A 115,343-nucleotide genomic window follows, 5' to 3' on the forward strand; every position below is an offset into this window, starting at 1 on the left:
CGTCCGCCAGGGGTCCGGCTACAAGACCTACACGCTGGGCTGCGCCGAGGAGTCCTACACCGTGAAGGGCCTCTCGAACGGCACTTCCTACAAGTTCCTGGTCCAGGCCTGGAACGGATCGTCCTGGTCGTCCTTCTCCGACGCCGACCTCGTGGCGTGCCGCCCGTCGGACCCCAGGGCCCCCGAGGCTCAGGCCGAGGCGACCGGCGACGGCGAGGTCACCGTCTCCTGGAAGGCGGTCGCCGGCGCCGAGCGCTACGCCGTCGCCGAGAAGATGGCCGACGGCTCCTACAGGACCTACACGCTCGACGAGAAGGGCACCTCCTTCAAGGTCTCCGACCTCGCCAACGGCGTGACCCACCGCTTCCTGGTCCAGGCCCGGGTCGACGGGTCCTGGTCCTCGGCCGCCGACGGCTACCTGTGCTCCGCCGCGCCGTCGGGCACCGTCAGGCCCAAGGTCTCCGCGAAGGCCGGCGACAGGTCGGTCGAGCTCTCCTGGGGCCACGTGCCCGGCGCGACCCGCTACGCGGTCGCCGTCCGCCAGGGGTCCGGCTACAAGACCTACACGCTGGGCTGCGCCGAGGAGTCCTACACCGTGAAGGGCCTCTCGAACGGCACTTCCTACAAGTTCCTGGTCCAGGCCTGGAACGGATCGTCCTGGTCGTCCTTCTCCGACGCCGACCTCGTGGCGTGCACAACTTTGGGCACTCCGATTATGGGAAAGTCTGCCGCTTCGGTTTCGAGCATGGTTTCCTTGTACAACTCAACTGGACATATCTATCCGACTATTTATGCCTCCAAGGGCGCAACAACTATTAATGACTTTTGCCAGATAGTATTTGAGGAAGCGAATGCTGAAGGTGTTAAGGCGGAAATCCTGTTTGCCCAAGCAATGTACGAAACTGGCTGGCTTCAATTTGGTGGTAGCGTAAAAGCGGAACAATGCAACTTCGGTGGAATCGGCGCCGTGAATGCCACAGCGGGTGGTGCGTCTTTTGGGGATGTGCGATCTGGTCTTCGTGCACAGGTCCAACATTTAAAGGCTTATGCTTCGAAAGAACCTTTAAATAATCCTTGTGTCGACCCCCGTTTTGAAAAAGTCAAGCGTGGCGTTGCGCCATGCGTCGAGGATTTGAATGGTCGCTGGGCAGTTCCTGGCGATGGCTATGGGCAGCGTATTTCGTCTTTAGCCACTAAGGCTTGTTGTTAATTGCTTTAATGTGGCGGCATTTAAGTGTGTAAGTAGGTTTAGGTTGAATTCTACGAAGTTTTACAAAAATGCAAACGTCTATTGCTTGGTGCTCGTTCTTGCAGTGTTTTGTTTGATTAGCATCTGGTGGGCATTTCGTCTGCCTATGTCTTCAGCGCCTGATGAGTATATGAGGCTACAAGTACCCTTATTTATTGCAGAGAATGGCTGTTTACCGCGTGGAGATGATCCTGCGATCATAAATGAGGTTTGGGGTACATCATATGCATTTAGCGTGTACGGGTCCTCGTTGATTGCAGTGCCGTTTATCTGTGTTGCTAAGCTGGTGGTTCCCAATTCTTCTGCAGCGCTAATAATTGCTGCGAGATTATCGAATTGCCTTCTTGCTGCGTTAAATATAGTTTGTATCTATCTTATGGGTAAAAAACTTAAATTTGGCAATTTAACATCAATTCTTGCCGCAACTATATTTGCATTTTTACCACAAAACGTATTCCTTGCTGCTTACTTTAATTCTGAACAGCTTGAATTTCTCTCGACAAACCTTGTGATAATTCTTTGTTTGAATGCACGAGAGAATCGCTGGAGCTATAGGAGCTGTTTCTTCTTGGGCTGCGGCTTGGGGGTGCTCGCGCTCTCTTATTACTACGCTTATGGTGTAATAATTGCAGCAATCATATTCTATTTCAGTTCTATTAAGAAAGATTTTTGTTTAAGGACGAGATCCGATTATATTTCCGCTATTCTTTATCGTCCTTTGGTGGTTTTTTCCGGTTCATTTATAGTCTGCGGCTGGTTCTTTATAAGAAATGCGCTGTTGTATAACGGAGACTTTATCGGAATGGCTACTAGCTCTAAAACATCTGAGATATATGGTGCTAGCGGCTTTAAACCATCGCAACGTGGCACCTTACGTCAGCAAGGGTATTTGCCTGACTGTTTGTTTAATCAAATGAACTATTCGGTGTATTGGCCTTTGTCTGTAGCTCAGTCATTTATAGGTACATTTGGATATATGAGTATCTTTGTAGGCAATACGTCATTCGTTTTATATTTATTAGTATTTATTCCTTCACTCGTAATCGGTCTTATTCGTCGCCTGTTTACTGCTAAACAAACTGGCGATTATTTAACATTTATTCCTGGCCTTATTACTGTTGCGACTCCATTTCTTTTATCAATTTACTATTCATGGGCATCTGATTATCAGCCTCAGGGCAGGTATGTGATGGCTGGATTCGGGATCTTGTCTCTGCTTTGTGCTTTTGGGATTGTTTCGTTATGCCAGGGTCTCTGGACCTTGCTATGCGCGGAAATTGAAGTTAAATCCTGCAAAGATGAATCTGGTAATTCATTAGAGAAGCGCTTGGCTATATCAATTAATGACTATGGTGTATTTATTAAGCTGGTTAAGTTTTCCGTTGTGGCAACAGTGCTATTTTATCTGCTGCTGTTCGTTCGCATTTTTATTCATTTGATTATTCCGTTACTTTCAAGTGGTGTTTTGTAATTCAGATTATGCAGCCTGTAGTGCATTTTGGAGGATTCGATGAAAGCTAGATTGACCTGTCTTTGCCGCGGCCTCGGTAAGGCTTACTTTGGCTTTGCGATCAATAGTCAGGTTGACATTAGTGGAATTTCCGCTGAGGTGCGCACGGATTTGGGAAATCAACTTCCGGTTGGGATATATAGATTAAATTCTAAAGACATGTTGATTTTGGCTGTTCCGTTGTTGGGTTCTGGCGGAGTCCATATCTCTATTATGTTGAGATTAGATAGTGGCATGGTCAAGAGTTTGTATAGCGGAAAATTGAACTGGATTGCAATAAAGTGGCTATCACGTTATTGTTATAAAATTAAACGCAAGCTAGCTTTCGCTTTGCGTGATATTGATCAGCAGGTTTATTCGCATCAAATTCACGTTAAGCCAGAGCTTGCTCTTGAATCACCTGCCGGTGATCTCATCATTAAAGGCGTGGTTTGCGGGCCGTATAGTTGCAGAAACTCCGATATTTTTCTCTTGGATGAGAGCGGCAGCAGAAGTGATTCAGGCAATTTAAGTGTTGGCCGTTGCAGCGATGTCGTAACTTTTAGCCAAAGACGTTCTGAAATTTCTTTTACACTGCGAATTCCAATGGACGGCAACACTTATACGCTAGTTGCTGACGGAAATTGCAGTAATGAACAGCCTGGTTTTCTGTGCTTTGATGCTGCTTCCGTTCAATATTATCTTTCGACGCTATCGCCACTTTTCTACAAGGCCTCATCTGCCGGCGCCTACGCTTCTTCTCATTCCAAACGTATTGACTATCTTTCGATGCTGGATTTTAGTGAATGTAAATTAATTAGCGGCCCTCTGTTTAGTATTGTTGTTCCGTTATATAAGACACCTGTTAGTTTTCTTAACGATATGGTGCATTCTGTAATCAATCAGGCATATTCTAATTGGGAACTCATTTTGATTAACTCAACTCCAGAATGTGTTGAGCTGGCTGCCGCTTTGGATAAATTGACTGATAAACGCGTCAAAGTTGTCACCCTTGAGTCAAACAAGGGTATTTCGGGGAACACTAACTTTGGCATTGCTAAAGCAAAGGGCGATTATGTCGTGTTTTTCGATCACGACGATACACTCGATCCGTTTGCTCTTTATAGATACGCAGAGCGAATTCAGGACTGTCCTGATACTGATGCACTGTATTGCGATGAGGACTTCTTAAATGAGACCGGTGAGTATGTGGCCCCTCATTTCAAGTCTGATTTCAATCTAGATCTCCTTCGCGTTCATAACTACATAACTCATCTGCTTTGCGTTCGTGCCTCGTTTGCTAAAGAACTGATGCTACGGAAAGAGTTCGATGGAGCTCAAGACTATGATTTTCTGTTGCGTTTAGTAGAGAGAACTCAGAATATCTATCATGTCCCCGAGGTTCTCTATCATTGGAGAATTAGCGATACGTCAACTGCGAAGAGCGCGGGAAATAAGAATTATGCCGACGATGCTGGCAGAAGGGCACTGCAAGAGCATTTGGATCGCTGCGGTCTGAACGGTACTGCGGAGTTAACTGATTCTGCCTGTTTCTATCACATTGCCTACGCTCTTAATGAAGAACCCTTGGTCAGTATCGTTATCCCCAATAAAGATAGCGTTGAGGTCTTACGCCGCTGCATTGACTCTATTGAGGAAAAAACTGATTACCGCAACTTCGAGATTCTGGTTATTGAGAATAACAGTACAGAAGATGCGACATTTGAGTATTACCGCACCGTTCCCGAGCAATATGAGAACGTCCGTATTGCAACATGGGATGGTCCGTTTAATTACTCCGCTATCAATAATTATGGCGTTGGGCTGACATCCGGCAAATACCTGCTGTTCTTGAATAATGACACTGAGGTTATTGAGAGCTGCTGGCTTTCTTCAATGCTGTCTTTCTGTCAGCGTGAGGACGTTGGGGCCGTCGGTGCAAAATTGCTATATCCGGATGATACGGTACAACATGCGGGCGTAATGATGATTTGCTGTAAAAATGAAGGTGAAATGGGTGGGCCCATTCACGTATTCAACAACCTTGACCGGGATGATCCAGGTTACATGCGCCGCGCTGTAATTTCACAAGACTTAAGCGCCGTTACTGCTGCCTGCATGATGACAAAGCGCTCTGTATTTGAAGAGCTTAATGGGTTTAATGAAGACTTCGAAGTCGCGTTTAATGACGTTGATTTCTGTCTGAGGGTTCGTTCACTCGATAAGTTAGTTGTTTTCGATGCAGATGCGCTTCTGTATCATTATGAATCCTTTAGTCGCGGCTATGAGACCGGTGAGAAGAAAATTCGATTTATGCGCGAGCAGGGTAAATTGCGCACTGCTTGGGCGGAGTACTATGTCAATGGTGACCCGTACCACGGTCCGATGAGCACTATGTAGATTGAAGTAAAGCTCTGGCGACACAATAAGTCGCCAGAGCTTTACTTATGAAATAGTTTTCCGAATATACTGGTCTGCTTTTTATTGATTTGATTACAGATGCTTATAACATCCAAAAGGTCCAGTTTATTTGCTATGAAGTGGATACTTTTTGCCCCTGATAGGTGATACTGCGGATCGAATGTCAAAAACGTCTCTTGCGCTGTATTTGAGGAAAAACAGTTATTCGAAATGGGCTTGCAATTGCTAATAGTGCACTTGCACGGCTTATTATCGGGATCGAATCTAATGATAATAAGCCCGCTTCGCATTTGCTCTGGGAGGTCTATTTCGACTTCAGTTGAGTACCTATATTTAAACCGATAGCTATTGCACTGCTGGGCTTGTGGGTTGGATTCAGATTCTTTGTCATAAAAGAGCTCGCCTTGGCCAATGCAAGCGTTTTCGTAGCTTGTTGAATAATTCATCGCCTTAAGCCTGTAGAGTTCTTTTGCTTCATCAGAAATTTCATTCTGTACGTGTGGCTTTTTGTCTTTATTAACATTTATAAAGTTCATGACTTGTTCGAATTGATTTTCTAGCTGGAATCTGTTTATGCATAAATCCTTTATCTGGCTTTGCATCCTTTGGGCTTCTGCATAGCTATTGACTAAATCATTGTAGAGTTGTTGCGCTGAGCTCTTTCGTTTCTCTGGTCGTCCAGAAAAATTGAAAAGGGCATTATGTTCGATGTTATTAGGGGTGATATAGCCAGGTCCCCCGAAGTGGTCATAGCAATAGAAGGGTATTCCCATGGACATACATTCCTGTGCGGTTCTTCCGATGGAAACTACAGCATCATATTGAGAAAGTAATTCCGGCGTCACTTTGACACTTTGAGATTGATAGCCAAAGACATCGGCCCTTATTCCGTCTTTTTTTAATAAATCAAATGCTTCGAGGCATTCTGGAGCGGGATGATTAGATATGCAGCAGATGCTTTTCAGTTCATTATTTCCCTGGTAATTATAATCGTAAAAAGATTTCGTGCAGTAGTTTGGAAAGACGTGGACGGGGGGGAGCTGAATATTATGCGCCTGAGCGCTGTTTTCTATATGACCTTTAACTTCATGGCTGACAGCGATGATTCCGTCTGACAGATTTGTGAAAAAGGGCAAGCCTTCATGTTCATCTGAGAGCCCGAGTACTGAAATAAAAATGGATGAGAACGTAATTCTTTGAAGTGAATATATGTATTCACTTGCTACTCGGTGTTGTGCAATAAATAAATCATACTGATTCTCGAGTTTGGTCTCGTCTCCTAGGGTCAATACTTCGATGCCTTCTTCTTCAAATTCTTTAAGTAAAGGGTAAGCGGCGCATAAGCAAAAACAGGTGACAACGTAGCCTCTATTTTGCAGTTGTTTGGCGAACTCTAGAGTGTGAAGCTCTGAGCCAGTACGGGAGTTGATGTTCAGGTTGGTAATCAGAGCCGTTGGCATGTGTTGTTCCTCTTCCGAAAGGATTAATAGCAGTCAAATTAATATAGAATTACTTTAGCGTTTTCCACTTTTGTTTTTCCTTAGAAGGAGATTTTGATATGAAAGGCATCATCCTCGCCGGCGGGTCCGGCACGCGCCTGTACCCGCTCACGCTCGTGACCTCCAAGCAGCTGCTTCCGGTCTACGACAAGCCCATGATCTACTATCCGCTGTCCACCCTCATGCTGGCGGGCATCCGGGACATCCTGGTCATCTCCACGCCGACCGACCTGCCCAACTTCGAGCGCCTGCTCGGGGACGGCTCGCGCTACGGCGTGAACCTCTCCTACGCCGAGCAGCCGAGCCCCGACGGCCTGGCCCAGGCCTTCACCATCGGCGAGGAGTTCATCGCCGGCGAGCCGTGCGCGCTCGTGCTCGGGGACAACATCTTCTACGGCAACGGCCTGTCGCGCCACCTGACGCGCGCCGTCCAGAACGCCGAGTCGGGGAGGGCCACGGTCTTCGGCTACCACGTGGACGACCCCGAGCGCTTCGGCGTCGTGGAGTTCGACGGCGAGGGGAGGGCCGTCTCCATCGAGGAGAAGCCCGCCCAGCCCAAGTCCAGCTATGCCGTCACCGGCCTCTACTTCTACCCGGGCGACGTCGCCGTCAAGGCGCATAGGGTGGAGCCCTCGGCCCGCGGTGAGCTGGAGATCACCACGCTCAACCAGATGTACCTGGAGGAGGGGACGCTGTCCGTCGTCACCCTGGGCCGCGGCTACGCGTGGCTGGACACCGGCACCATGGAGAGCCTGCATGAGGCCGCGGAGTTCGTCCGCGCCGTGGAGCACTCCCAGGACCTTCCCGTGTCCGTGCCCGAGGAGATCGCATGGGAGAACGGCTGGATCACCACCGCCGAGCTGGAGGAGGCAGCCAAGGCCTACGGCAAGTCGGTCTACGGGCAGCACCTGAAGAAGGTCGCCGCCGGCGAGATCGTCAACAGCCCGCGCGAGTACTAGCGCAAGCTTGTTTTCTTTCAGGGGTCACCGTTTATCTGGTGGCCCCTTTCGTTATGATTACGTTGACCATAAAGACAATATGATTGGGAGTGGATGTGTTAAGCGTCTACTTTGGCGATATGCCAGAAGCGATTTACAACACAGCGACATATTTCAAAAACTCTTACCGGTCTTCTTGGATTGCGGATCCCTATGCAGTCTCGATAATTAAAGATGTCGATCGATCGGTTGTTGTCTCCGAAAACGTCATCGAAAGCCCTGTGCTTGGATCCATCTCCCCACTCCAGCTTTCTGGTGGCGTGAAAACGCTGCTGCTTATGAGATTTGATCGTAAGCATATTTTTAACGCTTCTACCTGTGGTGACAACTGTGCCAAGTGGATTCTCGACATGGCGAAAGACCGCAAGCTCGTTGTGAATCTCTATCATGTGATGGACTTTGGCCGCGAGGATTTTAAAATCAAAGTCGTGAACAGCGGCCGAATCGTTCATAACATGGCCGAATTGATTCACGAGTCGATTCCGTATCTGTAGGTGCTGCTTATGAACGGTTCGCATCTTGTTAAGATTTCCCGCCGTAGGGGAACCAAGTACACATTTACCATCAAGCGGAACATCACTATTGTGCGTGGCGATAGCGGCACGGGTAAGACGACGCTGTTTGACATGGTCGCAGACTACATGCGAACGGGCGAGCAGTCGGGCGTTTCCTTGCAATGCGATTGTCCCTGTGTCGCCCTGACCGATTATGATTGGCGAAACCAGCTTTTGTCCGTTCATGACTCGATTGTATTTGTCGATGAGGGCTTAAAAGAGATCCATTCTGATGAGTTTGCCCATCATGTGCTGTATTCCTCGAATTTTTTCGTGCTGATCTCAAGGGCTGATTTCCCCAATCTTCCGTATAGCGTGGATGAGATTTACAAGATTAAGACGAGCGGAAAATACCATTCTTTCGTCCCTGTTTATCAAGATCGCGGGAATCATCGTTATGCTATTTCCCGGTCGGCGCCAAAACAGGACTTTTCTATCCTTCTATGCGAGGACAGTAAGTCTGGTTTCCAGTTCTTTGAACGGCATTTCGCTGACAGTGAGCTTACCTGCGCTTCGGCCATGACGAACAGCGCGATTTTGGGCTGGTTGGATCAGCATTTCGACGATCGCGTGTTTGTTGTCGCGGACGGAGCGGCATTTGGGTGCTATGCGGACCGCGTCCTTAAGCTGCAAGACATTCACCGCGATACTGTTACGGTTTGTCTTCCCGAATCATTCGAGTGGCTTCTACTGAGCTCCGGCGTAATTTCAGGGCTAGATGTTAAGACGGTTTTGGAAACCCCAGAAGCCTTTGTAAACAGTGAGAAGTTTAAAAGCTGGGAGGATTTCTTCTATAAGTACTTACGTGAAATAACTGGGGATTCGGTTTTTCACTACGACAAAGACTGCATTTCGGAGGCGTTTTGTACAGGAGGTAATTCTGCGAAGGTTATGGCTCTTATCGCATGCCGAAATGTCCGATAGTTTTGTTGAATAGCGTCGCGGCGTCACTTCCTGCGGCATACTAAAGAAGCTGTACATGCTTCAGATTGGATTTTCATGTCTGAGATTTTCGAACCCAAGAATATCATCGTCACTGGCGGCTGCGGCTTCATCGGCAGCAACTTCGTGCACTACGTGGTCGATAACCACCCCGACGTGCACGTCACCGTCCTGGACAAGCTGACCTACGCCGGCAACCCCGAGAACATCGCGGGCCTGCCCTCCGACCGCGTGGAGCTCGTCGTGGGCGACATCTGCGACGCGGAGCTCCTGGACCGCATCGTCCCGGGCCACGACGCCATCGTGCACTACGCCGCCGAGTCCCACAACGACAACTCCATCGCCGACCCCGAGCCCTTCCTGCGCACCAACGTCGAGGGCACCTTCCGCCTCCTGGAGGCCGTCCGCAAGTACGGCGCCCGCTACCACCACGTCTCCACCGACGAGGTCTACGGCGACCTGGCGCTCGACGACCCGGCGAAGTTCACCGAGGAGACGCCCTATAAGCCCTCCTCTCCGTACAGCTCGACGAAGGCGTCCTCCGACATGCTCGTGCGCGCCTGGACCCGCACCTACGGCCTGCGCACCACGATCTCCAACTGCTCCAACAACTACGGCCCCTACCAGCACGTGGAGAAGTTCATCCCCAGGCAGATCACCAACATCGTCGACGGCGTCCGCCCCAAGCTCTACGGCCGCGGCGAGAACGTCCGCGACTGGATCCACACCGAGGACCACTCCAGCGCCGTCTGGGACATCCTCACCAAGGGCCGCATGGGGGAGACCTACCTCATCGGCGCAAATGGCGAGAAGAACAACATCACGGTCCTGCGCATGATCCTCGAGGCGATGGGAAAGGACCCCGAGGACTTCGACTGGGTCGCCGACCGCCCCGGCCACGACCGCCGCTACGCCATCGACTCCACCAAGCTCCAGCGCGAGCTCGGCTGGAGGCCGGCGCACACCGACTTCGCCGAGGGCCTGAAGCAGACCATCGACTGGTACGTTGAGAACGAGTCCTGGTGGCGCCCGGCCAAGGAGGCCACCGAGGCCCGCTACCGCGCACAGGGCCAGTAAGACTGCATTCCGGCGAACCGCACCGCGGGGCGCCCGCGCGGGGCCGCAGGGCATGGGGATGACCCTGCGTCCCCGCGCGGGCGCCCGCAACCTGAACCTCTTCGATAGGAGCTTTTCCCATATGGCAGACATCGCATTCGAGAAGGACCTCTCCGTCGCCGAGACCGGCATCGAGGGCCTCAAGGTCGTCGACCTCGCCGTCCACGGCGACTCGCGCGGCTGGTTCAAGGAGAACTGGCAGCGCGCCAAGATGACCGCCCTGGGCATCCCGGACCTCAGGGTCGTCCAGAACAACATCTCCTACAACGACAGCCGCGGCGTCACCCGCGGCATCCACGCCGAGCCCTGGGACAAGTTCATCTCCGTGGCGCGCGGCAGCGTCTTCGGCGCATGGGTGGACCTGCGCGAGGGCAGCGAGACCTACGGGAAGGTGTTCACCTGCACGCTCGACCCGTCCAAGGCCATCTACGTCCCGCGCGGCGTGGGCAACTCCTTCCAGGCCCTGGAGGACGGCACCGCCTACACCTACCTGGTGGACGCCCACTGGTCCCTCGAGCTCAAGAAGACCTACACCTTCGTGAACCTCGCCGACCGCGAGCTCGCCATCGAGTGGCCGATCCCGGTCGATGAGGCCACTGTATCCGAGGCGGACCTGAACCACCCGATGCTCAGGGACGTCGTCCCAATGGCGCCCAAGAGGACGCTCGTCACCGGCTGCAACGGCCAGCTGGGCCATGCTGTGCGCAGGCTGGCGGAGGAGCGCGGCGTCGCCAAGGACTTCGACTTCTGCGACATCGACACCTTCGACATGTCCGACCCGGACGCCTACACACAGTACGACTGGTCGCTCTACGGCACCGTGATCAACTGCGGCGCCTACACCGCCGTGGATAGGGCGGAGACCGCCGAGGGCCGCGCGACCGCCTGGAAGGCCAACGCGACCGGCCCCGCCCTCCTCGCCCGCACATGCTCTGATCACGGGATCACCCTCATCCACGTGTCCTCCGACTACGTCTTCGACGGCACCGCTGAGGTGCACGACGAGGAGGAGCCCCTCAGCCCGCTGTCCGTCTACGGCCAGACCAAGGCCGCCGGCGACATCGCCGTGGCCGGGTGCCCACGCCACTACATCATGCGCTCCAGCTGGGTCATCGGCGAGGGGCACAACTTCGTCAAGACCATGAAGGCGCTGTCCGACCGCGTCGCCGACCCCGAGGACGGGCTCGAGCAGGTCACGGTCGTTGACGACCAGCTGGGCCGCCTGACCTTCACGCGCGACATGGCCGAGGCCATCTTCCACGTGCTGGGGACGCACGCCCCCTACGGCACCTACGACTGCACCGGCTCCGGCACCGTCAAGAGCTGGGCCGATATCGCCCGCGCCGTCTTCGAGGCCGCCAACGGCAACGGGGACAGGGTCGTGCCGGTTTCGACCGCCGACTACTACGCCGGCGCCGCCGGCCCCGTCGCCCCGCGCCCGGTCCACTCCGCGCTCGACCTGTCCAGGCTCGAGTCGGTCGGGTTCCACATGCCCGACTGGGAGGAAGAGCTGGGGGAGTACCTCAAGACGCTCTAGCCGCTATTAACTTTTCGAGAGCAAAAGCCGCCGCTTGTTAACGGCGGCTTTTCTTGTTGGTGGCTATCTACGCAGTGGTGCCAATAGTATTTTGCGGAAGATCTACCTCTCGCTTGGCGTGGTGGCGGACCTGCCAGGCTGGTCGTCGTAGGCGTATTTGCTATACACGTTGACTTCCCACTGCTTTTTTTCGACCTTTGCCACGGAGTCGAGGATAAAACCGGTCGCGAGGCTTAAGCCGCACAGGAACATAAACGATGCGGCGAGTATGGCGGTGGGGAAGCGCGGAACAAGACCGGTCTGGAAATACTCGACAATGATGGGGATGCCCAGGGCAAGCCCGACTATCGCAAACAGAAGCGCGACGAGGCTGAAGAACTTCAAAGGACGGTAGTCCTTGAACAGCGTGCCGATCATGGTGACGACCTTAATGCCGTCCCTCACGGTATTAAGCTTGGACTCGGAGCCTTCCGGGCGATCGCGGTACTCGATGGGTACATCTTTGATGCGCCAACGGTGGTCGACGGCGTGGATCGAGAGTTCGGTTTCGATCTGGAATCCCTCGGAAAGCACGGGGAAGGTCTTGACGAACGGGCGGCTCATGGCACGATATCCCGTCATGACGTCATCGAAACTGTAGCCATAGATCCATTTAATCATGGCGCGGACCAGATTGTTGCCAAAGCCGTGGAACGCACGCTTGTTTTCCTCGGCATAGGTGCCGTTGGACAGGCGGTCGCCCACGGTCATGTCGGCCATGCCGTTGAGGATGGGCTCGCAGAGGGCTTTGGCCGCCTCGGCGGGGTAGGTATCGTCGCCATCGACCATCAGATAGCAGGCGGCGTCGATATCGCGAAACATCTGACGGCAGACGTTGCCCTTTCCCTGTCGGGGCTCAAAGCGCACCGTGGCGCCATGTTCCGTTGCGATGCGCGAGGTATCATCTGACGAGTTGTTGTCATAGACGTAGACCGTCGCCTGCGGAAGCTCGCGGTGGAAGTCGTCAACAACTTTGCCAATAGTGAGGGCTTCGTTGTAGCAGGGGATAATGACGGCAATAGAATCAGAATTCACTCAATGCTCCTTAATTATTCAATCGTTAGAAAGTATAGCCGTTTGCGACGGGCATCCTAAGATGTGAGTTAGTTCTCCAGTTTTGTTGCGCGAATCGTTTGCCCGCCCGTCGGGTCTATACTGTTCGTTTGTCAACGATTACGAGTAAAGGAGTTGCATCCGTGTCGGATCAGACAAAGCAACAAGAAACTCGCAGTCTGCCTGCGACGTTTGCTAAGAACGAATTTGAGAAGGACGTGTTCATCCTTCGTCAGCTGGTCACCAAGGATTTTAAGATCAAGTATCGTCGCAGTGTTTTGGGCGTTGCATGGTCGGTGCTTAACCCGTTGCTCATGATGATCGTCATGGCCATCGTGTTCTCGACGATTTTTGCCCAGGGCCGCAATGGTTCGATTACGCCCGAGATGTACCCGCTGTACTTGATCGTGGGTAACGTCACCTTTGCCGTCATGTCCGAGTCTACGAACCAGGCCCTGACGTCGATCGTGGGTGCTGCCCCGCTGCTCAAGAAGGTTAAGGTGCACCGCTGGGTCTTCCCAGTACAGAAGGTGCTCTTCTCGCTGGTTAACTTTGCCTTCTCGCTGGTCGCCGTTGCCATCGTTATGCTGTGGTTCCACGTTATGCCTTCTTGGCACCTGATTCTGCTGCCGGTCTGCCTACTGCTGCTTATGTGCTTCTGCATGGGCCTGGGCATGATGCTCTCCGCCCTCACGGTCTTCTTCCGCGATGTCATGCATCTGTGGAGCGTCGTCATTACGGCGTGGACTTACATTACGCCTATTTTCTGGACGACCGACTTCGTTGCGCAAATGCCGCATCTCGTGCGCATTCTGGTCTATGCGAACCCCATGTATAACTACCTGCAGTTTATGCGCGATATCTTCCTGTTCCAGACTACGCCCTCGCTTATGACGTTTGGTATGTGCGTTGCTTGGGCGGTTCTTGCGCTTGTTATTGGCTATACCGTGTTCCATAAGTCCGAGCGCAAGTTCATCCTCTACATCTAAGGAGTGCTGTGATGACTGAATCTGTTGTTGATTACAGCGAGCAGCCTCTGGCTGTCGAGGTCGACGACGTCACCATGATCTTTAACATGGCGTCCGAGTCGCTGACCAACCTCAAGGAGTACTTCATCAAGCTTGCCAAGCACGAGTTGTTCTTTGAGGAGTTTAGGGCGCTCAAGCATATCTCGTTTGATATTCATCGTGGCGAGGTCGTGGGTCTGGTTGGCACCAATGGTTCCGGTAAGTCTACGATGCTCAAGATTATCGCCGGTGTGCTTGAGCCTAGCGAGGGCAGCGTTAAGGTGCACGGTAACATTGCGCCGCTGATTGAGCTTGGTGCCGGCTTTGACCCCGAGCTGACCGCCCGCGAGAACATCTATCTGAACGGCGCCCTGCTCGGCTATACCAAGGAGTTCATCGACGCCAACTTTGACGGCATTATTGAGTTCGCTGAGCTTCAGAACTTTGTCGATATGCCGCTTAAGAACTTCTCCTCGGGCATGGTGGCGCGTATCGCCTTTGCAATCGCGACGATTACCGAGCCCGATATTCTGATCGTTGACGAGACGCTGTCCGTCGGTGATGTGTTCTTCCAGCAGAAGTGCGAGGCCCGCATCCAGCACTTTATCCAGAGCGGCGACGTGACGGTTCTGTTCGTTTCGCACTCCATGGAGCAGGTTGAGCGCATCTGCCAGCGTGCCGTTTGGATTGAGAAGGGTGACCTTCGCATGGACGGCCCGGTCAGTGAGGTCTGCAAGGCGTATCGCGAGCAGTTCAACTAGGTTATAATTACTTGCGCTTGGCCGAATTGTTTGGCTGGGCGTGCGGTTATTTGCTCCATTAGCTCAGTTGGATAGAGCAGGGGACTTCTAATCCCAAGGTCGACGGTTCGAATCCGCCATGGAGCACCATCGTTTATTAAGCCCGGACCGCTTGGTGGTCTGGGCTTTTTTCATCTTGTGTGTTGCTGGAGCCGAGCGCGAGCAAGCCGCTGCTGTTTGTTGGGGTTGGCATTTTACTTTTCGAGATGCTCTTTCAGCAGCTCCAACGCGTGGGCGTAGCCTTGGAGGCCCTCTCCGGTGATGGTGGCGAAGCAGGCCAGACGGGCGTAGCTCACCTGGCGGAAGTCTTCGCGGGTCTCGACTGCGCTAATGTGGACCTCCACAGCCGGGATGGCGACGGCTTTGAGCGCGTCCAGGATGGCCACGCTTGTGTGCGTGTAGGCGGCCGGGTTGATGACGATGCCGTCGACCTTTCCGTAAGCCTCCTGGATCTTGTCGACGATGCTGCCCTCGTGGTTAGACTGGAAGACCTCGACCTCGTCGAAGCCCTGTGCGGCACCCGCTTCCTGGCAGATCTGCACTAAGCGATCGTAGTTGTCGCTGCCGTAGATGCCTGGCTCGCGAATGCCGAGCATGTTGAGGTTGGGGCCGTTAATGACGAGTGCTTTCATGGTTGCTTCCTTTGCAGTTGAAAAACCACCACAAAGGTGCCTGCCCCCTTTGTGGTGGTTTTGGTTAGAGAGCGGGTGGGAGGGTGTCGAGGAGGGCATGGGCGGTGTTGGCGGCGCAGTCGCGTGAGTCGATGATGTAGTCGGCCCAGGCGCGGTAGCGCGGCATACGCTGCTCGGCCAGCTTGTCGATGCCGTCGCGCGCGGTGATGGGGCGGCCCTTGTGGGCGAGCTCGTCGAGCTTGCGGTTGAGCATCACGATCTGGCTGTTTTGGTGCAGCAGAGGGTAGTTCTCGTCGCGCGTAACCACGCCGCCGCCGGTGGAGAGCACCAAGCCGCTGCGCTTGGAGATGTCGGCCAGCGCTGCCGTCTCCTGCTCGCGGAAGGCCGCCTCGCCGCACTTGATGATAAAGTCGGCGCAGGGCATGCCCAGGCGCTCCTCGAGGGCGCGATCGAGATCGATGTGCTCGCGGCCCGTGAGCTGGGCGATCTGCTCGCCCACGCGGGTCTTGCCCGAGCCCGGCATGCCGATCAGCGCGATGTTCTGTTCGCGGCGTGACAGGCGCTCCGTTACGTCCAGGATCCTCTCGCGCGGGGTGGCTTTGCCGGTATAGCGCTCGACAGCTTGTGCCGCCTGGGCAACAAGCATAAGCAGGCCGCCGATGCAGGGGATGCCGCGGCGCTCGGCCTCGAGCATCAGGCCCGTGCGGGCGGGGTTGTAGACAATGTCGATGACGCCCTCGAGCGCATCGAGGCCTTCGAGCGTGCAAGGCGCGTCGGGGCAATGGGGGAACATGCCGGCGGGCGTGCAGTTGACGAGTAGGGAGGCGTCGGACTGCTGCGCGATATTGTCGTAGTTGACCTCGCTCGTGCGACCCACGGGTACGACGATGGCGCCCATGTCTCCCAGCACCATACTTGCCGTGGTGCCGGCGCCGCCGGTGGCACCGAGCACGAGGGCCTTCTTGCCGGCAACCTCAACGCCCAACTCCTCGACCAGGCACTGGAAACCGAAGTAGTCAGTATTATCGCCGTGCAGGCGGCCGTCGGGCAGGCGCGTGATGGTGTTGACGTTGCCCATGCGCTCGGCGAGCGGGCTCAGCTCGTCCAGGTATTCCATGACGGCGCGCTTGTAGGGGATGGTCACGTTGGTGCCCTCCCATTCGTCGCCCGTCATAAAAGCCTCAAGATCCTCGGGCTCGCGTTCAAAACGCACGTATTCAAGCCCAGCGAGCTCTTTGTAGATGGTCGGGGTATAGCTGTGGCCCAGCACGCGGCCCAGCACGCCGTAGGGGCGGGTTGCGGCGGTATCGGTCATCTAGAGCACCTCCGTGTAGCTGCCAAAGTAGGTGAAGCTCTCGCACACGTCGTCGATGGAATCGAGCAGGTCGTCGAGGGCCTTGCTGCCAAAGGGGCAGTCCAGATCAAAGTAGAACATAAACTCAAAGTCGCGGCCGGGGATGGGGCGGCTCTCGAGCTTGATGAGGTTGATGTTGAGTGCGTAGAAGCGCTCGAGCACGCGATAGAGGGCGCCCGGCTCGTTGGCCGTGGTGATCATGAGCGAGGTGCGATTAGCGCCGGGGTAGACGCGCGGCTCGCGGCCGATGACGACAAAGCGCGTGTAGTTGTTGTCCGAGTCTTGGATATTGGGCTCCAGCACCTCGAGGCCATACAGCGTGGCACAGCTGAGCGAGGCGATGGCGGCGACGTCGGTGCGCTCGGAGTTGGCGACCATCTCGGCCGACATGGCCGTGTTTGGGTACTTGGTGGCGTGCAGGTCGTGGGACTCGATAAAGCCGGCACACTGGGCAATGGCTTGGCCGTGGCTGTAGACCTCGCGCACGTCGGCGAGCTTGGTGCCGGGCTTGACGAGCAAGTTGTGGTCGATCTTGAGGCGAAGCGAGCGCACGATGTGGAAGTCGAACTGGGCGAGCAGGTCGTAGACGGCGTTGACCGAGCCGGCGGTGGAGTTCTCGATGGGCAGCACGCCAAACTCGCAGAAGCCGTCGCGCACAGCGCGCATAACGCCTTCGAAGGTCTCGAAAAACGCGATGTCGGGCACGTCGAAGAGTTTGCACGCGGCGATCTGGCTATAGGCACCCTCCACGCCCTGGCAGGCAACGGTGGCCGTTTGAGGGAAGGCCGTGTCGGAGACTGCAGCCGTGGCGTGGGCCTTTTGCGAGACGGTGATGCCCTTGAACTCGTTGATGTAGCGCTGCTGCTCGGCCTTGCTCATGCTCATGAGGAGACGGAACAGGGTGATGGTCTGCGCCTCGTAGCGCTCGGGCGCGCGGCTGGCGAGGTTGTTGAGCTTGGAGCGCTCACGGGCGGGGTCGAAGACGGCCTTGCCCATCTCGATTTTTGACTTGGCTACCTCGGTGGCAATGTCCATGCGCTCGACAAAGCTGTTGAGGAGCGTGGTGTCGATGCCATCGATGGCCTGGCGGATGTCAGCAAGGTCCATGGAGGCCCCTTTCACGTAACGGCTGAGTTGGCAGGCAACCCAGGTGAGTCGGGTTAGAGCTGGGCGGCGTCCTCGAGGAGAGCGTCCCAGATGGCGAGGGCGGCGGCTGCTTCGGCTACGGGGACGGCTCGGGGGACGATGCAGGGATCGTGGCGGCCGTGGATCGAGAGCTCGGCATTTTCCATGGCGTCCATGTCTACGGTCTGCTGCTCGCGGCCAATGGAGGGCGTCGGCTTCACGGCCATACGCCACATGACGGGTGCGCCGGTGGAGATGCCGCCCAGAATGCCGCCGGCGTTATTGGACTCGACTGCAATGTCGCCGGTCTCTGCATCAACGCGGTATGGGTCGTTGTTCTCGCTGCCGCGCATGGCGGCCACGGCAAAGCCCATGCCAAACTCCACGCCCTTCACGGCGGGAATGCCAAACGCAATCTGCGCGATGCGGTTCTCGATGCCATCGAACATGGGGTCACCGATGCCCGCGGGAAGCCCGTAGATGCCGCACTCCACAATGCCGCCGATGCTGTCGAGTTCATCGCGCGCGGCCAGAATTTCCTCGCGCATGCGACCGGCAGCGGCGGCGTCGATGCAGGGCAGGTCGTTCGTAAGGATCGCCTTGCGGTCGGCCTCGCGATAGACCATGTCGTCCATGGGCAGGTCGGAGATGCCGCCGATCTGCGCGACGTGCGCCATGACCTGAATGCCGCGGGCTTCGAGTGCCTGCAGCGCGATGCCGCCCGCGATGCACAAGGGTGCCGTTAGGCGGCCGGAGAAATGCCCGCCACCAGCGACATCGTGCATGTTGTGATACTTTACGCGCGCAGGGAAGTCCGCATGTCCCGGACGGGGCTTGCGGCGCAGCTCGGAGTAATCCTTGGAGCGCGTGTTGGTGTTCTCAATAATCGCTGCGATGGGTGCGCCGGTGGTGTGTCCATCGACCACACCGGCGATGATATGCGCGGCGTCGGCCTCGCGACGTTTGGTCGCGGTCTCGTCGCGACCGGGGGCGCGACGGTCAAGGAAGGCCTGCAGCTGCTCCTGGTCCACGGCGATACCTGCCGGAATGCCATCGAGCGAGCAGCCGATAGCGGGGGAGTGCGACTGGCCGAAGATGCTTAAGTGCAAGACGTTGCCAAAGGTCGAGGACATGCTATTCCTCCTCGAGCGTGACCTTGCCGCCCAGTAGGCGGTAGTGGTCGAAGAAATCGGGATAGGACTTGTTGACGGCCTCGGCGCCGTGGATCACGACCTCGCCGGTGGCGCGGCTCGCGGCGATGGCGGCCATCATGGCGATGCGGTGGTCGTTGTGCGAATCGACCTCGCCGCCAGTAAAGGCGTCGACACCCTTGATGATGAGGTCGTCACCGGCAATGCGTACCTGTGCGCCCAGTGCGGTGAGCTCGCGGGTGGTAGTGGCCAGACGGTCGGATTCCTTGATGCGCAGGCGGGCGCAATCGCGGATGAACGTGCGGCCTTGCGCCAGCGATGCCACGGCCGAGATAACGGGCACCAGGTCGGGGATGTCGTGGGCACTCATCTCAAAGCCGGCGAGCTTGTCGGACTGCACGGTGGCGGCGTTGGTGGAGCGCACGATGCGGGCGCCAAAGCGCGAAAGCGCGGCAAGCACGTTGCGGTCGCCCTGGGCCGAGCTCAGGGACACACCCTCGACGGTGATGGGATCGGAGCCGATGGCGCCGGCGCACAGCCAAAAGGCAGCGTTGGACCAGTCACCCTCGACGGCCACGTTACCGGGCGTGCGGTACGAGCCGCTGCTTACGCGGAAGTTCGTGACCTCGGGCTGGCCGTCTTTGGACGGAATACGTTCGACGTTGACCTCGACGCCAAAGGCCTTCATGGCCTGGATCGTCAGGTTGATGTAGGGGCGGCTCTCGATGAGGCCCGTTACCTGCACGCAGGAGGGCTGGGCGAGCAACGGGGCTGCCAGCAGCAGGCCGGAGATATACTGCGAGCTTACGTTGCCCGGCAGCACAAAGGTGCCCGGGCGCATGCGTCCGCTCGTCTTGAGCGGAAAACCGCCCAGACCCTGTAGGTCGCAGCCGGCGGCGATGATCTCGTCCGAGAGCGGCGAGAGCGGGCGGGCGCCCAGGCGGCCCTGGCCCACGAAGGTGGCATCCGCACCCAGCGCGCAGGCGACGGGCAGCATAAAGCGCAGCGTGGAGCCGCTTTCGCCGCAGTCAAGCGTGCCGCCGGCAAGGGCCTTGAGCAGGCCAAACTCAACACTCTTCATGGTAGGGTGGACCTGGAAGCCGTCCTCGACGGTCTCGATGCGGGCGCCGAGTGCCGTAAGGCAACGCACCGTGGCCTCGATGTCGGCGCAGGTGGTGTTGCAGGTGACGTGTGTCTCGCCGTTGGCAAGCGCAGCGCAGATGATCAGGCGATGTGCCATCGACTTGGACGCGATGGCGGGAACGGTGCCCTTGAGCGGGGACGGGGTGATGCGGGCTAGCATGCGGATGCGTCTCCCTTCTGGCCGAGGCCCTCGGCAATGAGTTCGTGGAAAGTGGAAAGCGGCGTGCGGTCGATGCTGCAGCGGCCAATGCCGTGCGGAATCACCAGGTCGATGGTGTCGCCCGCGCGCTTCTTGTCGTGGAGCGCCTCGGCAAAGACGGCATCGGCGGAAAGCTCGCAGCGAGTCTTGAGGCCGTGGCGGGCGCAGAGTTCCTCAATACGACCGGGCAGTGCAGCATCGCAGACGCCGTGCAGGGCCGCGGCGCGCGTGATGATGCCCATGCCGATCGACACGCAGTTGCCGTGTCCGAGCTCAAAGTGCTCGCAGGCCTCGACGGCGTGTCCGGCGCTGTGTCCAAAGTTAAGGAGCTTTCGCTGGTTGGTCTCGCGCTCGTCGGCGACGACCACGGCGCGCTTGATGTCGATATTGCGGGCGATGATGAGCGCTACGCGGGCCACATCGCGGTTGAGCAGCTCCAGCGTGAGCGGGGTCTTCTCCAGCTCGGCGAAAAGCTCCGGGTCGGCGATCACGGCGTGTTTCACAACCTCGCCGCAGCCGTCGGCGAACTGCTCGGGCGTGAGGGTGGCCAGGCACCCCACGTCAGCGATAACCACGCTCGGCTGCCAAAAAGCGCCGGCCAAGTTCTTGCCGGCAGCCAGGTCGATGGCGGTCTTGCCGCCCACCGACGAATCCACCATGGCGAGCAGGCTCGTCGGGATTTGCACAAACTTGCAGCCGCGCATGTAGGTGGCGGCCACAAAGCCCGCCACGTCGCCCACGACACCGCCGCCGAGTGCCACAATCACGTCGGAGCGCGAAAGCTCGTGCTCGGCCACAAACTCCAAAATGGCAACATAGGTTTCGGCGCGCTTATGGGCTTCGCCGGCCTCGAAGGTGCAGATGCTCACCTCGTAGCCTGATGCCTCTAGGCTCTGCTTAACGGGCATCTGGTAGAGCGGGCCCACGTTGGTGTCCGTCACGATGACGGCCTTGGTGCCGCCGGCAGTGGCGCGCACGAGCGGTCCCGTCTGCTCCAGCAAAAACGTGCCAACATGCACCTGGTAGGGGCGTGCAGTGTCGATATCGATGGTAATCGCCATAAGCTATGGTCCTTTCGACCTGGCGTGATAGGTGGTCTAGTGGGAGGCCTCGTCGTCGAGTGCGCGCTTAATGCGGTCGCCCTCGGCAAGGAGATTCTCCAGATAGCGCTGGTCGCGGTCCTTAAGGGCGCGGCTGTAGGCGCCGAGCGATTCGATCAGATGGTCGATCTCGAAGGCAAGCGCATCGGCGTCGTCGATCATGAGCTCGGACCACATCTGAGGATTGAGGTGCGCCACACGGGTGAGATCGCGGTAGCTACCGGCCGAAAAGCCGTGGTGGACCTGGGCAGTGGGGCTCTTGACGTAGGCGTTGGATACCACGTGCGCAAGCTGGCTCGTGAAGGCGATGACGCGGTCGTGCTCGGCGGCGCTGGTCACGCTGAACTTGCCAAAGCCCAAGGGGCGCACCATCTCGCGCACCTGGCCCAAAAGCTCCAGCTTAAGTGCGTCGTCCACCGCGGGCGGCACGAGCACGAGCGGGGCGCCCTGGAACAGGTCGGCGCGGGAGTGTGCGTAGCCCGAGTACTGCGTGCCCGCCATGGGGTGCGCGCCCACAAAGTAAAAGCCGTGCTCGCGGGCAAGCTCAAAGGCACGTTCGCACACGATGCCCTTGACGCCCACGGTGTCGATCACCACGGGACCCATGATGGCCTCGGTGTCGGTGGCGTCGGCGAGCGCTTGGGCGTGCGCCTCGAGCCACTCGATGCAGGCCTCGGGGTAGCAAGCCAGGACGATGATGTCGCATTCGCCGAGTGTCTTGTCGTTGAGCTCTCCGGCGACAGTGCCCATGCTGGCGGCTGTCATGACATCGTCATCGGGGTCCCAGGCCAGCACGCGGACGCCCGCCTGCGCATAGCCGCGGGCAAAACTGCCGCCGATGAGGCCAAGGCCCACGATGCCGGCGCACTTGGGGCCGCCCTGGTTAACGCGCGCGTTTCTCACCGTACCCATGGGCTACTCCATGGTCTCTTGGCAGACAACCTCGCGGATGGCGCGGATGCGGCGCATGGTGTCGTCGAACTGATCGGGGGTGAGGGCCTGGGCGCCGTCGGACCAGGCGCGGCTCGGCTCGTCGTGGACCTCGATTTCCAGGCCGTTGGCACCGCAGGCGGTCGCGGCGAGCGCCATGGGCTCAACATAGCGGGTGTAGCCGGTGGCGTGGCTGGGGTCGGCGACGACGGGCAGGTGCGAAAGGTGGTGCAGCACCGGCACGGCGTTGAGGTCGAAGGTATTGCGGGTGCGGGTCTCGAAGGTGCGGATGCCGCGCTCGCACAGGATGACGTTGTCGTTGCCCTCGCTCATGATGTACTCGGCGGCCATGAGCAACTCATCGATCGTGCCGGACATGCCGCGCTTAAGCAAGATCGGAGTCTGGGTCTTGCCGACCTCCTTGAGCAGGGGGAAGTTCTGGGCGTTGCGGGCGCCGATCTGCATGACGTCGATCTTCTTGTCCAGGAAGACCTGCACGTCGCGTGGGTCCATGATCTCGGTGACGATCGGCATGTCGAGCTCGGCAGACGCCTCGCACAGCAGGTCGAGGCCGGCGGGGCCCATGCCCTGGTAGGCGTAGGGGGAGGTGCGGGGCTTGTAGGCACCGCCGCGCAGCATCGTGGCACCGGCGGCCTTCACGCGGCGTGCGATGCGGATGAGGTTCTCGCCCTCGACGGAGCAGGGACCGGCGATGACCTGGAACTGGCCGCCGCCGATCTTGACGCCGTGGCCGCAGTCGATGACGGAGTCCTCGGGGTGGAACTTGCGATTTGCGCGCTTGAACGGCTCGGAGACGCGCTGCACGCGCTCGACGACATCCATGGACTCGAGCAGGAACGGGTCGATCTTGGTCGTATCGCCCACCAGGCCGATAATCGTCTCGTTCTCGCCGCGCGAGACGTCGGTCTTCAGGCCTTTTTTCTCAATCCAGCTGACGATATGGCTGACGGCCTCGTCGCTGGCGCTCTGCTTTAGAATTGCAATCATGGTGTGCCTCTCACCTCGATGGATAACTTTTGCAAAAACGGCCCGCATTGCGAGCCGTGTATATATGGTGCATGAAAGTTTATACTATCTGACTCGCTTTTGCCTTCTAAAGTGGGCCGTTGCACCGCGTCTCCCACGTAATTGCAAAGCTTTTTCTTTTATTTTGATAGCCCGTGGTGCACTTGGGTATAATGCCAAACGTTGGCCCTATTAGCTCAGGGGATTAGAGCGTCTGCCTCCGGAGCAGAAGGCCGTTGGTTCGAATCCAACATGGGGCACCATCGAACGTAAGACCGTCCGAGCCTCGCATGGTCCGGGCGGTTTTTCTTATACCGACGCGACGTGATGGGACGTGGTATGGCAGCAACGGATATCGAGCGCGGACTCTCGACCGCCGAGGTCGAGGAGCGCATCGCCGCCGGTAAGATCAACCGCAGCATGGAGCTCAAGATCAAGTCGGTCAAAGAGCTCATCATCGAGAACCTCTGCACGCTGTTCAATTTGATCAACGTGATCTTGGCGTTCCTGGTTATTTTGACCGGTTCGTTTAAGAATCTGACGTTCCTGTTCGTGGTGTTCCTCAATACCGCCATTGGCGTCATTCAGTCCATGCGTTCCAAGAAGATGGTCGATAAGCTCACGCTGCTGACCTCCAAGAAGGCTATCGCGGTGCGCGACGGCGCCGAGGTGGAGCTCGACCTGGACCAGATCGTGCTCGACGACATCATCCGCCTGGGGCGCGGCGACCAGATTCCCGCTGACGCCGTGGTGGTTTCGGGCGAGGCGCTCGTGAACGAGAGCCTGCTGACGGGCGAGAGCGACCTTATTAAGAAACAGCCCGGTTCCGAGCTCATGAGCGGCAGCTTTATCGACTCGGGCCTGCTGCGCGCCCGCGTGATCCATGTCGGCGCCGACAACTACGTGGCCAAAATTAATAACGAGGCCAAATACGTCAAAAAGGTCAATTCCGAGATCATGAACGCGCTTAACGCCATCGTGCGCTTTGCGAGCATCATCATGATCCCGCTCGGTTTGGCGTTGTTTGCCTCGAGTGTGAGCGAGCTGTGGGATGCCGCGGGAACCCCGGGCGATAGCGCACTTTCGTGGTGCTTCTCCGAGCTGTTGGCTGGTCATGTGCCTTCGTCGGCGCTGCTGTCCACGGTGGGCGCCCTGCTGGGCATGATCCCGCAAGGCCTGGTGCTTCTGACCTCGTCGGTGCTCGCCATCGCCACAGTGCGCCTGGCTCGCCGCAAGGTGCTGGCACAGCAGCTCTACTGCATCGAGACGCTCGCTCGCGTCGACGTGCTGTGCCTGGACAAGACGGGCACCATCACGTCGGGCCGCATGGAGGTCGAGGGCACGTATCCGCTGCCGGTTGAGGGCGTGAGCCTAGGCGCCGGCTCGGACGCGGCGGCTGTTCCCGTCGATACCACGGTGCTCGATTTTGCGCTGGCTAACGTGGCGCGTGCGACTTCGGCCGATGCCAACGAGACCTGCCAGGCGCTGCTCAACTATTACGCCGACCGTCCGGTCGAGGTGTCTGAGCCGCTGTCGGTCATTCCGTTCTCGTCCTCCAAAAAGTGGAGTGGCGCGTCGTTTGCGCAGGGCTCCTATGTGATGGGTGCGGCGCAGTTTGTGCTCTCTGATCGTGTGTTTTCGCAGGTCGAGAACCGTGTCGCCGAGCTTGCCGATACCTGCCGCGTGCTCGTGGTGGCGCGCGTGGACGGCTTTACGCCCGATGGCGATATGGTGGGCGAGGCCGAGCCCGTGGGCTTTGTAACCATCCGCGACGAGATTCGTACCTCGGCGGCCGAGACTATTGGCTACTTTAACGAGCAGGGCGTGACCCTCAACGTGATCAGTGGCGACGACCCGCGTACGGTGTCGTCGATCGCGCGCGTGGTGGGCGTGCCGGGGGCGGACGCCTATGTAGACGCCACGACGCTCGATACGCCGGCCAAGCTCGATGCCGCAGTGGACCGCTACCATGTCTTTGGTCGTGTGACCCCGCAGCAGAAGCGCGAGCTCGTGCAGGCGCTCAAGCGCCGCGAGCACACCGTGGCCATGACGGGCGACGGCGTCAACGACGTGCTGGCGCTTAAGGAGGCCGACTGCTCCGTGGCCATGGCAGCCGGCTCCGATGCCGCGCGTAACGTGGCCGAGATCGTACTTGTCGACAACGACTTTGCCTCGATGCCCGCCGTGGTGGCCGAGGGCCGTCGCTCCATCAACAACCTGCAGCGTTCGGCCTCGCTGTTCCTGACCAAGACGCTGTTTTCGATGGGCCTGGCGGCGCTGTGCATCGCGCTGCCGCCGTACCCCTTCGAGCCCATCCAGATGACGCTCATTAACTTCTTCTGCATCGGCGCGCCGGGCTTTGTGTTGGGCCTGGAGCCCAACAATGCTCGCGTGAAGGGTGCGTTTTTGACCAACGTACTCAAGCGTGCACTGCCGGCGTCGATTGCGGTCATTTTGGCTGTGGCGCTCGATATCTTTGTGGCGCGCGTGTTTGGCTTTAGCCAGCTCACGCTGTCTACGATGTGCCTGCTTACGTCGTGCGCGGCGAGCGTCAGTCTGATCTGGCGCATCTCGCAGCCTCTCACGCCCTTGCGTGTGGTGCTCTTTGTGTTTGTAGTCGCCGGCATCTTGGTGGGCGTTATCGGATTCCCGGAGCTGCTGTCCATTGCCAACCTGTCGATGGGCCAGATGGTTATCTTGGCTGTCATCGTGGTCTTTACCTGCTCGGTGTTCTTTAAGCTCGCCACGATGATGGATTCGCTCAAGCCGCGTCGTCGTCATGCCGCAACTGGTTTTGGCCGCGGCGTGCGCGTCCGCCTGGGTCGCGGTGGCGGCAAGGTGAGCTCGACGGGTTCGACGGCCGAGCGTTTTGCCAAGCGCTTCGCCGCCGACATGGCGCAGCGCCGCGAAGATCGCACCGTTCGCGAGGCCGAGGCCCGCGCGCTCGAGGGCGTGACCCAGGCCCAGCCCAAGAAAAAGAGGAGTGCCGGAGCCAAGCGCTCTCGCGTGACCAAGTCCGCCCAAGGCATCAAAGTCTCGATGCCAAGCAAAAAGAAGAAGTAACTACGCGCTCTGCCGATGTTGAATTGGTGCCTTGCTCCTGTGGGGCCGTGGCGATGTTATGCTCTAACCTCGATTGTTTGAATTGCTTCGAAAAGAGGATGCCGTGATCTGCCCGCATTGCCTTAAGACTATCGAGGACGGCGCCTCGTTCTGCCCCTACTGCAACGCCTATGTGGGTCCGGGCGATGGCCCCGAGCACACTGAGTTCGTGTTCTGTGAGGGCTGCGGTGCCCGTCTTTCTCCGCATGATCGTACGTGCCCCAAATGCGGACGCCCCGCTCCGGGTATCCTCTCCGAGGACGCGGCCGCATCCGACCTGGCAGCGGGCCGCACGGCGGGCTTTCCGCGCCTAACGCAAGAGCAGATCGATACCGAGGTGCCGCATGCGCCGACCTCTGCCGCTGCGGTGCTTTCGGACGCCGCTGACCCCAATGAGACCTGCGTGCTGCCGGCTTTCGATAAGGATTTCGGTATCCCCAAGGTCGATATTCCCACGCCCGTTTCCCTGCATGACGATGCTCAAAAAGCCAAGCGCAAGGTGCATTCCGACGAGGACGCCTATCACAAGCACAAGCGTCATATCCCCAAGCCGCTCATCGTCATCGCGGTCCTTGCCGTCGTTTGCGGCGGTGCCTATTGGTTCGTGACGACCGATCCCATGGGTGTCATGCCTGGCTTCTACGACCAGTTTGGCCAAGCTGCACAAACCACCTTCCCCACGCGCCAAAAAGGCGAGGCGACTGAGGACGATACCAAGCAAGACGATTCTGCCGAGGTGGTCCAGGAAGAAACCGTGCTCACCGATGATCAGCTCTATACCAGGCTCGACGGTCTGTATCAGACCATCGTGTCCTACGGTGACGAGGACCAGATCGGCGAGGTCATCGATTCCTTTAACAACGGCTATCTCCGAACGCCGCTGTCCACCCGTCAGGAGCTGTCGCAGAGTGCCTACGCCCTGCGTGACCAGATTAAAAAGACGCAAGATGAGCTCAGCAACCTTAAGTACCAGGACGATACGGTCTATGCGGACGACATTGCCCACTTAAAGCAGCTTGCCGAGTGGATGTATGAGCGCGTCGACGTGATCTGCCAGAGTTGGGACATCTCGCTGGCCATTCCCGATGGCGAGTCGATGAGTTCTCACCAAAGCGAGATCCTGGCGCCCATCGCTCAGAGTGGCAACAGCGCGCTTAATCAGTACGACGCCAACGTGGGCTCCTGGAAGCCGCAGCAGCGTTCCTAAAATTAGTTCGCCATAGTCGGCATAACCTACGTGCGCAATTGATGTAAGCGCATGCTTATTGCTACAATTCGTACAAATATGCTTTAAACGCACGAGGAAGGAACCACATGTTTGGTTTTAAGAAAGAGCTCTACACGCCCGAGTATCAGCTTGCCGGCGACGAGTGCGCCGTTATCGAGACGTCGAAGGGTACCATCAAGGTCAAGTTTGACGGCGAGGGTGCTCCCATTCATGTCGCGAACTTCTGCGAGCTTTCTACGATGGGCTTCTATGATGGCCTTAAGTTCCATCGCTATGTGCCCGGTTTTGTCATCCAGGGCGGCGACCCCAATACCCGCGATATGTCCGGCGCCGACGTCGCCGCTGGTCTTGAGGGCCCCGACGGCATGCCCGGTACCGGTGGCCCCGGCTACTGCATCAAGGGCGAGTTTGCCACCAATCCGCGCAACAGCCATGTCGATGGTGCCCTTGCCATGGCACGCTCCATGGACCCCGATTCCGCGGGTTCGCAGTTCTACTTCTGCCTGGGCGCCCAGCATAACCTCGATTCCGGTTACACCGTCTTTGGTACCACGGTCGAGGGTCTCGATGTGATTTCGCAGCTGCGTGCCGGCGACGAGATCGTCCATGTCGAGATCGTTCACGAGTAAAGGGGACTTCCTTGAATAGCCAGCTGATCCAACAGGGCCGCGCCGCTTACCGCGCGGGTGATTTTTCCGCTGCAGCCCAGATGCTTGGGGCGGCAAAGACTCCCGATGAGATTATGGGCGAGGCCGATCACCTTCGTGGCAACGCCTTGATGCACCTGGGCATGTATGCCGAGGCCGCCGAGGCTTATGCTGCCGCCCTCAACGACGGCACCTACGGCAAGCGCGGCGCGCTGCTCACCAACCGCGGCAAGGCGCTCGCCGCCGTGGGCGACTACACGACGGCCGCCCAGGCGTTCTCTGCTGCTACGCAGGATGCTTCCTATGCCACGCCGTTCAAGGCCTATCTGGGCCTGGGCAATACGCTGTTCCAGTCGGGCGATTATGCCAACGCGGGTACTGCCTTCCGTCAGGCTGCCATCGACGGCGCCAATCCGGCTCCTGCCGCCGCACTCGGCGAGCTCGGTCGTTGCTTCATTAAGCTCGGCCGTCCGGCGGATGCCGTGGAGACCTACCGCACGGCTATCGACTTTGCCGGCCCCCGCGACGACACGCGTGCGCTCAATGCCGGCATGGGTCAGGCGCTTTCTGCCGCCGGCCGTCCCTCCGACGCACTCGACGCCTTTAACGCCGCTACTGCCGATGGCATCTACCAGCTCACTTCCGAGCAGGCCGATGAGCTTGCCCGCGTGCATGATTCGCTTGCCGCACTGTCTGCCCAGACGGCTATGGCCACGGCTCCGGCGCCCGCGATGGACGCTCCTGCCGTCGATCCGCTCGATCCTACGGGCGCGACCGGTCAGTTTATGCCCGATCCCTCGGACACCGGCTTCTTTACGCTGTCCGAGTCCGAGATGGTCCAGCAGGACCGTCAGGATCGTAAGCAGGCCAAGGTCCGTCGTCGCCATCGCCACACGGGTCTCAAAGTCTTCATCGTGCTGCTTCTGCTCATTTTGATTGCTGCGGGCGGTCTGGGCTTTGCTTACACGCGCGGCTTTGGCTTCCCCTCGCAGGAGTCGGTTATCACCGATCTGTTCCAGGCTGCCGGCGACGGTGACACCGCAAAGGCCGAGTCTTGCCTTGCATCGAGCCTGTCCGAGGACGCCAAGTCTATGATCATCTCCTCGATTCCGCAGGGTGCCACCGTGTCCGTCGAGGGCATGGATCAGTCCATGACCGAGACGACCGCCAAGGTGAAGGCATCGCTGTCCAAGGGCGGCGAGCAGGAGTACACCGTCAAATTCGTGCGCTCCGACAACCATATCGGCTGGGCCGTTTCCTCGCTCGATATGGATTTCTCGGCTGCTGACAACCAGTAGTGACCTTATGGGATTTAGCTTTGCCCGGTGCTTCACCGCAAGTGAGGTGCCGGGCTTGCGCTAGTATGATGAGCTAGTAGTTTTCCAGCAATCATCCAACACATCAGGAGTTGCGTTGTTTTCTTTGATGGATATGTTCTTCGGTAGCTATGCGGGCGATCTTGCCATCGACCTCGGCACCGCAAATACGCTTGTCTCCGTGCGCGGCAAGGGCATTGTCATTCGCGAGCCCTCTGTTGTCGCCATCGACAAGAACGACGAGCGCATCCTGGCGGTCGGTATCGAGGCAAAGCGCATGCTCGGCCGTACGCCCGGCAACATCGTGGCCGTTCGTCCCCTGAAGGACGGCGTCATCGCCGACTTCGATGTTACCGAGGCCATGCTTCGCTACTTTATCGACAAGGCTTCCGAGAAGCGCTATCCGTGGACCCCGCGTCCGCGCGTTGTCGTTTGCGTTCCCTCCGGCGTCACGTCGGTCGAGAAGCGTGCCGTCTTTGAGGCTACGATCCAGGCCGGCGCTCGCCAGGCCTATCTGATCGAAGAGCCTATGGCCGCCGCTATCGGCGCCGACCTGCCCGTCGAGGAACCCACCGGCTCCATGGTCATCGACATCGGTGGCGGTACCACCGAGGTTGCCGTTATCGCTATGGGCGGCATCGTCGTCTCGCAGTCCATCCGTATTGCCGGCGACGAGTTCGATCAGGCCATCCTCACGCACGTTCGTGATGCCTACAACCTGGCCATCGGCGAGCGTACGGCAGAGGACATCAAGATCAAGGTCGGCTCCGCCGTGCCGCTCAAGGACGAGCTCGACGTCGAGGTCAACGGCCGCGACGTGATCACCGGTCTGCCCAAGACCGTGCGCATCGAGAGCGAGGAGATCCGTCGCGCGCTCAACAAGCCGCTCGACGAGATGGCCAAGGCCGTTAAGGACGCCCTCGATGCCACGCCGCCCGATCTTGCCTCTGACCTTATGTACTACGGCATTTTGCTGACCGGTGGCGGCGCGCTGCTGCGCGGTCTCGACGTGCGCCTGCGCGATGAGACCGGCGTTTCGGTCAACGTCAGCCCCACGGCGCTCGATAACGTCGTTAACGGCTGTGCCCGCGTGCTCGAGGCCAATGCGTTTGATGGCGGCTTCGTCCAGACCAATGCTTAATTTCCAAAAGGTGGATTCCATTTGGCACGATCTTCGGGTTTCTCCACAAATCTGAATACCAAGCGACAATCAACGGGTATGCGCCCGTTGATTGTTTTCAGCCTGATTTCGGTGTTGCTGCTCACGTTTTACATCCGCGAGGGCGAGGCAGGGCCGATTCATGCCGTGCGTTCGGGCGTAACGACGATTACCTCTCCGGTGCGCTTTGTGGGCTCGGCTGTGGCGGCTCCCTTCAATGCGATTGGCAACGTGTTCTCTAACCTAACGGCGTCGCAGGACACGCTCGACGAGCTCAAGAAGCAAAATGAGGAGCTGACCTCTAAGGTCGCCGAGCTTTCTGAGGCTCAAAAGACTGCCGAGCGCCTGGAGGGCCTGGTCGGGCTGCAATCGACCTACAACCTCAAATCGACCGCAGCTCGTATCGTTGGTGCCTCCGGCGATGCCTGGACCTCGACCGTTACCATCGACAAGGGCTCTGCCGACGGCCTTACCATCAACATGCCCGTGACGAGTTCTGCCGGTGTTATCGGCCAGATTATCGAGGTATCGGCCAAGACCTCTACCGTGCGCCTGATTGGCGACGAGAACTCGGGCGTGTCCGCCATGGTGCAGGACACGCGCGCCCAGGGTATGCTGCAGGGTCAGGCTGACGGCACGCTGCGTCTTGAGTACGTGAGCGTCGACTCCGATGTTAAGGTTGGCGACATCATCGTGACCTCTGGCATCGGTGGCGTGTTCCCCAAGGGCCTTCCGCTTGGCACCGTCTCGTCGGTTGAGAAATCGGCAAACGACGTGTACTACACCATTGTGGTGCGCGCTCAGACCACGGCCGAGAACAACGAGGAAGTGCTGGTCATCACCTCGCTGACCGACGAACAGTCGGCCTCGGATGAGGACGTGAGCACGGCCAACAGCACGCCGCAGGGAACGTCGCGCGATGCTGCGACCAAGACGAAGGACGAGAGCTCGGATGACAGTTCCGACACGTCCGAGACGACCGATTCTGGCTCGAGCGAATAGGGGGCATGTCCATGGATCTACACGAGCAGGGGATGAGCTCCCGCACGTTTGTAATCGCCGCCATTGTGTGTGTGCTGCTGCAGGCAGGCCTGGCACCGCAGATCTCCATTGCGGGAGGTCGCGTCAACTTCATGATTATCCTGGTGTGCCTAAGCGTGTTCTCGGGCGACCCGACCCGTGCCGTCGTGTGCGGTTTTTGCAGCGGCTTGTTTTATGACCTGTCCGCTGCCGTGCCGGTGGGCGTTATGTCGCTCCTGCTGACCGTGGGTTCTTTTGCCCTGGTGCACAGCGCCGTCGGTCAGACGGGCGGTACCCCGAGTGCGCGCGGCGTCACCGTGGGCGCCTTTGCGCTCGTCATTAATGTGATCTACAGCATCATCTTGCTGTTTATGGGTTTGGAGACGAGCTTTGTCGTGGCGATCTTCGGCCATGCGCTGCCGTCCTCGATCCTGACGGGTCTGGTTGCCATTCCGTTTTTGATGTCCGGCGTCGTGCCGCAGTCCGGCTATGGATTCTCCGCACGTGGCGGACGCCAGACGGGTATGCGCTTTAAGCCCAAGACCCGCAAGCTCAAATAGGGGAGGCCCGTAGATGTCTTCCCAGATGACGGTTATTATCGCCGGTATCGTGCTGGTTGTGGCCATCGTGGTCGCGCTGGTCGTCATGCGTCGTGGCGATTCCCGTTTTACCTACGATACGCAGCATGGAACGGCCCCGCGCGCCACCGAGGGCGAGGGCAATACCGCGTCGACCGCCTTTAAGGGCCGCTTTTCCATCCTCACCACGGGTGTGGGCGCGATGTTTGCGGCGCTTGCCGTCAAGCTGTGGGGCATGCAGATGGTCTCATCGGACTATTACGAGAAGCAGGCCAATAGTAATCAGACTCGCACCGTTACAACACCCGCTGTGCGCGGTCGCATCCTCGACCGCAATGGCGTGGCGCTTGTCCAGAACCGTCCCTCACTTGCTGTCGTGGCCTACCGCGACCTTGCCGAGGATGAGGTTCTGGTTCGCCATCTTGCCAACGTGCTTGGAATGCCTTACGTGGCGGTCCTTCGTAATATTCAGGACAATACAGAGGGCGCTCAGAGCCTGCATACCATCGCGACGGACGTCCGTCGCTCCACGGTTGCCTATATTCAGGAGCATGCCGGCGAGTTCCCGGGCGTCAAGATTGCCGAGCGTACCGAGCGCCAGTATCCATACGGCGAGACGGCATGCCATATCTTGGGCTATACCGGCACCATTACCTCCGAGCAGCTCGAGGCCCAGAATAAGAAAACCTCTGGCGATGATGATGCTTCTGCTGGCAAGATTACGTACCAGTCGGGCGATATCGTGGGCCAGGCGGGCGTTGAGAGCTACTACGAAAACCTGCTACAGGGTATTCGTGGCGAGCAGACCGTCAAGGTCGATGCCTCGGGCAATGTGACCGGTCAGGCCGGCGCCGTGCCCGCGAAGGCCGGCTCCGACATTAAGCTCACGCTCGACCTTAAGATCCAACAGGCCTGCGAGACGGCGCTGGCGAGCGCTATCGAGCTTGCCAAGACCACTGGCTACAGCAATGCCGGCAACGGCGCTGTGGTGTGTCTCGATCCCAACAATGGCGAGATCCTGGGCATGGCGAGCGAGCCCAAGTTCGATCCGTCCGTCTTTATCGGCGGCGTCTCAAATGACGTGTGGACCGAGCTCAATGATGACAAGGGTTCGCACCCGCTGCTCAACCGCGCCATTAGCGGACAGTACATGTCGGCTTCGACCATCAAGCCGCTCTCGGCACTGGCCGGTCTTGAGTTTGGAACCTACACTTCAACGCAGACAACCAACTGCACGGGCTATTGGACGGGCCTGGGCAAGGCTTGGGGCAAGCGCTGCTGGCTGACGTCTGGCCACGGCACCATGACGCTGCAGTCGGGTATTGCCAACTCGTGCGACCCTGTCTTCTACGACATGGGCAAGGCGTTCTTTTATGACGAGCAACATCCCGAGGGCCTGCAGGAGGTCTTTCGTCGCTGGGGTCTAGGCAAAACCTGCGGTATCGATCTGCCGAGTGAGGGCGCGGGCCGTATTCCCGATGCCGAGTGGAAAGAGTCGTACTTCACCGACGCCTCTGCCGAGGACCGCAAGTGGAATGCCGGCGATATGACCAACATTGCCATCGGCCAGGGTGACATCCTGGTGACGCCCCTGCAGATGGCGTGTGCCTATATGGGTCTTGCCAACGGCGGCAAACAGTACGTGCCTCATGTGTTTTTGTCTGCCGTGTCGCGCGATGGCGACGGCGATGCCTATAAGTACAACGGCAAGGGCAAGAAGAAGCGCCTGGAGGCCAAGATCAACAGCGATTCGGATTTGGCTCTTGTTCGCAACGGCATGCACGACGTGATTTACACGGCATCGACGTCCCTGGCGGCTCACTTTGGCACCCTGACGCCGCAGGTATACGGCAAGTCGGGCACGGGCGAGAAAAGTGGTGAGGACGAATACGCGTGGTTCTGCGCCTATGCACCGGCCGATGACCCCAAGTATGTCATCGCTACCGTCCTGGAGCAGGGCGGCGGTGGCTCAGATACCGCGATGCATGTCGTGCGTGACGTTCTCGGCGTGATTTATGACGAGCCCGATACCTCTTCGGCTTCGGGCGATTCTTCGGTTCGATAGGAGGTTGCGATGGATTTTTCTCCGGCGGATCTGTTCCGTTCAACCAAGACCGGCTCTCGCAGCAGCCTGGACCGCGTCAACAAGCAACTTTCGGCCTCGCGCGGCACGTTTCGCCAAAAGGTGCATATCGGTGTGCTCGTGGCTACTGTGGCGCTCGTCGCCTACGGTGCCATCATTATCTGGTCGGCTTCGCAGTTTAAGGCCGATGCTTCGTTCTCACGCCATCTGCTGGGAATTGGCATCGGAGCGGTGCTGGCGGTGCTGGTCTGGCGCTCCGACCTGCGCGGTATTTCCAATTTCTCGACGGCGTTGCTCGTCATCGACCTGATCGTGATCCTCTCGCCCAAGATTCCGGGTCTGTCCTATACGGGCGGTCTGGGCATGACGGGCTGGATCAAGATTCCCGGTATCGGCTTGACATTCCAGCCGGTTGAGCTTGCCAAGCTCATCACCATCTTCTTTATTGCTACGCTTGGCTCGCAGTATAACGGTCGCATCGATACCGTTCGCGACTACGTCAAGCTCTGCGGCATGCTGTCCATTCCGTTTTTGGCCGTCGTTGCCATGGGCGACCTGGGCTCGGGCCTGGTCGTGCTGGTTTCGGGCGCCATCGTCATCTGTATGAGCGGTGCACGCCGCGAATGGGTGCTGTCGACCCTGGCCCTGCTCGTGGGCCTGGTGGCCCTCGTCCTGGCGCTCGATTCGGTCTTTGACTCGTTGCTTGGCCACGATGTGCTCATCAAGCAGTATCAGATGAACCGTCTGACGGTCTTTATCGACCCCGATAATGCCGATTCGGACGATGCGTACAATCTGCAGCAGTCGTTGATCGCGGTCGGCTCGGGCGGTTTCTTTGGTAAGGGCCTGGGGCATGCGACGCAGTCGGCCGGCGGCTTTCTGCCTGAGTTCCACACCGACTTCGTCTTCGCCTTCCTTTCCGAGACCTTTGGTTTTTGCGGTTCCTTTTTTCTCTTGTGCCTCTACGTGCTGCTGATCTTTTCGACGATTCGCGTCGCCTTTAAGTGTGAGTCGCTGTTCCTGCGTCTGTCGTGCGTAGGTATCGTCGGCATGTGGGCATTCCAGACCTTCGAGAACATCGGCATGTGCATCGGCATGATGCCGATTACCGGTATTCCGCTACCGTTTATTAGCTTTGGTTCGTCTTCGATGATGATCCAGCTGCTGACGGTGGGTATCGTACAATCCATATGGCGGCATCGTTCGGGCGCCGCGTAACCGCTGGAGGGGTTTGCTATGAAAATTCCCGTAGATAAGCTGACCCGCGCTTTTAAGATGGGCGCGTCCGTTAAGAAGGATTCCGATACGCCGGTGCGCGTCTCGGTCTATCTGGATTCGTCCGCCTCGCGCTTTCTGGCCGAGACGGTGCGTGACGCCTTTGTGCCGCAGACGACCTCGGGCATTGTGCGCGTCGAGCGTCTGGGGGAGGAGCGAATTGCTCCAAAGACCGATACCGATGTGGTGCTGGTGCTCTCGTGTGGTTCCGACCGCTTGGAGAGTGCCGTGCAGGAGCTCGTGATCGCCGGTGCGCCCGTGTGCGTGCTTGCCGAGTCTGCTGTGGAGGTGCCGTTTATCGAGGAGTCTACGCCCATGCTCGGCGTGGTAGCGGCAACCGATAAGACGTATCTGCTCGAGACGCTTGCCCGCTGGATTCTCGATCGCACCGACAAGGAAACGGCTTTTGCGGCGAACTTTGCCTTCATGCGCATCGCGGCGGCCAATCGTATCATCACCTCGTGCGCGCTCACCAATATGGCGACCGGCGCGCTGGTGTTTTTGCCGGGCGCCGATTATCCCGTTATGGCGCTGGCGCAGGTGGGCATGCTCTTTGAGCTCGCTGCCGTCTTTGGACGCGGCATTAAGCCTGAGCGCGGCTACGAGGTCGCGGGCGTGCTTGCCGGCGGTCTTGTGATCCGAGCGGTCACCCGCGCACTTGTCAAGCAGACGCCGCATATTGGGTTTGCCGTCAAGGCGCTCACTGCTGCCGCGGGCACCTATGGCATGGGCCGTGCGCTCGTTTCGCTCTACGAGCGCGATGTCGACTACAGTCGTGCCAACGAGGTGGTTACTGCTACGTTCTCCCGCGTTCGCGATCTCGTAACCACGGTCGCGGGCGCTACCCGTCCTATGGCGTCCTATCAGGACGCATCAGATCTCGCTGCTTAGGGGTTTTCCGTTGCGCGTTGCATACCAAGACTGTTTTCATTTAATTGAGCCGTTGCTCGCCAAGGTCGAGAAGCCGAGTCGCTATATCGATCACGAGTGGGGCACGCTTTCCAAGGCCGATGCCGACTACCGTTGCTGCCTGATCTACCCGGATGTGTACGAGGTCGGTCTGCCCAACCAGGGCATCGCCATCCTCTACAACATCCTTAACCAGGCCGAGGGCATCTCCTGCGAACGTGGCTATGTGCCGTGGCCCGATATGGGTGATGCCATGCGCGAGGCGGGTATTCCGCTGCTCTCGCTCGAGGGTGCAGCGCCGGTCGCTTCGTTTGATATCGTCGGTCTGCATGTGCCGCACGAGATGGCGGTGACGAACTTCCTCGAGGCTCTCGACCTCGCTGGCATTCCGCTGTTAGCGGCCGACCGCACCGAGGACGACCCCATTATCATCGCCGGCGGTCCCTCGGTGTACAACCCCGAGCCGTACGCGGCCTTCTTCGATGCCATCCTCATCGGTGAGGGTGAGGAATCGCTGCTCGAGACCTGTCAGCTGCATCGCCGCCTGCGTGACGAAGGAGTCCCGCGCGCGCAGATTGTTGAGCAGCTTGCATCCATTGCCGGCAACTACGTGCCGTCGCTCTATGAGGTTCGTCACGACGAGCCCTGCTCGCCGCATGGCTACACCGTGCCGCGTGAGGGCAAGGATGCGCCGACCGTGGTCTACAAGCGCGTCGTCGAGGATTTCGGCGCCACGAATCCGCTGTCGCAGTCGTGCGTGCCCTATGCGCAGCTGGTCCACGACCGCCTGTCGATCGAGATCCTGCGCGGCTGCGCCCGCGGCTGTCGTTTTTGCCAGGCCGGCATGACGTATCGCCCGGTGCGCGAGCGCTCGGCCGACCAGATCGTCTCGTCGGTGATTCAGGGTCTGGAAAAGACCGGCTATGACGAGGTGTCGCTGACCTCGCTTTCCACGACCGACCACTCCTGCATTCGCGACGTGCTCGGCAGGCTCAACCGTCGCCTGGAGGATACGGGTATACGCGTGTCTATTCCGTCGCAGCGCCTGGATTCGTTTGGCGTGGATATGGCCGAGTCGGTCGCCGGCGAAAAGAAGGGCGGCCTGACGTTCGCGCCCGAGGCCGGCAGCCAGCGCATGCGCGACATCATTAACAAGAACGTGACCGAGGAGGACCTGGACCGTGCGGCCAAGGCGGCCTTCGAGGCCGGCTGGAACCGCATGAAGCTCTACTTTATGATGGGCCTTCCCGGCGAGCGCGATGAGGACATCGTGGCCATCGCCAATCTGGCCGATCACGTGCTGGAGCTCGGTCGTTCCGTGGTGCCCAAGGCTCGTCGCGGCTCGATCTCGGTGTCCATCTCGGTTTCGGTCTTTATCCCCAAGGCTGCCACGCCGTTCCAGTGGTGCCCGCAGCTCGACTACGACGACGTCAAGCGTCGCCAGAAGTTGCTTATCACGAGCGTTCGCAACCGTGCCGTCCGCGTGCATTACCACGATGCCGAGACCTCGCTCATCGAGGCCGCGCTTTCCCGCGCCGGTCGTGACATGACGCCCGTCATCATCGATGCTTGGCGCTCGGGCTCTCGCTTTGACGCCTGGGTAGAGCATTTCTCGCTCGATAACTGGAAGGAAGCTGCTGCCAAAAACGGCATCGACCTCAATGAGCTCGTGCACCTGCCCTACGAGTTGGACTGGCGCCTGCCGTGGGAGCACGTGAGCCCCGGCTGCACGCGCGGCTTCCTCGAGCGCGAGTACCGTCGCTCGCTCGAGGGCGTCACGACTCCCGACTGTACCCGCACGTCGTGCACCGGCTGCGGGATCTGCCCCACGCTCCACGCCAAGAATGTATTGATGGGTGATCGCGCATGAGTGAGCGCCTGACCGACAACCCCTCGCTCTTTAGGCTTCGTGTTCGCTATGGCAAGCGCGATCGCCTTAAGTACCTGGGCCATCTCGAAGTAATCCATACCATTGAGCGCATCGTGCGCCGTGCGGGACTTCCCTATGCCGTCACGCAGGGCTTCTCTCCGCACATGCGCGTGGGCTTCTCTTCGGCGCTGCCGGTGGGTACGTCGTCGACCTGCGAGTGGTATGACCTGTTTATGACCGAGTTCGTGGCGCTCGACGAGGCGTTTGGGCGCCTGGCTGCGGCGTCTCCGGCCGATCTGGCGCCCATCGAGGCGGCGTACATCGACGTGCGCACGCCGGCGTTGACGGCGCAGCTCACGCGCCTGTCGTATCGCATCGACCTGCACTTGGATCCCGAGGCGCCCGTAAGCGCCGACGAGGTGCGTCGTGCGATCGACACGCTGCGCGCGGGCCACGGCATCGACTACGCGCGCGGCAAAAAGAGCAAGCGCTTGGATTTGGATCACACGCTCGTGGGCTATGAGCTCACGGCGGGGGAGCGCCCGGACCATTTGGTGCTCATGCTCGACACCCATGCCGACAACGAGGGCTCCATGCGTCCGGAAATTTTGCTTTCTGCTGCTGATGTTTTGTTGCAGGGCTTGACCCCGGGCGTGGATGCACCTATTGTTTCCACCGGTATGCAAGACCTCGTGACCATCTGCTCCTACGATGTCGAGCGTCAGAATCAAGCATGCGAGGACGACGAGGGCCGACTCGTCAGCCCCATACCTGTGCGAACTTGTGGATTTGCTCCACATACTCGTTGACGGGGGTATTTTCGCCTGCTACTATATTCGGCTGTTGCACTAACTGATGCATGAAGGGCAAGTAAACATGTACGCAATCGTTAACACGGGCGGCAAGCAGTACAAGGTCGCCACCGACGATGTCATCACCGTCGAGAAGATCGAGGGCAATGAGGGCGACAAGGTCACCCTGCCGGTTATCTTCCTCAACGATGGTAAGAGGATCGTCACCGATCCCGACAAGCTGGCCAAGGCCAAGGTTACCGCTCAGATCGTTGAGCAGTTCAAGGGCGAGAAGCAGCTGGTCTTCAAGTTCCACAAGCGCAAGCGCTATCGTCGTCTGAAGGGTCACCGTCAGCAGCTCACCAAGCTGAAGATCGTTAAGGTTCAGGCTACCTCCCGCGCCAAGAAGGCTGTCAAGGCAGAGGCTGAGGCTGTTGCCGAGGCTCCCGTCGCCGAGTAGATTACACTCGTAACGAAAGAGTAGGTATACACAATGGCACACAAAAAAGGACTCGGTTCCTCCCGTAATGGCCGTGACTCCCGCGGTCAGCGCCTTGGCACGAAGCGCTATGCCGGCCAGACGGTAACCACGGGCACGATTCTCGTCCGTCAGCACGGCACGCACATCCACCCGGGTGAGAACGTTGGCCGTGGTAAGGACGACACGCTGTTCGCGCTGGTCGACGGTACCGTTGAGTTCCACAAGGGTATCAAGCACAGGGTCAGCGTACGCCCGCTCGCGAACGCGTAATTCACCCTTCATAGAGCACATATGTGGGAGGCACTTGAGTTTTAGGATTCAAGGGTCTCCCTCTTTTTTGTAGGAGGCGATTCTGTTGTCACAGTTCACCGATATCAGCCGCATTAACGTGTGCGGCGGCGACGGCGGAGCCGGATGCATGTCGTTTAGGCGCGAGGCATTTGTCCCCAAGGGCGGCCCCGATGGCGGCGACGGCGGTCGTGGCGGCAATGTCGTCATCCAGGCCGATGCTCAGCTGTCTTCGCTGATCGATTACCGCTTTAAGCATCACTTTCGCGCCGAGCGCGGCACGCACGGGCAGGGTGCCCGTCGTAACGGCAAGAGCGGCGAGGACCTGATTCTCAAGGTCCCTATGGGTACCGTGGTGCGCGAGCTCGATCCCGAGACGCAGACCCCGATGTTTGAGATTGCCGACCTGGTGCACGACGGCGAGCGCGTCGTCGTGGCGCCCGGCGGTGCCGGCGGTCTGGGCAACACGCACTTTGTGACGTCGGTGCGTCGCGCTCCGGCCTTTGCCCAGTTGGGCGAACCGGCCGAGGAGCACTGGATCGAGCTCGAGATGAAGCTTATGGCCGATGCCGCGCTCGTGGGCTTTCCCTCCGTGGGTAAGTCATCGCTCATCGCGCGCATGAGTGCCGCCCGTCCCAAGATTGCTGACTACCCGTTTACCACGCTCGTGCCGAACCTCGGCATGGTGCGTGCCGGTGAATATTCTTACGTCGTTGCCGACGTCCCCGGTCTTATCGAAGGCGCGAGCGAGGGTAAGGGCCTGGGTCACCAGTTCCTGCGCCACATTGAGCGTACGGCCCTGATCATGCACGTCGTCGACATGACGGGTGGTTTTGAGGATCGCGATCCGGTCGAGGATTACCACATCATCAACCGCGAGCTCGAGCAGTATGGCGCCGAGCTTTCGGAGCGTCCGCAGATCGTCGTTGCCAACAAGTGCGATGCGCCGGGCACGGCCGACAAGATTGCCGACCTCAAGCGCGCAGCGCTCGACGATGGACATATGTTCTTTGCCGTGTCTGCCGTGACGGGCGCCGGCCTCAACACGCTGATGCTTGCCGTGGGCGAGCAGGTGGCTAAGCTGCGCGCCGAGTTGGCTGTCTCGGATGAGCCGGTCGTTCTGCGCGACGATGAGTGGGAGCGCCGTCGCCTGCAGCGTGAGAAGCGTTTCCGCATTGTTCAGGAAGAGCCCGGTGCCTTCCGCGTGGTCGGTCGTGCCATTGAGCGTATGGTCATCCAGACCGACTGGGAAAACGAGGAAGCCGTCATTTACCTGCAGCATAAGTTTGCGCGTATGGGTGTTGACGACGCGCTCGAGAAGGCCGGTTGCCGTGCGGGCGACGAGGTCCGCATTTGCCAGCGCGCCTTTGACTTTGAGGGCGCCGAGGACTTCTCGGAGTACGAGGAGCTCGAGGATGCTGGCGAGGACGTTGCCGTTGAAGCCATTGACGTGGCCGATGCTGCGGATGAGGGAGTCGAGGTTGTCGATGCGGCGGATGCCGCGGGCGATACCGAGACACCGGAGGGCGAGTAAGCCATGTCGCTGCGCGGTGGAATCGGTCTGCCCGAGCTTCCTCTAGAGGACGGGCAGGAGTTTAGGCTCGGCATTATGGGTGGCACCTTTGATCCCATCCATTACGGGCACCTGGTGACCGCCGAGCAGGCGCGCGAGTCGCTCGACTTGGACGCTGTGCTCTTTATGCCGGCGGGTTCTCCTGCCTTTAAGCTTGACAAGCCGGTGACGCCTGCCGAGGACCGTTATGCCATGACGGTCCTCGCCACCGCCGCGAACCCGGCTTTTTTGGCGAGCCGGTTCGAGATCGACCGCCCGGGCGTAACCTATACGGCCGATACGCTTCATGCCCTTCGCGACTTTTACCCGCCGCAGGTAAAGCTCTACTTTATTACGGGCGCCGACGCGATCATCGATATCGTGACCTGGCATGATGCCGAACGAATCGCTGAGCTTGCTACCTTTATTGCGGCGACACGACCGGGCTTTGATATCGATACGGCGCGTGCCCGAATCAAAGAGTCGGGGCTGCCGTTCGACGTGCGCTATATTCAGATTCCAGCGTTGGCGATCAGCTCGACGAACATTCGTAAGCGAGTTGCCCGCGGTATGAGCGTGCGCTATCTTACGAGCGAGTCCGTGCTCGGCTACATTCGCAAACGCAGGCTATATGCCGATTTGGGCCAAGAAGATTTTGAGTGATGGGGGTCTACGTTGTCGGTAGAGGATCAGTTTGAGGGCGATGAGCGCGCGCTGCTCAAGCGCATTCAAGAGCTGCTTGATGTTCGCATGAAGGATAAGCGCAAGCGCTATGTGCATTCGCTGGGTGTTGCCGAGACCGCACTTCATCTGGCCGAGGTCTACGGCGTTGACCGCTTTGATGCCGCTGCCGCCGGCCTGATCCATGACTGGGACAAAGTGCTCTCCGACGATGAGCTGGTCACGCGCGCTCTGCATTACGGCATTAAGATTGCCGGCTCTCCTTCCGCCGCGACGCCGCTTTTGCATGGCCCTGTTGCCGCCTATGAACTTCCGCAGCTTTTTCCCGAGCTGTCGCCGGCGGTCTTTCAGGCTGTCGACCGTCACACCGTGGGCGCTTGCGACATGACGCCGCTCGATATGGTGGTCTTTGTGGCTGATGCCATCGAACCCAACCGCCACGGCGATTATGCCCATGCGCTGCGCAAGATGGTGGGGGAGTCGACGCTCGATGAGTTGTTCTTCTCCTGTTTTGCGCAGGGTCTGGTCTATGTGATCCAGTCCGGGCGCTATCTTTATCCCACGGCTATTACGATTTACAACCATTACGCCCAGCTGCGCTAGCTCGGGCTGTCTAGAAAGAGGTATTCCATGGCCGACGAGACCATGACCGACGAGCAGATTCTTGAAGGCGTGGAGCACAAGAGCTTCGCCGCCACGTCCGACCGCACTGCCGCCTCGCTGTCCGCGAGCGGTGTCGCCGCCGAGGATGTCGCCCGCGCCGCCGCGCAGGCCGCCTACGACAAGAAGGGCGAGGACGTTCAGGTGCTCGACCTGACCGAGCTTTCCGATGTGTGCGACTACTTTGTGCTTGCCACCGGTGCCAACAACCGCCAGGTCGATTCAATTGTCGACGAGATCGAGGAGAAGGTCGCCGAGGCTTGCGGCGAGCATCCGTTCTCCATCGAGGGCCGCGAGCAGAAGACTTGGATGCTCATGGACTACGGTTCGGTTGTCGTCCACGTCTTCACTCCCGAAGCCCGCGACTTCTACCGCCTCGAGAAACTCTGGGGAGACGCCCCCCAGCTCCCCCTCAATCTCCTCTAGTAGCTCATTTGAGACGGGGTTTAGCTACCCTCACGCATATCGCCGGGCAGTTGCGGTTTTCCGCAGCTACCCGGCTTTCTTTTTGCCCAAAGTAGCTAATTTGGGACGGGGCTTTTTTAGCTACTACCTACCGTTCGCCGATAGAAGCGAGTTGCGGTTCATTGCGTGATATTTAGCTTTCCGACTCGGGTAACGTATTTGTTATCTGTAGAGGAGGAGATGCGTATGACTCGGACCGCGCGGGAAATCTCTGTTTACGGCTATTACCATGTCGTCCAAAAGGGCTGTGGTGGTCAGCTGATATTTGAGGATGCCGATGATCGGATATATTTGATTCGGTTGCTTGCCTCGAAATGCCGAAAATACGACGTCAATATCATTGCTTGGTGCCTTATGGACAACCATATTCACTTGTTGCTAGATGATGAACATGTTCACCTGAGCGATTGCATGCACTCTGTTACGACTGCATATGCGATGTATTTCAACGCGAAAACCGGACGGAAGGGACCAGTTTTTCAGGATCGATTTAAGAGCGTGCCGATTCTTAACGATGATCAGCTGCTCAACTGTGTGAGATATATTCACGATAATCCTGCGAAAGCCAGGATTGGGACTGCTTCACTATATCGTTGGAGCAGTTTTTGCGAATATATGGGATACCCGGGTATTTGTATGACTGAATGTGTGCTAGGTTTGCTCGGAGATTCTCAGAGATTTTTTGCTTTCAGTACCTCGGGAGAACCGAATCGATATTGCTTCCGTGACGGCGCTCATGTGAGCGACATAGATGCACTGGAGTTTGCACAGGCTCTCCTTAAACCGTATGAGCCTCACCACCTTAAAGCTTTGCCCAAAGCCGTGCGCGACAACTACATCCGTACGCTCAAAAACGAGGGCTTTTCGATAAAGCAGATCGTGCGCCTCACGGGCATCGGTCACTGCACGATTCAGAAGGTCAAGCTCGATCAGTAGCTATTTGGGACAGAGTTTTGTTGCGGCGGGCAAACCGGACATCCGGGGTAGTCAATTTGGGACGGGGCTATTTTAGCTACCCTTTGGCTGACGGTGAATGAATTAGGCCGAATGAATCTCAACCGATATATAGGGGTAGCTAAAATAGCCCCGTCCCAAATTGACTACCAATGCCGTGTCGGGCGGAAGGCAGCAACCCCCCCGTCCAAAAAAGACTAGTTATTGAAGCGTGATTGGCGGCCGAAGGATAGGGCGGTGTCGCCGAATTTGTCTCGGACGGCGTCGATGGCGACGGAGAGGTCGCGGCGGTCGCTGGATTGGGCTCCGCGGTCATCGATCTCGCAGAACAGGTCGGTCTGGATGCCGCCCCGATGGTCAAAGTCGCTCATGCCGATGCCCGCTAAGCGAACATGCATGCCATCCTGCCAGATGTTGTCGAGCAGTTCGAGTGCAACCGCCACGAAGATGTTCTCATCGTCGGTCGGATGAGGCAGCCGGCGCTGTGCCGTACGCCCGCTGCCATACGAATACTTAAGCTTGAGCGTTACCGTGGCACCCGTCAGCCCCTGACGGCGCAGGCGGCGTCCCACTGACTCTCCCAACAGCGCAATCGCCGCCTCAATATCCCCACGCTCAGTTAAATCTTTAGCAAAGGTGCGTTCATTGCTGACCGACTTGACCTCGCGCTCTTCATCGAGGCTCGTGACTTCGGAGATTTCGAGTCCCAGCGCACGCTGGCGCATGTGCTCGCCGTTGACGCCAAAAATAGAGGCCAAGGTGGATTCCGGTGCACGTGATAGCTCGCCGAGGGTGTAGATGCGCATGCGGCGCAGTCGCTCCTCGGCCGAGCGCCCGATGCCACTCATGGCAGATACCGGCAGCGCGGCCAAAAAGCGCTGCTCGGTTCCGGGGCGCACGATGGTCAGCCCAAACGGCTTATCCCGCTCGCTTGCGATTTTTGCGACCGTCTTGTTGCAGCCCACGCCAATGGAGCAGGTCACTCCCAGCCCTGCCACGCGGTCGCTTATACGCCGCGCAACCAGCAGCGGGTCTTCGGGCGCAAAGCGACCCGGTGTGATATCGATAAAGGCTTCGTCGATGGATACGCGCTCGACGCGCGGGGTCTCGTCGGCGAGAATCGCCATGACCTGCGCGCTCACCTCGCGGTAGCGATCAAAGTGCCCGTGCGTCCAAATGGCTTGCGGGCACAAGCGCCGCGCTTCGGCCGAGGCCATGGCAGAGTGCACGCCAAAGCGACGTGCCTCATACGAACACGTGGACACGACGCCACGCGAATCGGCGTCTCCGCCCACGATGAGCGGCTTGCCGCGCCATTCGGGATGATCGAGCATCTCCACGCTCGCAAAAAACGCATCGAGGTCCATGAGGCCCACCGCCGGACCCGTCCAGGGAGGCGGCGTGACGCCCGTGGCATCCTCATAACCGTATGTATGTTCGCGTCTTTCCATGTCATGAGTATACCGCGCAGCTCATGTGGGGTGCGTGTATGTGCTTGCAAATCCCGAATTCTTGTCTAAGATATGGATTTGCCCTCGACTACACCGAAGAAGTTGGTCTCACGGACTTCACCTGCCCGCGTCGATGGCGTATTATGTTCAACTGTTTGTTTGTAGTTGCAGCCTAAAGCTGCTTGGTTGGAGGAGTTTCCTTTGGCAGTCAAGATTCGCCTTGCTCGTCACGGCGCTAAGAAGCGTCCGTACTACCGTGTCGTCGTCGCCGATTCCCGCGCCCCGCGTGACGGTCGTATCATCGAGGAGGTTGGCCGCTACAACCCGATGACCGCCCCCAAGACCATCAACCTCGACCTCGAGAAGATCGCCGACTGGCAGTCCAAGGGCGCTCAGCTCACCGACGCCGTCGCCGCTCTGGTCAAGGCCGCCAACGAGGGCGAGAAGACCGAGACCGTCGTCAAGAAGTCCAAGAAGCAGCTCGCCAAAGAGGCCGAGGCCGCTAAGGCTGCCGCTGAGGCCGCTGAGGGCGCCGAGGAGTAAATCGTGCCTGAGGTTGACGCTGCACAGCTCGAGGGTGAGGCAATGCTCTCAGATCGCATCGCCGATCTCGTCGAATATCTCGTTGTTCAGATCGTCGACGACCCGGATTCCGTGAGCCTTGAGGTCATCGATGGTGACGACGCCTCTACGATTGAGGTTTCGGTCGCCGAGGATGACGTCGCTAAGGTCATCGGCCGTCGTGGCCGTACCATCAAGGCCATTCGCACGCTCGCTCGTGCACTGGCCGCTCGCCTCGACACTGCTGTCGAGGTAGAGGTTCTGGGCTAGGACCTTGAGGTCCCAGTACAAAAACATCGCCCGTGTGGTCAAGCCGCACGGAAGGAAGGGGGAGGTCCTCGCGCAGCCGCTGCGGGGGCTTCCTTCTGTATTAGAGCCGGGTATGCGCGTTGCCCTGACGCCGCCGGTGCTCAAGCGCGACCGCTTTTGCACGGTCGTGTCCGTCACCGATACGGGCGATGGCGATCTGGTCTCGTTTGAGGGCATTGACGACTTGACGGCCGCCGAGGGCATCACGGGATGCTACGTGCTGGCAAATCGTGACGACTTTGAGCTCGATTCGCTCGATGCTGCCTATACCGACCTGATGGGTCGCGAGGTGGTCGACGAGCGCTTCGGTTCGCTCGGCACGATTGTCGAGATCATGTCGACGCCCGCTAACGATGTTTGGGTTGTCGAGGGTGATCGGTACGGCGAGGTACTGATTCCCGTGATCGAGCAGGTCGTGCTCGATCTTCCCGATGCAGGAACAATTTCCGTCCACGTGATGGACGGCCTGATCGATATGGACAAGTAGGGAGGACAACATGCTGATTGAGACCCTTTCGGTCTTTCCCGAGATGTTTGAGCCCGTCATGTCCACGTCGATTTTGGGCCGCGCCCGCAAGGCCGGCCTTTTTGATTTTAAGGCGTATAACCTGCGCGACTGGACGCACGACCGCCATCGCACCGTCGATGACGAGCCGTACGGCGGCGGGCAGGGCATGCTCATGAAGGTCGAGCCTATCGCAGAGGCCATCGAGGCCATTAGCGCAGAGGGTCCCAAGCCCACTGTGGTGTTCTTTACCCCCTGTGGCGAGCCCTTTACGCAGCATGTGGCCGAGCGCCTGCTCAAAAGTGAGCGTCTGTTGTTTGTGTGCAGTCGCTACGAGGGCGTCGACGAGCGTGCGTATGCGTATGCCGATGAGCGTCTGTCGATCGGCGACTACGTGCTTACGGGCGGCGAGCTTCCCGCTATGGTCGTTGCCGATGCCGTCGTACGCCTGATTCCCGGCGCCCTGGGCGACGAGATGAGCAATGTGGACGAGTCGTTCTCGACCGCCGAGGACGGAGGCCTGCTCGAGTACGCGCAGTACACCCGTCCCGCCGAGTTCAACGGCGAGGGCGTGCCGCCGGTGCTCGTGAGCGGCGATCACGCCAAGGTCGATGCCTGGCGTCGCAAGAACGCCATCGAGCGCACCTGCCGCTGGCGTCCCGATCTGATCGAGACGGCGCGGCTGACGCCCGAGGAGCGCGCTTACGCGCAAGAGATCCTTGACGCTTCGTATTCGCAGAGCGAGGAGTGAGAATGGTTCCATCGCAGCATTCCGCGTTGAGGGGCGCTTTTGAGTGGATCGCGGTCATCGCGATCGCACTGGTCGCCACCTTCTTGATTCGCTCGTTTGTGGTCGAGCCCTTTGTGGTGCCCACCGGCTCCATGGAGTCCACGATCGAGATTGGCGACCAGATCCTGGCACAAAAGGTGAGCCTCGAGCTCGGTCAGCCCGTCAAGCAGGGCGATATCGTGGTGTTTCACAACCCCGATGGCACCTCCGAGCATGATGTTCTTGTCAAGCGTGTTATTGCCACGGCCGGCCAGACGGTCGACCTGCAGGATGGCAAGGTGGTCGTTGACGGCCAAGCGCTCGACGAGGACTATACGACGGGCATGAGCTGGCCGCTTTCGGTCCAAGCGCCCGGCGCTCAGGTAAGCTATCCCTACACGGTTCCCGACGGGTGCGTGTGGGTGATGGGCGACAACCGCGAAAACTCTGCCGACTCACGCTACTTTGGTCCCGTCGATCGCTCTGATTTGATCGCTGTGGCGCTTGTGCGCTACTGGCCGCTCAACCGCATCGGCGCTATCGACTAAAAACCGCTATAGTACAGTACCTAACCGTGTAATCGTTTCGACGAGGGGATATTAGAGGCATGAACGCTTCATCGCTTTCCTTCCAAGACATCATCCTGCGCCTCCAGCAGTACTGGGGCGAGCAGGGCTGCGTCATTATGCAGCCCTATGACTCCGAGGTCGGTGCCGGTACCTTCCATACCGCGACCACGCTGCGCTCGCTCGGTCCCGCCGAGTGGCGCACCTGCTATGCGCAGCCCTGCCGCCGTCCTGCCGACGGCCGCTACGGCGAAAACCCCAACCGCATGCAGCACTACTATCAGTTCCAGGTGCTCATTAAGCCGTCGCCGGTAAACGCCCAGGAGCTTTACCTGGGGTCTCTTGCCGCTATCGGCCTGGACCCTAACGACCATGACGTCCGCTTTGTCGAGGACGACTGGGAGAGCCCGACCCTTGGCGCCTGGGGCCTTGGCTGGGAGGTCTGGCTCAACGGCATGGAGGTCACGCAGTTTACGTACTTCCAGCAGGTGGGCGGCATCGAGGTCGACCCCGTGCCCGTCGAGATCACCTATGGCCTGGAGCGTATCGCCATGTACGCCCAGGGCGTCAACTCGGTCTACGACCTGGTGTGGAGCTACCTGCCCGACGGCACGCCCATGACCTATGGTGACGTGTTCCTCGAGAACGAGCGCGAGTTCAGCGCCTACAACTTTGAGGTTGCCAACGTCGAGATGATGCGTCAGAAGTTTGACGACTACGAGGCCGAGTGCCACTCCTGTCTGGAGCGCAAGCTGCCGCTGCCGGCGTACGACTGCGTCATGAAGTGCAGCCACGCCTTCAACCTGCTCGATGCCCGTGGCGCGCTGTCCGCGGTCGAGCGTGCCAACTACATCCTGCGCGTCCGCGCCGTCGCCAAGGCGTGCTGCGAGGCCTACATGGCCGAGGTCGCCGGAGTCAACGAGAATGCCGACCAGGAAGGCGAGGTGGCGTAAGCCATGGCAGACGCTAAGGATTTCCTGTTTGAGATCGGTACGGAGGAAATGCCCTCTGCACCGCTGAACAATGCCGTCAAGCAGCTTGGCACCATGATCGCCAAGGGCCTCGACGAGGCCGGTCTGGCCCACGGCGAGGTCCGCGTGATCTCGAGTCCGCGTCGCCTGGCTGCACTCGTTGCCGACGTCGCCACCGCGACCGATGAGGTTCACGAGGTCAAGCGTGGCCCCGCGGCCAACATTGCCTTCGACGCTGACGGTAACGCCACCAAGGCCGCCCAGGGCTTTGCCCGCAAGTGCGGTGTGGCTGCCGAGGACCTGGTCCGTCGCGAGGATACTGACGGTCGCGAGTATGTGTTCGCCGAGAAGAACATTCCCTCCGCACCGGCTACGCCGATTCTGACCGCTCTGTGCGAGAAGACCATCGCCGGCCTGCAGTGGCCCAACTACCGCAGCCAGCGCTGGGGTCACGAGCACGTGACGTTCGTGCGCCCGGTCCGTTGGATCTGCTGCCTTTTGGGCGAGGATGTTGTGCCCGTGTCGTTTGCCGACGTGACGAGCGGCAACACCACGCGTGGTCATCGCGTGCTTGGCCCCGGTGATCATGTGGTTGCCAGCCCCGCCGTCTACGAGCAGGTGCTCGAGGACGCCGGCGTGCTTTCTGCCGAGCGTCGTCGTGAGGCCATCCTTGCCGGTATCGCCGAGGTCGAGGCTGCCCGTCCCGGCTGCCATGTCGATACGCCCAAGAAGGTCTTTGAGGAGGTTATCAACCTCTGCGAGTGGCCGACGGTGCTCGTCGGTACCTTCGATGAGGAGTTCCTCAAGGTCCCGCACGAGATTATCTGCGAGTCCATGCTCACCAACCAGCGCTACTTCCCGATCTATGACGGCGAGGGCAAGCTCACGTGTGAGTTCGTGGTCGTCTCCAATAGCAAGCCCGAGAACGCCGAGCGCGTGATCGACGGCAACGAGCGCGTTGTGCGCGCCCGTCTGGACGATGCCAAGTTCTTCTACGAGGAGGACCTGAAGATCTCCCTCGACGAGTTCCGCGAGCGTCTGGCCAAGGTCGCCTTCCAGGAGAAGCTCGGTAGCGTGCTCGCCAAGTCCGAGCGCATTGAGCAACTCGCGCTTGCCATCGCTCGCGAGGCCCATCTGGGCGCCCACCTGGCCGCCGATGCCGCTCGCGCCGCGCACCTGTGCAAGGCCGACTTGGTATCCAACGCCGTCGTCGAGTTCACGAGCCAGCAGGGCGTGATGGGCGGTTACTACGCCACCGCGATGGGGGAGAACGACGAGGTCGCCCACGCCATTCGCGATCATTATCGTCCCCGCTTTGCCGGTGACGAGCTGCCCGAGGGCACCGCTGGCTGCATCGTGGCCTGCGCCGACAAGCTCGATACCATCGCCGGTATCTTTGCCATTGGCGAGCCCCCGACCGGCTCCTCCGACCCCTACGCGCTACGTCGTGCCGCTATCGGCATCATCAACATCCTGCGCGACCGTCTGCCGATCGACCCCACATCGCTCATCGACTTCGCCCTCGAGCTCTATAGCGAGCAGGGCATTGAGTTCGACGCCGCCGAGGTCGCCCAGCAGGTTCGCGACTTCTTCCATGGCCGCCTGGTGAGCATGGCCCGCGACGAAAAGATCCCGGCCGATACCGTTGCCGCCGTCTCTGCGGTGCACATCATCGCCCCGTCCGTCTTCTTCGCCCGCTGCGCCGCCCTCGACGAGGCCCGCAAGAACGATGCCGAGACCTTTGACAACCTGGCTACGGCCTATGCCCGTGCCGCGCATATCTCCAAGTCCGAGCTGGGCGCGGAGTACGACCGCAGCCTGATGGGCGAGGCCGAGCTCGCGCTTGCCGATGCTTCCGAGGCTGCTCAGACTGCTGTCGATGCTGCCCTTGCTGCCGAGGACTACCCGGCCGCATTTGCCGCCCTCGCCGCCCTGCGCGCGCCCATCGACCGTTTCTTCGATGAGGTTATGGTCATGGACAAGGACGAACAGCTCCGCGATAATCGCCTTAAGCTGCTCAACCGCTTCGAGGCCGTTTTCTCCGGCATCGCCAACATCGGTGAGCTTGCCCGCAAAAAGTAAGCTAGCCTGCGCATAAGCGCAAAAGGAGCCCCGCATGGATTGCCCGGTCACCGCTCGTCCCACCGTTATCGTTATCTCCGACTCGCTCGGCGATACCGCTTGTGAGGTGGTGCTTGCGGCGTCCGGGCAATTTGATGAAGGGGCTTTTCGTTTGTTGCGCCTGCCCAAGGTGACCTCGGTGGAGCAGGTGGAGTCGTTTGTGGGCCCGCGCGTCGATGCCGACCATCGCGATATTGCCGTGTTTCACACCATTGTCGATCCGGCGCTTCGCGCCCGCGTGCTCGATTACCTGGGCATGCTGCATATCCGTTCGGTCGACCTGATCGGTCCGACGCTCGCCGTGCTATCGTCGCTCATCGGTGTGCCGCCCAAAGGCGTCGCGGGCGTGATTCACAGGACCGATGACCGCTATTTCCATCGTATCGAGGCCATGGAGTATTTCGTTGAGCACGATGACGGGCGCGGCTGCGACGATCTGTCGGGTGCCGATATCGTGCTGCTGGGCGTATCGCGCACGTCCAAGACGCCGCTGTCGATGTTTTTGGCCTTTCAAGGTTACAAGGTTGCCAATGTTCCGTTGGCCCATGGCATGGAGCCGCCCAAGTCAATTTACGAGGTCGACCCGATGCGTTTGTTTGGCCTGATTTCGACCGTCGACGTTATTTCCGAGATTCGCGATAGCCGCTTGGGCGATGACTACGCCCGTGCCGTTGCCGGCTCCTATGCCGAGCCCGAGAGCGTGCGCAGCGAGCTCGAGGAAGCTCGTGCCCTCATGAAGCGCCTAGGCTGCTTTGTGGTGCGTACCGACGGCAAGGCCATCGAGGAAAGCGCTGCCGAGATCATTAGCCACTTGGAGGAAATCCAAGAAGCCCGCGCCCGCCGCGCCGCCCGCCGAGCCCGGCAAAGTTAACTCATTTCGGTAGCTAAAAATGCACCGTCTCAAAAAGACTACCTAAAAATAATGCACGATATTGGTAAAGCGATTTAGCAACAAACTTGCATTTGACCTGCAATTTTCTTGCAGTGGTATCTTCATAAGGTAACCACCTTTACCTACCGTTTACCGCCATATTCACCTCGTTTACCAAACCGCGCATCCTCTTCTCATGTCGGCATAAAGCCCGCCGTATAGTTCCCTCACGGCCCGTAACCGGCGGGTCGATTCGTTACCACGGTCGTGTGCGTAAGCGCATGGAAGGGGAAGTATCGTGAGCGATTGCAAGAGGGTTTACCGTTTTGGAACCGATGCCCAGGGCACCTGTGTCACCGAGGGCGACAAGTCCATGAACTTCGTGCTTGGCGGCAAGGGCGCAAACCTTGCCGAGATGAGCCGCATCGGCCTGCCGGTTCCCGGTGGTTTTACCATTACCTGCCAGACCTGTGTCGAGTACTCCGGTGCCGGCAACGTCTGGCCCGAAGGCGCGCTCGATGAGATCGTTGCCGCCGAGGCGGACCTCGAGGCCCGCTGCGGCAAGAAGCTCGGTGACGCCTCCGACCCGCTGCTCGTGTCGGTTCGCTCGGGCGCTCCGTTCTCCATGCCCGGCATGATGGATACGGTCCTCAACCTGGGCCTCAACGACGACTCCGTTCAGGGGCTCATCGCCCAGACGCAAAATCCGCGTTTTGCTTGGGATAGCTACCGCCGCTTTATTCAGATGTTCTCCAACGTCGTTATGGGCGTTGACGCCGACCTGTTCGAGAACGCGCTGACCCAGGCACGCCTGGTCGCCGGCGTCCGCGTCGACTCCGAGCTTTCGGCCGAGGATCTGCAGGAGCTCGTCGAGACCTTTAAGGGCATCTTCTCCGAGAACGTCGATGCCTTCCTGTATCCCGAGCTCGAGGTCGCCGATGGCAAGCCCGTTTTCCCGCACGACCCGGAGCTTCAGCTACGCCTTGCAATCCAGGCCGTCTTTGGCAGCTGGATGAACGAGCGTGCCTGCATCTACCGCAAGCAGCATGGTATCTCCGACGAGCTCGGCACCGCCGTCAACGTGCAGGCTATGGCCTTTGGCAACAAGGGCGAGACCTCTGCGACGGGCGTCGCCTTTACGCGTAATCCGGCCGACGGCACCAAAGAGTTCTACGGTGACTTTTTGGTTAATGCCCAGGGCGAGGACGTCGTCGCCGGCATCCGCAACACCGAGCCCATTGCCGACCTCAAGACCACCCCGGGCCTCGAGTCTGCAGGTGAGGAGCTCGAGCGCGTGTTCCTGACGCTCGAGGACCATTACCGCGATATGTGCGATATCGAGTTCACCATCGAGCAGGGCAAGCTCTGGATGCTCCAGACACGCGTGGGTAAACGAACTGCCACCGCCGCCCTGCGCATCGCCATCGAAATGGTCGAGGAAGGCCTGATCACCCGCGAAGAGGCCGTGAGCCGTATCGATCCCGCGCAACTCGACCAGCTCCTGCACCCGCAGTTTGACGCTTCCAAGAGGTACGAGGCGCTGGCCAGCGGTCTGAACGCCAGCCCCGGTGCCGCCGTGGGTGAGGTTGTGTTCTCGAGTGATGACGCCGTCGCGCGCGCCAACGAGGGCCACAAGGTCATTCTGGTTCGTTGGGAGACCAACCCCGACGACCTGAAGGGTATGGTTGCCGCCGAGGGCATTCTGACCAGCCACGGAGGAAAGACGAGCCATGCCGCCGTTATCGCTCGCGGCATGGGTACGCCCTGCGTCTGCGGCGTTGAGCGCTTCCACATCGACGCTGCTGAGAAGGTCGTGCGTATCGAGGGCAGTGACCGCGTGCTGCGCGAGGGCGATGTCATCTCCATCGACGGCACCCAGGGTATCGTCGTTGACGGCGCCGTTGACCTAGTCTCCGCCGAGCTCACCGGCGACCTGGACACCATCCTGTCCTGGGCCGACGAGATTCGCCTGGACGAGACCGGCGGCCATGCCAACCATGTGCGCGTCAACGCCGACAATCCCGAGGATGCCGAGCTTGCGCTCGAGTTTGGCGCCGAGGCCATCGGCCTGTGCCGCACCGAGCACATGTTCCTGGGCGACCGCAAGAACATCATCCAGAGCTTTATCCTGTCTGACGATGAGGCCGTGAAGCAGCAGGCCCTGGCCGACCTGCTCAAGGTTCAGACCGAGGACTTCCTGGCGATGTTCAAGACCATGTCCGGTCGCGATGTGGTCGTCCGCCTGCTCGATCCGCCGCTTCATGAGTTCCTGGATAATCCTCGCGAGCTCGAGGTCGCCATCACCAAGAAGGAAGCCGCTGGCGCCAGCGAGAAAGAGCTTGCCGTCCTGCGCGCCCGCCTGCGTCGTATCGACGGCATGGTCGAGTCCAACCCGATGCTCGGCCTACGCGGTGTGCGCCTGTCCGTCGTCTTTAGCGATCTGCCGCTCATGCAGGTTCGCGCCGTTGCCACGGCTGCTGCCCGTCTTATCAAGGAAGGCGTCGATCCGCGCCCCGAGATCATGGTTCCGCTCGTTTCCATCACGGCCGAGCATGTCCAGACCCGCGAGGTTATCGAACGCGTGATCGCCGAGGTTTCTGACGAAGAGGGCGTCGAGCTCAATATTCCCGTGGGCACGATGCTCGAGCTGCCGCGCGCCTGCATGGTCGCTGACGAGATCGCCCATCACGCAGACTTCTTCTGCTTTGGCACCAACGACCTCACCCAGACGACCTTCGGTTTCTCGCGTGACGACGCCGAGGCTAAGTTCATCCCGCTGTACATGCATAAGAAGATCTTGAAGGACAATCCCTTCGAGACCATCGACTCGGCGGTGCTGGAGCTCGTGCGCATGGCTGTCGAGAAGGGCCGAGCCACCAACCCCGAAATGCACTTTGGTGTGTGCGGCGAGCACGGCGGCGACCCCAAGTCCATCAAGGGCCTGTTTAACGTGGCCGACGTGGACTACGTGTCCTGCTCGCCCTACCGCGTGCCCCTCGCACGCCTGGCTGCCGCCCAGGCCAAGCTCGAGGCGAAGCGCTCCGCGTAACGTTTTGGGTTCAGACGCCTAGCGTAGCCCCCTTCATGCCGCCCGTCTCATTTCGTGAGGCGGGCGGTTATCATGTGCTGGTTTTGTCTTTTTGTCTGCGTAAAAAATTGTTCTTGCAGCAGAAACCCGCGCGTGTATACTCGAATACGTTTGTTCAACTACGTGCCGGCCAAGGTGGTACGGCACCTCTAGAAGAGTAAGGAATTGCACATGGATTACATCCGCGCAATCGAGCGTCAGCAGATCCGCGAGGACATTCCTCAGGTTCGCGTCGCCGACAACGTCAAGGTTCACTACCGCATTAAGGAAGGCGACCGCGAGCGTATCCAGGTCTTCCAGGGCGACGTCATCCGCATGGCCGGCGCCGGTGCCCGCGAGACCTTCACCGTCCGCAAGATGTCCTTCGGTGTCGGTGTTGAGCGTACCTTCCCGCTTCACAGCCCCAAGATCGCCAAGCTCGAGGTCGTTCGTCATGGTCGCGTCCGTCGCGCCAAGCTGTACTACCTCCGCGACAAGGTGGGCAAGGCTGCTCGCATCCCTGAGAAGCGCTAAGAAGATCGCAGCGTCTGTCCACTCGTTTGGACACAAGGGTCACCTTCGGGTGGCCCTTCTTTTTATCTGATTTGCATGCAAGGAGGGCCGGGTATGGCCAACATGACGAGCTCGGTTTCGGCATCGCAGGTTGCCGGTGAGTTGGCGAGCGCCACGTTTGAGGAGATTCCCTCCCTCGTGGAGCATTATCGCGAGGACCCGCGCCGGCAGGTGATCAAGGCTTGTGAACGCGCCCTCAAACGCCATGCCAAAGAGCTTGCCGAGCGCGAGCGCGTCAATGACATGTACGAGCTTATGCATGAGCTTGGCGGCGATGGGGTGGTCGTTGGTGTCGACGAGGTGGGTCGCGGATCGGTGGCCGGTCCCCTGACGGTGTGTGCCGTGTGCCTTCCCATGGAGCCGCGCGTCTGGGGCATCAACGATTCCAAAAAGCTCACGCCCGCGCGCCGCGAGTTGCTCTCTGTGAAGATTGCCGAGGTGGCGACGGCGATCGGTTTTTGCCATATCGCGCCTAAGGATATCGATGAGATGGGCATGGCTCGCGCCATTCGCGCTGCCGTCACGGGCGCCGTGGCCGATACGGGGCTTGAACCCGACTGCGTCCTCATGGATGGCAACCCCTTGGGCGCTGTTCCTAACGAGCGCGATGTGGTGAAAGGCGATGCCAAGATCGCCTGTATCGCCGCGGCGTCCATCATGGCCAAGGTCACGCGTGACGAGATGATGGTCGAGTACGACGCCGAGTACCCCGAGTACCATCTGGCCGAGTCGAAGGGCTATGCAAGCCCCGAGCATATCGAGGCCATTCGCAAACATGGACTTTGTCCGCTGCACCGCGTGAGCTTTTGCGGAAACTTTCTGCAGACTGAGCGCCTTTTCTAGGTCAATTGTGGAGACAGGGACCCCTGGGGTTTTATAAACCTGCTGGTAGCGGGCCGTATGCAACACCATTGTTGCGTACGGCCCGTTTTTTGACGGCATTTGGTCAGCTTTTGGTTTGCTTCCGGTACTTACCCGCATGAAAGGTGCCCTCATCATCGGGGCAATGCAGTGTGCGGGAAAGGAGACCCCATGAGTGCCGCAAGCAAAAAGAGCAAGACGCAGCAGCTCAAGGAGCGTTGGGAAAACGGCGAACTCGACTCCGGGGCGATGACGCCCGAGTTTATCAAGGGACTCAGTCCCCGCGAGCTGGGCATGCTGGGCGAGCTGATCACCATCGACTACTTTAACGAGCGCGGCTACACCTTGCTGGAGCAGGGTTATCGTTGCACCGAGGGCGAGGCTGATCTGGTGCTGCTCGATGAGCTCGACGATGTCGTGGTGATGGCCGAGGTCAAGACCAGACGCGTTTCGCTGGATTGCACCACGCGGGTCTTTCCCGAGGAGGCCGTGGACGCCCAAAAGCAACGCCGCTACCGCCGCATCGCAAGTTGCTATCTCATGGAGCATTATCCGCTCAAGGCGATTCGCTTCGATGCTGTGGGTGTCACCATCCGCGGCGGGCATATCGCCGAGATCGAGCATCAGTACAACGCGTTCGATTGGCAGGTGTCGTGATGGCGTTCGAGATGTTTGCCGTTCACGCGGCCTGCATCCGCGGCGTCGAGGCGATTCACGTCACGGTCGAGGTCTCGCTTGCCGGTGGCGTTCCGGGCATCCAAATGCTCGGCATTCCGAGTATGGAGGTGATGGAGTCACGCGGTCGTATTCGCTGCGCGATGCGCTCCGCCGGGTTCGAGATCCCGCGCTCGGGCATTACCGTTAACCTGGCACCCGGCGATATCCGCAAGACCGGTAGCGGCTTTGACCTGCCCATCGCCATCGCGGTTCTAGCGGCCGATGAGCAGATTCCCCGTGACAACCTCGATCGCTGCCTTATCGCAGGTGAGCTTGGTCTGGACGGTACGGTGCTTCCCGTCAAGGGCGAGGTGGCGTTTCAGCTATTGGCTCGCGACATGGGGCTGTCTTTTATCGCGGGCAGGTCCGACCAGCATGTGCCACTCGCGGGCGTAGATTGCGGCTTTATCGACCATCTGTCTCAGCTTGCTCACGGCATGGGCGATGCCGCACGGCACTACTTGGATTCCGAGGGTGTCGAGGCGACCTTTGAGCCCGAGCTCGACTATGCAGACGTGCTGGGGCAGGAAGTCGCTAAACGCGGCATGGCGCTTGCGGCGGCAGGAGAACTCGGCTTGCTCATGATCGGGTCTCCGGGATCGGGCAAGACGATGCTCGCACGCCGTATGACCGGCATCCTGCCCGAGCTTTCCGTTGAGGATCAGCAGGAGGCACTGTGCATCCATTCGGTTTTGGGTGAGAACATTGATGGCTTGTTGGCGGGGCACCGCCCCTTCCGCAGTCCCCACCACAGTATTTCGACCGCAGGCCTTATCGGCGGCGGGCGCCCGGTGCACCCGGGTGAGATCAGCCTTGCTCATGGCGGCGTGCTCTTTTTGGACGAGCTTGCCGAGTTTCCCACTGGCGTGCTGCAGACGCTGCGTCAGCCCATCGAGCGCGGCTACGTGAGGATCGTACGCGTCGACGGGGCTTTTACCTTCCCGTCGCGCTTTCAGCTGCTGGCTGCGAGCAATCCCTGCCCCTGCGGCTTTTTGGGCGATCGCGAGGTGCCGTGTCGCTGCTCGGCGGCGATGGTCGAGCGCTATCGGTCTAAACTGCGCGGTCCTTTGGCCGACCGTATCGACATGATGATCGATGTGACCCGTCCCGACCCTCAAGTGATTATCGAGGGTGCGGAGGGCATGTCGTCGGCCGAGTTACGTGACTACGTTGTGCGCGGTCGCGCCTTTCGCGCTTGGCGCGAATCCCGCATGGACGATGCGGATGCCGAGGCCGAGGATGACGAGACTCGGTCCATTGACGGCGTCGTTTCGACCTTTGAGCTCGATGATGCGGCGGAGAAGTGTGTGCTCGGCCTGTCGAAGCGCACGCATCTCACAGGGCGTGGCATCGTGCGCCTTGTTCGCATTGCGCGCACGATCGCAGATGTCGCCGAGAGCGAGCAGGTGACGCAGGACCACGTGCTCGAGGCGGCGATGTACCAGGGAAGGAGGGACCAATGATGGCTGAGGGGACCTTCGAGCTGCATCCAGGTGACGCGTTGTATCCCGAGACCGTTTTGGAGCTTTCTGATGTACCCCAGACGCTTTATGTGCGCGGCAATCCCGAGGTGCTTTCGACACCCGCGCTCTCCATCATCGGCGCGCGCAAGGCCTCGCCGTATGGTCTTGCCGTGGCAGAGCTTGCGGCAAAGGTTGCGGTCGAGGCGGGAGTGACGGTAGTTTCGGGCGGCGCGGTTGGTTGTGACCAGGCCTCGGGTTGGGCTGCGGTCAACGCCGGCGGCAAACACGTTGTGGTGCTGGGGACGGGCGCCGACGTGGTCTACCCGCGTTCGAGCGCGGGGCTTATTACGCGCACGCTTGATACGGGTGGCGCGGTCGTGTCGATCTCTCCGTGGGGCATGGGTCCGCGCAAGTTCGCCTTTCCGCGCCGCAATCGCGTAATCGCGGCCTTGTCGCAAGCCCTCTTTGTATCCGAGGCGGGTATGCCTTCCGGGACGTTTTCCACAGCCGAGGCTGCTATGGATTTGGGGCGCGAACTTCTTGCCGTGCCGGGGTCGATCCTATCGCCCGAGTCGCGTGGCACGAATTACCTCATTGCGAACGGTGCCTGCTGCATTGTCGACGAGGAGTCCATCGAGATGGCTATCTCTCGCATATACGGCACCCTGCGCTACTCGCGCCCCGATGCTCCCGGCATTGCCGACCTGAATCCAACACAGCAGACCGTGATGCATGCGCTCATCGCCTCTCCGCTCAAGGTCGACGACATCGCGGCGCTCGTCTCACTCGATGCTGTCGGCGCACTCAAACTCTTGGGTTCGCTTGAACTCGAGGGCCTTATCGAGCGCATGATGGATGGAAGGTATGCGCCCTCCAAGTTTGCCCTTCACGCCCAGACGCCCTTCGGTCACAATGGAAAACGTGTCAATTAGAAAGGTGTTTGCAGATGCAGTTCGATCAGGTGACGGTTATCGGTGGCGGTCTGGCGGGTTCGGAATGCGCGATCCAGCTGGCAGACCGCGGGTTTGCCGTAAAGCTGTGCGAGATGCGCCCCCAGGTGAGCTCCCCGGCTCACCATACCGATCACCTGGCAGAGCTCGTCTGCTCCAATTCGTTTAAGTCGGCCCGTCCGGATTCCGCGGCTGGTTTGCTGAAGGCCGAGCTTGAGCGCATGGGTTCAGTCCTGCTCGACTGCGCCCATCGCGCGGCTGTTCCCGCCGGTGGCGCTTTGGCGGTCGATCGCGTCAAGTTTTCCGAGTTTGTCGAGGCCGAGGTTGCCGCCCGTCCCAATATCGAGGTCGTGCACGGCGAGGTCACGCAGATTCCCGAGGGTCACGTGGTCATTGCCGCGGGCCCGCTGTGTTCACCGGCGCTGAGTGAAGAGGTTATGAAGCTCGTCGGTGGCGATGCCCTGGCATTCTTTGATGCGGCGGCGCCGATCGTCGATGCCTCCACGCTCGATATGGACGTGCTGTTCTCGCAGTCGCGCTACGAGGAGCAGGGGAGTGGCGACTATCTCAACGCTCCGCTCAATAAGGAGGAGTACGAGGCCTTTATCGAGGCGCTTACCACGGCCGACCGCGTGGTGCTCAAGGATTTTGAGGGCGGCGATCTGTTCCAGGCCTGCCAGCCTGCCGAGGAGGTTGCACGCACCGGCAAGGATGCTATTCGCTTTGGCGCCATGAAGCCCGTCGGCCTCACCGACCCGCGTACCGGACGTCGCCCCTGGGCGGCGATTCAGCTGCGTGCCGAGAACAAGGAGAAGACCGCCTATAATCTGGTGGGCTTCCAGACCAACCTGACCTTTGGCGAGCAGAAGCGCGTCTTCCATATGGTGCCGGGCCTGGAGAACGCTGAGTTCTTCCGCTACGGTGTCATGCACCGCAATACCTTTGTCGACGCCCCGCATGTGCTCGATGGCACCTTTGCCGTGCCCGGTACCGGTGTGCGCCTGGCCGGTCAGATCACCGGCACCGAGGGGTACATGGAAGCCGTGGCGACAGGTCTGCTCGCGGCGCTTAACACTTATGCCGAGGCTATCGGTGCCGCGGGCGTCGAGTTGCCGCGTGTGGGCGCCCTGGGTGCGCTCGTGGGCTATGCGACCGATCCTGCCACCGTGGGCTATCAGCCCATGCATGTCAACTTTGGCCTGGTGCCGCCACTCGAGGATGGTAAGCGCCGCAGCAAGCGCGACCGCTACCAGGCCTATGCAGACCGTGCGCTCGAGGCCCTCGATGCCTACTTGGCCACGCGTTCCGACTTGTTTGGAGGCGACCAGTCATAGCCTTTGACCTGTACGACACCGTCGACTCGTTTATCGCCTATATCGCACGCGTCGAGGGACTTTCTCCCAACACGGTGACGGCCTATGGCTCGAGACTGGAGCGCTTCGCTGCCTGGTGCGAGCGCGAGGATATCGATGCTTTCGCTGCCGACGTGCGCACCATTCGTCGCTATCTTGCCGAGCTTTCGCGTGAGCAGGTGGCTCCCCGAACGCTTGCGGCGCACCTGTCGGCTATTCGATCTCTCTATCGCTGGATGGCTGCCGAGGGGATTGTCGAGGGCGATGCGGTCTCGGCGATCGCATCGCCCAAGCTGCCGCGTGACCTGCCGGGCGTCCTTACGACCCAGCAGGTTGAGGCGCTGCTCAAGATGCCTGATACCTCGACGCCCGCGGGACTGCGCGATGCGGCGATGCTTGAGTTGCTCTATGCCTCCGGCGCGCGAATCTCGGAGCTCGCGGCGCTCAACGTGGAGTCTATTGGTTGGTCCGAGCGAACGCTGCGACTTTGGGGCAAGGGGAGCAAGGAGCGTATCGTCCCTCTGTATCGTCGTGCGCTCGAGGTGACGCGTCTCTATATTGAGGAGGGGAGGCCGGAGTTGCTCGCTCAGGCAAAGCGCCGTGACCCCGCTACCGGGCCGCATCCGCTGCTTATATCGGCGCGCGGCAATCGCATGAGTGCCGCCATGCTCAGGCGGCGGTTCCATATGCTGGCGACGCTCGCCGGCATTCCGGCCGACATTGCCCCGCATGCGATGCGCCATACCTTTGCGACCGACTTGCTTGAGGGCGGTGCGGACCTGCGCTCGGTTCAAGAGCTGCTGGGCCATGCGAGCCTGTCCACGACGCAGATTTACACGCATCTCACACCCGACCGGCTCAAACGTGCCGTGGCTCAAGCCCATCCCCGCGGCGAATAGTGGCTGGGACGTCCCGCGCCGCACTCAGGTGTGTGGTTTTGATTGCGGGTTGGCAGGAAGATGCATTCCTGCTATCATTCATCGGGTTGCTTCACGGCAACATGTTTTTATCACGCACGCGCGGCTACTTCATACCGTGGTGCCCGGGCTTTGGTAGCACATGTCCGGGTTGGTTTTGGAGGATGACCCCGCGCGGAGGCAAACCACAGGAGGTTTAACATGGCTACCAAGATTAATATCCGCACCCTGCTCGAGGCCGGCTGCCACTTCGGTCACCAGACCCGTCGCTGGAACCCCAAGATGAAGCCGTTCATCTTCGGTGAGCGCAACGGCATCTACATCCTCGACCTCAAGCAGACCATCCTCGACGCCGACCAGGCCTACACCTTCGTCAAGAACGTCGCCAAGGGTGGCAACGTGCTGTTCGTCGGCACCAAGAAGCAGGCTCAGGAGGCCGTCAAGAACGCTGCTGAGCGCGCCAACATGCCTTACATCAACCAGCGTTGGCTCGGAGGTATGCTGACCAACTTCGTCACCATCCGCTCCCGCATCAACCGCATGGAGGAGCTCGAGGCCATGGTCGAGGACGGCCGCATGGCTGTTCTGCCCAAGAAGGAGCAGGCTGTTCTCGGCAAGGAGCTCACCAAGCTCCAGACCAACCTCGGTGGCGCCCGCGACATGAAGGGTCTGCCCCAGGCTCTCTTCGTCATCGACACCAAGCGCGAGGAGAACGCCATCAAGGAGGCTCAGCGCCTGAACATCCCCGTCGTCGCTCTGATCGACACCAACTCCGATCCCGACGAGGTCGAGTACGGCATCCCCTGCAACGATGACGCTATCTCCGCTGTCACCCTTATGTGCGAGCTCATGGCTGACGCCTGCCTCGCTGGCTCCGGCAAGGAGCAGGTCTCCGAGGCCGAGATGGCCGCTGAGCCCAAGGCCGAGTAAATCAGTCTTAGTTAATTCTTTTTCATCTCTTTGAAAGGAACCACAATGGCCCAGATCACCGCCGCTATGGTCAAGCAGCTCCGCGAGATGACCGACTCCCCGATGATGGAGTGCAAGAAGGCTCTCGTCGAGGCTGACGGCGACATGGACGCCGCTGTCGACGTTCTGCGTAAGAACGGCCTTGCCAAGGCTGCCAAGAAGGCTGGCCGTGAGACCAACGAGGGCGCTGTCGCCGCGTTCGTCTCCGAGGATGGCAAGACCGGCGCTCTGCTCGAGCTCTCCTGCGAGACCGACTTCGTTGGCTCCAACGCCAAGTTCACCGGCTTTGCTTCCAAGGTCGCTGAGGTTGTCGCTACCACCGAGCCTGCTGACGTCGACGCTCTGCTCGAGAAGCCGATGGGCGAGGAGACCGTTTCCTCTGAGCTCACCGAGATGATTCACATCATGGGCGAGAACATGAAGATTTCTCGTTTCGCCGCCCGCAAGGCCGAGAACGGCGCCCTCGCTTCTTACATCCACATGGGTGGTAAGATCGGCGTCCTCGTCGAGTTCGCTTTCGAGAAGGCCGAGACCGCTCAGGCCGACTCCTTCAAGACCTTTGCTCACGACGTCGCCCTTCAGGTTGCCGCCGTCGCCCCGATCTGCGCTACCCGCGATCAGGTTCCGGCTGAGACCGTCGAGCACGAGAAGCAGATTTACATGGCTCAGGCCGCCGAGTCCGGCAAGCCCGAGGCCATTCAGGAGAAGATGGCTGTTGGCCGTCTGGAGAAGTTCTACAAGCAGTCCGTGCTCACCGAGCAGGAGTTCATCAAGGACAGCTCCCTCACCATCAAGAAGTACGCTGAGCAGGTCTCCAAGGAGCTCGGCGATACCATTACCGTCGTTGCCTTCGACCGTCTGGTCCGTGGCGAGTAAATAAGCTCTTGTAGCTGGTAATGAGCAGGCTGTGGGTTTTACTCACAGCCTGCTTTTTCATGGCTCTTATCAGAGCCTTTGCTATCATATTGAGAGTCTAATTAAAGGAGGATCGCTTTGTCCGACATCCGATATAAACGCGTGCTTCTGAAGCTTTCCGGCGAAGCACTGATGGGCGACGGCCGCTATGGTATCGACCCCAAGATTACTGATCATCTTGCCAAGCAGGTCAAGGAGCTGCTCGCCGTTGGTCATGAGGTCGGCGTCGTTGTCGGCGGCGGCAACATTTTCCGCGGCATGGCCGGCGCTGCCGGTGGTATGGAGCGCGCCCAGGCCGATTACATGGGCATGCTTGCAACCGTTATGAATGCGCTCGCCCTGCAGGATGCCTTTGAGCACAACGATGTTCCCTGCCGCGTGATGAGCGCTATCCAGATGAACGAGATCTGCGAGCCCTATATTCGCCGTCGCGCCATCAACCACCTTTCCAAGGGTAACGTCGTTATTTTTGCCGCCGGTTCGGGCAATCCTTACTTTACGACCGACACCGCCGCGGCTCTTCGTGCCTGCGAGATCGGTGCCGAGATTCTGATTAAAGCCACCAAGGTTGACGGTATCTACGACAAGGATCCTGTCAAGTGCGCCGATGCCGTCCGCTTTGACAAGATTACCTATCACGAGGTTCTCGTCCGCGGTCTGCAGGTTATGGATTCCACGGCTACGGCACTGTGCCAGGACAACCGTATGCCGATTTTGGTCCTCAACATCGATGGCGAGGACACCGTCAAGCGCGCGCTCGCGGGTGAGCCCGTCGGCACGCTCGTCTATCAGGAGGATTAAGCATGGCAGAGAACATCACCGCCCATATGGACAAGTCGCTCGAGTCCCTCAAGCATAACTTCTCCAAGGTCCGTACCGGCCGCGCCAATGCCAACATTCTGTCCGACATCACCGTCGATTATTACGGTGTTCCCACGCCGGTCACGCAGGTTGCCGCCGTCAAGACCCCCGAGGCCCACATGCTGCTCATCGAGCCGTGGGACAAGGCACTCATCAACGCTATCGTCAAGGCCATCGGCGCTTCCGATCTGGGTATTACCCCCAACTCCGATGGCACCGTCGTTCGTCTGCCGTTCCCGGCTCCCACCGAGGAGCGCCGTCGCGAGCTCGTCAAGGAGTGCCGCGAGTACGCCGAGCAGGCCAAGGTGTCTATCCGTAACATCCGTCGCGACTTCAACAACAAGCTTGAGCGCGATGAGGAGCTCACCGAGGACGATGTCCGTCGCGAGCAGGCCAAGGTCCAGAAGCACACCGATGAGTATGTCGCCAAGGTCGAGGAGCTTCTGAAGGAAAAAGAAGCCGAGGTCATGGAGATCTAAGGTGCAATACGACGAGCATAAACTGGTCGAGTACTTTGCCGACGCCCCTGCGGGCGTCGGTTTTTCCGACCTTGACCTCAATAACATTCCGCACCATATCTCGTGCATCATGGACGGCAATGGTCGTTGGGCCACATCGCGCGGTCTTGCACGCACCGAGGGCCACAAGGCGGGTATCGTCTCCCTTCGTGAGATTATTACCGCCTGCGTGCGTCTGGGCGTCGACGTGCTTTCGGCCTATGCGTTTTCTACCGAAAACTGGAACCGCCCGCAGCATGAGGTCAACGTCTTGATGCACCTGTTTGCCAAGACGTTTATCGACGAGCTGCCGCTTCTGAAGCGTGAAAACGTGCGCGTTGTCTTTTTGGGTGACATTTCCGCGCTGCCCAAGAAGACCCGCGACGTTTTTGAACGCGGTCTTGCCGAGTGCGCCAATCACACCGGCATGACGCTGGCGCTTGCCGTCAACTACGGCGCGCGTGCCGAGATTACCCGCGCTGTCCGTCAGATCGCACTCGACGCTGCCGCCGGTAAGATCGATCCTGGCGCAATTGATGACGACATGGTGGCTTCCCACCTCTATACCGCCGGCCTTCCCGATCCTGAGCTTGTGATTCGCACTTCTGGTGAGCTGCGCCTTTCGAACTATCTTCTGTGGCAGGTGGCTTATTCCGAATTCTACGTCACCGATACCTATTGGCCCGACTTTGATCGTTGGGGCCTTGTCGACGCCATTTTGGCCTATCAGGGCCGTGACCGTAGGTTTGGTGGACTGAGCAAGACCGAGGAGGCTTAATCGTGTCCGATCGTCCCAAGGCATCTGCTCCCAAGACGCCTGCGCGCAAAGCTGCCACTGCGGGAGCGCCTGCAGTGAAGAGCGGCACCGGTTCGTGGCTGGCGGGCTTTATTACCCGTGCCGCCGCCGGTATCGTCTACGCCGTTGTCTTTATCCTGTGCCTGGTTTTGGGTATCGTGCCCACGGCCATCTTTGTTTCCGTCATGAGCGGTCTGTGCTGCTATGAGTTTTTCCGTATGACAAGGCTCGATGGCAAGATGGCTAACGAGCGCATGGGTATCGCTGCCGCCGTGCTCTTTCCGCTGTCGGCGTTGGGCGATTCGATGCTGCTGAATGCCCTGCTTTTTGCCCTGATGCTCGCTGTGGGCATTTGGTATGTCTGGTCGCCGCGTACCCGCATATCCGATGTTGCCGTGACACTCATGGGTCCCATCTACACCGGTTTTATGCTGTCGGCTATCGTGCTGCTGCGCGATGCCGTGCCCGGTTTTGCCGGCGCCCTGCTTTCGGTGGGTGTTTGTGCGTCCCTTTGGGTCTCCGATTCGTTTGCCTATATCGTGGGTAGCCGTATCGGCAAACACAAGATGGTTCCCAAGATCTCTCCCAAAAAGAGCTGGGAGGGGTTTGTTGGCGGCATCCTGGGCTCGGTTTTGATTTGGCTCATCCTGTGGGCGACGCATTTCTTCAAGCTCAGCCTGCCCTATGCGCTGCTGTGCGGCGTGGTCGTGTCCATTCTGGGCGTTATCGGCGACCTTATCGAGTCGCGCATCAAGCGCGGTGTGGGCGTCAAAGATTCCGGCAACCTTATCCCGGGCCACGGCGGCATGCTCGATCGTAGCGATTCGCTTATCTTCGGCTGCATCACCGCGCAGCTGATGCTGATGATCGGAGGCGTGCTGTAATGTCATTCCAGACGACGTATGGCCCCGATGGACGCCTCCGTGTTGCCATCCTGGGTTGTACGGGCTCCATCGGCACCCAGGCGCTCGATGTGTGCCGCCAGCATGCCGATCGCCTGCAGGTGACGGCGCTGTCCGTTAACTCCAGTACCTCCGAGCTTGTTGCCGCTGCCCGCGAGTTCTCGGTTTCGGCGGTTGCCGTGGCCGATGTCGCTCATGGCGATGACGCCGTGCTGCAGGAGTTGCCCGAGGGAACGAAGCTCGGCGTTGGCGCGCAGGCGGTTTGCGAGCTCGCGCGTCGCGACGATGTCGACTGCGTACTCGTCGCTATTGTGGGTGCCGCCGGTCTCGAGGCGAGCCATGCGGCCTTGACCTCAAATAAGCGCCTTGCCCTTGCCAACAAGGAGTCCCTCGTCGTCGGTGGCGACTTGCTTATGCCGTTGGCGCAACCGGGCCAGCTTATTCCAGTCGACTCTGAGCACTCCGCCATCTTCCAGTGCTATCTGGGGGAGAACCCACGCGAGGCTCATTGTATTTGGCTCACCTGCTCGGGCGGTCCGTTTTTTGGCCGCACGCGCGACGAGCTCGACCGCGTGACGCGTGCCGATGCCCTCGCACATCCCACGTGGGCCATGGGCGCCAAGATCACCATCGACTCCGCCACCCTCATGAACAAGGGCCTGGAGCGCATTGAGGCCATGCATCTGTTTAACTGCGACCTCGATTTCATTAACGTGGTCGTGCAGCGTCAGTCCAAGATTCACTCTATGGTCGAGTTCTCCGACGGCTCCGTGATGGCGCATCTCGGTGCTTCCGACATGCGTATTCCCATCCAGTTCGCGTTCTCGTATCCCGAGCGTTGGGATACTCCGGCGCCTCGTATCGATTTTCGCGAGTTGGGGCAGCTCACGTTTGATGCTGCCGACATGGATACCTTCCGCTGTCTGGCACTGGCCGAGCGTGCCGGCAAGACGGGTGGCACCATGCCGTGCGTGCTCAATGCCGCCAACGAGGTCGCCGTCGATGCCTTCCTGCGCGATGGCTGCAGCTTTACCGATATCGATCGCATTGTGGAATCCTGCATGGATGCCCACGATGTGCAGGCGGTCGATTCGTTTGAGCAACTTCACGATATCGATGCGTGGGCGCGTGAAAAGGCTGCGCAGGTGCTCGCCGCAACCCGTTCCTAACCATAAGGATTGCTTTTTCGTTTTATGGATACTGTTCTGAGCGTTCTCTCATCGGTCTTTTGGGGCCTGCTGATGCTTTCCGCCCTCGTGTTTTTGCACGAGGGCGGCCACTTTTTGGCGGCGCGTGCCTGCGGCGTCCGTGTGACCGAGTTCTTTTTGGGCCTGCCGTGCCGCTTTGACATCCATTACACGTCGCGTCGCATTGGAACCAAGTTTGGCGTGACCCCGCTGCTGCTGGGTGGCTACGCTGCCATTTGCGGTATGGATCCGACCGACGTCTCGTGTGCCGACCGCGTGCTCGCGGCTATCTATCGTCATGGTCGCGTGACCGTGGCCGACCTTGCTGTCGAGCTTGAGCTTTCCGAGGAGGATGTGCTCGAGGCATGCGCCTTGCTCTTGGGTTGGGGCTCTATCGCACCTTGGTATGAGGAAGGGGAGAAGCCCTCGCCGAGCTACTATCCCACCAAGTATCAGACGCTGCCGCGAGACGCGGCGGGCTACACCACCTTTGACGGCCGCCGGTTCGATCGCGAACATTCAACTGCCGAGGGCGATGTGTGGGAGCTGCCGTGCGGCGAGGCCGAGTTCCTTGCGCAAGAACGTTCGCACACCTATCTTGGCCAGGGCTTTCTCAAGCGCGCCTTTATGCTGCTCGCGGGTATTATTGTCAATATCTTGACGGGCTTTTTGCTCCTTATGAGTATCTATTCCATTGCGGGTGTCACCGTGCCGATGGATACCAACGTGATCGGTCAGGTTGACGAGGGGTCTATTGCCGCCAAGGCGGGTATCGAGGGCGGCGATGCGATCCTTTCGGTTGACGGAGTATCGTGCTCTACCTGGATGGACGTTTACGATGCCATCGGCAAGGCCGCCGGTAAGGACGATATCGCCATTGAGTATGAGCGCGACGGCAAGCAGCATTCGACCTCGGTTGCGCTCAAAAAGGACGAGCGCCTAGGTGTGTATGCCTCTACGCAGGTGGTCCGTTTAGACCCCATCACGTCGGCTCGACTTTCGTTCTCCTATGTCGTGCAGACAGCGGAGGGCGTGATGCGCCTGCTCCAGCCGCAGCATACGATGGAGATTCTCGATCAGTCTTCTTCGATCGTGGGCATTAGCGTTATGTCCTCACAGGCTGCTGCTGCCGGCCCTGCCACGTTCCTTTCGTTTGCCGCCCTCATTTCGTTCTCGCTTGGCTTTATGAACCTGCTGCCCATCCCACCACTCGATGGCGGCAAGCTGGTCATCGAGATCATTCAAAAGATTGCTGGCCGCGAGCTTCCGCTCAAGGTCCAGACGATTGTGAGCTATGTGGGCATCGCGCTCTTTGTGCTGCTGTTTGTCTATATGCTTCGTTCCGACATCCTTCGATTTATTCTGTAGGGGAGTGTTTGGATTGTCTTTATCCCATCCTTTGCCTCGCGAGTTGACGCGCCCCGTGCATGTAGGTGGCGTGCAGATCGGTGGTGGCGCTCCGGTCGTGGTTCAGTCCATGACCTGCACCGATACCTCTGATGCCCAGGCAACGCTTGCGCAAGTGTGCGCGTTGGTGCAGGCTGGCTGCGATATCGTGCGCGTGAGCGTGCCCACCGAGGCCGCGCTTGAGGGTTTCCGCACCATCTGTGCTGAGTCTCCGGTGCCGATCGTCGCCGATATTCACTTTAACCACAAGCTGGCCATTGGCGCTGTGGAGGCCGGTGCTGCCAAGCTCCGCATCAATCCCGGCAACATTGGCGATTGGGCCAAGGTCGATGCCGCGATCGATGCCGCGGGCGCCGCTGGGTGCGCGATTCGTATCGGCGTCAATGCCGGTTCGCTTGAGCAGGATATCGCCGAGCGCGACGACCTTACGCAGCCCGAAAAGCTCGTGATGTCGAGCGAGCGCTTCGTCAAGCACTTTGAGGACCGCGGCTTTACGAACATTGTGCTTTCGGCCAAGGCCCATAGCGTGCAAACGACGCTCGATACCTATCGAGCCCTGTCGCGTGAGATTCCCCACGTTCCGCTTCACCTGGGCGTAACCGAGGCGGGTACCAAGCTTCAGGGCACCATTAAGAGCTCGGTGGGCCTTGGTATTCTGCTGTCTGAGGGTATCGGTGACACCATGCGCGTCTCTCTCACGGCCGATCCGGTTGAGGAGCCGCCGGTCGCCTGGGGAATTTTGCAGTCGCTGGGCCTGCGTCGCCGTGGTCCCGAGATTGTCTCGTGCCCCACGTGCGCCCGCTGCCAGGTTAACCTCATTCCCATCGCCGAGGAGGTCACCGAGCGGCTTAAGAACTACTCCGCGCCGCTTTCGATCGCCGTTATGGGATGCGCGGTCAATGGCCCCGGCGAGGCCTCTGACGCCGACTTGGGCGTTGCCTGCGGACGAGGTCAGGGCCTGCTCTTTTCGCATGGCCAGATCATTGGTAAAGTAGCTGAGGATCAAATTGTCGACGCGCTGATGGCCGAGGTCGACAAACTTATTGAGGAGAAGTAAATGACTCGAGCAATGTATATGTCTAAGCTCTATGCGCCGACGCTTAAAGAGGATCCGGCGGACGCTGAGCTCGCCAGCCACCGCCTGCTGCTCCGTGCCGGCATGATCCGCAAGGAGGCCGCCGGTCTGTATTCTTATCTGCCGCTCGCATGGCGCTCGATCCGCAAGATCGAGAACATCGTGCGCGACGAGATGGACGCCGCCGGCGCCCAGGAGCTCATGATGCCCATCATGGTCGATGCCGAGCTGTGGCGTGAGTCCGGTCGTATCGATGCCTATGGCAAGGAGCTTGTGCGCTTTGACGATCGTCATGGTCGCGAGTTCGTCCTGGGCCCCACGCACGAGGAGACCGTCACGGCCCTGGTGCGCAACGAGCTGCGCTCCTACAAACAGCTGCCCGTTAACCTGTACCACATCCAGGATAAGTTCCGCGACGAGTTCCGTCCCCGCTTTGGCCTGATGCGCGGCCGCGAGTTCATCATGAAGGACGCCTATAGCTTCTCCGCCACGCAGGAGAGCCTGCAGGAGGAGTACGACAAGATGAAGCAGGCCTATGCCAACATTTGCGAGCGCTGCTACATCAAGGCTCTGCCCGTTGTCGCCGACTCCGGCGAGATCGGCGGCGACACTTCCGTCGAGTACATGGCTCTGGCCGACGCCGGCGAGGCTTCGCTGGTCTACTGCGACGATTGCGGCTTTGCTGCCGATGACGAGGCTGCAAGCACCAAGGTCGTTGTGACCGAGGGCCCCGGCGATGGTACGCTTACCAAGGTTGAGACTCCGGGTATGGGCACCATCGAGGCCGTTGCAAAGTTCTTCGGCTTCCCCGAGAACGGTACGCGAAAGTCGCTGGCACTCATCGACGCTGAGGGCAAGCCGGTCGTGGCCATTGTCCCGGGCGACCACGAGCTCAATGACTGCAAGGCCGAGCATGTCTTTGGCAAGGGCTATCGCATGATGACCGACGAGGAGCTTCAGGCGAACGGCCTGCACAAGGGCTTTATCGGACCGGTCAACCTGCCCGAGGGCATCCGTCTGGTGTGCGACGAGAGCCTGCGCGAGTCCAAGCAGTGGGCCTGCGGTGCCAACGAGGTCGATTATCACTTTACCGGGGCCTGTCCCGAACGCGACTTTACCGTCGACGAGTGGGCCGACCTGGTCACCGTCGTTGCCGGCGATCCCTGCCCGCACTGCGGCAAGCCGCTCTCTGCTGCTCGCGGCATCGAGGTCTCCCAGGTCTTCCAGCTGGGCACCAAGTATTCCGAGGCCATGGGTGCCACCTTTATGGACGAGGACGGCAAAGAGAAGCCGCTCATCATGGGTTGCTACGGCGTGGGCGTGTCCCGCTCGCTTGCTGCCGTCGTGGAGCAGCACAACGACGAGCACGGCATCGTCTGGCCGGTCTCCGTTGCCCCGTACGAGGTCGCGGTGATTCCGCTCGATCCCAAGAAGGAGGAGTGCGCTACCGTCTGCGAGCAGATCGTTGATGGCCTGTGTGCCGAGGGCATCGAGGTCGTCGTCGACGACCGCGACGAGCGTCCCGGCTTTAAGTTTGCCGATAACGACCTTATGGGTTTCCCGTATCAGGTCGTTCTGGGTAAGCGTGGCCTCAAGAATGGTACTGTGGAGCTCAAGGACCGTGCTACGGGCGAGCGCGAGGACGTGGCGATCGACGAGGTCGTTGCCAAGGTTGCCGAGCTTGTTAAGGCAGCCCGCCGTTAATCGACGATTTCGCTTGTAGTTCGATATGTGGGACGGCCCCGCATTTCTCCAATCGGGGAGATGCGGGGCCGTCCTATTATCTTGTAGCATCCTCGATATCTAAAAGGAAAACCCCACAGCCAATGCGAGCTGCGGGGTTTTCCATTGTGCCTCCGATGCGAAATAAATCGCTCAGATATTACTGATAATCGACGACGTCGATCCAGTTCTTCAGGAACTCATCGTTCACGTTGCGCTTACGAGCGAGCTCGGAAGCGGCGACGATGCTCGTCCACTGACGCACGACCTGCATGGGCATGTCGGCACGGTCGCAGTAGAGCTCCAGGTAGGCCTCAGCCTGATCCTTGCTGTTGAGGGCAAAGAGCAGGTAGGTGGTGGCAACGTCGGCAGCAGGGGAGCCCTGGGTGGCGTGTGCCCAGTCGCACACATAGAGCTGGCCGTCGTCGCCGACGATGACGTTGGAGGGGTTGAAGTCGCCGTGGCAGACCTTGAACTCCTTGGTCATGCCGTCCAGACGCTCCTGAAGGTTGTAGCGCGTGGTGGCATTGAGCTGATCAAGGCTGTCGATCATGCGGGCGTACTTGTCACGCTGACGGTTGAGCAGCGGGGAGGTGTAGCCGTGGATCTCGATCTGGAGGTCGACGAACATCTCGAGGTACTCACCAAAGCGCTGGGGCTCGGCAGTCATCTTCTCGGCAAGGGTGGTGCCCGGAACCTTCTCGGTCACGAGCGCCCAGCCGTTGGCGTTCTCGAGCTGGGAAACCTCGAGCGCCTTGGGGCTGCGGATGCCGCACTCATTGATGCGGGCAAGATTCAAAGCCTCGTTGAACACGTCGGAGACAGGCTTGGTCTCGTTAAAGACCTTGACAATCTTGTCGCCCAGGTCGTAAACGACCTTGTTGCCACGGCGGACGAGCTCGGTCTTGGAATCGGGTAGCAGCATGGTTGCATCCTTTCAACGATGCGATAGAAGCGACGGCGGGGGTGTGTGAAACACCCGTGCACCCCCGCCGTTAAAAACCGTGCTAAAACTAGCAGACGGCGTAATCCTGGGGCTCGCGGCCGTAGTAGGCGTCCAGGTAGAGCTCCTTGATCTCGCTCATGAGCGGGTAGCGCGGGTTGGCGCCGGTGCACTGGTCGTTGAATGCCTGCTCGGTCATTTCGTCGAGGGTGTCGAGGAAGTACTGCTCGTCAACACCGTAGTCAGCGATGGTCTTCTTGACGCCGATGAAGTCCTTGAGCTCTTCGAGCTTCGTGATGAAGTTCTCGAAGACCTCCTTGTCGTCCTTGCCCTCGATGCCGCAGTACTTGGCCATCTCGGCGTAGTTGTGCAGCGCGTTGGGGTAAGGATACTGGGAGAAGGTACCCATCTTGACGGGAGCCTCGGCGGCGTTGTAGCGCATGACGCGGGTCAGGATGACAGCGTTTGCGAGGCCGTGGGGCAGGTGATGGAAAGCGCCGAGCTTGTGGGCCATGGAGTGGTTGAGGCCCAGGAAGGCGTTGGCGAAGGCCATACCGGCCATGCAGGAGGCGTTGTGCATCTCCTCGCGGGCGTGCGGGTCCTTGGCGCCGTTCGTGAAGCTGGAGGGCAGGTTCTCGAAGACGAGCTTGGCAGCGCGCTCGGAGAGGCCCTTGGTGTAGTCGGAAGCCATGATGGAGACGTAGGACTCGATGGCGTGGGTCATGACGTCGATGCCGGAGGCAGCGGTCAGGCCGCGCGGGGCGGTCATGCAGTTGTCGGCGTCGACGATAGCCATGTTGGGGAGCAGCGCGTAGTCGGCGAGCGGCCACTTGATGCCGGTCTCCTTGTCGGTGATGATGGCGAACGGCGTGCACTCGGAGCCGGTACCCGAGGAGGTCGGGACGGCGACGAAGTAGGCCTTCTTGCCCATCTCGGGGAAGGTGAAGATACGCTTGCGGATGTCCATGAAGTCCATGGCCATGTCCTCAAACTTGCACTCGGGGTGCTCGTACATCATCCACATGATCTTGCCGGCGTCCATAGCGGAGCCACCGCCGACGGCGATGATGACGTCCGGCTCAAAGAGAGCCATCTGCTTGGCGCCGCGACGTGCGCACTGCAGCGACGGATCGGGCTCGACGTCGTAGAAGCAGTCGTGGGCGATGCCCATCTCGTCGAGCTTGGCCTCGATGGCGCGGGTGTTGCCATTCTTGAAGAGGAACTGGTCGGTGACGATGAAGGCGCGCTTCTTGCCCATGACGTTGCCCAGCTCGTCGAGGGCGACGGGCGTGGAACCCTTCTTGAAGTAGACCTTCTCGGGAGCGCGGAACCACAGCATGTTCTCACGGCGCTCGGCCACAGTCTTAACGTTGATCAAGTGCTTCACCCCAACGTTCTCGGAGACGGAGTTGCCGCCCCAGGAGCCGCAGCCCAGGGTCAGAGACGGCTTCATGCCAAAGTTGTACAGGTCACCGATGCCGCCGTGCGAGGACGGGGTGTTGATGACGATACGGCAGGCCTTCATGACGTGCTCGAACAGGCTGATCTTCTCGGCCTGGGCGGGGTACACGTACAGAGAGGCGGTGTGGCCCGGGCCACCGGCGAGCACCAGGTGCTCGGCCTTGTCGACGGCCTCCTGGAAGTCCTTGGCGTGGTACATGGCCAGGACCGGGGAGAGCTTCTCGTGGGAGAACTCCTCCTTGGCGGGGTCGGTGGAGGTGACCTCGGCGATCAGGATCTTGGTCTTGGCGGGAACCTCGATGCCGGCGAGCTCGGCGATCTTGGCAGCGGCCATGCCGGGGATGCGGTGATCGAGAGCGCCGTTCTTGAACATGGCGGCACGCAGGGCCTCCATTTCGGCACCCTGCTTGACGAAGTAGCAGCCGCGCTTCTGGAACTCGGCCTTAACCTGGTCATAGATGCTGTCGATGACAGTCACGGACTGCTCGGAAGCGCAGATCATGCCGTTGTCGAAGGTCTTGGAGTGGATGATGGAGTTGACGGCGAGCAGCACGTCGGCGGTGTCGTCGATGACGACCGGGGTGTTACCGGCGCCAACGCCCAGGGCGGGCTTGCCCGAGGAGTAAGCGGCCTTGACCATGCCCGGGCCACCGGTGGCGAGGATGATGTCGACGTCGCGCATGACCATGTTGGTCAGCTCGATGGAGGGGACATCGACCCAGCCGATGATGCCCTCGGGGGCGCCGGCCTTGACGGCGGCGTCAAGCACGAGCTTGGCGGCGGCGATGGTGCACTTGGCGGCTGCCGGGTGCGGGGAGATGATGATGGCGTTGCGGGTCTTCAGGCAGATCAGCGTCTTGAAGATCGCGGTGGAGGTGGGGTTGGTCGTCGGGATGACGGCGCCCACGATGCCGATGGGCTCGGCGATCTTGGTGATGCCGTAAGCCTCGTCGCGCTCCAGGACACCACAGGTCTTGGTGTTCTTGTAAGCGTTGTAGATGTACTCTGCGGCGTAGTGGTTCTTGATGACCTTGTCCTCAAGAACGCCGCGGCCGGTCTCCTCGATGGCCAACTTCGCCAACGGGATACGAGCCTTGTTGGCGGCCATGGCGGCCTCATAGAAGATCTTGTCGACCTGCTCCTGCGTGTACGTAGCAAAAAGCGCCTGGGCCTCTCGCATCTGAGCGAGCTTAGCCTCAAGCGCCTCTACGTTGTCCACAATTGCGGGAGTAGTGTTTTCCGGTGACTTTTTCACCATTTGTGTCTCCTTGCGATCGGAGATTTACCCTACGCCTTGCATGATAGCAAGAAATTATTCGGCGAACGGTAAGATTCCTCTAAAAGGCACACTAAAACGCTTCAATAAAATGAATCGTTTTAACCTAAACTATCTGCCTGCTGCATCGCCCCGCTCATTGGGTACAGACTCTCATGAGTATTTCAATGGGAAAACGGGACATCTGTTTGATAATCGCTATTCGCGGGTCGCGGTTGAGTTGGACACACAGGCGGTGCAGCTACTCGATTACATCCATTTCAATCCCGTGTAAGGTGCGTCCGACTCGCTCGAGGCGTACCGTTAGTTACAAGGCATACCAGCTGCGCTATGATCCCTTTGACATCTGCAAACCCTCATATAAGTCTGTCCTAAATGAGTGCAAAAAGGCGCCCTCCGTAGGGGAGGGCGCCTTTGGTAAGTTCTATGTGAACGCGAGGTCTTTGACCCGGAGAGTCCGAGGTACTTGTTGGTAAGACCTTATTTAGGAGCGCGCAACCTTGCCAGACTTGAGGCAGGTGGAGCAAACGTTCATCTTGCGACGGTGACCATCGACGACGACGTAGACGCGCTGGATGTTGGGGCGGAACTTACGGTTGGTGACGCGGTGAGAGTGGCTGATGGAGCGACCGGCAACGGGGTGCTTACCGCAAACTTCGCAAACTTTGGACATAACTGACCCTCCTTGGGCGACAAACGAACATGTCGCGTTAACAAACAAGCCTGAACTATAGCACAGAAGCAGCTCCCTGTGCGTAATCTACACAGAGATATTCCTCTTTTGGCGATAGTGCTCACGCCACGGCCCTGGACGTAGATCCGATTTGCGTGCAGCAGAGGGGATTATGCCAGCTCGTGCGTGCGTTTTCAAGCTCGTCCCACAAATATATATAGGTTTATGGAGCATTGGGCTCCGTTTACGGATTGCTCTGTATTTATGCTCGCAATTAAGTTCGAGGTTGGCTACACTATCCCTTGACCATTAAAGGGGTACGAGATACCCACATGGAATTACATAGCTGCCAAAGAGCAGCCTTTCCTGTGGGTGTCTGGTCCGCTTTAAGCGGTCGGGCATCTATTTTTTTGACTGTGTCAGCAGTCAAGACATGTGAGGAAGGAGATCGATGGGCACGACTTCCCCCAAGGCGGTCATCATGGACGAGACCGCCGTCAATCGAGCGATGACCCGCATCGCGCACGAGATTCTCGAGCGCAACGAGGGCTGTGAAGACCTCGCTCTGGTCGGCATCGTCACGCGCGGCGACCTTCTGGCAAAGAAGCTCGTCGAGGAGATCAAGGAGATCGAGGGCGTCGACGTTCCGCTCGGCAGCCTGGACATCAGCTTCTACCGCGATGACTATGCGACCAATTTCGCTCCCGCGATCCACGCTACCAACATTCCCTTCAGCGTCGACGGCAAGCGCGTCGTGCTGGTGGACGACATCCTGTATACGGGTCGTACCATCCGCGCCGCTCTCGACGCCGTTATGGACCTGGGCCGTCCGAGCCGCATTGAGCTGGCAGTCCTCGTTGACCGCGGCCACCGCGAGCTCCCCATCTCGCCGGACTTTGTCGGCAAGAACGTTCCCTCGTCGCATGAGGAGAACGTGCACCTATATATGAAGGAAGTCGACGGCCACACCGCCGTCGAGATTAACGACGTCGCGCCGGGTTCCCACGTGGGCTCCGCGCCGCTGGGAGGTGAGTAGTACCGTGGCGTTCAACCATAAGCACCTGATCGACATTACCGAGTACTCCGAAGAGGACATCAAGCTCATCCTCGAGACCGCCAAGGCGTTCTCCGAGGTCAACGAGCGTGCGATCAAGAAGGTCCCCACTCTCAAGGGCAAGACCATCGTCAACATGTTCAACGAGCCCTCGACGCGCACCCGTAGCTCCTTCGAGCTCGCCGAGAAGCGTCTTTCGGCCGACAGCCTTAACTTTGGCGGCTCCTCGACCTCCACGGTCAAGGGCGAGAGCCTCGTCGACACCGTTGAGACCCTCAACGCTTATAAGATCGACTGCATTGTCGTGCGCGACAAGCACGCCGGCGCTCCCTACATCGTCACGCAGAACTCGCCCGCAAGCGTCATCTGCGCCGGTGACGGCAAGCACAACCATCCTACGCAGGCCCTGCTCGACCTGTACACCATCTGGGAGCACAAGGGTGACTTCCACGGTCTGAAGGTCGCCGTCGTCGGCGATATCGCCCACTCCCGTGTCTGCGGCTCGCTGATCCCCGCCCTTAAGATCATGGGCTGCGAGACCTACGCCGTCGCCCCCGGCACGCTGCTGCCGCCGTCGCCCGAGGTCCTGGGCTGCGACCACGTGACGAGCGACCTCGATTCCGTCCTGCCCGAGCTGGACGTCGTCTACATGCTGCGCGTGCAACAGGAGCGCCTCGAGGGTGCCCCGTTCCCGACCATTCGCGAGTACCACAAGCTCTTCGGCCTGACCAAGGACCGCGAGAAGCTCATGAAGCCCGACGCGATCATCTGCCACCCGGGCCCCATCAACCGCGGCGTCGAGTTCGACTCCTATATGGCCGACCACCCGCAACGCTCCGTCATCCTGGAGCAGGTCTACGCCGGTATCTGCGTGCGTATGGCTATCCTGTATCTGCTGCTTGGAGGTGCCGATAATGGCCTTGCTTCTTAAGAATGCCCACGTCGTCGACCCGTCCGTCGAGCTTGACGGTGTCGTTGACGTCCTGATTGACGGCGACAAGATCGCCGAGGTCGGCGAGAATCTCGCCGTCGAGGGAGCCGAGGTCCGCGACCTTTCCGGCAAGTACCTCGTCCCCGGCCTGGTGGATATGCACGTCCACCTTCGCGAGCCCGGCTATGAGGTCAAAGAGGACATCGAGAGCGGCACCCGCGCAGCTGCCAAGGGCGGCTTTACCGGCGTGTGCGCCATGCCCAACACCGATCCCGTCACCGATAACGGCACCGTCGTGGAGTTCGTCAAGTCCCGCGCTGCCGAGGTCGGTCACTGCCGCGTCTATCCGTCGGGCGCCATGACCCGCGGTCTTAAGGGCGAGGCCATGTCCGAGATGGGCGATATGGTCGCCCACGGCGCCGTCGCCTTCACCGACGACGGTCGCGGCGTGCAGGGCGCGGGTATGCTCCGTCGTTGCATGGACTACGGCAAGATGTTCGGCAAGGTCTTTATGAGCCACTGCCAGGACGAGGACCTGGTCGGCCACGGCCAGATCAACGAGGGCAAGGTTTCGACCCGTCTGGCTCTCGAGGGCTGGCCGGCTGCCGGCGAGGAGCTCCAGATCGCCCGCGACATCGAGATCGCCAAGCTGACCGGTGCCAAGCTGCACATCCAGCACATTTCCACCGCCCATGGCCTGGAGATCGTGCGTGCCGGCAAGGCCGCTGGCGTTCAGGTTACCTGCGAGGCCACCCCGCACCACATGTTCCTGACCGAGAACGATCTAGACGAGACCTACAACACCTCGCTCAAGGTCAACCCGCCGCTGCGTACCGAGGAGGATGCCGAGGCCATCCGTCAGGGCGTCATCGACGGCACCGTCGACGTTATCGTCACCGATCACGCTCCCCACACCCCGTGGGAGAAGGCCCGCGAGTTCGAGCTTGCGCCCTTTGGCATGATCGGTCTCGAGACCTCGCTGTCGCTCGTGCTCACCGAGCTGGTCAACACGGGTAAGATGAGCATGGACCGCATGGTCGAGCTCATGGCCATCAAGCCGCGTGAGATCCTGGGCCTCGACCAGGTTCAGGTCAAGGCGGGCTCCGTTGCCGACCTGACCGTGTTCGACGCGTCCGCCACCTGGACGGTCGGCGAGGACGGTTACGAGTCGCGCGCCGAGAACTCCGGTTTCGCCGGCCGCACGCTCACCGGTCGTGCCACCGATGTGTTTGTCGGCGGTAAGCAGACGCTCGCCGACGGCTGCATCTGCTAGCATAGCCTTATCGCTTTTGTGCGCGGTGCCCTTGCGGTGCCGCGCTTTCTGTTCGTTTTGACCATGCAATTGCATGGGGGATTGGAGCGTCTATGCCCACACCTTCCACTGCACGCATGCACGACTTCGAGGTCGTCTCGAACCAGGAGATCGCCGACGGCATCTTCTCGCTCGTTATTTCGGCCCCCAAGCTTGCAAGTGCGCTCAAGCCCGGTCAGTTTGTGAACATCGCCGTGCCCGGCGATGCGTCCTCGCTGCTTCGCGTGCCCCTGAGCTTCTATCGCGCCGACGCCCAGGCCGGTACCGTCGAGCTGTGGTACGCCGTCGTGGGCGACGATACCCGTCGTTTGTCCCAGATGGGCCCTGGCTCCACCTCTAACCTGCTGGGCCCCGGTGGTCGTGGTTGGATGGTACCCGAGGGCACCAGGAAGGCGCTGCTCGTGGCGGGCGGCATCGGCGTTCCGCCCGTGCTGTGCCTCGCCGGCATGCTTGCCGAGCAGGGTGTGGCCGTCGACGTGTGCCTGGGCTTTGGCACCGCGTCCAAGGCCGTGGGTGTCGATGAGTTCCGCGCGCTGGGCGCCACGGTCAACGTTTGCACCGATGATGGCACGCTGGGCACGCACGGTTTTTGCACCGACCCGGCAGCCGAGCTGCTCGGCGAGGGCGGCTACGACTATGTGGCCAGCTGCGGCCCCGCTGTCATGATGAAGAAAGTCGCCGCCGCTGCCGCCGAGGCCGGTGCGTACTGCGAGGTGTCGCTTGAGCGCATGATGAGCTGTGGCTTTGGCGCCTGCAACACCTGCAATGTCGAGACGGTCGACGGTATGAAGGGTGCTTGCATGTGCGGCCCCGTGTTCGATGCTTCCAAGGTGGTGGTCTTCTAGTGGGTACCGTGAACATGGCCGTCGATTTCGGCGGCGTCAAGATGCAGAACCCCATCAACACCGCAGCCGGTACTTTTGGTTACGGTTGGCAGTTCCAGAACTTCTTTGATGTTTCCCAGCTGGGCGCCATCACCACCAAGGGTTGCGCAGCCGAGCCCTGGCCCGGCAACCCCGCGCCCCGCATGGCCGAGATCCCCGGCGGTATGATCAACTCCGTGGGCCTTCAGAACCCCGGCGTGGCCGCCTTTGCCCGCGAGTCCGGCCCGTGGCTCGAGCAACTGTCCAAGGACGGTTGCCAGGTCATCTGTCAGGTTGCCGGCCACTCCGTTGACGAGTTTGTGCGCGCGCTCGAGATGTATGTCGAGCTATGCCCCTGGGCTGCCGGCTACGAGATCAACGTGAGCTGCCCTAACATCGCCGCCGGCGGTGCCGCCATGGGCTCTACGCCCGAGGGCGCCTCTTCCGTTATGGCTGCCTGCCGCAAGGTGACCGATAAGCCGCTGTTCGTGAAGATGGCGCCGGTCAACGTCGCCGAGATCGCCAAGGCCCTCGAAGCCGCCGGCGCCGACGGCCTTTCGGTCATTAACTCCATCCAGGGCATGGCCATCGACGTCCATACCCGCAAGTCCCGCGTGGCAAAGCCCAAGGGCGGCCTTTCGGGCCCGCTGTGCCACCACATCGCCGTGCGCATGGTCTGGGAGGTCGCCCAGGCCGTCGATATCCCCATCAACGGTGTCGGCGGTGTCATGACCGGCGAGGATGCGGCCGAGTTTATCCTGGCCGGTGCCACCTGCGTGTCGGTTGGCATGGCCAACTTCGTCGATCCGTGCGCTTCGCTCAAGATCGCGCATGAGCTCGAGGCCTGGGCCGAGTCCCAGGGCGTAAAGGACATCAACGAGCTGGTAGGTGCTTTCGAATGCTAGAGACCGATGCCCGCGACCGCGTAATCGTCGCCCTCGACTGCGATCGTGAGCGTGCGCTCGAGCTTGCCCACGAGCTTTCGGGTCATGCCGCCTGGCTTAAGGTTGGTATGACGCTCTATTACGCTGAGGGCCCCGAGATCGTCAAGACCTTTAAGGACCTGGGCTTTAAGGTCTTCCTTGACCTTAAGTTCCATGATATTCCGCATCAGGTTCGCGGTGCCGCCCGTTCGGCCTCGCTTGCCGGTGCCGACCTGCTCTCGGTTCACGGCTTGGGTTCGGGCGCCATGCTCGCTGCCTGCCGCGAGGGTGCCGAGGAGGCGCGCGAGGACCGCGCCAAGCTCGTCGCCATCACCGTGCTCACGAGCATGAATCAGGATGCCTTGAGCGAGATCGGCGTCGAGTCGCCCGTGGCCGAGGAGGCCGCCCGCCTGGCAAAGCTCGCTCAGGCCAACGGCATCGATGGCATCGTGTGCTCGCCGATGGAGGCTCACGACATGCGTGAGCTGCTGGGTCCCGATGCCCTGATCGTGACTCCGGGTGTGCGTCCGGTGGGCGCCGCCTTAGGTGACCAGTCCCGCGTGGCGACGCCTTCCCAGGCTATCGAGCGTGGCGCAAGCCATATTGTGGTGGGCCGTCCCATCACCGGTGCCGACGATCCGGTTGCCGCCTTTGACGCCATCGTCGCCGAGCTGGTCGAAAACGTCGCGTAAAAGATTCCCCTAAGTCACCACTTTTGGGTCTCATTAGCACAAAATAGCCCCTGTGCCTGCGTAAACTTTCCCATCCTTTGTGTGGAATCGCAGGTCAGGGGCTTAACTTTGGGCGCAGTATATTGCACTTTTTGCGGGTATCGTCTAACCTATGGAGCCGCGATTGGGCATTTTGTACGTTCTACGTGCTAAAATGCCAATTATTGAATCAGATATAACCCAACTATTTGGAGGTACGAATGGCACTCCCTCAGCTTACCGATGAGCAGCGTAAGCAGGCTCTTGAGAAGGCTGCTGCCGCACGTCACGCCCGCGCTGAGCTTCGCGAGCAGATCAAGAAGGGCGAGAAGTCCCTCGAGTCCGTGCTCAACTCCGATGACCCCATCGCTTCCCGCATGAAGGTTTCCACCCTCATTGAGTCTCTCCCTGGTTATGGCAAGGCCAAGGCCGCCAAGATCATGGAGGAGCTCGGCATCTCCGCTACCCGTCGCGTTCAGGGCCTTGGCGTCCGTCAGCGCGAGCAGCTCCTCGAGCAGCTGACCAAATAAGTGAGCGCTCAGGATTCCAAGCTCTTTGTGATTTCTGGACCGTCAGGCGCGGGCAAGGGCACGCTCGTCACTCGTGTGCGCGAGCGTCGCTCTAACCTGGGCCTGACGGTTTCGGCTACCACGCGAGCCCCACGCAAAGGCGAGGTCGATGGCGTCAATTACTTTTTCCTGACGCGTGAGGAGTTCGACCGCCGCGTGGCAAACGGTGAGTTTGTTGAGTGGGCCGAGGTCCACGGTAACTGCTACGGCACGTTGGTGAGCGAGGTTCAGTCCAAGCTCGCCTCTGGTTCGTCTCTCATCTTGGAGATCGATGTCCAGGGTGCCCTGCAGGTGAAGGAGCGTTTCCCCGAGGCCGTGCTGATCTTTATCAAGCCGCCTTCGCTTGAGGTACTCCGCGAGCGTCTAGTCGGTCGCGGTACCGAGACGCCCGAGACGATTGAGCTGCGTATGGCAAACGCCGCCGATGAGCTTGCCCTTGCCGACCGCTACGACGACGTCGTGGTAAATGACGATCTCGACCGCGCGACCGATGAGCTCGTTCGCGTTCTCGATATGCATGAAAGGATCTGAGGTCCGTGTCCGTTGTAAAGCCTTGCATTGACGATCTTCTGGAGAAGACCGATCACAACCGCTTCCTGCTCGCTTCGCTTGCCTCCAAGCGCGCCTGCGACATCAATAGCATGCTGCGTGGCCAGCACAACCGCGTGCTTGCCGTCCAGGATGTCGATGACATCACCATCGGGCTTTCCGGTGCCGATACCATTTCGATGGCTATGGATGAGATTGTCGACGGCGACATCTCTTACGACGAGGCCCGTTATGAGAAGGCGCTCGGCCACAAGGTTGCTGAAGCCTAAATGGCGGCTCGCGTCTGCCTGGTCCACTATCACGAGGTTGGACTTAAGGGTAAGAACCGCGCACATTTTGAGCATATCCTCATGGATAACATCAAGGCGGCCTTGGCCGCCTTTTCCGTGAATGCCGTGTCTCGAATTTCCGGTTATATCCTCGTGACCTTTAACGAGCATCAGGCCGACGAGGCGGCTCGTGTCATTCGCACCGTTCCCGGCGTTGCTCGCGTGTCTTTGGCGTATCACACCAATCGCGACCCTCAGGAGTACTGTGCCGCCGCCGTGAAGGCGCTGCGTGAGTTTGGCCCCTTCGATTCGTTTAAGGTGCACGCCAAGCGCTCCAATACCGACTACGAGCTCACCTCGATTGATATCAATCGACAGGTTGGCGAGGTGCTGTGCGAGGCGTTCCCCGATAAAAAGGTTCAAATGCACGATCCCGACGCGATGGTTCACGTGCTGGTTGTTCAGGGTAGCGTTTATGTGTACGCGCGCTCCGAGCGCGGTGTGGGCGGTCTGCCGGTGGGCTCTGCCGGTAAGGTCGTGACCCTGCTGTCATCGGGTATCGACTCGCCGGTGGCGACCTGGATGCTCGCGCGACGCGGAGCCGTGTGCGTGCCGGTGCATTTTTCCGGTCGTCCGCAGACGCCAGATACCAGCGAGTATCTAGTGCAGGACATCATTCGCGCCCTTGAGCCGGGTGTCCAGATCGGCCGTCTGTATGTTGTGCCGTTTGGCGACTGCCAGCGCGAGATTTCGGTGACCTGTCCCAGCAACCTGCGCGTGATCATGTATCGCCGCATTATGTATTCGGTTGCCGAGCGCATTGCACACATCGAGGGCGCCAAGGCTATCGTGACGGGCGAATCGCTTGGGCAGGTTGCCTCCCAAACGCTTGAGAACATCATGGCCGTCAACGAGGCCGTGAAGATCCCCGTGTTCCGCCCTCTCATCGGTTCGGACAAGCAGGAGATCATCGCGCGCGCCGAGGAGATCGGTACGTTCGATATCTCGACTGAGGCCGCTCCCGACTGCTGCACGCTATTTATGCCGCGCCGTCCCGAGACGCACGCTAAACTCGATGCTGTGCATGAGGCCTGGGAGTTGTTCGATCACGAGGAGATGATCGAGCGCCTGCTCAAGCAGACCGAGTACATCGACTTCGAGAGCAACACGTATAAGGCCCCTAAGACCTTAAAGCGCAAACATTCGGAGCTTGCTCCGCGTGAGATTTACCAAGATCACGAGTAATTTTGTGCATAGACCGGCGATGCGTCTGCATCGTCGGTCTTTTGCTATCTGGGCATTTTGCGGCTAAGTGTTCATTTGCTGACGTGTGCTTGAATAAATGGACAGATTTGTGCAAGGTTTTGGTCAGCTTTTGGTTTGACCGCTAAAACCGGTTTTGGAGCGTGGCTGTTGCAGGGCTCTTTTCCTGACACGATGTTGTTGGGAGGTTTTGCTATGGCGCAGCGCGAACAACACGAACGGGTCAAACGGATGGACCGCTTGGCGGACAAGCTGCTCGGTCATAAGGCAGTGGTGATGGCGATACTGGTTGTCATTGCGATGGCGAGCGGCTTGGCGATGGCGAACCTTGGCGGCGGTACTGGCGGCGTGTCGTTTGAGCGGACTGATGGTTCGGGCTCGTTGGTGGAGCCGGGATCCGGCGATGCTTCGAGCGGAAAGACATCCGAAGGCTCTTCGCCTAAGGCGTCTGCTGCGGCAGAGGTCTATGTCGATGTTGATGGCGCCGTTGTGTCGCCCGGCGTATATCGTCTCAAGGACGGCGCGCGGGTGGCTCAGGCGATTGATGCCGCCGGCGGGCTGGCGCCCGAGGCAGACGTTACGGGGCTCAATCGGGCATCTAAGGTCGTCGATGGACAGAAGATTCACGTTCCAACGGTAGGGGAGCAGCAGGCGTCCATTGCGGAAGCCGGTGTTGATGGTGGGGTTTCCGCATCATCGGGCGCGGGTGGCGCAACAGGCCTAGTAAACATCAATACGGCAAGCGCAGAAGAGCTGCAGACGCTTTCGGGCATCGGCCCCTCCATGGCCCAGTCGATTATCGATGAGCGGACAAAGAACGGTGCTTTTTCTTCGGTTGACGATCTGATGCGTGTGTCGGGAATCGGCGAGAAGAAGCTTGCCAAAATCAAAGATTGCATCTGCGTATGAGTGCGACCGAGCGCGAGCACGTGATGCCTCCGCGGCCCCTGATGCCGTGGACGATGGCCCTGTGTGCCGGCATGTGCATGAGCTGCGTCTTGGTGCTCAACATGGTCGCTGATGCGCTGCTGAGGGAGCGGGCTCCGGCGGTCGGGCCGCTATGGGCCATTCCCGTTGCGGCGGCGGTATTCGTTGTGCTGGCTCAATCTTGTGCGCGGCTTGCCCCTTGGAAGCGGTGGCTGTATTCCGCGTCCGTCGGTCTCGTGGCGGGAGCGGTCGTCTCGGTGTGGTGGGCTGTGGGCACGCTGAGTGCCTCGAAGGCGCTCGATGGTCGAGCGGCAAGCAGCCTCGAGTTTGTCGTGCAGGGTGATCCATCCATAAACGACGACGTGTATTCCTATACCTGCGAGGCACGCGCGGACGGTAAGAACCTGGCAACGGTTCGCCTGTCGTGTGACCGCGAGCTCAAGGTCGGGGCGCACGTGCGTGTTATCGGTCGCGTTTCACGTTTTGAGAACGATGCGTATGGACGATCGCGCGTGCTCCGAGGCGAGGTGCGCAAGGTTAAAGCCGTTCGGATTGTGTCGGTCGATGAGGGCTCTCCGGGGCCGCTGCTTCGGCTGCGAAATGGGCTGCTTGCGTCCATCGCGGCTGCGACCGACCCGGCGTGTGCGCTCATAGCCGGTGTCGTCTGCGGTCGTTCGGCCGAGCTGCGCGCCCAGCCGGCGGGCGACTGGTTTTCGGTGACGGGAACGGCGCATCTTATCGCCGTCTCGGGCAGCCATTTAGCTATCGTGGGGTTTGTAATCGAGGGTTTATTGCAAAAGACTCGGTGCTCACGTGGTCTTCAGCGGGCGATACTGGCGATAACGCTTGTGGGCTACGCTGCCTTTACGGGCGCGTCTCCCTCGGCCGTGCGCGCGTGCTGCATGGTATTCGCGACGCTTGTCGTAAACGGCGCGGGGCGTCGCCGGCACGGCGCATCGGCTCTCTTCGTAACCATGTCCATCTTTGTTCTACTGCGGCCGACGGTGCCGTTCGAGATGGGCTTTCAGCTTTCATGTGCCAGCGTCTTAGCCATTCTGTGCTTTTGCCCCTATGCGACCTACGCTTTGGGCGAGCTGGGTGTGCCATCGGGCGTTGCCAGCATGCTTTCCGTCACGCTGTGCTCGCAACTGGCGACACTTCCCATTACCATTCCTGCCTTCGGTACGTTCTCGCTCATTGCTCCGCTGGCAAATGCGGTCATCGGTCCGGTGGTGAGCGTACTGCTTGCCGTGTCGATCGTGCTGGTTCCCTTTTCGCTCGTGGCACCGTTGCGGACTTGGGCGCTCGTTGTGCCCATGATTGCCTCCCGTTGCGCGCTGTTCTTCGAGCAGCTGTTTGCCGCCGTGCCGGGTGCATCCGTGAGCGTGCCGCCCGATAGCATGTGGATTTATCTAGTGCCGTGTTTGCTGGCGGTGCTGCTGGTCTGGTGGCCGCGTCCCCGTGCACGTCCTGTGGCGGTGGGGCTTGCATGTCTGGTGTTCCTGGCTGCGATTCCGTACGTCTACTGGGATCGATTCGCTCCGCCTTCTGTGACGGTGCTCGATGTGGGCCAGGCCGATGCGATTCTTATCCGCCAGGGCGGTGCAGTGGCACTCGTCGACTGCGGGCTCGACGAGCGCGTGGTGGCGGCGTTGGTTCGCAATAACGTGCACCATATCGATGCCGTCTTTGTGACGCATTGGGATGAGGATCACTGGGGTGGTCTGCCTGCCGTGCTCGAACAGTTTTCGGTCGGTAAGATTGCCGTGGCGGCGGATGCGCTGGAGGATGCTCCTGCCGAGGTATTGAACCGACCTGGCGTGGAGTATCGGCAGGTGCGCCGTGGGGATACGGTCGATATCGGCTCATTTTGCGCCCGCGTGATGTGGCCATTCGAGTCCGTGGATGGCGAGGGAAATGAGGACTCGTTTGTCCTGCTGCTCTCATATGTTCAGGAAGGCAAGGGCCTGCGTATGCTCCTCACCGGTGATGCCGAGATCGACCAAGAACGGGAATTCGTGCAGGAGGTGGGGGATATCGACGTACTTAAACTTGGGCATCACGGCTCTAAGGTTTCAGTCGATGATGAGTTGCTGGACGTCCTGAAGCCCGAGCTTTCCCTCGCGAGTGCGGGCGAAGGGAATCGATACGGCCATCCGTCCGATGCCTGCATCGATGCCGTTAAGGAAGCGGGCGGCGTGTTCGCGTGCACTATCGAACACGGCGACATTACCGTCACGCCGACTGCGAATGGCTTTGCGATGCGATGCCAGCGACCGTAACGACGTCGTTGGCGTGTGGTGGGCCCCTGGGCTAGAATGGCACGGAACGAATACGAAGGCCTGCGGGAGGGGAGCGCAATGTCCGAAACCGGTCTGCTGCCGGCATATCTGATCGTCGGTACCGACGGAGTCAAGCGCGATCACGCCGTCTCGCGTATGAAAGCGCGTCTGGAAAAGTCGGGTATGGTCGAGTTCAACCTCGACGAGCGCGATATGACCAAAGACCCCGATATCGAGTCCATTATCGGATCGCTCAACACTTTTCCCATGGGCAGCGAGTTTCGCCTGGTAATCCTCGATGGCTGCTCTAAGCTCGCCAAGGCGGTTTCCGAGCCGCTTGTCGAGTATCTTGCGAGTCCCAGCCCCACGACGGTCTGTCTCGTCATCGCCGACTCGCTTGCCAAGAACACGCGCCTGTATAAGGCGATCGCCAAGATCGACAAGAAGGCTGTGATCGATTGCTTCGGCACCAAGCGCTGGGAGCTACCGCGCCGCGTGCAGCAGATGGCGACGCAGCACGGCAAGTCGATCACGACGGCGGCCGCCGAGGAACTCGTCTCGCGTTCGGGTGAAAACACTCGCATGCTCGATAACGACTTGGCTAAGCTTGCCCAGATGGTCGAGGTGCCCCAGATTGAGCTTGCCGACGTTGAGCACTGGATTGTACGTACGGCCGAGGTTCAACCCTGGGACTTTCTCAATGCGGTCTCGGCCCGTGACATGCGACGCTCGCTCGAGCTCTTCAATCTACTGCCCGCCAAGAGCTACGTGTGGACTTACACATTGCTGTGCGGCCGCATCCGCGAGCTTATCGTTGCCAAGGCGCTCGATGCGCGCGGACAGGGTCGTGAGCTGGCCGCAACACTTAAGCTCCAGTCCTGGCAGGTCAAGAATCACCTGACCTGGGCACGTCGCTTTTCGATGGCAGAGCTCGTTGCCGCGCTCGAGGGCGCGGTCGATGTGGAGCTCGCACTGAAGGGTTCGGCCGATTCTCAGACCGCGCTTTTGCTCTGGATTACGAACATCTTGAGAAAATCGTGATGATACCTGCCTATTTGACAAATTCGTTCTATCCCTTTGAGGGGGAGCGTGCTATAGTAGGCGCTTGCATGACCTCACCGTGTCTCAGAGGTGTCATACATTTTTTGCAAGGAACTCGAAAGGAACTCCAGAAGTGGCAAACATCAAGTCTCAGAAGAAGCGTATCCGCACCAATGAGGCAGCTCGCATGCGTAACAAGGCTGTCAAGTCCGAGCTCAAGACGCTGACCAAGCACGTCCAGTCCGCCGTCGCCGAGGGCGACGCCGAGAAGGCCCAGGCTGCCCTCAAGACCGTCACCAAGCGTCTCGACATGGCTGCCGCCAAGCATGTTATCCACAAGAACCAGGCTTCCAACCGCAAGTCCGGTCTTGCCAAGCTCGTGAACAGCATCAACGCCTAAGTTGTAAATTTCACACCACACAGATTACGCGCATAAATGGAGCCTGTTTTATGGAACAGGCTCCATTTTTTGTACCGCTCGGGTAAGATAGTCCGCATGAATACTTCAATTGACATTTCCCACATCCGCAACTTCTCGATTGTTGCGCACATCGACCATGGCAAGTCCACGATTAGTGACCGCATCCTCGAGCTCACCCATACCGTCGACGAGCGCGACATGGAGTCGCAGCTGCTCGACACCATGGATATCGAGCGCGAGCGCGGCATCACGATCAAGTCCAATGCCGTTCGCGTGTCCTATGACGCCGACGATGGCGAGACGTATCAGTTCAATCTGATCGATACGCCGGGCCACGTGGACTTTACCTATGAGGTCTCGCGCTCGCTGGCAGCCTGTGAGGGCGCGGTGCTCGTTGTCGACGCCACACAGGGCGTCGAGGCACAGACCGTCTCCAACGCGACGCTTGCCATGAACGCCAATCTGGACATTGTGCCGGCCATCAACAAGATCGACCTGCCCTCGGCTCATCCCGACGAGGTTAAGACCGAGATCGAGGATGACCTGGCGATCCCTGCCGATGATGCCGTGTGTGTCTCGGGCAAGACCGGCGAGGGCATCCACGATCTGCTGGAGTCCATTGTCTTTCTGATCTCTCCGCCCAAGGGCGATGCGAATGCGCCGCTCAAGGCACTCATTCTGGATTCATACTTCGACGAGTATCGTGGCGTCGTCGCCACGGTGCGCATCTTTGACGGCTCCATCAAAAAGGGCGATACCTTGCGCATGATGCAGGCAAAGGGCGACTTTTTGGTCGATGGCGTGGGCGTCAAGCGTCCCGCCGAGACGCCGGTCGACGCGCTGACGGTCGGCGAGGTCGGATACGTGGTCACGGGCCTGAAGGACCCCGAGGCCGTTCGCGTGGGCGACACCCTTACCTGGGCGTCGAACCCCTGCCCCGAGCCGCTTCCCGGTTACCGCGAGGCTAAGCCCATGGTCTATACGGGCCTGTTCCCGATCGATAACAAGGACTACGAGAACCTGCGTGACGCGCTCGATAAGCTGCATGTCAACGACCCGTCGTTGGTGTGGGAGCCCGAGACTTCGGTGGCGCTCGGCTTTGGTTTCCGCGTTGGCTTCTTGGGCCTGCTGCATATGGAGGTCGTCAAGGAGCGCCTGGAGCGCGAGTTCAACCTGGACCTGATTGCCACGAGCCCTTCGGTGGACTATCACGTCTACAAGACCGACGGCGAGATGATTGATGTTCGCAGCCCGCAGGATCTGCCCGAGGCTACGCGCATCGAGCGCATCGAGGAGCCCTACCTCAAGGCCAAGATTATCTGTCCGCCCGAGTATACGGGTGCCGTCATGCAGCTCGCTATCGAGCATCGCGGCATTACAACCGACATGATCCATCTCACGAGCAAATCGGTCGAGATGCGTTTCGACATGCCGCTTGCTGAGCTCATTCTGGACTTTTTTGACCAGCTCAAGAGCCGCACCAAGGGTTACGCCTCGCTCGACTACGAGTTCAACGAATATCGCCCCTCCGAGCTCGTCAAGCTCGACATCCTGCTTTCGGGCGACGAGGTGGACGCGCTGTCGTTTATCGTGCACAAGGATAAGGCTTATGGCCTGGCCCGCGGTCTGTGCGACAAGCTCAAGGAAATCATTCCGCGCCAGCTGTTCGAGGTGCCTATCCAGGGCGCCATCGGCAACAAGATCATTGCCCGCTCTACCGTCAAAGCGCGCCGCAAGGACGTGCTGGCCAAGTGTTATGGCGGCGATATCTCGCGAAAGCGCAAGCTGCTCGAGAAGCAGAAAGAGGGCAAAAAGCGCATGAAGGCCATCGGCTCGGTCGAGGTTCCGCAGGAGGCCTTTATGGCGATTCTCAAGGTGGACGAGTAGGTCCATGGCACTTTCTGAATACAGCAAGCGGTTGCTTGGCGCCTATGCCGAGCAGCCGTTCCTTATGGCTCCCATGGCGGGCGTGACCGATCCCGCCTATCGCATCATGTGCCGCCGTCGCGGTGCCCATCTTGCCTATAGCGAGATGGTGAGCGTGGCGGGCCTTGCCTATGCCAGCAATAAGACGTGGCGCCTGGTACTGCCGGCCGATGAGGAGCAGCAGATCTGCGTGCAGCTCTTTGGCTCCAAGCCCGATCAGTTTGCGAGCGCTGTTGCTGCCGTCGAGGAGCGTGTGGGCGATCGCCTGTCGCTGATCGATATCAACATGGCCTGCCCGGCTCGCAAGGTCGTCACCAAGGGCGAGGGCTCGGCGCTTATGCGCACTCCCGATCTGGCCGAGCAGATCGTCGAGGCGGCGGTGGGCGCGGCGCATGTGCCCGTGACCGTAAAAATCCGTAAGGGCTTTTACGCCGAAGACCGCAACGCCGCGACGTTTGCCCAGATGCTTGAGGGAGCAGGGGCCGCCGCGGTGGCGGTACATGGTCGCTGCGCCACGCAGCTCTATACGGGCCAGGCCGATTGGTCGGTCGTCGATGAGGTGGCCGACGCCGTCGAGATTCCCGTTATCGGTTCGGGCGATGTGTTCTCGGCAGAGGACGCTGCTGAGCATCTGCAAAGCTCGGGTGCCAGCGCGGTGTTTATCGCGCGCGGCATCTACGGCAATCCATGGGTGTTCGGCGATGCCCGAGCCCTTGCACTCGATGGCACGCCGGTTCCTTCTCGCTCCTCGGTTGAGCGCCTGGATGCCCTGCGCGAGCACCTGACGCTCACGCACGAGCTGTTGCCGCTCATGTCGCGTGCCCGCACGTACGCAAGCTGGTATCTAAAGGGCATGCCCCATGCTGCCGCCTGGCGCGCTCAGGTGGTGCGTTGCTCCACATACGAGGAGTTCATGGCACTGGTCGATGATATCGAGCACGATGTGGTGGCCTGTGAGGCCGCACTTGCCGCCGGCGAGTCGGTGCCCGCTCATCCGTTGGAGGCCTAACGGTGGCCGTTACCGCGCTGTACGTGCATGTGCCGTTTTGCGCCCAAAAATGCCGGTACTGTGACTTTGACTCACGCAGTTTTGCTCCGCGCAACATGAGCGTTGCGCTCGATACCTATTTTGAGCAGTTGTATGCGCGCCTCGATGCTTTTGGCGACGCAGGCGCGCTTGCACAGATCCGCACCGTCTATGTTGGCGGCGGCACGCCGTCGCTGGCGGGGGAGCGTTTGGTAGAATTTGCCCGGCGTATCTCTGCGTGGTGCAAGCCTGTTGAGTTTACCTGCGAGGCCAATCCCGAATCGCTGACCGCAGAGCTTGCCACTGCGCTTGCCGGGGTGGGTGTCACGCGCGTCTCTCTGGGCGTGCAAACGCTCGATAACGCCGAACTTACCGCCATCGGCCGCATTCACGATGCCGATCGGGCGCTCGCTGCCATCACGACGGTCAAGGACGCTGGGCTTGTCGTGTCGTGCGACCTGATGTGCGGCCTTCCCGGGCAGACCGACCTAAGCTGGCAGCGCACACTCGATGGCGTGTTGGCGGCGGCGCCGCATCATGTGTCGGTGTACCCGCTCACGCTCGAGGAGGGCACGCCGCTCTATCGCATGGCGTGTCGCGACGAGTCGCTCGAGCCCGACGAGGATTTTCAGGCTGCATGCATGGATGCGGCGCGTGAGCGCCTGAGTGCGGCCGGCTATCACCCGTATGAGGTGGCAAGCTACGCGCTCGACGGCCATGAGTGCGCCCACAACATTGCCTATTGGACCGGACAGGGCTATCTGGGTTTGGGCCGCTCTGCCGCCGGTATGCTCGACGCCGAGGATTTCGATCGCTTGGCCGGGCTGTTTCCCGACGTGCTTGCTCGCGGCGATGCGTATCGCGTGCGCTTGGTGCAACGCGACGATGCCGCGACGACGTTTGATGCCGAGTATCTGTCGCAGCGCGAGGCGGCGGCCGAGGATTTGATGCTTGCCTGTCGCATGACGCGTGGCATTGGGCCCGATCTGTTGGTTCGCTCGGCAAGCGTGATCGCTGCAGATGAGTTGGCGGCGGCCTGCGACCGTGCGGTCGAGTTGGGCCTTGCCACCTGGGTGCCCGATCATATTGAAGGACATGCGGGGCGCGTCACCTCGAAAGACGTTATCGCAGGTCGCGTCCGTGCTCGTTTAGCGCCCACCCACTTGGGCTGGCTCGATGGAAATGTGCTGTTCGAGCTGTTTTGGGGTCTAGCCTAGGCCGCTCGGGTAGAATTACCGCAATATATACGCTGCTGTGAGCAGGAGGTTGCCGCGCATGGCGACGATGAACGAAAAAGATTACTACGAGATTTTGGGTGTCTCCAAGGACGCCACCTCGCGTGATATTCAGAAGGCCTTCCAGCAAAAGGCCCGCAAGCTCCATCCGGACGTCAACAAAGAACCTGATGCCGAGGAAAAGTTTAAAGAGGTTTCCGAGGCCTACGCCGTGCTTTCGGACGAGCAGAAGCGTGCGCGCTACGACGCCATGCGCTCGGGCAATCCCTTTGCCGGTGCACCGACGGCTTCGCCCTATGGCGGTGGCTATGCCGGCAGCGCCGGTTACGGCAATCCCTTTGACGGCGGTTTCCCCTTCGGGGGCGCCTGGGGCCAGCCGCGTCGCGGGCAGGCTGCCTATAATCCCGAGAACGGCGCCAACGTGGTCGTCGATATTAAGCTCGACGCCAAGGAGGCCAAGGGCGGTGCCCGCAAGACCGTTCGCTATACGCGCTTCGATACCTGTGGTCACTGCGGAGGCTCGGGTTCTGTTTCGTCCGAGCATGCACATACCTGTCCGAGCTGCGGCGGTCGCGGCCACATCGACGTCGACCTGTCCTTCCTGTTCGGTGCCGGCACGTTCCAGTCGGTCTGCCCCGAGTGCGGAGGTTCCGGTAAGGTCGTCGCCGACCCCTGTCCCGATTGCGGCGGCAGCGGTCGAACCCGTGTGACCTCCGAGCAGACAATTGAGTTTCCTGCCGGCACGCACGATGGCGACGAGGTCCGCATTGGCGGCATGGGTCACGCCGGCACCAACGGTGCCTCGGGCGGCGATCTTGTCGGCCGTGCCCATGTTGAGGCCGAGCGTCTGGAAGGCAAGGCCCGTACCGGTTTTTACCTGATGGGCATCGTGGCGCCGTTTTTGGTGCTGTCGGCCATATCGGGCGTGTTCTCGGCCTTTGCCGTGATGTGCTTTATTCCGTTTGCCATGGGCCTTTTCATGGTGGTCTCGGACGGCGTGCTGCACCGCAGCCTGCTGTGGTGGAAGCGCGGCGCGATGCAGTTTGCCAACGGTTTTGCCAACGGATTTATGTTCGCGCTCGTGTCGGTTTGGTTTGCGAGCTGCTCGCAACGTGCCATGCTTTCGCCCTACGCAATGCAATAACATCTAGCCCTCTGTTTGCGGCCGGCCCAGCTTGGGTATAGGACGCACTGTGACAATAATGAAAGTCGGAAGGATTCGGTCGTGTCGGAAAATAGGGATTACTACGAGGTACTTGGCGTCGACAAGGATGCCGATGCGCGGACGATTAAGCGCGCGTTTCTAAAGAAGGCCCGTACCGTACACCCGGACGTTTCGGACGACCCCGAGGCCGAGGCCAAGTTCAAAGAGCTCAACGAGGCTTATTCCGTTCTTTCCGACGAGCAGAAGCGTGCTAACTACGACCGTTACGGCACCGCGGACGGCCCTGGTGGTTCGGGCTACGTCGATATCAACGATATCTTTGGCGGCATGGGCATGGACGACCTCTTCTCGTCGTTCTTTGGCGGCGGTGCCGGCGGTGGCGCCCGAAATCGCCGTGAGCGTCGTCGCGGCCGCGATATGGCGATCTCCCTTTCGGTGACCCTTGAGGAGGCGGCGCTCGGTTGCAAAAAGACGATCAGCTATGACCGCCTTGCCCCCTGCGAGGATTGTAACGGCACTGGTAGGGCCGAGGGCGCACAGGAAAAGCAGTGCAGCCGCTGCCACGGCACAGGCTATGTCACGACGGTCCAGCGCTCGTTCCTGGGCCAGGTTCAGTCCTCTTCGCCTTGCCCCGACTGCCACGGTGAGGGCACGGTCATCGACCATCCCTGCGAGACCTGCGACGGTCAGGGCCGCACACCTTCGCACGAAAAGATCGACATCGATATCCCCGCCGGCGTTTCGACCGGTCGCCAGCTGCGCGTGAGCGGCTTTGGCGAGGCAGGCCTTCGCGGTGAGCCCTCGGGCGACCTGATCGTCAACGTTCGTGTTGCCGACCACGAGCGTTTTAAGCGCAACGGTGACGACCTGTACCTCCTGAGCGATATCTCGATTGCGCAGGCTGCGCTTGGCTGCGAGATCGAGGTCGAGGGCATTATGCCCGACGAGGTCGTCAAGGTGACGGTTCCCGCCGGCGCCCAGTACGGTGACACCGTGAGCGTCAATAATTACGGCATGCCGCGCATTGGCGGTGGCGGTTCGCGTGGCCGCTTGATCGTGCAACTGCGCGTGGTCGTTCCCACCAATCTTTCCAATAAGCAACGCGAGCTGCTCCGCGCTTTTGCCGATGAGATGGGCGATGACGTCGCTTCCGGTAAGAAGTCGGTGACCGACCGTATCAAGAGTGCCCTCGACGATATCCTCGATTAAGGAGCCCGCGTGCTCGCACCTCATATCTCTGTCGTCAACCTCGGCTGCCGCGTCAACCGGGTTGAGTCCGACCGTATCACTGCCGATCTTATGCGCCTGGGCTTTGCAATGGTGGAGCCTCAGGATGCAGAGCTGATCGTCATTAACACCTGTGCCGTTACGGGCGAGGCCGAGGCCAAGACCCGTAAGGCCGTTCGCCATGCGCTGGCCTATCCAAACGAGCCCTATGTGCTCGTGACCGGTTGCGTGGTCAATTTGCATCCCGAGGAGCTGTTGGAGCTTTCGGATCGCGTGATCGCCGAACCGTCCAAGATTGACGTCGCCGAGCGCGTCTGCGAGGTGCTGGGCGTTGAGTCCGATAGCGTTCCCGCCTGCAGCGATGGCGAGGTGGTCGATGCGCTCGGTCGCTCTCGCCTGGGCGTGAAGATTCAGGATGGCTGCAACCATCGCTGCACCTATTGCATTGTGTGGAAGGCGCGCGGCCCCGAGCGTTCCGTGCCCGTCGAGTCCGTGCTCGAGCAAGTTCGCGAGGCCCAGGAGGCCGGCGTGCCCGAGGTGGTGCTGACCGGTGTGAACCTGGGTGCCTACGATGGCAAGAGCGCGACCGACGAGCATGTCGAAATCGATGAGCTGCTCGAGGCCATCATGGAGCGCACGTCTATTCCGCATGTGCGCATTTCCTCGGTCGAGCCCATGGATATCTCTGAGCGCCTGCTTAAGGTTATGGCGCGCTATCCGCAGCGTATCGCCCCGTTTTTGCACCTGCCCGTGCAGTCCGGCTGCACGGCGACCCTGCATCGCATGGGCCGTCCCTATAGCGCCGAGGCCTTCGAGGACACGGTGCGTATGATTCGTGCCATCTTGCCCCAGGCGTCCCTTTCGTGCGATGTCATCGTCGGTTTTTCCGGTGAGACGGACGAGGAGTTCGAGGAATCGCTGGCGCTGTGCCGCCGTGTGGGTTTCTCGCGTATGCACGTGTTCCGCTACAGCAAGCGTCCCGGTACCCTTGCTGCCGACATGCCCGACCAGGTGCCACCCGAGGTTATGGCCGAGCGCAGCCGCCGTATGCGGGCCGCCGCACAGGAGCTCGCTATTGCCGACGCTCGTCGTCGCGTGGGCACGGTCGAGCGTGCCGTGCTCGAGTATGGCGACAACCTGACGCTCGGCTCGTTCCATCATGCCCGTCTTGACGATACCTGTGGACTTACAGCCCCGTGCCTGCTCGATGTTGCTATCATCGGAGTCGATGATTCCGGCTTGGTCCATGCACGCAGGGAGGTTCATGGAAGCCTCGAAGATTAGACTTACCGTTCCCGAGGGGATTGATCCCTCGCGCGTTTTGGGCGCCGGCGACGGCGTCCTTCGTGCGCTCGAGAGCTTGGTTCGCGCCCATGTGGTCGCCCGTGGCGATAGCATCTCCGTGAGCGGCGACCCGAACGAGGTCGAACTCGTGGCGCGCTTTTTCGAGCATGCCTTTCGTGAGGCTGCTGCCGGGCGCACGCTGTCTGCCGACGATGTCTCGCGCTGTCTGGCCGTTCTGCGCGACGGTGAGCACGAGACTACGTCGCTTCGCGATGACGTGCTGCTTTCGTATCGCGGCCGCGTCATTCGCCCCAAGACGCTCGGGCAAAAGCGCTATGTGGATGCCATCCGCTCGCATACCATCACGTTTGGCTTGGGTCCTGCCGGTACCGGTAAGACCTATCTGGCTATGGCGCTCGCCGTTGCCGCGCTCAAGCGTCACGAGGTGGGTCGTCTGATCTTGACGCGTCCGGTTGTCGAGGCGGGGGAGAATCTGGGCTTTTTGCCCGGTACCCTTGAGGAAAAGATCGATCCCTACATGCGTCCGCTCTACGACGCCCTTTTTGACATGATGGATCGCGAGCGAACCGATGAGCTTATGGAGCGCGGCGTGATCGAGATCGCCCCGCTTGCCTACATGCGCGGCCGCACGCTGAGCGATGCTTTCGTGGTACTCGACGAGGCGCAAAATACCACGCCCGAGCAGATGAAGATGTTCCTGACGCGCCTGGGCTTCAACTCCAAGTTTGTGATTACCGGCGACCTGAGTCAGCGCGACCTGGTTGGTCGTCGCGGCGGTCTTGCTGACGTTGAGCAGATTTTGGGCCGTGTCGACGATGTCGCATTTTCGCACCTCGAGCGTGCCGACGTGGTGCGCCATGCCTTGGTGGGACGTATCGTCGAGGCATACGATACTTATGATGATGTGCGCGAGAAACGCGCACGTGACCGGAAGGAGTCCCGTTGAGTGTATTGATCAGCAACGATGCCGAGCTCGATACGCTGCTCGACGCGCAGGAGGTGGAGCACATCTGCGAGGTTGTGCTTGCCGCCGAGAGCGTTGAGCGTGAAGTCGAGATTTCCCTTTCGTATGTCGACGAGGACGAGATGCACGAGCTCAACCACGAGTGGCGCGGCATCGACCGCACCACCGATGTGCTCTCGTTTGAATGCGACTCGGCCTTTGACGATGACATTCCCGCCGATGAGACGCTCGAGCTCGGCGATATCATCTTGGCCCCGGAGGTCATTGCCCGTCAGGCCCCCGGTTTTGGCAATAGCCCCGCTGACGAGTGCCGTCTGATGCTCGTTCACGGCATGCTGCACCTGCTGGGCTATGACCATATTGATGACGACGAGGCCGAGGTCATGGAGGCCCGCGAGGACGCCATCCTGCGCGATCTGGCGCTCGAGCGCGGCGAGGACCCCAAGCTAGTCCATGTCGGCCCCATCACCAACCACGCCCACGACTAGGAGCCGTCTATGATTCCCGGATCTAACAAGGACCATCCGTCCTTCTTAAAGTCGTTCTCCTATGCCATGGAGGGCTTCGTTACCGCCGTCAAGACCGAGCGCAACATTAAGGTCATGCTCGTGGCGGGCGTGTGCACCGTCATTGCCGGCTGTATCGTGGGCCTCGACATTGCCGAGTGGGCCACGATTATCATCTGTTGTGGCCTGGTGATTCACGGCGAGCTGTGCAATACCGCCATGGAGGCGATTGTCGACCTCGCGACCCAGGAGCTGCATCCACTGGCCAAGCGCGCGAAGGACATCGCCGCCGCCTCTGTATACATTCTTTCCATCACCGCCGCGATTGTGGGCGTGCTGGTATTTGCCCACGCGCTCGGCTTTATTTAGAAAGGGATTCCCATGTCCGACAATATGCAGCCTACCGATGAGATCCTGGACGACGAGACTTTGGACGCGGTGGATACCGAGGGGCTCGAGGATGTCGAGGAGTTCGATCCGTTTGAGGGCATGAGCGATGAGGAGCTCGACGCCCTGTGCGACGAGGACGACAACCTCGCGGGCTTTGGCGACGTTGAGCCTGGTTTTCGCAGCGGCTTCGTGGCCCTGGTCGGACGCCCCAACGCCGGCAAGTCCACGCTGCTTAATGCCTGCTATGGCAAGAAGGTCGCCATCACCTCACCGGTGGCCCAGACGACCCGCCGCCGCATGCGCGCCGTCGTCAACCGTCCCGGCTACCAGCTGGTCTTTGTCGATACCCCGGGTATTCATAAGCCCAAGGACGGTCTGGGATCCGAGCTCAACAAGAGCGCGTTGTTCGAGCTGAACGATGTCGATGTCGTCGCGTTTTTGATTGATGCCACCAAGCCGATTGGCAGGGGAGACGCTTGGGTTGCCGAGCGCGTCAGATGCGCCCGTTGCAAGAAGGTCCTGGTGCTCACCAAGGCCGATGAGGCCGATCCCGCCCAGGTTATGGAACAGCTCAAGGCCGCCCACGAGCTCATGGAGTATGACGACGAGATCGTTACGTCGTCGGTCAAGAACTTCAACGTCGATGCCTTCATCGAGACCGTTGCGCACTTTTTGCCCGAGGGTCCGCGTTGGTTCCCCGAGGACATGGGTACCGACGCTTCCGATGAGACGCTCGTTGCCGAGTTTGTGCGCGAGAAGGTCTTGCGCCGCACCCGTGATGAGATCCCGCACTCCGTTGGCGTGATCTGCGATGCGCTCGAGCAGACCAAGAAGGTACTGCGCGTGCACGCCACCATTTACGTCGAGCGCGAGGGCCAAAAGGGCATCATCATCGGCAAGGGCGGCGAGATGATCAAGCATATCGGTATCGATGCCCGTCGCGATCTTGAGCGCATCTTTGGCACGCAGGTCTTTTTGGAGCTGGACGTGAAGGTCAAGGCCGGCTGGCGTGACGACGAGGCCCAGATTCGCCGCTTTGGGTATAGCGCCGAGGACTAAGGGCGCGCAGCGCTCATGGCAGGCTCACGGACATATCGCACAAAGGTACTCGTCCTCGATAAGACCAAGCTCAAGGAGACCGATCTGATCTTGACGATGCTTGATGAGCGAGGTCGGCAGGTTCGTGCCGTGGCAAAGGGTGCCCGTAAACCCGGTGGGCGCCTGGCTGCGCGCTGTGAGCTGTTCTGTACCGTCGACATGCTGCTCGCGCATGGGCGGTCGCTCGACGTGGTTTCCCAGGCCGAGCTTATGGAAGCGCCGCTCGGCGCTGCGCCCGATTACGAGACGACCTGCGCCGCAAGCGCGATCGCCGAGGTCGCGCGCGTGTGCTCGTTCGAGGACGCCGAGGACCCGTTTACCTTTGCCATAACGCAGCGAGCGCTTGCCCTGGTGGGCAGCGGGCTCGACACAGCGCATATGGATCTGCTCGTGGCGGCCTTTGTCTTTAAGCTGCTGTCGCACGTTGGCTACCGACCCGATTTTTCGGCCTGCGTGCTGTGCGGAGACCCCATGCTGTCGTATTTTTCGCCCCAGGCCGGCGGGCTCATGTGCGGCTCGTGCGCGTCGAGCGTTCCGGGTGCCGAGTTGGTGTCGACCGGTGAGGTCGCATGGCTGCGCGCCCTCATGTCCATGACCTTCGATGCGCTCATGGCCGAGCGAATCGACCCGCATACGGCGGCATTCTTGCTCGGGCTTTCGCATGTTTGGGCCGCCACGCACACCGATCAGCGCCTCCGTGCGATGGAATTCATGTTGGGTCGGTGATGATGCGCAGGGGCGGGCTGCTTGTGGTAACATATCGGCCTGTTAGTACCTCGACCTTGGTTGCTCGCTCCACCGGCGGCTTCCCAGTCCGAGGCGAATCGAGTCGCCCGATGGCGACGCAAAACGAAAGGTGAAACAATGACTGTTTCCAAAGAGCGCAAGGCGGAGCTGACTGCCCAGTTCGGTAACACCCCGGTCGACACCGGCAACCCCAAGGTTCAGGTCGCCATCCTGTCCGAGCGCATCAAGGAGCTGACCGAGCACATGAAGTCCCACCAGAAGGACTTCCACACCCGTCGTGGCCTGCTCATGCTCGTCGGTCGTCGTCGTCGTCTTCTCTCCTACATCAAGAAGAACGACATCGTCGAGTACCGTGAGCTCATCAAGGCTCTGGGCATTCGCGACAATATTCAGTAGCGAACTTGTACATGCTAAGAGCGTCCTGCATGCGGGACGCTCTTTTTGTGTAAGGGCGTGAACAATCACGCTCTGAAGCGTGGCGGGGGCAGGGGGCCCGCGTCACATGAGAAGCCCGCAGGCAAGGGGCCTGTGGGGTAAAGGAGAACAATGACACTCGTATCCAAGACCTTTGAGCTGTACGGCAAGACCTACACCTTTGAGTCCGGCGAGCTTGCCAAGCAGGCCACTGGCGCCTGTCTGGTCAAGCAGGGCGACACCACGATGCTCGATACCGTGGTCGTCTCCAAGGAGCGCAAGAACTATGACTTCTTCCCGCTGACCGTCGACTTCAACGAGAAGATGTACGCTGCCGGCCGCATCCCGGGTGGCTACCTCAAGCGTGAGGGCCGTCCCAGCGAGAAGGCCACGCTCACCGCGCGCATGATCGACCGTCCGATTCGCCCGAGCTTCCCGGACGGCTTCCGCAACGAGGTACACATTGTCGCTACCTCGCTCGTCGCCGACCAGGTCAACCCCTTCGACGTCATCAATGTCATGGGTGCCTCTTTGGCTATGACGCTCGGCGGCGTGCCCTTCGAGGGTCCGCTTGCCTGCGTGCGCATCGGCCGCAACGTGGAGACCGGCGAGTTTATCGTCAACCCCACCTATGAGGAGCGCGAGAACTCCGACCTGGACCTGGAGCTGGGCGGCTCTGCCGACTTCATCTCGATGGTCGAGGCCGGCGCCGAGGAGATTTCCGAGGACGACATGCTCGCCGCTATGAAGTTTGGTCAGGAGGCCCTCGCTGCCTTCTGCCAGGCCCAAGACGAGTTCGTCGCCGAGTGGGAGCAGGTCAACGGCGCTATCGTCAAGAAGGAGTACCCGCTCGACCAGCCCGTCGAGGAGGTCCAGGAGCGCATCTTCGCCCACTACGACGAGATGGCCGCTGCCCTGCGCGACGCCGACAAGCTTTCCCGCATCGGTAAGGTCGAGGCTCTGAAGGAGTCCATCCGCGCCGAGTTCACCGACGAGGAACAGGCCGCCTGGGAGCGCGAGATCCCCGTGGCGCTCAAGAAGCTCGAGAAGAAGGCCATGCGCACCATGGTCGTCGAGACCGGCGAGCGCGTCGACGGCCGTGCCGCCGACGAGATCCGTCCCATCATGGTGAAGGACAACTACCTGCCGCTCGTTCACGGCTCCGGCCTGTTCCAGCGTGGTCAGACCCAGGTGCTCTCCGTCCTGTCGCTCGGTATGCTCAACGAGGGCCAGCGTCTGGATACCATCGAGCCCACCGAGGGCAAGCGCTACATGCACCACTACAACTTCCCGCCTTTCTGCACCGGCGAGACTGGCCGCATGGGCAGCCCCAAGCGCCGCGAGATCGGTCACGGCAACCTGGCCGAGCGCGCTCTGCTTCCGGTGCTCCCCGACGAGAACGAGTTCCCCTACGCCATCCGCGTGGTCTCCGAGGTCATGGAGTCCAACGGCTCCTCTTCGATGGCTTCGACCTGCGGTTCCACGCTCGCCCTTATGGACGGCGGCGTGCCCATTAAGCGCCCGGTTTCCGGTATCGCCATGGGTCTGATCCAGGAGGAGGGCAAGACCGTGGTCCTGTCCGACATCCAGGGTCTCGAGGACTTCCTGGGCGACATGGACTTTAAGGTCACCGGCACCACCGAGGGCATCACCGCCCTGCAGATGGACAACAAGGCCACCGGCCTCACCTTCGACATCTTGGCCCGCGCCCTGCAGCAGGCCAAGGAGGGTCGCGCCTTCATCTTGCAGAAGATGCTCGATGTGATCCCTGAGCCGCGTCATACCACGCGCAGCACCGCCCCGCGTATCGTCTCCATCCAGGTTCCGACCGATAAGATCCGCGACGTCATCGGTTCCGGCGGCAAGGTCATCCGCGGCATCCAGGACGAGACCGGCGCTTCGGTCGACATCCAGGAGGACGGCACCGTCTTTGTCGGCGGCACCGGCGAGTCCGTCGATCAGGCCGTCGAGCGCATCAAGCTCATCATCAAGGTTCCCGAGCCGGGCGAGGAGTACGCCGGTCGCGTGGTCTCCATCCAGCCCTTCGGCGCCTTCGTCAACCTCCTGCCCGGTAAGGACGGCCTGCTGCATATCTCCCGCGTCGCCAAGGGTCGTGTGGAGAAGGTCGAGGACGTCCTCAATGTGGGCGACGAGGTCAAGGTCGTCGTCATCGAGGTCGACGATCGCGGCAAGATCTCGCTCGATCGTCTGGACAAGCCCGAGGCCCCGGCTCGCGCCGAAGGTGCCTCCGAGGGCGACGGCGAGCACTTCCAGCGCCGTGAGCGTCCGCGTCGCGAGCGCTCCGAGCGCAGCGACCGTCCGCGCCGTCCCGGCGACAACGGAGGCCGTAAGCCCCGCCGTCACCACGACGCCGAGTAACAGCCGCACATAAGCAGCTCAACAAGGGCGACTCCGGACAGGGGTCGCCCTTTTGCTTGCGCCCGGGAGGGCCGCATATGAAGTTTCCTGCTCTACAGTCCTGCGCAAGACGGAAAGCACATTAAGTGCTTTCCTTTGCGTGCGGAACTCGCGATAAACTTCATATGCGGCCCTCCCGGGCGCAAGCAAAAGGGCTGGTTAGTTCCACTCGTTCTTTAGTTGGACAGTCTATTCAGTAGTCAGATTTCGGATCCGTAGATAGATTCAGCAGTATTTCCCCAGATAAAATCGATCAAAATAAACCTGTCCCTTATTGGCAGGTTCCCCGCGAGGGCGGGCACGGATGAGGTTTATCGCGAGTTCCGCACGAACAGGAGGCCACTTAATGTGGCCTCCGTCGTGAGCAGGACTGTAGAGCAGGAAACTTCATCCGTGCCCGCCCTCGCGGGGAACCGGCGGGATACACGGCTTCAGATGGGGCTTTGATACATGGGTGGTCTGTTGTTGTGCAAATGGGTATCATACTGTGGTTACTGCATCGACTCTGCGATGCATTGTTGTACGTTCCCGGCGGCCGGTTTGCCAGAAGCGCCCCGTCGGTTGTTTCAGACCCGTTTCGAAGAAAGGAAACAACACTCACCTATGGCAGCTAAAAAATCATCTCCCTTGAAGATCATCCCGCTCGGCGGCCTAGATGGCATCGGCAAGAACATGACGGTCTTCGAGTGCGGCGACGACATGGTGCTCGTCGACGCTGGCCTCATGTTCCCCGACGACTCGCAGCCCGGTATCGATCTGGTACTCCCGGATTACACCTATGTTCTGGAGAACGAGGAAAAGCTCCGCGGCATCGTCGTCACTCACGGCCACGAGGACCACACCGGTTCGCTTCCGTATCTGCTACAGGACCTCAACAACAAGGTGCCCATCTTCTCGAGCAAGCTGACGCTTGGCTTTATCGAGGGCAAGCTTTCTGAGTTCCGCATCCGCGCACCCAAGTTCCGTGAGGTCAAGGGCGGCAGCCACGTCAATTTGGGTGGCATCTCGCTCGACTTCTTCTCGATGACGCACTCTATCCCGGGCGCTCTGGGCGTGTTCATCCGCACCAACCAGGGCACCGTTATGCACACCGGCGACTTTAAGCTCGATCAGACGCCCATCGACGGCGTCACGCCCGACTATGCCGCTATCAGCCGCTTTGCCAAGCAGGGCATCGACCTGCTGCTGTCCGACTCCACCAACGCCACGGTCCCCGGCTTTACCAAGTCCGAGGCCGAGGTTGGCCCCAATCTGCTGCATGCCATCAAGAATGCTCCGGGCCGCGTGTTCGTCGCGTCGTTCTCGAGCCACATCCATCGTCTGCAGCAGATCTGCGACGCCGCCCGCAAGTGTGGCCGCAAGGTCGTCGTGACCGGTCGTTCCATGCTCACCAACACCCGCGTGGCGCGCGAGCTCGGTTACCTCAACATCGATGACTCCGATATCATCGATGCCTTCGATATCGACAACCTGCCTGACGACAAGATCGTCGTCATGTGCACCGGTTCGCAGGGCGAGCCCCTGTCGGCCCTTTCGCGCATGGCCAACGGCGAACACAAGACGCTCTCCATCCACGAGGGCGATACCGTCATCCTCTCTGCAACGCCGGTCCCCGGTAACGAGAAGGCCGTTCAGCAGGTCGTCAACAGCCTCGCCAAGCTTGGCTGCGACGTGTGGGATAAGAACCGCGCCCTCGTTCACGTCTCGGGTCACGGTAGCCAGGAGGAGCTCAAGCTCCTGATGGCCATGGCCAAGCCTACGTACTTTATGCCGGTCCACGGCGAGGCCGTGCATCTGCGCGCCCATGCCCAGCTGGCACGCAAGATGGGCCTCAAGGACGATCATATCTTTATCCTCGACAACGGTGACACGCTCGAGATGCGTGGCGGTATCGTTAAGCGCGGTACGCCCGTCGAGTCTGGCGTCGTCTACGTCGACGGTCTGCGCATCGGCGATACCGACCCCATCGTCCTGCGCGATCGCCAGAAGCTCGCCAACGACGGTATGGTCACGGCCGTCGCTATCGTTTCGCTCAAGCACAAGAAGATCGAGGCCATCGAGTTTTCGGGCCGCGGCGTCTCCTTTGCCATCGACGACCAGTTCTCCGAGGATGCCTCGGCGTCCATTATGAAGACGATCGAGAAGGGCAAGTTTAGCTTTACGAGCAGCGGTTCCGATGCCATTCGCAAGGCCGTGCGCGACTCGCTCTCTAACTTTATCTGGAGCCGTACGCGCACTCGTCCGATGATCATCCCGGTCGTCATGGAGGTTTAGTTTGGCGCGCGGATCTGCACAAAACGCCAAAGGCAATAAAGCCAACAACCAACCGGCATCTGCTAAGGGTGCCGGTTCCCATCTTCGTGCCAATAAGGGCCACGAGGCCGAGTTCGACGATTTTGAGCCCCTGGTCGAGCCTTCGGCCAACCGCGATATCGCCGGCGTGGTCATTGCCGTTTTGGCGATTGCGTCCTTCATTGCCGTGATTTCGCCGGCGACTGCACCCGTTACGGCTGCGGTTGCCGGTTTCTACCACCTGGGCTTTGGTCTGGGCGCCTACGTGCTGCCGATCGTCATTTTGCTGTTTGCCGCCACGCTCTTTTTAGGCGAGGATTCGCCGCTCAACGTGCGCTCTGTTGCGGGCGGCGCCGTGGTCTTTATCGCCGTCGTCTCCATTCTTTCGCTGATGGTGCCGGGTACGAGCGACTCGTGCGAACTTATGTTCACACCGCAAAACCTGTCCGCCTCGGGTGGCTACATCGGTGCGTTTATTGCGAGTGCGCTGCAGAATGCCCTGGGTAAGCCTATCGCAATGGTGGTCCTGTTGGGCCTGGCCGTCGTTGGCTTTGTCATCATCGGCTTTTCGGTGGGCGGCGTTTTGCGTTCTGCCCGTGACCGTGCGGCCGATTTTGCCGAGCGCCGTCGTGCCGACGTCAACGCGAGCCCCTGGGGTGACGACGAGGCCCTGTCGGTGCCCGGCGTTGCCCGTCCGCACCTGAGCATTCTTCGTCGGAAGGGCTCCGATACTGCCGTGACCACGGTCATGGGCAACGATGCGGACCCGTTTTTGGACGATGACGACGAGGACGAGGACCCGTTTGTCGACGTGTCCGATGCCGTGGAGGCCGAGCGTGCTAAGACCGCGCTGCTCCCGCGCCGCCATGCCAAGAAGGGCAAGGCTGCGCCTAAGCTCAATACGAGTGAGCCCGACCCGTCTTGGTCCGATAGCGAGATTGAGCTCACTGAGGGCGATGACGAGGACGACGAGGCGCCGATTGAGACCGCAAAGACAACTTTGCTGCCGAGTCGCCATGCCAAGCGCGAACAGGTAACCGGCCAGCTTTCGATGGAAGACGACCCCGATAAGATTGACGAGTCCGAGCCGCCGTTTGCCGTGAATCCTGTCTCGGCAGCACCTCAGATTCCCGACTTCTTGAAGCATCCCAAGGTTGCCGATGCGCCTGCCTCGAGTGCTGTCGGATCGGCTGCGGCTAGGGATGGGGGAGCGGACGGCGGCGCCGCAGATAACGAGGGCGAAGAAGAGGATGGCCTTAAGCTTCCGCCACTCGAAATCCTGCATGCCAACCCGCAGTCGGCGTCCTCCGCGTCTTCTGACAAGGAGCTGGAACAGACTGCCGAGTCGCTTCAGTCCACGTTGCTTGAGTTTGGCCGCAGTGCCCGCGTGGTCGGCTGGATCGCCGGCCCCACGGTGACGACCTTTAAGCTGCAACCTGGCGAGGGCGAGCGCGTGAGCAAGATCTCGAGCCTCGAGGACGATATCGCGCTTTCGCTCGCTGCCCAGTCGGTGCGTATCTTTGCCCCGATCCCCGGCACCTCGCTCGTGGGCATCGAGATCCCCAATCGCAAGCGCCAGAACGTCAACCTGGGCGACGTGCTGCCCTATGTGAAGGGCGGTCCGCTCGAGCTCGCAATCGGGCGCGATGCCGAGGGCACGCCGGTCGTCGCCGACCTTGCCAAGATGCCCCACCTGCTGATCGCCGGTACCACTGGTTCCGGTAAGTCGGTGATGATCAACTCCATCATCACGACCCTGCTCATGCGCGCGCTTCCCGAGGACGTTCGCTTGATCATGGTCGACCCCAAGCGCGTCGAGCTTGCGGGCTATAACGGCCTGCCGCATCTTTATGTACCGGTCGTTACCGAACCCAAGCAGGCCGCGAGCGCTCTGCAATGGGCCGTGTCCGAGATGGAGCGTCGCCTGAAGGTCTTCGAGCGCCTTAACGTGCGTAAGATCTCGACCTACAACGAAAAGCAGGCCGCCGGCGAGTTTGAGCATTACGACAACCCGCCGCAAAAGATGCCCTACCTGGTCATCATTATTGACGAGCTTTCGGACCTGATGATGGTTGCCGGCAAGGACGTCGAGGCGTCGATTGTGCGTATCGCCCAGCTGGGCCGTGCCGCCGGTATTCATCTTATCGTGGCCACGCAGCGCCCCAGCTCCAACGTGGTGACGGGCCTTATCAAGGCCAACATCACCAACCGCATCGCCTTTAACGTCGCCACGGGTATCGACTCGCGCGTCATCATCGACCAGATGGGTGCCGAAAAGCTTACCGGTTTGGGCGACATGCTGTTCTCCAAGGTCGACTGGGGCAAGCCTCGCCGTATTCAGGGATGCTTTGTTTCGGATGATGAGATCAACGAGATTGTCGAGTTCGTCAAGTCGCAGAGCGAGCCCGACTACCACGAGGAGATTCTGTCTGCCGTGGCGCCCGCTTCCATGTCCATGGCGGGTGGCGGCGGTATTGTCCGCACCGGAGTAGCCGAGCCGCAAGACGATGATCCGCTCATTTGGGAAGCCGCCCATATTGTGGTGGAATCGCAGCTTGGCTCCACATCTGGCCTGCAACGTCGTCTGAAGGTTGGCTATGCGCGTGCCGGGCGTATTATGGACATGCTGGAAGAAAAGGGTGTCGTCGGCCCGCCCGACGGTTCCAAGCCGCGCGAGGTCCTGTTGGACGAGGAGGGGCTTGCCGCGCTGGAATCTGTCGACGCCGAGATGGCACGTGAAGATCGTGAGTTTGGAGGATTCTGATGGCTGCACGCTTTGGTGACATGCTGCTCGAGCAGCGTCGCCGAATGGGCCTTTCCATTCAGCAGGTCGCCAACACCATCAAAATCAGGCCGCAGATCATCGAGTTTTTCGAGACCGGTAACTTTGCCTCGATGCCGCCGCGCGGCTATGCGCAGGGCATGATTTCGAGCTATGCTCGCTTTTTGGGCCTCAATCCGCGCGAGGTCGTCAATGCCTACTTTGACGACCTGATGGCATACGAACGCGAGACGTCCCAGCAGGGCGGTCGTTTTCAGGACGCCGCCGGCTACGTCAATTCGCGTTCCTCGGTCGATAACGGGCGCTTCCTGATGGTTCAGGGCGGTCGTTCGACCCGCTATGGACAGCGTCCTCAGCAGGCCGGTTATATTACCGAGACGGGTTCGGGCGAGGAGATTCGCTCACAGCGTGACCGGTTCCGCAGTACGCCGATGCCCGAGGACCGTGCACTTCCCGCTGCCCTCGGCGTGGCGCGTGACCCTCGTGCCGGCTACGGCGACGGCGGCTATTCCGATCGCGGTTACCGTGGTGCCTCTATGGGACGCTCTCGCGGTGGCTATGCGGATGCCGATACCACGCAGGTGACGCCGCGTCTTCGCTCTCAATCACAGCCGTATGGCCAGCGCTCTTCGGCTTCGCGTTCGGGCCAGCGTGGCTATCAAGGCCGCGGTGAGCTTGCGCCCCGCTCGGGTCAGCGCAGCCTTCAGGGCCAGGGCGGCTATCGCGGCCGTTCCGATAGCAATCGCGGTCGTATGCCTCAGGGAGGCGGCCGCAGCAGTTCCGGTCGTGGACGCGGCGGATCACGTACTCCTCAAAACAACGGGCTCGATCCGCGTATCGTCTACGCCGGCATCGGTGCCGTTGTGCTGCTGTTGATTGTGCTCATCGTGGTGCTTCTGCGTGGCTGCGCATCTTCGGCGCCCGAGAACACGCCCGAGACGCCCACTGCTACCAAGATGACGACCAAGAAGTCTTCTAAGAAGACCGAAACGGTCGACGAGGACGATGACACCGATGAGGCGACGGATGAGTCGACTGATTCGGACGCTACCAAGACGACGGCCAAGAAGGAAGAGAACGAGGTCACGAAGGTCAAAGTCTCCGTTGCCAAGGGAAAGACCGCGTGGATTGAGGTCAAGGTTGACGGCAAGTCGGTCTATGGCGCCCAGGCGACTGGCCCCTTTGAGCAGGAGTACACGCCCGAGTCTTCGATCGAGATCACCACGTCCAAGCCTTCCGATGTCACCGTTACCAAGAACGGTGAAAAGGTTCGTTACGATACCAAGACCTCGGGCGTGGCGCGTGTGACGATCACCGTTCCCAAGAAGGAGACGTCTGATTCCGAGAATGGTGAAAGTTCTGATGGTACCGACACCACCGATGGTACCGATACCACCGACGGTACCGATGCCCAGTCCACGGATGGCGCCGATACCGCAACTGACGGTCAGACACCCACCGATTCTACCGACAATTCGTACGATAGCTACTAGGCCGCTCGTACGCGAAAGGAAACATCATGGCTAAAGATTCCAGCTTCGACGTCGTGTCCGAGGTCAACATGCAAGAGGTCGATAACGCCTTTCAGCAGACCACGCGCGAGATTTCCCAGCGCTATGACCTTAAGGATTCCGGCGCCACGATCGAGCTTTCGAAGGGCGACAAGCTCTTTACGATCAACGCCCCGGCCGACTTTGTCTCCAAGCAGATTGTCGACGTGCTGAGCTCCAAGCTCATCAAGCGCGGCATCGACCTCAAGGCCGTCTCGTGGGATGCTCCGCAGGCGGCATCGGGCGGCACCGTGCGCGTGCTCGGCCATATCGTCGAGGGTATCGACCAAGCGACCGCCAAGAAGATCAACAAGGACATCAAGGACCAAAAGCTCAAGGTCAAGGTGACCATCGAGGCCGACAAACTGCGTGTTTCCTCTGCTTCGAAGGACGCGTTGCAGTCCGTGATCCAGTTCCTGCGCGACCAGGACTACGGCCAGCCGCTGCAGTTCACCAACTACCGCTAATATCAATCGAAAGGACCGCTCTCCAACATGGATACACCGTTGGGCTCCGTGCTCTACATCACCCTCGGGTGCGCTAAGAACGAGGTTGACACTGACCGCATGCGTTCTCTTTTGACCGCCGCGGGCTACGAGGAGGCATTCGACCCGCAGGATGCCGATATTGCCATCGTCAATACTTGCTCGTTCCTCGCCTCCGCAACGTCCGAGAGCATCGAGACCACGCTCGAACTCGCCAACGAGGTTCAGGACGGCGTTCGTTCTTGCCCCATCGTCATGTGCGGCTGCGTGCCGTCGCGCTATGGCGATGACCTACCTGACGAGCTGCCCGAGGTCGCTGCCTTTGTGAAGGCCGACGAGGAGGACGGCATCGTGGCGGTCATCGATGGCGTGCTGGGTGTCGAGCGCGAGATTGCAGCCTATATCCCGCAGGTCAAACGTACCGTCGAGGGTGCTGTCGCCTACGTCAAGATTTCCGATGGCTGCAACCGCTTCTGCAGCTTCTGCATGATTCCCTACATCCGCGGCCGCTATCATTCGCGCAATGCCGAGAGCATCATCTCCGAGGTGCGCGACCTGGTTGCCGGCGGTGTGCGCGAGATCGTGCTGATCGGCCAGGACACGGGCATCTGGGGTACCGACTTTGCCGACGAGGACGTCGCCGATGGCTCGCCGCGCAATCTGGCGCAGCTGCTGCGTGCCGTCGCCGAGGCCGTGCGCCCGCACAACGTCTGGGTCCGCGTGCTCTATCTGCAGCCCGAGGGCATGACTGACGAACTCATCGAGACGATTCGCGATACGCCCGAGGTGCTGCCCTATATCGATATCCCCGTGCAGCACTGCGACGCGCGCATTCTTAAGGCCATGCGTCGCTCCGGTTCACGCCAGGAGCTCGAGGATCTGTTCCGCGACCTTCGCGAGCGCATCCCCGGCATCGTGATTCGTTCCACGGCCATGGTCGGCTTCCCGACCGAGACCGACGACGAGTTCCGCGACCTTATCGACTTTATGGACACCGTCGGCTTTGACTACACGAGTGTCTTTGCCTACTCGCGTGAGGAAGGTAGCCTGGCCGCCAAGATGGAGGGCCAGGTCGATGAGGAGGTTAAGCTCGAGCGCGCCCAGGAGGCCATGGACCTGGCCGAGTCGCTCGGTTTTGCCGCCACCGCCGCCCATGTGGGCGAGCGAGCCCAGGTAATCGTCGACGGTATCGAAGAGACCGAGGATGGCGCCGAGCTGATCGGCCATGCCTGGTTCCAGGCGCCCGATTCCGATGGCGCGGTGCATCTGGACGCCAGCGAGGCGTCCGTGGGCGATATTCTGACCGTCGAGTTTACCGATAGCTTCTGCTACGAGCTTATCGGTCATGTTGTGGAGTAGGAGAGCGTCGTGGCTAACGAGAGTAATAAGGAACTGACGAGTGTCTGGACGCCCGCCAACATCGTGACGTGCGTTCGCATCGTCTTTATCCCGGTGTTCATGATCGTGTCGGCGCTTTCTCACACGAGTGTTGCCTGTACGGATTGGAGCACCTTCGACGGCCCGCTCGCCGCCGCTGCCTTCATTCTGTATGTGATCCTGTCGTGCACCGATAAGGTCGACGGTTATCTGGCGCGTTCGCGCAACGAGATCACCGACTTCGGTAAATTCTTGGACCCCATCGCCGATAAGCTGCTCGTGTTCTCGGCCCTGCTGCTGTTCTTGGATTTTGGCGCAGTGACCGTGTGGTCCGTGTTCATTATCCTGTTCCGTGAGCTTCTGGTGAGCGCCCTTCGCATGGTCGCGAGTGCGGCCGGTGTGGTCGTTGCGGCCGATAAGCTCGGCAAGTACAAGACGGCAACCACGATGGTCTCCATTTGCGGTTACCTGTGCGTTTTTGCTATGGCCGGCTTGCACCTTGGCCCGGTGGCGCTAACGCTCGGCATCTACTCGGTGTCGCGCTTCCTGTACGCCGTTGCCGTTGTCCTGACCGTTATCTCGGGCGCCCAGTACTTCTGGAACTGCCGCAAGATCGTCTTTTCGGTCTAGGTCCTGGTGGGTATGACGGACTCTTTTGAGCAGATTTCCGCACATAACGAGGAGCTGGCGCGTGATATTGTCGAGCGCGCGAGCGCTCGGGGCGTGACGGTTTCGACGGCTGAGTCGCTGACGGCGGGTATGATCTCCTCGACGATTGCCGATATCCCGGGCGCCTCGGCGGTGCTGCGTGGCGGTGCGGTGACCTATTGCGATGAGATTAAGCATCGCGTTCTTGGTGTTGAGCAGGAGACGCTTGACCGCTATACCGCGGTGTCGCATCAGACCGCGCGCGAGATGGCGGTGGGTTCGCTGGAGCTGTACCAGAGCGATATTGCAGTGAGCGCAACGGGTTATGCCGGCCCCGGCGGTGGCACTGAGGACGATCCGGCGGGCACTTTCTATATTGGCTGGGCGCATCGTTCCGCCGATGGGGGCGTGCCGGTTGTGGACTCTGTGCGCTGCCACTATGAGGGCGACCGTTCGTGTGTTCGTGCCCATGCGGTCACGGAGGCATTGGGTCGCATTGCCCTTGTGCTCAACTCTATGGAATAGACGTGTTTTAAGGGGCCTTCGAGCCCCTTAATTGTGGAGATAGGGACCTTAGGCTCATTTGGCGTTTGTGCTGGTTGTAGATGTATTTTTGCCTGCCTTGTTCATATTTGGTCCTTTGTGGTCAAGCATTTGGTCAGTGTTTGGTCGGCGTTTGGTTGGGTTTTGGAAAGACCGCCTGCATATGATTGGCCTAAACGGTTGACCACGAACAGCCGTTCGTTTATTATCGATGCAGGTTGTTAAGAGGAGGGCTATTCATGGCCAAGAATTCAGGTCCCGTACGTACCGTTCATGCTCGCACGACGGGTAAAGAGCGCGATGAGATGATCGCCACCACCAAGGCCGAGATCGAGAAGAAATTCGGCCAGGGTTCCATCATGAGGTACGGCGACGGTGGTCCCGAGCTCGAGGTCGAGGCCATTCCCACGGGCGCCCTGGCCCTCGATGCCGCGCTGGGTATCGGCGGCGTGCCGCGCGGCCGTATCGTCGAGATTTACGGTCCTGAGTCCTCCGGTAAGACGACGCTTTCGCTCGAGATTTTGGCAGAGGCCCAGGCAATGGGTGGCGTTGTGGCATTTATCGATGCCGAGCATGCGCTCGATCCCACGTATGCCGCGCGCATTGGCGTGGATATCGACGAGGTACTGATTTCCCAGCCCGATACGGGTGAGCAGGCGCTCGAGATCGTTGACATGCTCGTGCGTTCCGGCGCCATCGATGCCATCGTCGTCGACTCTGTCGCCGCGCTGACCCCGCGTGCCGAGATCGAGGGAGAAATCGGCGACACTACGGTCGGTCTTCAGGCTCGCCTGATGAGCCAGGCGCTCCGTAAGCTCGCCGGCTCGCTTTCTAAGTCCAACACGACGTGCATCTTCATTAATCAGCTGCGTGAGAAGATCGGCGTCATGTTCGGCAACCCCGAGACTACGACGGGCGGCCGCGCCCTTAAGTTTTTCTCTTCGGTGCGTATCGACATTCGCCGTATCGACAGCATTAAGCTTAAGGACGAGGTTATCG

Annotated in this window: 104 protein-coding genes and 2 tRNA genes (1 of these 106 running past the window's edge); 92 read left to right on the top strand and 14 right to left on the bottom strand. The window is 60.0% G+C overall.

What is annotated here, in order from left to right:
* The 3 genes from AAA021_RS04740 to AAA021_RS04750 form a co-directional block, all read left to right on the top strand.
* A partial coding sequence (locus AAA021_RS04740) for a fibronectin type III domain-containing protein (RefSeq protein WP_349088228.1) occupies positions 1-1,210 on the top strand: 1,210 nt, incomplete at its 5' end.
* Positions 1,211-1,253: 43 nt separating this feature from the next.
* The gene (locus tag AAA021_RS04745) at positions 1,254-2,720 is read left to right on the top strand and encodes a hypothetical protein (RefSeq protein ID WP_349088230.1); all 1,467 of its coding nucleotides are present in this window, start codon (positions 1,254-1,256) and stop codon (positions 2,718-2,720) included.
* A 39-nt stretch (positions 2,721-2,759) separates the two neighbouring features.
* Positions 2,760-5,138, top strand: coding sequence for a glycosyltransferase family 2 protein (locus AAA021_RS04750; RefSeq protein ID WP_349088231.1), 2,379 nt, complete (start codon positions 2,760-2,762; stop codon positions 5,136-5,138).
* A gap of 41 nt (positions 5,139-5,179) precedes the next feature.
* Here the strand turns inward: AAA021_RS04750 and AAA021_RS04755 are convergent, their stop codons facing one another.
* The gene (locus AAA021_RS04755) at positions 5,180-6,619 is read right to left on the bottom strand and encodes a hypothetical protein (protein WP_349088232.1); all 1,440 of its coding nucleotides are present in this window, start codon (positions 6,617-6,619) and stop codon (positions 5,180-5,182) included.
* A gap of 98 nt (positions 6,620-6,717) precedes the next feature.
* Here AAA021_RS04755 and rfbA point away from each other — a divergent pair, with 98 nt between their 5' ends.
* The 5 genes from rfbA (at position 6,718) to AAA021_RS04780 (ending at position 11,805) form a co-directional block, all read left to right on the top strand.
* Positions 6,718-7,617, top strand: coding sequence for a glucose-1-phosphate thymidylyltransferase RfbA (gene rfbA, locus AAA021_RS04760; protein ID WP_349088233.1), 900 nt, complete (start codon positions 6,718-6,720; stop codon positions 7,615-7,617).
* A gap of 95 nt (positions 7,618-7,712) precedes the next feature.
* Positions 7,713-8,150, top strand: a complete 438-nt coding sequence (locus AAA021_RS04765) for a DUF4869 domain-containing protein (RefSeq protein WP_161145084.1) — start codon at positions 7,713-7,715, stop codon at positions 8,148-8,150.
* Positions 8,151-8,159: 9 nt separating this feature from the next.
* Positions 8,160-9,134, top strand: a complete 975-nt coding sequence (locus AAA021_RS04770) for a hypothetical protein (RefSeq protein WP_349088234.1) — start codon at positions 8,160-8,162, stop codon at positions 9,132-9,134.
* A gap of 75 nt (positions 9,135-9,209) precedes the next feature.
* Complete coding sequence (gene rfbB / locus AAA021_RS04775) at positions 9,210-10,229, top strand: dTDP-glucose 4,6-dehydratase (protein ID WP_349088235.1); 1,020 nt, start codon at positions 9,210-9,212, stop codon at positions 10,227-10,229.
* 121 nt (positions 10,230-10,350) lie between these two features.
* Positions 10,351-11,805 (top strand): sugar nucleotide-binding protein, encoded by a 1,455-nt coding sequence (locus AAA021_RS04780; RefSeq protein WP_349088236.1) that lies wholly within the window; start codon positions 10,351-10,353, stop codon positions 11,803-11,805.
* Positions 11,806-11,907: 102 nt separating this feature from the next.
* On the opposite strand, the gene AAA021_RS04785 is transcribed toward AAA021_RS04780, so the two are convergent.
* Positions 11,908-12,879: a glycosyltransferase family 2 protein gene (locus tag AAA021_RS04785; RefSeq protein ID WP_349088237.1), complete on the bottom strand. Its 972-nt coding sequence runs from the start codon at positions 12,877-12,879 to the stop codon at positions 11,908-11,910.
* A gap of 161 nt (positions 12,880-13,040) precedes the next feature.
* Here AAA021_RS04785 and AAA021_RS04790 point away from each other — a divergent pair, with 161 nt between their 5' ends.
* The 3 genes from AAA021_RS04790 (at position 13,041) to AAA021_RS04800 (ending at position 14,794) form a co-directional block, all read left to right on the top strand.
* Positions 13,041-13,886, top strand: coding sequence for an ABC transporter permease (locus AAA021_RS04790; protein ID WP_349088238.1), 846 nt, complete (start codon positions 13,041-13,043; stop codon positions 13,884-13,886).
* A gap of 11 nt (positions 13,887-13,897) precedes the next feature.
* Entirely contained in the window at positions 13,898-14,665 is a 768-nt protein-coding gene (locus AAA021_RS04795; RefSeq protein WP_117763046.1) for an ABC transporter ATP-binding protein, read from the top strand.
* Positions 14,666-14,717: 52 nt separating this feature from the next.
* A tRNA-Arg gene (locus AAA021_RS04800) sits at positions 14,718-14,794 on the top strand.
* A gap of 104 nt (positions 14,795-14,898) precedes the next feature.
* Here the strand turns inward: AAA021_RS04800 and aroQ are convergent.
* The 8 genes from aroQ to aroF form a co-directional block, all read right to left on the bottom strand.
* Positions 14,899-15,336: a type II 3-dehydroquinate dehydratase gene (gene aroQ, locus AAA021_RS04805; RefSeq protein WP_022094776.1), complete on the bottom strand. Its 438-nt coding sequence runs from the start codon at positions 15,334-15,336 to the stop codon at positions 14,899-14,901.
* A gap of 64 nt (positions 15,337-15,400) precedes the next feature.
* Positions 15,401-16,651 (bottom strand): shikimate kinase, encoded by a 1,251-nt coding sequence (locus AAA021_RS04810; protein WP_138374971.1) that lies wholly within the window; start codon positions 16,649-16,651, stop codon positions 15,401-15,403.
* Positions 16,652-17,797 (bottom strand): prephenate dehydratase, encoded by a 1,146-nt coding sequence (gene pheA, locus AAA021_RS04815; protein WP_349088239.1) that lies wholly within the window; start codon positions 17,795-17,797, stop codon positions 16,652-16,654.
* Between the two features lie 53 nt (positions 17,798-17,850).
* Positions 17,851-18,948, bottom strand: coding sequence for a chorismate synthase (gene aroC / locus AAA021_RS04820; RefSeq protein WP_349088240.1), 1,098 nt, complete (start codon positions 18,946-18,948; stop codon positions 17,851-17,853).
* A 1-nt stretch (position 18,949) separates the two neighbouring features.
* Positions 18,950-20,269 (bottom strand): 3-phosphoshikimate 1-carboxyvinyltransferase, encoded by a 1,320-nt coding sequence (aroA, locus tag AAA021_RS04825; protein ID WP_349088242.1) that lies wholly within the window; start codon positions 20,267-20,269, stop codon positions 18,950-18,952.
* On the bottom strand, positions 20,263-21,369 hold the full coding sequence (gene aroB, locus AAA021_RS04830) for a 3-dehydroquinate synthase (protein WP_349088243.1): 1,107 nt from the start codon (positions 21,367-21,369) through the stop codon (positions 20,263-20,265). Before aroB ends, aroA begins: the two co-directional genes overlap by 7 nt.
* A 36-nt stretch (positions 21,370-21,405) precedes the next feature.
* Positions 21,406-22,320, bottom strand: coding sequence for a prephenate dehydrogenase/arogenate dehydrogenase family protein (locus tag AAA021_RS04835; RefSeq protein ID WP_117564237.1), 915 nt, complete (start codon positions 22,318-22,320; stop codon positions 21,406-21,408).
* 3 nt (positions 22,321-22,323) lie between these two features.
* Positions 22,324-23,346 carry a 3-deoxy-7-phosphoheptulonate synthase gene (aroF, locus tag AAA021_RS04840; RefSeq protein WP_349088244.1) on the bottom strand — a complete coding sequence of 341 codons (1,023 nt, stop codon included), beginning with the start codon at positions 23,344-23,346 and terminating at the stop codon, positions 22,324-22,326.
* A gap of 204 nt (positions 23,347-23,550) precedes the next feature.
* Here aroF and AAA021_RS04845 point away from each other — a divergent pair.
* From AAA021_RS04845 to AAA021_RS04940, 20 genes are all read left to right on the top strand, one after another.
* Positions 23,551-23,627, top strand: a tRNA-Arg gene (locus AAA021_RS04845).
* 76 nt (positions 23,628-23,703) lie between these two features.
* Positions 23,704-26,427, top strand: a complete 2,724-nt coding sequence (locus tag AAA021_RS04850) for an HAD-IC family P-type ATPase (RefSeq protein ID WP_349088245.1) — start codon at positions 23,704-23,706, stop codon at positions 26,425-26,427.
* A gap of 103 nt (positions 26,428-26,530) precedes the next feature.
* Positions 26,531-27,673 (top strand): zinc ribbon domain-containing protein, encoded by a 1,143-nt coding sequence (locus AAA021_RS04855; protein ID WP_349088246.1) that lies wholly within the window; start codon positions 26,531-26,533, stop codon positions 27,671-27,673.
* 107 nt (positions 27,674-27,780) lie between these two features.
* The gene (locus AAA021_RS04860) at positions 27,781-28,323 is read left to right on the top strand and encodes a peptidylprolyl isomerase (protein ID WP_006236059.1); all 543 of its coding nucleotides are present in this window, start codon (positions 27,781-27,783) and stop codon (positions 28,321-28,323) included.
* An 11-nt stretch (positions 28,324-28,334) separates the two neighbouring features.
* Positions 28,335-29,639 carry a tetratricopeptide repeat protein gene (locus AAA021_RS04865; RefSeq protein WP_349088247.1) on the top strand — a complete coding sequence of 435 codons (1,305 nt, stop codon included), beginning with the start codon at positions 28,335-28,337 and terminating at the stop codon, positions 29,637-29,639.
* 127 nt (positions 29,640-29,766) lie between these two features.
* Positions 29,767-30,798, top strand: coding sequence for a rod shape-determining protein (locus tag AAA021_RS04870; RefSeq protein ID WP_006236061.1), 1,032 nt, complete (start codon positions 29,767-29,769; stop codon positions 30,796-30,798).
* 78 nt (positions 30,799-30,876) lie between these two features.
* The gene (gene mreC, locus AAA021_RS04875) at positions 30,877-31,818 is read left to right on the top strand and encodes a rod shape-determining protein MreC (RefSeq protein ID WP_082421788.1); all 942 of its coding nucleotides are present in this window, start codon (positions 30,877-30,879) and stop codon (positions 31,816-31,818) included.
* A gap of 11 nt (positions 31,819-31,829) precedes the next feature.
* Positions 31,830-32,396, top strand: coding sequence for a rod shape-determining protein MreD (locus AAA021_RS04880; protein WP_022094761.1), 567 nt, complete (start codon positions 31,830-31,832; stop codon positions 32,394-32,396).
* Between the two features lie 13 nt (positions 32,397-32,409).
* A complete protein-coding gene (gene mrdA, locus AAA021_RS04885; RefSeq protein ID WP_349088249.1) occupies positions 32,410-34,479 on the top strand; it encodes a penicillin-binding protein 2 in 2,070 nt (689 codons plus the stop codon).
* Between the two features lie 9 nt (positions 34,480-34,488).
* The gene (locus AAA021_RS04890; protein ID WP_195568686.1) at positions 34,489-35,715 is read left to right on the top strand and encodes an FtsW/RodA/SpoVE family cell cycle protein; all 1,227 of its coding nucleotides are present in this window, start codon (positions 34,489-34,491) and stop codon (positions 35,713-35,715) included.
* 18 nt (positions 35,716-35,733) lie between these two features.
* Positions 35,734-36,663 carry a hypothetical protein gene (locus AAA021_RS04895; protein WP_006236071.1) on the top strand — a complete coding sequence of 310 codons (930 nt, stop codon included), beginning with the start codon at positions 35,734-35,736 and terminating at the stop codon, positions 36,661-36,663.
* Between the two features lie 10 nt (positions 36,664-36,673).
* Positions 36,674-38,551, top strand: coding sequence for a TIGR03960 family B12-binding radical SAM protein (locus AAA021_RS04900; RefSeq protein ID WP_349088250.1), 1,878 nt, complete (start codon positions 36,674-36,676; stop codon positions 38,549-38,551).
* Positions 38,548-39,360, top strand: a complete 813-nt coding sequence (locus AAA021_RS04905; protein ID WP_055285117.1) for a TIGR03936 family radical SAM-associated protein — start codon at positions 38,548-38,550, stop codon at positions 39,358-39,360. Before AAA021_RS04900 ends, AAA021_RS04905 begins: the two co-directional genes overlap by 4 nt.
* A 67-nt stretch (positions 39,361-39,427) precedes the next feature.
* Positions 39,428-39,802, top strand: a complete 375-nt coding sequence (gene rplU, locus AAA021_RS04910; protein ID WP_349088251.1) for a 50S ribosomal protein L21 — start codon at positions 39,428-39,430, stop codon at positions 39,800-39,802.
* Between the two features lie 33 nt (positions 39,803-39,835).
* Entirely contained in the window at positions 39,836-40,093 is a 258-nt protein-coding gene (gene rpmA, locus AAA021_RS04915; protein WP_006236075.1) for a 50S ribosomal protein L27, read from the top strand.
* 85 nt (positions 40,094-40,178) lie between these two features.
* A complete protein-coding gene (gene obgE, locus AAA021_RS04920; RefSeq protein ID WP_349088252.1) occupies positions 40,179-41,645 on the top strand; it encodes a GTPase ObgE in 1,467 nt (488 codons plus the stop codon).
* Between the two features lie 3 nt (positions 41,646-41,648).
* Positions 41,649-42,326, top strand: coding sequence for a nicotinate-nucleotide adenylyltransferase (gene nadD / locus AAA021_RS04925; protein WP_055285119.1), 678 nt, complete (start codon positions 41,649-41,651; stop codon positions 42,324-42,326).
* Positions 42,327-42,413: 87 nt separating this feature from the next.
* On the top strand, positions 42,414-42,947 hold the full coding sequence (gene yqeK / locus AAA021_RS04930; RefSeq protein WP_193221482.1) for a bis(5'-nucleosyl)-tetraphosphatase (symmetrical) YqeK: 534 nt from the start codon (positions 42,414-42,416) through the stop codon (positions 42,945-42,947).
* Between the two features lie 27 nt (positions 42,948-42,974).
* Positions 42,975-43,430 carry a ribosome silencing factor gene (gene rsfS / locus AAA021_RS04935; protein ID WP_250787751.1) on the top strand — a complete coding sequence of 152 codons (456 nt, stop codon included), beginning with the start codon at positions 42,975-42,977 and terminating at the stop codon, positions 43,428-43,430.
* Between the two features lie 225 nt (positions 43,431-43,655).
* The gene (locus AAA021_RS04940; RefSeq protein WP_349088254.1) at positions 43,656-44,405 is read left to right on the top strand and encodes a transposase; all 750 of its coding nucleotides are present in this window, start codon (positions 43,656-43,658) and stop codon (positions 44,403-44,405) included.
* A gap of 215 nt (positions 44,406-44,620) precedes the next feature.
* Here AAA021_RS04940 and dinB read toward each other — a convergent pair whose 3' ends face one another.
* Entirely contained in the window at positions 44,621-45,874 is a 1,254-nt protein-coding gene (gene dinB, locus AAA021_RS04945; protein ID WP_349088255.1) for a DNA polymerase IV, read from the bottom strand.
* Positions 45,875-46,075: 201 nt separating this feature from the next.
* Here dinB and rpsP point away from each other — a divergent pair, with 201 nt between their 5' ends.
* The 26 genes from rpsP (at position 46,076) to AAA021_RS05075 (ending at position 72,760) form a co-directional block, all read left to right on the top strand.
* A complete protein-coding gene (gene rpsP, locus AAA021_RS04950) occupies positions 46,076-46,417 on the top strand; it encodes a 30S ribosomal protein S16 (RefSeq protein WP_022094749.1) in 342 nt (113 codons plus the stop codon).
* A 42-nt stretch (positions 46,418-46,459) separates the two neighbouring features.
* Entirely contained in the window at positions 46,460-46,705 is a 246-nt protein-coding gene (locus AAA021_RS04955) for a KH domain-containing protein (RefSeq protein WP_171021534.1), read from the top strand.
* Between the two features lie 34 nt (positions 46,706-46,739).
* Entirely contained in the window at positions 46,740-47,231 is a 492-nt protein-coding gene (rimM, locus tag AAA021_RS04960) for a ribosome maturation factor RimM (RefSeq protein WP_349088303.1), read from the top strand.
* 10 nt (positions 47,232-47,241) lie between these two features.
* Entirely contained in the window at positions 47,242-48,000 is a 759-nt protein-coding gene (gene trmD / locus AAA021_RS04965) for a tRNA (guanosine(37)-N1)-methyltransferase TrmD (protein WP_055285126.1), read from the top strand.
* Between the two features lie 2 nt (positions 48,001-48,002).
* On the top strand, positions 48,003-48,566 hold the full coding sequence (gene lepB, locus AAA021_RS04970) for a signal peptidase I (RefSeq protein WP_035138578.1): 564 nt from the start codon (positions 48,003-48,005) through the stop codon (positions 48,564-48,566).
* A 59-nt stretch (positions 48,567-48,625) separates the two neighbouring features.
* Positions 48,626-49,537, top strand: a complete 912-nt coding sequence (locus tag AAA021_RS04975; RefSeq protein ID WP_006236091.1) for a glycine--tRNA ligase subunit alpha — start codon at positions 48,626-48,628, stop codon at positions 49,535-49,537.
* 3 nt (positions 49,538-49,540) lie between these two features.
* Positions 49,541-51,637 (top strand): glycine--tRNA ligase subunit beta, encoded by a 2,097-nt coding sequence (glyS, locus tag AAA021_RS04980; protein ID WP_349088257.1) that lies wholly within the window; start codon positions 49,541-49,543, stop codon positions 51,635-51,637.
* Positions 51,638-51,671: 34 nt separating this feature from the next.
* Positions 51,672-52,547, top strand: a complete 876-nt coding sequence (locus AAA021_RS04985) for a pyruvate, water dikinase regulatory protein (RefSeq protein WP_349088258.1) — start codon at positions 51,672-51,674, stop codon at positions 52,545-52,547.
* 298 nt (positions 52,548-52,845) lie between these two features.
* Positions 52,846-55,596, top strand: a complete 2,751-nt coding sequence (gene ppdK, locus AAA021_RS04990; protein WP_349088259.1) for a pyruvate, phosphate dikinase — start codon at positions 52,846-52,848, stop codon at positions 55,594-55,596.
* A 210-nt stretch (positions 55,597-55,806) separates the two neighbouring features.
* A complete protein-coding gene (gene rplS, locus AAA021_RS04995; RefSeq protein WP_006236098.1) occupies positions 55,807-56,148 on the top strand; it encodes a 50S ribosomal protein L19 in 342 nt (113 codons plus the stop codon).
* A gap of 93 nt (positions 56,149-56,241) precedes the next feature.
* On the top strand, positions 56,242-57,030 hold the full coding sequence (locus AAA021_RS05000; protein WP_349088260.1) for a ribonuclease HII: 789 nt from the start codon (positions 56,242-56,244) through the stop codon (positions 57,028-57,030).
* Positions 57,031-57,219: 189 nt separating this feature from the next.
* Positions 57,220-57,705, top strand: coding sequence for a YraN family protein (locus AAA021_RS05005; RefSeq protein WP_055250020.1), 486 nt, complete (start codon positions 57,220-57,222; stop codon positions 57,703-57,705).
* The gene (locus AAA021_RS05010) at positions 57,705-59,228 is read left to right on the top strand and encodes a YifB family Mg chelatase-like AAA ATPase (protein WP_349088261.1); all 1,524 of its coding nucleotides are present in this window, start codon (positions 57,705-57,707) and stop codon (positions 59,226-59,228) included. Before AAA021_RS05005 ends, AAA021_RS05010 begins: the two co-directional genes overlap by 1 nt.
* Positions 59,228-60,160, top strand: a complete 933-nt coding sequence (locus AAA021_RS05015; protein WP_349088262.1) for a DNA-processing protein DprA — start codon at positions 59,228-59,230, stop codon at positions 60,158-60,160. The genes AAA021_RS05010 and AAA021_RS05015 overlap by 1 nt, the downstream gene beginning before the upstream one ends.
* A 14-nt stretch (positions 60,161-60,174) precedes the next feature.
* Positions 60,175-61,512: a methylenetetrahydrofolate--tRNA-(uracil(54)-C(5))-methyltransferase (FADH(2)-oxidizing) TrmFO gene (gene trmFO / locus AAA021_RS05020; RefSeq protein WP_349088263.1), complete on the top strand. Its 1,338-nt coding sequence runs from the start codon at positions 60,175-60,177 to the stop codon at positions 61,510-61,512.
* 8 nt (positions 61,513-61,520) lie between these two features.
* Positions 61,521-62,429 (top strand): tyrosine recombinase, encoded by a 909-nt coding sequence (locus tag AAA021_RS05025; RefSeq protein ID WP_349088304.1) that lies wholly within the window; start codon positions 61,521-61,523, stop codon positions 62,427-62,429.
* Positions 62,430-62,648: 219 nt separating this feature from the next.
* Complete coding sequence (gene rpsB / locus AAA021_RS05030; RefSeq protein ID WP_006236109.1) at positions 62,649-63,377, top strand: 30S ribosomal protein S2; 729 nt, start codon at positions 62,649-62,651, stop codon at positions 63,375-63,377.
* 45 nt (positions 63,378-63,422) lie between these two features.
* A complete protein-coding gene (tsf, locus tag AAA021_RS05035; protein WP_055285136.1) occupies positions 63,423-64,292 on the top strand; it encodes a translation elongation factor Ts in 870 nt (289 codons plus the stop codon).
* Between the two features lie 117 nt (positions 64,293-64,409).
* Entirely contained in the window at positions 64,410-65,132 is a 723-nt protein-coding gene (pyrH, locus tag AAA021_RS05040) for a UMP kinase (protein WP_349088264.1), read from the top strand.
* Between the two features lie 2 nt (positions 65,133-65,134).
* Positions 65,135-65,671, top strand: a complete 537-nt coding sequence (gene frr / locus AAA021_RS05045; RefSeq protein WP_006236112.1) for a ribosome recycling factor — start codon at positions 65,135-65,137, stop codon at positions 65,669-65,671.
* 1 nt (position 65,672) lies between these two features.
* Entirely contained in the window at positions 65,673-66,467 is a 795-nt protein-coding gene (locus tag AAA021_RS05050) for an isoprenyl transferase (RefSeq protein WP_055309876.1), read from the top strand.
* Between the two features lie 2 nt (positions 66,468-66,469).
* A complete protein-coding gene (locus AAA021_RS05055; protein ID WP_349088265.1) occupies positions 66,470-67,369 on the top strand; it encodes a phosphatidate cytidylyltransferase in 900 nt (299 codons plus the stop codon).
* Complete coding sequence (gene dxr, locus AAA021_RS05060; RefSeq protein ID WP_349088266.1) at positions 67,369-68,556, top strand: 1-deoxy-D-xylulose-5-phosphate reductoisomerase; 1,188 nt, start codon at positions 67,369-67,371, stop codon at positions 68,554-68,556. Before AAA021_RS05055 ends, dxr begins: the two co-directional genes overlap by 1 nt.
* A gap of 24 nt (positions 68,557-68,580) precedes the next feature.
* Positions 68,581-69,942: a M50 family metallopeptidase gene (locus AAA021_RS05065; RefSeq protein WP_349088267.1), complete on the top strand. Its 1,362-nt coding sequence runs from the start codon at positions 68,581-68,583 to the stop codon at positions 69,940-69,942.
* A 13-nt stretch (positions 69,943-69,955) separates the two neighbouring features.
* Entirely contained in the window at positions 69,956-71,038 is a 1,083-nt protein-coding gene (gene ispG, locus AAA021_RS05070; protein ID WP_349088268.1) for a flavodoxin-dependent (E)-4-hydroxy-3-methylbut-2-enyl-diphosphate synthase, read from the top strand.
* Positions 71,039-72,760: a proline--tRNA ligase gene (locus AAA021_RS05075; RefSeq protein WP_349088269.1), complete on the top strand. Its 1,722-nt coding sequence runs from the start codon at positions 71,039-71,041 to the stop codon at positions 72,758-72,760.
* A 178-nt stretch (positions 72,761-72,938) separates the two neighbouring features.
* On the opposite strand, the gene AAA021_RS05080 is transcribed toward AAA021_RS05075, so the two are convergent.
* From AAA021_RS05080 to rpmB, 3 genes are all read right to left on the bottom strand, one after another.
* On the bottom strand, positions 72,939-73,703 hold the full coding sequence (locus AAA021_RS05080) for an aminoglycoside phosphotransferase family protein (protein ID WP_035138543.1): 765 nt from the start codon (positions 73,701-73,703) through the stop codon (positions 72,939-72,941).
* A gap of 88 nt (positions 73,704-73,791) precedes the next feature.
* A complete protein-coding gene (gene adhE, locus AAA021_RS05085; RefSeq protein ID WP_349088270.1) occupies positions 73,792-76,440 on the bottom strand; it encodes a bifunctional acetaldehyde-CoA/alcohol dehydrogenase in 2,649 nt (882 codons plus the stop codon).
* Between the two features lie 502 nt (positions 76,441-76,942).
* Positions 76,943-77,131, bottom strand: a complete 189-nt coding sequence (gene rpmB / locus AAA021_RS05090; protein ID WP_022094725.1) for a 50S ribosomal protein L28 — start codon at positions 77,129-77,131, stop codon at positions 76,943-76,945.
* Between the two features lie 451 nt (positions 77,132-77,582).
* On the opposite strand from rpmB, the gene pyrR reads away from it, so the two are divergent.
* From pyrR to recA, 35 genes are all read left to right on the top strand, one after another.
* Positions 77,583-78,167 (top strand): bifunctional pyr operon transcriptional regulator/uracil phosphoribosyltransferase PyrR, encoded by a 585-nt coding sequence (gene pyrR, locus AAA021_RS05095; RefSeq protein WP_161144696.1) that lies wholly within the window; start codon positions 77,583-77,585, stop codon positions 78,165-78,167.
* 4 nt (positions 78,168-78,171) lie between these two features.
* The gene (locus tag AAA021_RS05100) at positions 78,172-79,116 is read left to right on the top strand and encodes an aspartate carbamoyltransferase catalytic subunit (protein ID WP_055309882.1); all 945 of its coding nucleotides are present in this window, start codon (positions 78,172-78,174) and stop codon (positions 79,114-79,116) included.
* Positions 79,100-80,389, top strand: a complete 1,290-nt coding sequence (locus AAA021_RS05105; protein ID WP_349088271.1) for a dihydroorotase — start codon at positions 79,100-79,102, stop codon at positions 80,387-80,389. The genes AAA021_RS05100 and AAA021_RS05105 overlap by 17 nt, the downstream gene beginning before the upstream one ends.
* A 116-nt stretch (positions 80,390-80,505) precedes the next feature.
* Positions 80,506-81,273, top strand: coding sequence for a dihydroorotate dehydrogenase electron transfer subunit (locus AAA021_RS05110; protein WP_349088305.1), 768 nt, complete (start codon positions 80,506-80,508; stop codon positions 81,271-81,273).
* Positions 81,273-82,196 (top strand): dihydroorotate dehydrogenase, encoded by a 924-nt coding sequence (locus AAA021_RS05115; protein WP_022094721.1) that lies wholly within the window; start codon positions 81,273-81,275, stop codon positions 82,194-82,196. The genes AAA021_RS05110 and AAA021_RS05115 overlap by 1 nt, the downstream gene beginning before the upstream one ends.
* Positions 82,190-82,906: an orotidine-5'-phosphate decarboxylase gene (gene pyrF / locus AAA021_RS05120; RefSeq protein WP_035138533.1), complete on the top strand. Its 717-nt coding sequence runs from the start codon at positions 82,190-82,192 to the stop codon at positions 82,904-82,906. Before AAA021_RS05115 ends, pyrF begins: the two co-directional genes overlap by 7 nt.
* 239 nt (positions 82,907-83,145) lie before the next feature.
* Positions 83,146-83,454 (top strand): integration host factor, actinobacterial type, encoded by a 309-nt coding sequence (gene mihF / locus AAA021_RS05125; RefSeq protein WP_006236130.1) that lies wholly within the window; start codon positions 83,146-83,148, stop codon positions 83,452-83,454.
* Positions 83,455-84,024, top strand: a complete 570-nt coding sequence (gene gmk, locus AAA021_RS05130) for a guanylate kinase (protein ID WP_138374178.1) — start codon at positions 83,455-83,457, stop codon at positions 84,022-84,024.
* 5 nt (positions 84,025-84,029) lie between these two features.
* On the top strand, positions 84,030-84,311 hold the full coding sequence (locus AAA021_RS05135; protein WP_035138532.1) for a DNA-directed RNA polymerase subunit omega: 282 nt from the start codon (positions 84,030-84,032) through the stop codon (positions 84,309-84,311).
* Positions 84,312-85,556: a tRNA uracil 4-sulfurtransferase ThiI gene (gene thiI / locus AAA021_RS05140; RefSeq protein WP_022094718.1), complete on the top strand. Its 1,245-nt coding sequence runs from the start codon at positions 84,312-84,314 to the stop codon at positions 85,554-85,556.
* A 294-nt stretch (positions 85,557-85,850) separates the two neighbouring features.
* Positions 85,851-86,483, top strand: coding sequence for a helix-hairpin-helix domain-containing protein (locus tag AAA021_RS05145; protein ID WP_349088272.1), 633 nt, complete (start codon positions 85,851-85,853; stop codon positions 86,481-86,483).
* Positions 86,480-88,783: a DNA internalization-related competence protein ComEC/Rec2 gene (locus AAA021_RS05150; protein WP_349088273.1), complete on the top strand. Its 2,304-nt coding sequence runs from the start codon at positions 86,480-86,482 to the stop codon at positions 88,781-88,783. Before AAA021_RS05145 ends, AAA021_RS05150 begins: the two co-directional genes overlap by 4 nt.
* 78 nt (positions 88,784-88,861) lie before the next feature.
* Positions 88,862-89,824: a DNA polymerase III subunit delta gene (holA, locus tag AAA021_RS05155; protein WP_349088274.1), complete on the top strand. Its 963-nt coding sequence runs from the start codon at positions 88,862-88,864 to the stop codon at positions 89,822-89,824.
* Positions 89,825-89,957: 133 nt separating this feature from the next.
* Positions 89,958-90,224 (top strand): 30S ribosomal protein S20, encoded by a 267-nt coding sequence (gene rpsT, locus AAA021_RS05160; protein ID WP_022094714.1) that lies wholly within the window; start codon positions 89,958-89,960, stop codon positions 90,222-90,224.
* A 96-nt stretch (positions 90,225-90,320) separates the two neighbouring features.
* Positions 90,321-92,132 carry a translation elongation factor 4 gene (lepA, locus tag AAA021_RS05165; protein WP_117770326.1) on the top strand — a complete coding sequence of 604 codons (1,812 nt, stop codon included), beginning with the start codon at positions 90,321-90,323 and terminating at the stop codon, positions 92,130-92,132.
* Positions 92,133-92,136: 4 nt separating this feature from the next.
* Positions 92,137-93,180: a tRNA dihydrouridine synthase DusB gene (gene dusB / locus AAA021_RS05170; protein ID WP_138374182.1), complete on the top strand. Its 1,044-nt coding sequence runs from the start codon at positions 92,137-92,139 to the stop codon at positions 93,178-93,180.
* Positions 93,181-93,182: 2 nt separating this feature from the next.
* Positions 93,183-94,415 carry a radical SAM family heme chaperone HemW gene (gene hemW / locus AAA021_RS05175; protein WP_349088275.1) on the top strand — a complete coding sequence of 411 codons (1,233 nt, stop codon included), beginning with the start codon at positions 93,183-93,185 and terminating at the stop codon, positions 94,413-94,415.
* 58 nt (positions 94,416-94,473) lie between these two features.
* Positions 94,474-95,577, top strand: a complete 1,104-nt coding sequence (locus AAA021_RS05180; protein ID WP_196031227.1) for a DnaJ domain-containing protein — start codon at positions 94,474-94,476, stop codon at positions 95,575-95,577.
* An 81-nt stretch (positions 95,578-95,658) separates the two neighbouring features.
* Positions 95,659-96,807, top strand: coding sequence for a molecular chaperone DnaJ (dnaJ, locus tag AAA021_RS05185; protein WP_055309893.1), 1,149 nt, complete (start codon positions 95,659-95,661; stop codon positions 96,805-96,807).
* Positions 96,808-96,816: 9 nt separating this feature from the next.
* Complete coding sequence (locus tag AAA021_RS05190; protein ID WP_349088276.1) at positions 96,817-98,109, top strand: MiaB/RimO family radical SAM methylthiotransferase; 1,293 nt, start codon at positions 96,817-96,819, stop codon at positions 98,107-98,109.
* Positions 98,090-99,076, top strand: coding sequence for a PhoH family protein (locus AAA021_RS05195; protein ID WP_035138514.1), 987 nt, complete (start codon positions 98,090-98,092; stop codon positions 99,074-99,076). The genes AAA021_RS05190 and AAA021_RS05195 overlap by 20 nt, the downstream gene beginning before the upstream one ends.
* Complete coding sequence (ybeY, locus tag AAA021_RS05200; RefSeq protein WP_349088277.1) at positions 99,073-99,582, top strand: rRNA maturation RNase YbeY; 510 nt, start codon at positions 99,073-99,075, stop codon at positions 99,580-99,582. Before AAA021_RS05195 ends, ybeY begins: the two co-directional genes overlap by 4 nt.
* A 9-nt stretch (positions 99,583-99,591) precedes the next feature.
* Positions 99,592-99,969 (top strand): diacylglycerol kinase family protein, encoded by a 378-nt coding sequence (locus tag AAA021_RS05205; RefSeq protein WP_035138512.1) that lies wholly within the window; start codon positions 99,592-99,594, stop codon positions 99,967-99,969.
* A gap of 12 nt (positions 99,970-99,981) precedes the next feature.
* Positions 99,982-101,049 carry a GTPase Era gene (gene era, locus AAA021_RS05210; RefSeq protein WP_349088278.1) on the top strand — a complete coding sequence of 356 codons (1,068 nt, stop codon included), beginning with the start codon at positions 99,982-99,984 and terminating at the stop codon, positions 101,047-101,049.
* Positions 101,050-101,064: 15 nt separating this feature from the next.
* Positions 101,065-101,814, top strand: coding sequence for a DNA repair protein RecO (gene recO / locus AAA021_RS05215; protein WP_349088279.1), 750 nt, complete (start codon positions 101,065-101,067; stop codon positions 101,812-101,814).
* 138 nt (positions 101,815-101,952) lie between these two features.
* Positions 101,953-102,231 carry a 30S ribosomal protein S15 gene (gene rpsO, locus AAA021_RS05220; protein ID WP_035138510.1) on the top strand — a complete coding sequence of 93 codons (279 nt, stop codon included), beginning with the start codon at positions 101,953-101,955 and terminating at the stop codon, positions 102,229-102,231.
* 150 nt (positions 102,232-102,381) lie between these two features.
* On the top strand, positions 102,382-104,628 hold the full coding sequence (locus AAA021_RS05225) for a polyribonucleotide nucleotidyltransferase (RefSeq protein WP_118205719.1): 2,247 nt from the start codon (positions 102,382-102,384) through the stop codon (positions 104,626-104,628).
* A 642-nt stretch (positions 104,629-105,270) separates the two neighbouring features.
* The gene (locus AAA021_RS05230) at positions 105,271-106,941 is read left to right on the top strand and encodes a ribonuclease J (RefSeq protein WP_349088280.1); all 1,671 of its coding nucleotides are present in this window, start codon (positions 105,271-105,273) and stop codon (positions 106,939-106,941) included.
* A 1-nt stretch (position 106,942) separates the two neighbouring features.
* The gene (locus tag AAA021_RS05235; protein WP_349088281.1) at positions 106,943-109,723 is read left to right on the top strand and encodes a DNA translocase FtsK 4TM domain-containing protein; all 2,781 of its coding nucleotides are present in this window, start codon (positions 106,943-106,945) and stop codon (positions 109,721-109,723) included.
* A complete protein-coding gene (locus AAA021_RS05240) occupies positions 109,723-111,234 on the top strand; it encodes a helix-turn-helix transcriptional regulator (RefSeq protein ID WP_349088282.1) in 1,512 nt (503 codons plus the stop codon). The genes AAA021_RS05235 and AAA021_RS05240 overlap by 1 nt, the downstream gene beginning before the upstream one ends.
* A 26-nt stretch (positions 111,235-111,260) precedes the next feature.
* Positions 111,261-111,758 carry a YajQ family cyclic di-GMP-binding protein gene (locus tag AAA021_RS05245; RefSeq protein ID WP_161160281.1) on the top strand — a complete coding sequence of 166 codons (498 nt, stop codon included), beginning with the start codon at positions 111,261-111,263 and terminating at the stop codon, positions 111,756-111,758.
* Between the two features lie 27 nt (positions 111,759-111,785).
* A complete protein-coding gene (gene rimO, locus AAA021_RS05250) occupies positions 111,786-113,135 on the top strand; it encodes a 30S ribosomal protein S12 methylthiotransferase RimO (RefSeq protein WP_346963901.1) in 1,350 nt (449 codons plus the stop codon).
* Positions 113,136-113,144: 9 nt separating this feature from the next.
* Positions 113,145-113,783 (top strand): CDP-diacylglycerol--glycerol-3-phosphate 3-phosphatidyltransferase, encoded by a 639-nt coding sequence (gene pgsA, locus AAA021_RS05255; protein ID WP_349088283.1) that lies wholly within the window; start codon positions 113,145-113,147, stop codon positions 113,781-113,783.
* Between the two features lie 12 nt (positions 113,784-113,795).
* Positions 113,796-114,326 carry a CinA family protein gene (locus AAA021_RS05260; RefSeq protein WP_349088285.1) on the top strand — a complete coding sequence of 177 codons (531 nt, stop codon included), beginning with the start codon at positions 113,796-113,798 and terminating at the stop codon, positions 114,324-114,326.
* 257 nt (positions 114,327-114,583) lie between these two features.
* Positions 114,584-115,343 carry the 5' portion of a recombinase RecA gene (recA, locus tag AAA021_RS05265; RefSeq protein ID WP_022094695.1) on the top strand. It continues 389 nt past the right edge of the window, so the window shows 760 of its 1,149 coding nt (coding positions 1-760); the start codon lies at positions 114,584-114,586; the stop codon falls past the right edge of the window.

It is taken from the genome of Collinsella sp. CLA-JM-H32, assembly GCF_040098165.1.
GTDB lineage: Bacteria > Actinomycetota > Coriobacteriia > Coriobacteriales > Coriobacteriaceae > Collinsella.

Excerpts from the sequence above, each read along its gene's own strand:
- AAA021_RS04750 (WP_349088231.1), top strand. The coding sequence starts at position 2,760 with ATGAAAGCTAGATTGACCTGTCTTTGCCGCGGCCTCGGTAAGGCTTAC.
- AAA021_RS04755 (WP_349088232.1), bottom strand. The coding sequence starts at position 6,619 with ATGCCAACGGCTCTGATTACCAACCTGAACATCAACTCCCGTACTGGC.
- rfbA (WP_349088233.1), top strand. The coding sequence starts at position 6,718 with ATGAAAGGCATCATCCTCGCCGGCGGGTCCGGCACGCGCCTGTACCCG.
- AAA021_RS04770 (WP_349088234.1), top strand. The coding sequence starts at position 8,160 with ATGAACGGTTCGCATCTTGTTAAGATTTCCCGCCGTAGGGGAACCAAG.
- rfbB (WP_349088235.1), top strand. The coding sequence starts at position 9,210 with ATGTCTGAGATTTTCGAACCCAAGAATATCATCGTCACTGGCGGCTGC.
- AAA021_RS04780 (WP_349088236.1), top strand. The coding sequence starts at position 10,351 with ATGGCAGACATCGCATTCGAGAAGGACCTCTCCGTCGCCGAGACCGGC.
- AAA021_RS04795 (WP_117763046.1), top strand. The coding sequence starts at position 13,898 with ATGACTGAATCTGTTGTTGATTACAGCGAGCAGCCTCTGGCTGTCGAG.
- aroQ (WP_022094776.1), bottom strand. The coding sequence starts at position 15,336 with ATGAAAGCACTCGTCATTAACGGCCCCAACCTCAACATGCTCGGCATT.
- AAA021_RS04810 (WP_138374971.1), bottom strand. The coding sequence starts at position 16,651 with ATGACCGATACCGCCGCAACCCGCCCCTACGGCGTGCTGGGCCGCGTG.
- pheA (WP_349088239.1), bottom strand. The coding sequence starts at position 17,797 with ATGGACCTTGCTGACATCCGCCAGGCCATCGATGGCATCGACACCACG.
- aroC (WP_349088240.1), bottom strand. The coding sequence starts at position 18,948 with ATGTCCTCGACCTTTGGCAACGTCTTGCACTTAAGCATCTTCGGCCAG.
- aroA (WP_349088242.1), bottom strand. The coding sequence starts at position 20,269 with ATGCTAGCCCGCATCACCCCGTCCCCGCTCAAGGGCACCGTTCCCGCC.
- aroB (WP_349088243.1), bottom strand. The coding sequence starts at position 21,369 with ATGGCGATTACCATCGATATCGACACTGCACGCCCCTACCAGGTGCAT.
- AAA021_RS04835 (WP_117564237.1), bottom strand. The coding sequence starts at position 22,320 with ATGGGTACGGTGAGAAACGCGCGCGTTAACCAGGGCGGCCCCAAGTGC.
- aroF (WP_349088244.1), bottom strand. The coding sequence starts at position 23,346 with ATGATTGCAATTCTAAAGCAGAGCGCCAGCGACGAGGCCGTCAGCCAT.
- AAA021_RS04850 (WP_349088245.1), top strand. The coding sequence starts at position 23,704 with ATGGCAGCAACGGATATCGAGCGCGGACTCTCGACCGCCGAGGTCGAG.
- AAA021_RS04860 (WP_006236059.1), top strand. The coding sequence starts at position 27,781 with ATGTTTGGTTTTAAGAAAGAGCTCTACACGCCCGAGTATCAGCTTGCC.
- AAA021_RS04870 (WP_006236061.1), top strand. The coding sequence starts at position 29,767 with ATGGATATGTTCTTCGGTAGCTATGCGGGCGATCTTGCCATCGACCTC.
- mreC (WP_082421788.1), top strand. The coding sequence starts at position 30,877 with ATGCGCCCGTTGATTGTTTTCAGCCTGATTTCGGTGTTGCTGCTCACG.
- AAA021_RS04880 (WP_022094761.1), top strand. The coding sequence starts at position 31,830 with ATGGATCTACACGAGCAGGGGATGAGCTCCCGCACGTTTGTAATCGCC.
- mrdA (WP_349088249.1), top strand. The coding sequence starts at position 32,410 with ATGTCTTCCCAGATGACGGTTATTATCGCCGGTATCGTGCTGGTTGTG.
- AAA021_RS04890 (WP_195568686.1), top strand. The coding sequence starts at position 34,489 with ATGGATTTTTCTCCGGCGGATCTGTTCCGTTCAACCAAGACCGGCTCT.
- AAA021_RS04895 (WP_006236071.1), top strand. The coding sequence starts at position 35,734 with ATGAAAATTCCCGTAGATAAGCTGACCCGCGCTTTTAAGATGGGCGCG.
- AAA021_RS04905 (WP_055285117.1), top strand. The coding sequence starts at position 38,548 with ATGAGTGAGCGCCTGACCGACAACCCCTCGCTCTTTAGGCTTCGTGTT.
- rplU (WP_349088251.1), top strand. The coding sequence starts at position 39,428 with ATGTACGCAATCGTTAACACGGGCGGCAAGCAGTACAAGGTCGCCACC.
- rpmA (WP_006236075.1), top strand. The coding sequence starts at position 39,836 with ATGGCACACAAAAAAGGACTCGGTTCCTCCCGTAATGGCCGTGACTCC.
- nadD (WP_055285119.1), top strand. The coding sequence starts at position 41,649 with ATGTCGCTGCGCGGTGGAATCGGTCTGCCCGAGCTTCCTCTAGAGGAC.
- yqeK (WP_193221482.1), top strand. The coding sequence starts at position 42,414 with ATGAAGGATAAGCGCAAGCGCTATGTGCATTCGCTGGGTGTTGCCGAG.
- rsfS (WP_250787751.1), top strand. The coding sequence starts at position 42,975 with ATGGCCGACGAGACCATGACCGACGAGCAGATTCTTGAAGGCGTGGAG.
- AAA021_RS04940 (WP_349088254.1), top strand. The coding sequence starts at position 43,656 with ATGACTCGGACCGCGCGGGAAATCTCTGTTTACGGCTATTACCATGTC.
- dinB (WP_349088255.1), bottom strand. The coding sequence starts at position 45,874 with ATGGAAAGACGCGAACATACATACGGTTATGAGGATGCCACGGGCGTC.
- AAA021_RS04955 (WP_171021534.1), top strand. The coding sequence starts at position 46,460 with ATGCTCTCAGATCGCATCGCCGATCTCGTCGAATATCTCGTTGTTCAG.
- trmD (WP_055285126.1), top strand. The coding sequence starts at position 47,242 with ATGCTGATTGAGACCCTTTCGGTCTTTCCCGAGATGTTTGAGCCCGTC.
- lepB (WP_035138578.1), top strand. The coding sequence starts at position 48,003 with ATGGTTCCATCGCAGCATTCCGCGTTGAGGGGCGCTTTTGAGTGGATC.
- AAA021_RS04975 (WP_006236091.1), top strand. The coding sequence starts at position 48,626 with ATGAACGCTTCATCGCTTTCCTTCCAAGACATCATCCTGCGCCTCCAG.
- glyS (WP_349088257.1), top strand. The coding sequence starts at position 49,541 with ATGGCAGACGCTAAGGATTTCCTGTTTGAGATCGGTACGGAGGAAATG.
- AAA021_RS04985 (WP_349088258.1), top strand. The coding sequence starts at position 51,672 with ATGGATTGCCCGGTCACCGCTCGTCCCACCGTTATCGTTATCTCCGAC.
- rplS (WP_006236098.1), top strand. The coding sequence starts at position 55,807 with ATGGATTACATCCGCGCAATCGAGCGTCAGCAGATCCGCGAGGACATT.
- AAA021_RS05000 (WP_349088260.1), top strand. The coding sequence starts at position 56,242 with ATGGCCAACATGACGAGCTCGGTTTCGGCATCGCAGGTTGCCGGTGAG.
- AAA021_RS05005 (WP_055250020.1), top strand. The coding sequence starts at position 57,220 with ATGAGTGCCGCAAGCAAAAAGAGCAAGACGCAGCAGCTCAAGGAGCGT.
- AAA021_RS05010 (WP_349088261.1), top strand. The coding sequence starts at position 57,705 with ATGGCGTTCGAGATGTTTGCCGTTCACGCGGCCTGCATCCGCGGCGTC.
- AAA021_RS05015 (WP_349088262.1), top strand. The coding sequence starts at position 59,228 with ATGGCTGAGGGGACCTTCGAGCTGCATCCAGGTGACGCGTTGTATCCC.
- trmFO (WP_349088263.1), top strand. The coding sequence starts at position 60,175 with ATGCAGTTCGATCAGGTGACGGTTATCGGTGGCGGTCTGGCGGGTTCG.
- rpsB (WP_006236109.1), top strand. The coding sequence starts at position 62,649 with ATGGCTACCAAGATTAATATCCGCACCCTGCTCGAGGCCGGCTGCCAC.
- tsf (WP_055285136.1), top strand. The coding sequence starts at position 63,423 with ATGGCCCAGATCACCGCCGCTATGGTCAAGCAGCTCCGCGAGATGACC.
- frr (WP_006236112.1), top strand. The coding sequence starts at position 65,135 with ATGGCAGAGAACATCACCGCCCATATGGACAAGTCGCTCGAGTCCCTC.
- dxr (WP_349088266.1), top strand. The coding sequence starts at position 67,369 with ATGTCATTCCAGACGACGTATGGCCCCGATGGACGCCTCCGTGTTGCC.
- AAA021_RS05065 (WP_349088267.1), top strand. The coding sequence starts at position 68,581 with ATGGATACTGTTCTGAGCGTTCTCTCATCGGTCTTTTGGGGCCTGCTG.
- AAA021_RS05075 (WP_349088269.1), top strand. The coding sequence starts at position 71,039 with ATGACTCGAGCAATGTATATGTCTAAGCTCTATGCGCCGACGCTTAAA.
- AAA021_RS05080 (WP_035138543.1), bottom strand. The coding sequence starts at position 73,703 with ATGCTGCTACCCGATTCCAAGACCGAGCTCGTCCGCCGTGGCAACAAG.
- adhE (WP_349088270.1), bottom strand. The coding sequence starts at position 76,440 with ATGGTGAAAAAGTCACCGGAAAACACTACTCCCGCAATTGTGGACAAC.
- rpmB (WP_022094725.1), bottom strand. The coding sequence starts at position 77,131 with ATGTCCAAAGTTTGCGAAGTTTGCGGTAAGCACCCCGTTGCCGGTCGC.
- pyrR (WP_161144696.1), top strand. The coding sequence starts at position 77,583 with ATGGGCACGACTTCCCCCAAGGCGGTCATCATGGACGAGACCGCCGTC.
- AAA021_RS05105 (WP_349088271.1), top strand. The coding sequence starts at position 79,100 with ATGGCCTTGCTTCTTAAGAATGCCCACGTCGTCGACCCGTCCGTCGAG.
- AAA021_RS05110 (WP_349088305.1), top strand. The coding sequence starts at position 80,506 with ATGCACGACTTCGAGGTCGTCTCGAACCAGGAGATCGCCGACGGCATC.
- pyrF (WP_035138533.1), top strand. The coding sequence starts at position 82,190 with ATGCTAGAGACCGATGCCCGCGACCGCGTAATCGTCGCCCTCGACTGC.
- mihF (WP_006236130.1), top strand. The coding sequence starts at position 83,146 with ATGGCACTCCCTCAGCTTACCGATGAGCAGCGTAAGCAGGCTCTTGAG.
- thiI (WP_022094718.1), top strand. The coding sequence starts at position 84,312 with ATGGCGGCTCGCGTCTGCCTGGTCCACTATCACGAGGTTGGACTTAAG.
- AAA021_RS05145 (WP_349088272.1), top strand. The coding sequence starts at position 85,851 with ATGGCGATACTGGTTGTCATTGCGATGGCGAGCGGCTTGGCGATGGCG.
- AAA021_RS05150 (WP_349088273.1), top strand. The coding sequence starts at position 86,480 with ATGAGTGCGACCGAGCGCGAGCACGTGATGCCTCCGCGGCCCCTGATG.
- holA (WP_349088274.1), top strand. The coding sequence starts at position 88,862 with ATGTCCGAAACCGGTCTGCTGCCGGCATATCTGATCGTCGGTACCGAC.
- lepA (WP_117770326.1), top strand. The coding sequence starts at position 90,321 with ATGAATACTTCAATTGACATTTCCCACATCCGCAACTTCTCGATTGTT.
- dusB (WP_138374182.1), top strand. The coding sequence starts at position 92,137 with ATGGCACTTTCTGAATACAGCAAGCGGTTGCTTGGCGCCTATGCCGAG.
- AAA021_RS05180 (WP_196031227.1), top strand. The coding sequence starts at position 94,474 with ATGGCGACGATGAACGAAAAAGATTACTACGAGATTTTGGGTGTCTCC.
- AAA021_RS05195 (WP_035138514.1), top strand. The coding sequence starts at position 98,090 with ATGGAAGCCTCGAAGATTAGACTTACCGTTCCCGAGGGGATTGATCCC.
- AAA021_RS05205 (WP_035138512.1), top strand. The coding sequence starts at position 99,592 with ATGATTCCCGGATCTAACAAGGACCATCCGTCCTTCTTAAAGTCGTTC.
- era (WP_349088278.1), top strand. The coding sequence starts at position 99,982 with ATGTCCGACAATATGCAGCCTACCGATGAGATCCTGGACGACGAGACT.
- recO (WP_349088279.1), top strand. The coding sequence starts at position 101,065 with ATGGCAGGCTCACGGACATATCGCACAAAGGTACTCGTCCTCGATAAG.
- rpsO (WP_035138510.1), top strand. The coding sequence starts at position 101,953 with ATGACTGTTTCCAAAGAGCGCAAGGCGGAGCTGACTGCCCAGTTCGGT.
- AAA021_RS05225 (WP_118205719.1), top strand. The coding sequence starts at position 102,382 with ATGACACTCGTATCCAAGACCTTTGAGCTGTACGGCAAGACCTACACC.
- AAA021_RS05230 (WP_349088280.1), top strand. The coding sequence starts at position 105,271 with ATGGCAGCTAAAAAATCATCTCCCTTGAAGATCATCCCGCTCGGCGGC.
- AAA021_RS05240 (WP_349088282.1), top strand. The coding sequence starts at position 109,723 with ATGGCTGCACGCTTTGGTGACATGCTGCTCGAGCAGCGTCGCCGAATG.
- AAA021_RS05245 (WP_161160281.1), top strand. The coding sequence starts at position 111,261 with ATGGCTAAAGATTCCAGCTTCGACGTCGTGTCCGAGGTCAACATGCAA.
- rimO (WP_346963901.1), top strand. The coding sequence starts at position 111,786 with ATGGATACACCGTTGGGCTCCGTGCTCTACATCACCCTCGGGTGCGCT.
- AAA021_RS05260 (WP_349088285.1), top strand. The coding sequence starts at position 113,796 with ATGACGGACTCTTTTGAGCAGATTTCCGCACATAACGAGGAGCTGGCG.